The organism is Niabella sp. CPT15-335-S11 (assembly GCF_058792415.1).
On the sequence record NZ_JBYTEI010000001.1, the window covers coordinates 1004337 to 1119679 of the forward strand.

The following is a 115343-nucleotide window of genomic DNA, read 5'->3' on the forward strand; positions in this document are numbered from 1 at the left end:
CAAAACGCTGCTTCCATCCTAAAAATTGAAAAACAACTGGCGGCTGCACAGTTATCGCGCGTGGAAATGAGGGATGCCTACAAGACCTATAACAAATTTGCAGTCAAAGAATTCGGGAAAAGCACACCTGGTCTGAACTGGCCCCAAATTCTTAAGTCACTCGGGATTGAAGGAGAGGATTCACTGCTGGTAAATAATCCAAAGTTTTTTACCGAAGTAGCGGTCATGCTGAAAACTGTCCCGGTTAAGGACTGGAAGGCTTATCTCAAATGGAATATCCTGAAGGGAGCGGCCCCCTATCTGAGTAAGGATTTTGTAGATGCCAATTTTGCCTTTAACCAGGCGCTGACCGGTCAGCGCATTCAAACACCCCGCTGGCAGCGGATTTCCAGCCTGGCTGATGGGAATATAGGCGAACTACTTGGTCAGCTATATGTGAAAGAATACTTTAAGCCGGCTGCCAGGGAAAGGATGAATGAACTGGTAGAAAACCTCAGGAAAGCCTTTGCGCATCGTATTCAGAACCTCGACTGGATGAGCGAGCCTACTAAAGTAAAGGCTTTGGCCAAACTGGCTGCATTCAGGCCCAAAGTGGGGTATCCGGATAAATGGAAAAATTATGATGGTCTGGTGATAGACCGTGCTGCATTCTTCCAAAACCTCAGAAATGCGGACGCCTGGCAATACAATGATATGATCAGCCGGTTGGGTAAGCCGGTCGACCGGGACAGGTGGGGAATGACGCCGCCCACAGTTAATGCGTATTACAACGCGACGCTGAATGAGATCGTATTCCCGGCAGGCATCCTGCAGTTTCCGTTCTTTGACCCCAACGCGGACGATGCGGTGAACTATGGCGGCATTGGCGCCGTAATAGGGCATGAAATGTCGCATGGATTTGATGATAACGGCAGCAAGTATGATGCGGACGGAACTTTGCGTAACTGGTGGACCGATGAGGACCGGAAAAAATTTGATCTTAAAGCGGCAGCGCTGGCCAAACAGTTCGATGGCTACACTGTGCTGGATTCAATTCACGTGAACGGAAAACTCACACTTGGAGAGAATATCGGGGATCTGGGCGGATTGAATGTTGCTTATGAAGCTTTTAAAATGACCAAACAGGGACAGGGAAATGAAAAGATCGATGGGTTTACTCCAGATCAGCGGTTCTTCCTTTCCTGGGCACAGGTATGGCGCGGAAATATACTGCCGCAGTCGGCCGCACAGTTGATCCTGACCGACCCGCATTCGCCAGGGCCGTACCGGACCATTGGCGCGCCGGTGAATATGGATGCCTGGTACACTGCCTTTGACGTTCAGCCTGGTGATAAATTATATAAGAAACCGGAAGACAGGATCCGGATCTGGTGAAGCCAGACTTTAGGTATTAGACGTTAGACAATAGATATTAGACGCTAGATACTAGACGCTAGGTAGGGTATTCTAAATACTAGCGTCTAAATACTAATATCTAGCTACTAGCGTCTAAATACTAATGTCTCCTAATGAGCTGCTTCAGTTGCCGGAATGCCCTGGTCTCGAGCGCGGATATCTCAATGAGCAGATCGCCCATCTGATCATAATCTGCCTGCGTGTGCAGCCTGCCCTTATAGATTCCCGCAGCCTGGATAGCTGCCTCGCGCCATTTATCACCTGCTAGTGTAAATTGATTGGAGATATCGAATAATTCATCATCTTTCAGAAAGGCATGGGCCTCCTGCAGAAAAGCACCATAAATAAATCTGAATCCCCCACCTCCGGTTCCGATTTCTTCCTGCATACGTACAAGCTGGGCCAGATAGCTGCGTGCCTTAGCATCTCCCAGTTTGCTTTTCCATTTTTTTATCTGCCTGCCGGTATAGGCTATGCCACGGGTTCCTCCAAAATTCCCCGGAATTTGAAGCATATCCCTGCAATTTAGTTTGATACCTCTCACAATTGCCCTGCGTAATTGATCATCGTCGGGTTCCCGCAAATCATCGCCCGGATAATACAACTGTCCTGCAGGCGCAAAAGGCCCTTTAGCAAACCGCACCCTTTCCAGTTCATAACTGCTCATGGTCACAAGGTTCTCCATCACCGGATCGCTGATCAGGTATTGATCAGCCTCCTTATCCACTACGATGAGGTTATGCGCGTTAAAGTGAAAGCGGTATTCGGCAGGAAAATAAGTCAGGTAGAAAACGCCCACCTGGCAGGCAGTTGGTTTGCCTGCATCAAGTCTCGCGTCCAGATCCGCCATCGCCTTCCTATGATTGATATACTTCCTGCGGGTTACGGGAATGCCCAGCGACTTGCAGGTTCTCTTGAAAATCATCCCCGGCATCGTCCGGAATGAAATGGCTGGTCCGCCATTTATTTTCAGGAACGGCAGTTGAATGTAGAACAGTCCCGAACCGATCCCAAAGGCGAGCGGCTCGGTTATCCTGGAAATTCCATAATGGTGTAAGAGAGCCGTGGTAACCCCGTTTTCACAATGGGCCGCCTGCATATGCTTAAAACTATTCTTCATGCGTTGATGGGGTTGATGGATTGAGTCTGACAAATTCCGCGCTGGTTAACGGGGGCGCCCGGATGTCAAAACGGATTCTTTAGTTTATCAATACTGATACCAAATACGGTGGCATATTTTTGAAGTTTCCGATCAGACAGTTTTTCAAAAACCGAGGGAATCATATGACGGCGGATGGACCATTTCCAAAATCCGGTGTAAGCGGAAAGAATAGCCGGGTTCATGATTGATTTTTCCATGTAATACAGTACAGGGCTGGCTTCCCCACTGGTCACTTTCCTGGCGGCTTCGTCCACCTTTTTTTGCACGTCTTCCAATGCGATGTTCAGGGCCTCCGTTTTTACATCCCATCCTGTGCTTTGAGCCGTGGAATATTTTCCATCCTGATCAACCACATAGTTGACCTCCCGGGCTATACGTCCGAGTGCGCCATCATCCTGGGGTGTTTCTTCTTTTTTCATTTGACCGGAATTAGATTATACGGCTGTCAATAACGCATACATATAACTGAACCTTGAACTTTCGGGCACCAGCAAAAATATCTTATCCCCTTTTTTTAGTTTACCGCTATTGAATAATTCATCAACCATAAAATATACCGAAGCTGCCCCCACATTACCTACTTTGCTCAGATTCACAAACCATTTTTCGTATGGAATGTGATGTCCCAATTTGAGGTGTTCCTCATAGATCTTGTCTTTGAAAAAATTACTGCTCATGTGCGGCATGTAATAAGTGATATCATCGGGGTTCAGGCCTCTTCTTTCAAAAAGTTCAGGCAATATCTTTCCTCCAAGGGGAACAATATTCGGGCTCAGGAGTTTAACGTCCTGCTTAATGCTGAACACCGATTTGCTGCCCTGCTCCTGGTGATCATATTCATGGAAACTTGTCAGTGAGCCATCAGCCTGCTTTTCCGCACCCATGTACATACAAGCCTCCATGTGATCTGCGTAAGAAATTCCTTCCATCCATTCAATTCTGAGGCTGATACCGTCAGATGAAGGTTTATTGGCTAGCAGGAATGCTGATGCGCCATCGGAGAGCATCCAGCGCAGAAAATCTTTATCAAAACTGATATACGGATTTGCTTCAAGCGCCTCAAGGCGGTGGACTTCGTCCTCAAATTCACTGGCCACCAGTGAAGCAGAAAATCGTTCTGATCCGGTAGAAACTGCCTGTTGGGCGTCCCCGGTCTTTACGCTCATGTAAGCGTATTTCAGGGCGTGCATCCCGGCGCAGCAGACGCCGCTTGGCGAAACCACTTCAATCGAACCCAGTTCCGGCAACCATCCGTGTACCATGCAGGCATGTGAAGGCATCATTTGGTCGGGCGAGGAGGTACCACAGGAAAGCAGGTTGATTTGTTTAAATCCTTCGGGATCATTTTTAAACAATTCCTTAACAGCCTCAGCGGTTAACTGCGCGTTCGTATGCGTGGATTTACCCCCTTTTTCAAGGGCATAATATCTGTTGGTAATCGCATTATTCCGTAAAACTATTCTTCTTGATTTGGACGGCTTCCCATTTATATACCCAAGATACTCCTCCATTTCATCATTCGACACGGGACTGTTCGGAAAATAATGGGAAGTACGGATAATAAAAACTTCACTACTTGACATATCTCTATTTTAATGCAACACTTAAATAATAATCTTTTTGCTGTTTTATGCGTTTCTGCAAAAATGGTCTAAAAAAAATAAAATCGACAAATAAAATGACCGGGGAAGCTACCAGCAGAGCGATGGCCAGGTAGTACTTGTAAGCGACCAAAATCTGCTTTTTTCGCCCTGGAAATTTATCTATGATGGCAACCCATTTCCGGAAAATTTTACCCGCCTTTCGCTCGATAAACATTAGGGAGTATTTCACTTCCACGGCTCTAACGGCCACCAGTCCGGGCTGCAATTCATCCCAGGTCCCGGCAACCAGGTGTTTGTCAATGATCTTGCCAAAATCAGCAGCATTCCGGATATCTGCTTCCGACACGCCAGGTCTTGGAAAAATCCCCCATTTCCGATCTTTCCGGCCGGTACCCATCCAATGGAATATGGTCACATAACTGAGGTGATTCGGGTTCCTGTCAACCAGTGCGATGTGACCGGACAGCCTGGCGCCGGCATCTTTCAGTAACTTTTTGTTTCGCTCCATGGCATTGATCCACATATTCCTGCATCCTGATACCATAACAACCGGTGTATCTCTGATCAGTAATTTAAATTTTTCATCCTGCAGAATCGAACTGATAGGAATGCTGGGGGAAAGATGCCAGGGTTGCCAGCCCAGCACCACCAGGTCGTACTGCTCCCTGAGGGTCCGCCAAGGCTGAAGCTGGGTGGGTACGCCTTTCACGGCATCTGGGACGGTATCAAAAAAATCTGTCAAACTCCAGGGAAAAGGGAAAGGATCTTCGGGTCTCACCTCCATGAGTTCTACCTGATGTCCACGCTCAGCCAGGGGGCCTACAATCTGATCCAGAATCTGTTTCAATTGTCCCGTCTGTGAAAAATAGACAGCTAAGATATTCTTGCCCATGGAAAATATTTATAATATAAAATATGTTTAGAACAGACCCTGTAGCGCGCCCGGTTTCTTGCTGTAAACTGCGACATGCTGCCTTGTAACCGCGGGCATCGACCGGTAGTGATCTTTAATAAACCGGCTGTCTTCATGAATGTTTTTATTGTACCCAAGGGATCGGGGTGCATTCTCCTGCACCAGCAGCCTCAGAAAGCGATACTCAACATTTTCCGGACTTTGACCGATGGCTGTTTCCAGTTTTTTATGTCCCTGCCTGAACAGTGAAAGTCTTTTAGCCGGAACGGCGATAGTGGCAGAACGCCGCATTTGCATGGCTCCTTCAAAGGCTTCACCCTCCTGTGTGGAAATACTTTTCAGGGCTTTGAGTTGCTGCTCCATGACCGGCACCGAATTTCCGGCCATCGCGCTAAAAAACGCGTCTCTGTTGATGCCTGTTTGCCCATAAGCAGATATTAACATCCAACACATCAATCCCGAAAATATAATTGCGGCTCTACGATACTTCATGACAACAGGTGCAAATATAGAAAAAATCCAACCGGCAAACATAACGCCATCCGTTGTAAAAAGTTTGCTAAAAAAATATATTTCGCTGATTTTGAATAATTTGTGAAATGTTTTCATTGACGTGGTATGCTTTTTGCTATGGAACGAGTAAATTTATTACGAGATGAAAAAAATGACATTGGTGGTTGCTTTACTGTCCATTTTTGGACTGGTAAATGCGCAGAGTTCTTACAAACAAGCAATCGGTGCTCGAATTAGTACCCATGAAGAGTATGCGGCATTTGCTGCTTCCTATAAGTTTTTTGTATCAGAACCAGGAGCTATTGAATTGAACCTGGGTGTGGGTAATCGGCGGTATTTTGGCGACAGGGCGCCGGGGGTTAGTTTTGCTGGAACCTACCAACATCATTTTAACATCAGACCGGTAGCGGGTTTGAAGTGGTTTATCGGTGGTGGCGCAGTGGCTTTTAACTCTAAATCCAGTCATCCCGATTATGATGGTTTTGGCTTTGGCATCTACCCCACAGGCGGTGTGGATTACAAATTTGCGAATATCCCGCTTAACCTCACAGCCGATTTGCGACCAACGATCTTTCTGACGGCGCCAAATGCATATCCTTCCGTTTATGGAGGAGAAATTGGACTTGCAGCAAGATTTACCTTCTGATTTAAATACATTAATACCTTATCTGCTCCCCGTTCTTGCTTACAGAGGCGGGGATTTTTTTGATCTGATGTATGGTCTATATATCCCCAGAGGAAATATTTTACTGAGCTTTTGCCGGTCACAATCTTTGCGCTCGGAGATTTAACAACAGGAGAGATGGTGGTGATTAGCGATTATTTATGGTTGCCTTTGGAGATTTGAACCAGAATCCGCTGACTTCTTTTTAATGCCTTTGTATTTTGGCTTATTTTGCGGCGCGTTATTATCCAAGATCAGTGAAACCGCTACCACTTGTAAAAAACCCGGATATAAGCCGGATGATGGAGCAAATGAGCGTCTGCGTCATCATTCCCGCTTACAACAATGTGTCTACGCTTCCAGCGGTGGTCAGCGGGGCCATGCATTATACGCCCGATGTAATTGTGGTGAATGACGGATCAGATGACGGGACTTCTGAATTCCTGGCAGGTCAAAGCGAAATCCGCGTGATCACGCATTCTCGAAATCTTGGGAAGGGGGCGGCGCTGCGCCATGGTTTCAAAAAGGCTTTTGAATGGGGATTCAGGTACGCGATTACGATCGACGCGGATGGACAGCATTTTGCCAGCGATATCCCGGTATTCCTGGAGAAACTGCAGGAGTATGGTCCGGCGTTGATCATGGGCGCAAGAAATATGCAACAGGAGAATGTTCCGGGGCGGAGCAGTTTCGGCAACCGGTTCAGCAATTTCTGGTATAAAGTTGAGACCGGCATTGTCCTGCCCGACACCCAAACGGGCTACCGGTTATATCCCCTGACTCCAATCAGCCAGATGAACTTTTTCACGCGGCGGTTTGAATTTGAAATTGAGGTGATCGTCAGACTGGCCTGGGCAGGGGTACCGGTTGTGTCGGTGCCCGTGTCCGTTTACTACCCGCCGGCAGACGAAAGAGTCAGCCATTTCCGGCCGGTGAGAGATTTCAGCCGGATCAGCCTGGTCAATACGGTTCTGGTCGCCATTTGTTTTTTCTATATCTGGCCACGGAATTTCGTGCGCCGGTTTTATAAAAACAAGAACTGGAAAGCAGAACTCAGAAAACTCCTGTCCAATCCCGGTGAGAGCGACCTGACCAAAGTTAATTCCATTGCTTTCGGCGGCTTTATGGGCGTCCTGCCGATCTGGGGTTTCCAGTTGATCGTTGGGATCCCACTAGCTCATATCATGCGGCTGAACAAAGCATTGTTTATACTGGCTGCCAATATCAGCCTTCCGCCGATGATTCCACTGATCATTTTTCTTAGCTATGAACTGGGAAGACCCTGGATGGGTCACCGATCGGTGAATATCTCAATGAACAGGCATTTGACGCTTGACAGGATCGGGGCCAATATTGAACAATATATTTATGGAGCCTGCACATTGGCTCTGCTTACGGGCATTGCCTTGTGGCTGACCAGCTTTATAATGATAAGACTGTACCGCCGATCAAAAAGAAAAACCAATAACATTGGGCAAATCAGTAAAGAAGATAACGGTGATTTAAAACTGTCCTGACCAGGCCACGAGAGCGAAGAGCCATGCAAAAGATATTTGGATCCATATATAATTATTTCCTCAGGAACCGGCCGCTGATGTACGCGACATTCGCGCTTACGCTAGGAGCATTTTTACTTTTTGCTGCGAAGGTCAGGTTCATCGAAGATATCTACGCCATTATTCCGAAAGACGAAAAGACCTCGAAGCTTGCGCAGGTTTTTCAAAACTCGAAATTTGCGGATAAGCTAACGGTCATGATATCGCTGAAGGATACCGCTCGCGCCAACCCTGATAGTTTGGCTATTTATGCGGATTCGCTGGCACACCGGCTCAGCCTGTCCGCCCCCTCATATATCAAAAATATTCGCTATAAAGGTGATGAAGAACTGGCCTCGCAGCTTTTTCAGACCGTACAAGCGCACCTTCCTGTCTTTTTAAATGAAAAAGATTATGAGAAAATAGATTCGCTGATACAACCCCAAAAGCTTGCCCGGACCCTGCACACGGAGTCCAAACTGCTGATGGCCCCTATGGGCTTCGCATTCAAAGACGTCATCCTGAATGATCCCAGCGGTATTTCATTTATCGTGCTTAACAAACTGAAGACCCTGCAGGTAGATGAGAATTTCACCCTGCATGATAATCAGTATATCATTACAAAGGATAAGAAAACGATCCTAATGTTCATCACGCCTGTTTATGCCGCGGGCAATACCGGAAAGAACAAAGTGCTGATCGGGCATCTGGATGATGCCATCGGTTCCCTTGCTGCATCCGGCTTCCGCCAGGTGGACACGCAATACTTTGGCGGAGCAGTGGTGTCGGAAGGCAATGCATCTCAGCTTAGAAAAGATACACTGCTTACGCAGGGAATCACCGTGTTGTTCCTGATTGTTTTCATCAGCCTGTACTTCCGTCGCAAAAGGGCACCTTTGCTCATACTGATTCCGGTTGTTTACGGATCAGCGATGGCGCTGGCTGCCGTTTGGTTTATCAGGGGTAGTATTTCGGTCATCGCTCTGGGGACAGGGGCCATTGTACTTGGTATTGCCGTCAATTATTCCCTGCATGTATTCAATCATTTCCGTCACACCGGTGATATGCGAAAAGTGGTTCAGGATCTGGCTACACCCCTGACGATTGGCAGCTTTACCACCATTGCGGGATTTTTTAGCTTGAAGTTTGCCACCTCCGATGTGCTGCGCGATCTGGGCTTATTTGCAGGATTCAGCCTGATAGGCGCTGCACTTTGCTCCCTGATTTTTTTACCCCATTTTGCCGGAAGGATCGAAGGACATGCGGAGGGTGAATCCTGGTTGGATAAACTGGCTACACGTAAGGGCGAACGGCAAAAATGGTTGGTGCTGATCATTTTGGTCCTGACCGTCGTGTTTTATTTTTTCGCCGGAAAGGTGGGATTTGAGGCCGATATGATGAGCCTGAATTATATGCCGGCGAAACTGAAAAAAGCCGAGCAGAAACTCAATCATATCAGTGGTGCTGCAACAAAGTCGGTTTACCTGGTCACGGATGGCGCTAACCTGGATGATGCCCTGGCAAAGAATGAAGCTGTGCAGGACGAAATTGATAAACTTAAATCAACTCATCTCATAGCCGCGTCTTCGGGGGTTTCGATGCTTTTTATTTCGGATGATCTGCAACGCCAACGCATCCGGCAATGGGAGCAATACTGGACGCCCGATAGAAAGCAACGCGTGCTGGCAAATATCCGGAAAGCTGGGGCTGAAGCGGGTTTCAGTGCCGAGGCCTTCAGCAATTTTGAAAAGTTGCTCAACACCCGATTTGTTCCGGTAGATAAACAGGCACTTGAATCTGTGAAGAAAAATTACCTGGACGATTATTTCTCAGAGAGCAAGGGTCAGGTTTCTGTAACTACCTTGCTGAAAGTTCCTGAGCAGCATAAACAAAAAGTGATCAGTCTGCTTGAGCGCGAACCTGGAGCCACTGTTTTGGACCGTCAATACCTCACGGCCCGTTTCACCGAAATGGTGAGTAACGACTTTAACCGGATCGCCTGGATCGTATCACTCATGGTGGCGATAGTTCTCTTCCTGACTTTCGGGCGACTGGAACTGATGCTGATGGCCTTTATTCCCATGCTGTTCAGCTGGGTCTGGATCCTGGGTATCATGGGTATCGCCGGAATCAAATTCAATATTGTTAATATTATTGTATCTACCCTGATCTTCGGGCTGGGCGATGATTACAGCCTTTTCGTGATGGATGGACTGATCAATGAATACAAGACCGGGAAGAAGAACCTGGATTCTTTCAAGTCCTCTATTTTACTGTCGGCCGTCACTACAGTTGTGGGGCTCGGTGTGATGGCTTTCGCCAAACATCCCGCCCTCAGATCGATCGCTTTTATTTCCGTAACGGGTATCCTGTGCGTGGTCATTATGGCCCAGGTGCTGATTCCATTTTTTTTCAATATGGTAATCAGCAACCGGGCCTCGAAGGGTCTGCATCCCTGGACCCTGTGGAGCTGGGGGCGATCGGTATTTGCCTTTTTTTATTTCGGGCTGGTGAGCCTTCTACTGACGGCGTTGGGGTTGGTTCTGGTGAAGCTGCCGGTATTGGGCCGGGAGAGAGGGAAGCGAGTTTATCATAAACTACTTTCGGGATTTTGCTGGTCCGTGGTCTATCTGATGGCGAATGTCAGAAAACAGAAAATAAATCCATGTGGTGAAAATTTTGATAAACCGGCGGTGGTTATTGCCAATCACCAGTCGTTTCTGGATATTCTCATGATGGCGATGCTCAGCCCGCGGCTGATTCTGCTGACCAATCGCTGGGTTTGGAAATCGCCGGTTTTTGGCTGGGCGATCCGGATGGCGGATTTCTACCCCGTGGCTCAGGGCGTCGAGAAAAGTGTGGAGTTGCTGAAAGCAAGGGTAGATCAGGGTTATTCTATTGCAGTTTTTCCGGAAGGTACGCGTAGTTCTGAGGCGCCCATGAAGAGATTTCATAAAGGGGCTTTTTATCTCGCGGAAAAATTAAACCTGGACATAGTCCCGGTATTGCTCCATGGCACGGGCTATACGATGTCGAAGGGCGATTACCTGCTGAAAAACGGACAGCTTACGGCCCAATTCCTGCCAAGAATTGAATCCGGCGATCAGAGTTGGGGTAATAATTATCAGCAGCGTGGCAAACGAATATCGGCCTACTTTAAAGAACTATACCGGCAACTCGCCGAAGAGCTGGAGCAGCCTCGGTATTTCAGGGAGCGGCTTGTCTCCAATTATATGTATAAGGGTCCGGTGCTTACAGGTTATTTAAGGGTGAAAGTGAGGCTGGAAAAATATTACCAGTTGTTTCATGAGCTGTTGCCGGTTGAGGGAAAGATCCTGGACCTGGGTTGCGGTTACGGGTTCATGGTGTATATGCTATACTGGGCCAGTCAAAAGCGGAGACGGATAACTGGAGTGGATTATGATAAGGAGAAGCTGGAGACAGCAAACCGTTGCTTTAGTAAAACCAGTGATTTGCAATTTATTTATACCGATATTACGCAGTTTGAACCGGAGAAAAGCGATGGTATCGTTATAAGTGACGTTTTACATTATCTCGTGCCGGATGAACAGATCAGGCTGATTCAGAAATCGATCGAAGCCCTGCTGCCCGGGGGCGTGCTGATCATCAGGGATGGTGACAGCGATTTGGTGCAGAAGCATCAGGGAACGAAATTGACTGAATTTATCTCTACCCGGTTACTTTCTTTCAATAAAACGGCGAATGATTTGCATTTTGTTTCAGGAACGCTGATTCGTGAAATAGCGGACCAGTACGGGCTTTCGCTTGAGGTCATCGATCAGACCAGGTTCACGTCTAACCTGATTTGGGTGCTTAGAAAACCGGCGGAAGAAAAAAGCTGGCGATAAGATCCGTGCTTCAAGTTCGGCGGGGTTAGCGATTTGAGAAGGGGTTGTGTTGCCAGCGGTAGGTACGTTAGTTATATTATTCAATAATTCTGTCTCTTCTGTACGGAGCGCAGGCACCGCAAGCAGACACGGTTGTTATTTTATTCAACAATTAAAAAAATATTGTATGGAACAAGTTAAGCGAAAGAACATCGGCTGGATCGATTTATTACGTGTGATGGCTATTTTTCTGATGGTCGTGTCTCATTCCTGCGACGGGTTTGTGTCGCAGTTTGATAAAGACCGCGGTGCTTTTCTGTCCGGCGCGCTGACGGGGAGTTTCGTAAGGACGTGTGTACCGCTGTTTGCGATGATGTCGGGGGTGTTGTTATTTCCTGTTCGGATGGATATGCGGTCGTTTTATAAAAAGCGGATTGGCAGGATCATTTATCCGTTGATATTCTGGAGTCTGGTCACGCCGTTGCTTTTCTTTATCTATTTTAATTTTATCAACCCCGCGACGGCCAATCCCACTGTGGATTTGAAGGGTCACGCGTTAGCGGCTGCGCTGACGAAAATGTATAGTTTTGTTATCAATTTTAATTTCGACACTACGCCGCTCTGGTATCTGTACATGCTGATAGGCTTGTATTTTATTATCCCTGTTTTTGGTGCCTGGCTGGATACGGCTGACCGGAAAGAAGTGCGGTTATTCCTGTTGCTCTGGTTCATTTCGCTGTTCCTGCCCTATGTGCAGGTGGTTGCATCTGCTTTGGGATTTACCGGCAATTACGGCAGTATGGCTATACTGGGTGAATCTTTCTGGAATAAATATGGTACTTTTTACTATGTATCCGGTTTTATCGGGTACCTGGTGCTGGCGCAATATTTGGTACGGTATCCACCGGAATGGAGTTGGAAGAAAATGCTATCGATCTGTATTCCGGTTTTTCTCGCCGGATATTTTATCACGGCTTATGGATTTTTGTTTACCCAGTCGCGCTTCCCGGGGAAATACGAGTACCTTGAGATTGTTTGGTACTTCACGGGGATCAATGTTTGCATGATGACGGTGCCGGTATTTTTGATCTTGCAGAAATGGAATATTCGTTCCTCGCCGCTCTTGTCAAAGGTAGCCGGGTTATCCTTTGGTGTATTTCTGTGTCATTTTTTAATTGTGCAGATAGCCTATGATGTGTTTGATCACCCGGCTCTTCCCAATATGTTAAGGATTACGGGAATGGCCATATTCAGTTATGCGGTCAGTTTGGGGATCATCTGGCTGCTGGACCGCCAGCCGGTGATGAGAAGGTTTATTCGATGAGGTGGGGCAGATGGTTATTGTGAAATTTTTGGGCGAAGAATTTTTCATGGGCAACATACTGGGTATGCGAAAGTTTTTTTTTGGCTTAACCGAAGTGGCAGGCATTGCCTGCCAAATTAAGTTGTTAGCAAATAGCAGCGATTGTGTGCAGGATATCTGTTTGTGTTGATGATCCCTGAATACGACCAGCCAGACCTGGCGCCAAGTTTGTTTTTGTCAGGTTTATGAATGAATCGTAATTTAGTGCCCTTTGATGAGAAACGAAGCTTTGACATAGAAAGCAACCAGATTTAATAAGGCATTTTATTTGCTAAAAATGAAATAGACGTCGATAATGTTAGGATCAATTATTGGAGACATTGTAGGCTCCAGGTTTGAGTTTCAAAACTACCAGACCGGGGAGATCACACTTTTTACTGAGGAGTGCAATTTCACCGATGACAGTATTTGCACAGCCGCGACCATGGAATGGATCTTGAACGGTGATCCGTTTATGCCCTATGAAAAGTTTTTGCGGGCCTGGGGGAGGCGTTATCCCAATCCGATGGGAGGGTATGGTGGAAGGTTCGGAGCTTGGCTTTTTAGTGATGAGCCAAAGCCCTATGGGAGTTATGGCAATGGCTCTGCGATGCGGGTCTCCCCGGTTGCTGCTGTCTATCCCAGAACACCTTTCTTTATCAGGAACATCATGGAGCTCGCGAGGGAAACGGCGGAGTGCACCCACAATCACCGGGAGGGCATCAAAGGTGCGCAGGCTGTGGCGCTTGCCATTCATTTATTTTATTGTGGTAGATCGAAAGCTCAAGTAAAAGAATCAATTGAAAATATATTTGGTTACGTGATGACCGGATCGATCGCGGAGATCAGGGCAGGCAACAGTTTCAACGAGACTTGCCAGGTCACTGTTCCGCAGGCGCTTCAATGTGTTTTTCTGGCGGATAGTTTTGCCGGGGTTATGGAGAACGGCATTAAAATCGGCGGCGATACGGACACCATCTGCGCGATAGCTGGCGGCATCGCGGAGGCTGCCTTCGCCATCCCGGATGATATCATCAAACAGGCAGTAGAGTTTATGCTGGAGGATTTGCTCACGATACTGAAAGAGTTTTATCGGACATTTAAGGTGAGTGATCATTATTTGGAGATCTTGTCGGCGTGAGGTGGGTATCTTCTTTAGAAGATGTTATGGGTCTTAATGTAGGAGCGACGAAATCGGGACTGACATAGTATTAGCCCCCGATAGTCTTGATGCGCGTTAATTATTCGTCTCACATTCTGAAATTGTTGTATCTTAGGTCCAGATTAACTAATTATTGTTTGACCTAAAAACGATGCTTATGACTCCTGTCTTTATCCTGCTTGGCGTGTTGGTATTGATTGTGTACCTAGCTTTGAGGAATAAGAAGAGATTAATTGCGGATCTTAAAACGAATGGATATGACCTAAAGTCACAGACTATTGTTGGAGATTTTATGGGTGGACATCCTGACATCGACGACAGCATCAAATCGGCCATGATGTTTTTCGCAGATGACAAACTTGCGATATGTGATAAGTCTATAAAGATAAAAGGGAGTATTTTAAAGGATTCGATAAAAGATGTCATACTGGAAGATGCTACTACATTTGGGAAAAGATTATCGCTTGGGCGGATAGCACTTGTCGGTGTTTTTGCGTTAGCATGGAGAAAGAACAGCAAAAATGAGAATTCTTACCTACTAATTGAGTGGAACGATGGAAGATTTGATCATACAAGCTCGTTCTTATTTGAAGGCGGTGGATCTGTCCAAAGCTCCAATGCCGTAAGGAACAAACTTATAAGATGGCTAAAATAGGAAGTTTTTTTGCGGAGATTATAGTGATCCCCATTCAAACGTAATGTATCTTGGATTCAGAAAAAGGTTATTCTACTCCGCAAACAATCCGTTTCTGTTGCAGGTTAGTCTCAAACGTATTCTTGGATACACTAAAGTCATATAAAAATACGAGTGCGTATATATTCATATAATGTTTTTTGCCCTTATTCGATTGAAGAGCAGGTAATTGTATATTATTGTTAGTTTGTTTTAAAACGTGGGTATGCGTATATTTGAGAGTTAACTGCAACTTATCATGAAATTTTCTGAACGCTTAGGGCATCAGCCGGTACGGACCCAATTACAGATTGAAAGCATCGATGACGCTTTAAAGAACTCTTTATGGTCTGCCTACTCAGAGGTATTCCTAAAGAAACTTTCAAACGAAGAACATGCCGGATATCAGTTGGGTAAGTATGTAAGACGTTTATGGTTTCGATTCTTCAAACTTCCATTGGACACAGCGCCTACTTATGACAGTGGTTTTGTTCTTTTAGATAGTCTTCTGGAACATTTACGGGAATTTTTCTTGAATAACAGAAATTGGTACGACCCGTACGACATTTTACAATTCTCGGTTGAGTATGCTGACAAGGGATTTGTGACATTTGTAAATGAAATTTTAGAAAGGGAAAAATCGGGGTATCGTTTTGTAAATGGAGAATTAATTCAAATAACATCAAAGGTTGAAAAAGATGAAATAGAACAGGCAATTAACGGGACTCAGAGTATCGATGCGGTTAACTCTCACTTGAATGCAGCTCTTAAGGAGCTCGCCGCTAAAACAAATCCAGTATATCGCAATTCGGTAAAAGAATCAGTAAGTGCTGTTGAATCGATTTGTAAGATATACGTCGGCGACAATAAAACTACTTTGGGGGAGGCATTGACAAAGCTCGAAAAGGAAGGTTCGATACACCCGGCGCTGAAAAAATCATTTTCAGCATTGTATGGATATACAAGTGACAGCAGTGGAATAAGACATGCTCTAATTGAGAATGATAGACATGTAGATTTTCATGAGGCAAAATTTATGTTAGTGACATGCACAGCGTTTATTAATTATATACTTAGCAGAATGGGTTAAGCTGCTGCTAATATTTCATTTGCGAGATGTCGGCTGAACTACAATAGCTAAGCACCCTGAAAGTAAATCGAGAAAATATGCTAGTTACATCCCGTTTTGGGCTTAGAATCTTATTTGATCGTTATTTGATGGCAGGGTGCTATTCGTACTGCAAAATGTTGATTGTCAGGGTATTTTTATTTGATGGTCATTTGATAAAAGTGGCTAAATGATCGAAACTGTTATAACAAGAACAGCATTTATTAGCCCTGCATCAAAAACGGCAGGGTGGGGCGTTGTAGAAGGCTGTTACATGGGTTTCCTCCAACAACAGGTCGGTTAGTTGGTTACGGTCAGCCTAGACTGACAACGAACAATTGAAATAAAAAAATATCAACACTGATAATGTAGTAATAGAATGAAAGTACGATTAGATTTATCAAAAGCCGGAACAGGATCGCCATTACCTTACAGACACATTTGGATTGATTTTCCCGATAATGAACAGGTAAACTTAAATGAAGTCAGAAGAAATAATCAATAAACTCGCGCAGCTCAATATCTCGAGCAGCGAGTTGGATATGCCCGAATCGCAACGGTTGGACATGATGAATCAGGTTGCTCAATACACAAATTCATTCATCAATGGATTGAGCAAAATAAAAGGGTTTAACGGAAAAGAGATCGGGAGTGTCGCGATCGGGGATAAAAAATCGCCTCTCTCCGAAGTTTTAAACCTGTATCAAAAAGAAGTGGCAGAATCAGGCATTAATGCTGCTTCTCCCAAACATCTCGGCTATATTCCGGGCGGGGGCGTTTTTACAGCAGCGCTTGCCGATTTTATTGCGGCCGTGACGAACCCATATGCAAGCGTTTATTATGCCTCTCCCGGGGCAGCCGCGATCGAAAATGAAGTGATAAATTGGTTGAAATTTGTTTTTTCGTTTCCCAAAAATTCCGTTGGTTGCTTGTCCTCGGGAGGCTCAATATCTACGCTAATTGCTTTTACAGCGGCAAGGGATAAATACAAAATTAAAAATGAGATCATTCAGAAAAGTGTCGTTTACCTAAGTGAACAGGTCCATCATTCAACCCAGAAAGCACTCCGCATTATTGGCCTGGAAGACGTGATACTAAGGCAAGTTCCCGTAGATAGCAATCACAGAATTATACCTGCAGCTTTAGAGCAGTTAATCAAAGAAGATACGGCCAATCAGTTGAATCCTTTTTTAATTGTTGCCACAGCGGGCACGACTGATACGGGTACCATTGACCCATTGGATGAAATAGCCGATATAGCCGAGCAGCATAAATTATGGTATCATATCGATGGCGCTTATGGTGGTTTCTTTATCCTGACTTCAAAGCGAGATTTGTTCAAAGGGATAGAGAGGGCCGATTCTTTGATAGTTGATCCTCATAAAGGGTTGTTTCTGCCTTATGGAGTGGGTGCGGTTTTGGTTAAAGATGCCAACGCCGTTCTTCATTCGAATTATTATACGGCCAGTTATATGCAGGACGGATACAACGAAGAGCTGCTGAACAGCCCTGCCAATTTATCTCCCGAGCTCACCAAACATTTCAGAGGACTTCGCGTGTGGCTGCCCTTGCAATTGCACGGTATTGAACCGTTTATTTCCTGCCTGGAGGAAAAATTACTGCTTGTTCTTTACTTTAGAAACAAACTCAGCGAACTAGGTTTTCGTTTGGGTCCTGAGCCTGATTTATCGGTCAGTTATTTTTGGTATCCATTTGAAACAGATACGGACAAACAAAACCGGCAATTGATGGATGAAATCCACAAAGACGGCTCGGTCTATTTAAGTTCCTCGATCATTGATAATCGGTTCGTCATCCGAATCGCCATTTTAGCATTTCGGACCAAAAAAGAAACAATCGATGAAGCCGTTGACATGATTAGTCGTTGCCTGGGGGAGGTAATGCGAGAGAATAGAAAGTGAAGAAATAGTTCTACGCTCAGAATGTATAGCAATGTAGATTCAAATTCTGTTTGTGGTCGTGCTTTTAATGTTTATCTGTCTATTTTCCCAGGGGGCCTTCTGTTCTTTCCAGGTCTGTTTGTAAGGTCGTCTCCCAGGTCTTCCCTTGCCTGTTCGGCTAGTTCCAGTAAAGTTCTCACGATATCTGGCCGTTGTTTTTTAACATCATACTGTTCCCCTGGATCTCTCCTTAAGTCAAACAGTGCCATATCGGTTGTGTCCTTATGGGTTAATCCGGGGAAGCCATCCTGACCTGGTAATTCACGCTCATATGATTGAAAGCTATGGGCAAAAACCAATTTCCAGTTTTCCTGACGTACTCCTTCTAAGCTGTTTGTTTTAAAATAATAAAATAGGTGATCTCTGGGGTTGGCATCAAAGTCTCCCTTGAGTAAGGGTAGTATATTTACGCCATCAATTTTATTTTTTGGTAGTGGGGCCCCCGCTATTGCGATGATAGTCGGGAGAAGATCAATATTACTGGCGAGTTGATTGCACACCGTCCCAGAAGGCACGACTTTGGGCCATTTCACGATCGCGGGTACTTTATGCCCCCCATCCCAAGAAGTGGCCTTTCCTTCACGGAGCCCTCCCGCTGAACCTGCATGATTTCCAAATGAGAGCCAGGGGCCATTATCACTTGTGAAAATGAAGACGGTATTATTTTCTATTCCGTTTTGTTTTAGTGCATTTATCAGTTGTTCTACAGACCAGTCAACCTCCATCATCACGTCTCCAAACAATCCTTGCTTGCTCTTCCCCCTAAATTTATCTGATACTGCTAGAGGTACGTGTACCATTGAGGGAGCCAGGTAGAGGAAAAACGGACGGTTTTTATTCTCATTGATAAAATGAATTGCTTCATTAGTGAACATGGTGGTCAGCTCATCCTGATCCTTCAGTGTGCGCAAGTGGCGGATAACAGAGTTCCCTCTGATTAATGGGAGAGGGGGTTTTGAGAATTTTCTCAAATTTGTTGAATCTGCCGGTTTGCCATCATAATTTACCGGCCACATGTCGTTAGAGTATGGCAACCCCAGGAATTCATCAAACCCATGTTGAAGGGGTAGAAACTTTTGATCGTCACCTAAATGCCATTTCCCAATTATTGCTGTCCTGTAGTTTACGGCCTTTAGAAGGGCAGCTATTGTTTGTTCGTTATCGCTAATTCCTACAGGTGATAACGGCCCCAAAGCCCCGGATATGCCGATGCGGTTTGGATAGCAGCCAGTCAGCAACCCTGCCCTGGATGCGGAGCAAATAGGTTGTACGGCATAGAAGTTCGTAAATCGCATACCTTCATTTGCGAGTTTTTCAATATGAGGAGTATTATATCCGGTCCCGCCATAGGATACCAGGTCCCCGTATCCCATGTCATCCATGTTCATAATAATAATATTTGGTCGGTTTGTGCGATCCAATTTGTGTTGGGCTGGTAGGTGTTTTGGGGATACACCCACCAGTAATACAATGAGAATGATCAATTTCCATTTCATATCCTACTTTTACCGTTTATGTCAAATGATAGTAGTGGGTCCGCGATCGGGATAATAATGTTCTTTAATTCGTTACTTTTTTTTAAGCTGATTCTTTAAATCTACTGATTTAAAATAAGAAGGAAACTCAGCCGTTCCCGACCCATATTCATTCCGGAGATTCAGTTGTTTTCCAGCATCGGGGAACAAGGGGATGTACATTCCGTGTGTTTCTTTCATGATTTTAAATAATTCCGCGTTCATCTTTTTTACAACATCCTGATGATCTGTACTTCTAATCAGGTTCTTAATTTCAAGCGGGTCATTTTGCAAATCATATAATTCATCGGTATCCCAAATCCCGTTGTAATGAATGTATTTATAACGGTCCCCGCGCAATGCATGCATGGTGGGCGTCTGGGGAAAGTTTCTCTCCCAATAATACTCGTATAGAAGTCCCGTGCGCCAGCTTGATGGCCTTGTCCCTTCCAATTGAGGAAGGAAGTTGAGTCCATCCATATATGAAGGAGCACGCAATCCGGCTGCTGCAAGTAAAGTAGGAGCAATGTCAATATTTGCCACGACATCTTCCACAACGGTCCCAGGTTTTATCAAACCAGGGCAATAGGCAAGCATGGGCACGCGCATTGATGCTTCATAGGCGGTGCGCTTATCGATTAGCCCGTGTTCACCAAATTGAAATCCATTGTCCCCCATATAAATAATCAGCGTGCTCTCAAGAAGTCCTTGTTCTTTAAGGTATTGAATTACGGTGCCGATTGATTCGTCAACACTGTGGAGAGTCTCAGCATAACGTTTATAATATGCACCTATATCCAGGCTACTGTGGTAGGGAAATTCGACTCCATGCCAGGAATTTCGCTGATTTCGCAGCCATAAAGGAGCTCCTTCATGGACGCTGACTTCAAGATTTGCCGGCGGTGAAAAAGAGTATTGGGCCGCTTTCCCGCTGTCACGGGCTGCCGGGACAAAATCTGCATGTACACCTTTGTGAGATAGATACAGCATGAATGGCTTGTCCTTTTTTCTGGTACGGAGAAAGTCCAGGGCGTAGTCGGTAAGTTCATCGGTAATATATCCTTTTTGGGGTACGTGTTTCCCATTAACATTTAATCCATTTTTGGTAGGCAGATAGCTTCCCTGACCTTTGAATGAAACCCAATAATCAAAACCTCTTTGCGGATCGTCATGCTCCCCACCCATGTGCCATTTTCCAATCATTGCAGTTTGATATCCAGCAGCCTGAAGGTATTGGGGATAAAAAATGATATTCTCAGATACCGGGTTGTTATTGTCGACCACTTTATGTTTATGCGCATATAATCCGGTAAGAATTGATGCTCGTGACGGGGAACAAAGGGACGTCGTTACAAAAGCATTTTTTAGGTAAGCTCCTTGGCTGGCCATTTTGTCCATATTGGGCGTCTTGATAAACTCTTGAGACTTCAGAAAACTCATGGCATCATACCTGTGGTCATCTGACAGGATAAATATGATGTTTCTAGGGCGCTCATTTCCTTCTTTCGCTAATTTAAGGGAGCCATCCTTTTGTCGGACTACGGCGTCCTGTGCTTGGAGAAATTGCAGATTGAGCATTATTATAGCAAACAGGAAAATTGACTTTTTCATATTCAATTGTTTTCAGATTATTTAATATCCGGGATTTTGTATAAGGAGCTTATTGATATCTATTTCTCTTTGTGGAATAGGGTAGAGTGACTGATACTCCCGGACATTTGCGGTTATTTCAGTCTTATTTTTTTCTGCCAGCCTGGCTTCTGTTTCGCCATGTGCCTTCATCGTCTCTACTAAGCGATTGGTGCGGACAAGGTCAAACCAGCGCTGTCCTTCATTTGCAAACTCCAGTCTCCGTTCGAGGTAAACTTTCTCCCTCAGTTGAGACTGAGCCAGGTTGATATAATTGTTTGATGAATTACCGAAGGCTCGTTCCCTGACTCTATTTAAATATATGAGTCCGTCTTCTGTTTTCCCGGTTTCATTGAGTGCTTCGGCATACATTAATAGTGCGTCCGAATACCGCAATACGTGGACATTTAATGCACAATTTGCGATAACAGTTTGTCCATCTTCCCAATACTTTCCGAAAAGTGGTATTGAGGACCTGTATGTTTTGTCTTTAGTGAAACTATAAAAGTCCTGTTTGAAAGTAACAGCCTTTCGTTTGTCTTCATTGGCATATTGTGTGACGAGCTCTATCGTTGGAATATCAGCCTCATTACTTCCCACATATCCTGGTAATCCACCTCCCGGCAGAGAATATTTTGGTCCCTGAAGTCCCATTTGGCCATTGGATACTCCCGGCGGGCCAGACATCTGCACAGAAAAAACCATTTCCTTTCCATTTTTAGTAGCAACCCTCCAATTGTCTTTAAACTCCTGGTGCAGGCCATACCCGTAGGATGCTTCATTTTTGACAACCTCGGACAACTTTTCTACACATTTTTGGAAATCGTGACGAGTAAGATACACTTTTCCCAGCAGAATTTTTGCTGCTCCTGAGGTGGCCCTCCCAGTGTTTTTACTGTCATAAGTTTTGGGCAATTTGGACTCAGCGAATTGAAGATCTTTGATAATCTGGTTATACACTTCTTCTTTTGGCGATCTGGGGATTAAAGCATCTTTCAATGTTTCTAACTTTAAGATTAAGGGAACGTCGCCATAGAATCGTACGAGGTTAAAGTAGTATAAGGCTCGCAAGAATGAAGCCTCCCCAAGTAGCCGATCTTTAAGAGTTTCATCCATATTTATTTTGCCAATATTATTGATGGCGCTGTTCGCTCGCTGTATACCTGAATAATTCAGGGACCACATATCTCTTATGAATGTATTTTCTGTTGAATACCGCAGGTATTCCAGGTCCTGTAAAAACTGGTTTGGCATCCCGAGGCCATTTTTTTCGTCATCTGTGGGCAAATCGTTCAACAGGATTATGTTGCGCTGATAGATGCTGTAAAGTTGATTGTAACCTGCATCCACCGAGGCTTGTGCGTCTTTCGCACTACTATAAAAATTTGCGATTACGAACTGATCCTCGGGGGTTTCCTTTAGAAATCCGGACTTTTGACATCCGGTAAACAAAAGGAGGAGGGATATTGTATAAACTATTCTCATAGACTATTTTTTAAGATTTAACGAATTCCAAGATTTAACCCGATCATGAATGTTCTCGCTTGGGGGTAGCCTCCAAAATCTTCTCCAATTTCTAGGTTTGTCGCTCCCCGGTAACTGACCTCAGGGTCATATCCCGAGTAACGAGTCGCTGTCAAGAGGTTCTGTCCCGTAACGTATACTTTGAGGTTTCTGATGCCTTTCAGAGGCGGACGTTGAAACTGGTAGGACAAGGTAACTGTCTTCAACTTCAAAAACGAACCATCCTCTATAAATTGACTGCTGAAAACGGCAGACCGATTTGTGGTCGCTTTGGAGTAAGTGTTGCTTGGGTTTTGCGGAGTCCAGCGATTTACCAGGTCGGCATATACATTTGAACCTCCGGTAGGCAACCCCAGCTCTATCGCGTTGTAGTTTAGCAGATCATTCCCGTAAGAGTACAGCAGAAACACATTGAGTTCAACGCCTTTATAAGAGAACGTATTTGAAAGGCCACCGTAAAATTTCGGATTGGGGTCGCCGATTACCGTGCGATCGTGACTGGCATCTACGGTGCCATCAGGAACCCCTTTGGGTCCGCTGAGGTCCTTGTATCTCTTACCCCCTATATAATTCGTGAAGCTTTTGGGCCCGGCCGTCAACTCCTCCTGATTTTGGAATATCCCGTCGAATACGTAGCCGTAGAAGATGCCAATTGGTTTATTTACGATTAGCCGGTGCACGGAACCAGTTTTTAAGTGACCGTCGCCTGATCCCACATCCTTATAGGATTCGCCACCCAGTTCCAATACCCGGTTTCTATTAAAGGAAATATTGAAGGATGTATTCCACTTAAATTCTTGATTGATATTAGCCGATTCTATGCCTAATTCGAATCCCTTATTTTCTACGCTTCCTATATTCTGAAGTGAAGTTGCAAATCCCGAAACATAGGGCACGGCGACACTATAAATCAGGTTCGTGGTTTTCTTATAATAATAATCGACATTAAAATTAAGCCGGTTATCGAAAAAGCCGATATCGAGTCCCGCATCGTACTGCCCCGTTCGTTCCCATTTCAGATCAGGGTTTGGAATTCTATTTGGATAGAAGCCCGATACCAGCGCTCCCCCGATTGTGTAATTGACTGAGCCCAATGTAGGGAGCGAAGTGTACATGCCAATTTCTTGATTTCCGGTTACTCCATATCCGAGCCGCATTTTCAGGTTAGAAAACACATTCAGATCTCTAATAAAATCTTCTTCACCAGCTCTCCATGCCAGGGCGCCGGAAGGGAAAAAGGCGAATTTATTTTTTTCGCCAAAACGGGAAGATCCGTCATAGCGACCGCTTAATGTAACGAGGTATTTATCCCGATAACCATAATTGATTCGCCCCAGGTAGGACATGATGCTCCATCTTGTTATCCCTGAGCCAGGCTTGCCGAAAATGGCGCCGCTTTCCAAAGAATTGTAACCAAGTACATCATTTACAAAGCTTGAAGATGACGCAGACAATAGCTCTTGTTTATTCTCTTGAAATGTTGCTCCGGCCAGAATGTTTAATCGGTGACTGTTGAACTCTTTTGAATAGGTGAGCGTGTTCTCATTGAGCCAGTTTGTATACATCACATCTGAAATAGAGCCGTCAGCTACACCGCTGCTTTGGTAGATATTCGACGGGACGTAAGTTCCCGCTTTGTTCATAAAGTAATCAAGACCCAAAAGTACTTTAGCCTTCAAATCCTTTACAATTTCGAGTTCGCCTGAAATATCACCCAGGACCCTTGTAGTATTGTTTTTCTGTTTCCGTTCCCTGGCTGTCGCCACGGGATTTGGATACAGTGCTCCGGGAACATTGACCGGCGTATAGATCTTAAGATCTTCATTTGAATACACGGGTAAAATGGGGTTGAACTTCAGGGCGCCGGTTGGTATACCACCTTCTCCTCCCACATCGGTTTGTGCCATATTGGCAATATTCCGACTAAAACTTAAATGATTTGAAACCTTAAATTTTTCTGTCATCTTTCTTGTAAAATTCAGTCGGCCCGAATAGCGACTCATTCCTGAGTTGATAATTATTCCCTGCTGATCCAGGTAACTCAGGGAAGAAGCATAGGTTGTTTTAGCATCACCGCCCGAAAAACTGAGTTGATAACTTTGCATGGGTGCTCTGCGATAGACTTCGTCCTGCCAATCGGTTCCCTTTCCGCCATTCGGTATCTTTGAAATAAACTCCTCGCTATACGGCGCTGTAAGTTTATCGTTCGTGTAGGCTTCATTTACCAGCCGGGCATATTCTGAGCCATTCATTACTTTTATCTTTTTAACGATTGATTGTACGCCGTAATAACTGTCAAAGGCAATCACATCATTCCCGGATTTTCCAGACTTCGTAGTTACCAATACTACGCCGTTCGCGGCCCGTGAACCATAAATAGCAGTAGCTGATGCATCTTTCAGCACCTCGATGCTTTCAATGTCATTTGGATTTATGGTCGCCAATGCACTCATTTTCACTTTACCGCCGGTTTCACCAAATCCCTGGCCGCTATACACTGGCACGCCGTCTATGACATAAAGTGGCTCATTGCCTCCTTGCAATGAACTGGCACCCCGAATTCTGATTGAAGCGGTGGCGCCCGGCATTCCTGAAGTTTGTGTAACTAATACTCCGGCTGCTCTGCCAACCAGACCCTGATCAATTGAAGAAACGGGAGTTTGCTGAATTGCCCCTGTCTTTACAGAGACGATTGCGCCGGTAAGATCCTTGCGGCGCTGGGTCCCGTAGCCCACTACAACCACGTCGCCCAGGCCGGCAACATCCTCTTCCAACACGACTTCCACAATGCCTTTCCCGCTTGCCTCCACTCGCATTTTCTGGTAGCCGATGCTCGAAATTTCAAGAACAACATTTGAATTATCGGGTAGTGTTAAGCTAAACCGCCCTTCATTATCCGTAGACGTGCCAATCTTGGTACCCACCACTAAAACAGTAGCACCCTGTACAGGTTTCCCTTGTTTATTTTGGACTCGTCCCCTTATAACCGTGCTCAAATCTGCGGACAGAATCTCGGTCGGTTTTGAGAGAGGATGTTCTCCGCGTCTAGCTTCGCGAATAACAATAGTGTTTTTTATAATGGCATACGTTAGCTCATTGGGCGCTAAACAAGCATCGAGAACCTGGTCGATGCTTGCGCGTTTTACGGAGATGCTTACCGGCGCCGTCTTGTCCAGTACAGTTTTATCATAGAAGAAAAGGTAACCTGTCTGTTTCTCCAGCATACTGAACAACTGGCTTAAATGGACGGTCTTTTCTTCAATTGTAACTCTTTGTGCATAGCCACTGTTCGCATTGACCTGTAAGGTGAATAGCAAAATGACTAAGACAGTTAGCGGGGACGTTAAGCAAATTTTGATTTTTGTAAAAAGCAATCCTCTTCTAAACTTAAAATAAAAATTTAAGATCATAGTAGTCCTGATTTATAGTTATGGAAAAAACTTATTGAAACCAATATTTCCGGATGCTAATTCATCACGTGTTGCACGAACGCAAAATCAAAAAGAACCGGAAGTGCTTTTTAAAATCAGTTTGACAGTTTAGTTTACCACGATAACCTTCCCTTGAATCGTAAACTTTAGCCCGCTCCCTATTTCAAGAATTTTCAATACCTCAGACAATTCCGCATCCCTGCTGATCTTCCCCTTGAATGAATGCCCGGTAACCTTACCCGCATACTCAAACGTTACGTCATACCAATTGGCCACTTCGTTAATAATCGAGGTGATTTCGACTCCGTCAAACTGAAATAGTCCATTTTTCCAGGCCGTTACGGCATCTGTATCCACTTCGGAAATATCGATTCTGTTGTGAGATTCATTAAATATTGCCTGGTTTCCAGGAACAAGAAGGCGGGACTTCCCCTTCGCGGTTATTACCACGCTCCCTTCAACCAAGCTCGTTTTTATGACCTTCCCGATATTGTAAGCATCTACATTAAAACGTGTGCCTAAGACTTTGATTTCTATGCCGCCAGCTTCCACAATAAAGGGTCGCCGCGCGTCATGGGTAACCTCAAAATATGCCTCCCCTAAGACGCTGACTCTGCGAACCTCCGCTGACATGCGAATCGGGAATCGAATTGATGATCCCGCATTTAGCCACACGTGTGTTCCATCCGCGAGTACTAACTCTTGTTTTTGCTTGAATGTCGTTGAGATACTAGCCTCCTTGTCCATGACAGGCTCAACAGTAATAACATCACCTCGTTTTATAAACCCTTCGACAAATTTCCCGTCATTGATTGCATCTAAGGAAATTGACGTCCCATCTGATATCTGGAGCATACTACCCGGCTTGCGCGTATTCTTAACTGCCGCAATTTTTGTAGGTAGAGGCTTTGAAACACCCTCATTTCTTTGGATCCAGGGACCAATTAAAAAAAAGATGAAAGATGCAGCAGCAATCCACCTAACAGCGCGCCTTCTTAATCTAAAAACCCGGGGGTTGATTTGTTGCTTCATGCTTAGGTCAATCCTTTCCTTTATGCGCTTTTTTAGCGCTTCCTCACTTGTCCCCACGAGTACGTCTTCCTCCTCCTCTCTTATTTGGCTGTCATACCAAGCGTGCAATTGCATTTCTTCCTCAGGAGGAGCAGCCCCTCTTAAAAAATAGAATGCAATCGTTTTGAGAGTTTCTAATGTCAAAGCTGTGCCTTTGTTATAATAAGAGTCCTGTGACTAAGAAAATCCCTTAGTTCCCTCAAAAGATTTTTTGGGTTACAAAAAAAGTATTGTGTTTAGCTGTTGCCCCAACTTACCCCTGATCACCTTTAGTGCTTTCGTCAGGTGCGCCTCGACAGTTTTCGGGCTCATTTGAAGGAGCCGGGCGACATCGGTTACAGAATGGTCGAGCAATTTATTGTAAGTAAATACGAGCCTGCATTTCTCGGGAAGATGGTTAGCAAATTTTCCTATCAAATCAAGTAATAACTTCTGGTCCATCGATTCATACTCATTCGAAATAATCTCTGTTCCATTTAATTTTTTAGTTGACTCCTTCGACATTTTTGCCAGCTGTCTATATACCGCATAGCGGGTCATTGCGGCCAGGTACAAATGCAGTGTTTCAACGCGAATATCCGCTCTCTTCGCCCAAAGATTTAGAAAAACGTCCTGGACGGTATCTTCGGCAAGCTCGGTTGTTCCTAAAAGTTTGAACGCCAAATAATACAATTGCTTCCAAAAGCGATTGTAGATTTCTGAGAACGCCTTATGATCACTTTCTCTTAAAAGCGACACTAGGGCTTCATTCTCAAATTTTTCATATGTAGTCATCGAAAGTTTTAAGTTAAGCAATTTCTACGTCATATACAAGGGGAAACGAGATATAAAGTGAAATTGTATCTGTATAACGGGTTCAAAATTTTAATATTTATTTTACAGATGGATATAATCCAATGGGAAAAGAGTTGATTGCAATAAATGTTCCTTTTTCTTATTAAAGATCGCTATGTAGAACAAAGTAATGTAATATTTTACAAAAAAGCAAGACAGGTAACAAAGTAACCCAATGTCAATGCTTACAGCCATTCCGCCTGCGCTTATTTTGGAAAATTCTGATGGGGAGCGTTTTCTGACAAGGTTATCAATGAACAGATTAGTAAAGTGTTGAAGGTGGGAATGCGGGCGAAAAGCTTTGGCGAATTTGTCATCCGAATCGCCATTTTTGCATTCCGCACCAAAAAAGAAACAATCGATGAAGCGGTTGAAATGATTAGGCGTTGCCTGGGGAGGGTATTGCGAGGTTATGAGAAATAGGATTGCATTGGAAATGTGCTATATCTTAGAATTCGAACAAGCATCCTCCTGATTTCGGGAACATGGTCTTGTTGAGACTTACTTTCAAATTGACTATTGTCCGACTACGTTACAAAAACTAGGACAGTTCTTGAGCTGCCCGAAATAGTTGAGTTCGAGTTACCACAATTAAACAAAAACGATGATTGAAGTAATTAGGGGATATATCGGACACCCGATCTTATCACTGATATTACATTTGAAAAGCAGCTCTTTGATAAATAAAATCAACAGGAAGTACAGGGTGTCCTCAGCTTTTGCAATATAAAAAAATATGGGATACTCCCCATGAATTTGAAACGGGGAATTTTACGCCTCTACATTTTTGCGAGCAACGGTTACAGCGATTTTTAACCCAATTTTAGTCGACAACAATGATATTTTATATATTTGTCTGAATGCAATTTAATCTTTGTCCATGACTGAACTAAGCGATAAACAACTTTTGTTGCTGGTGAAACAGCATGATCGAATTGCTTTTGATCAGTTGTATAACCGATATTGGTTGTCGCTGTTTAATAAGGCGTACAAGCGATTGCGTGATCGGGAAGCCTGCTGTGATATTCTTCAGGACATCTTTACGGACCTATGGAGCAAGCGGGATGTCCGGAATATTGATAATCTTGCAGCTTATCTGAATACAGCAGTGAGAAACAAGGTCTATAGCTTGATATCCCGGGGCCGGGCGGTGAGCTATTTTGTTCAGCCTTTTGAAGAAATAGCGGGCGCTGTTGGTGCAGACAGCAGCTTGAACCAAAAGGAGGTCGGCAAACTGGTCGGACTTTGGATGGAAAATCTCCCGGAAAAAAGACGAGAAATTTTTCAGCTTCGTTTTTACGAGGGGGCTTCCACTAAACAGATCAGTGAACACCTGAATATTTCGCAGAAAACCGTGCAAAATCAATTATTGCTGGCCTTTAGTGATTTGCGTCGGCATTTGGCCCATTACATCGCTGCATTATTATTCGTCGTTTTAAAATAGCGCGAGGTAAAATTTTTTTCAATTTCTTTGGGAGATTTTCCTTTTTGAGAGACATATAGGTATAAAGCCGTGTGAATGTCTGAACAAGTAAAGGAATATCTGCAGCAACTAGCTACAAAGGTACTTGCCGGAGAAGCTTCTGAGGAAGAGCAACTTTTCCTGGAGGAATACTTTAATGTTTTTGATAAAGAATCAGGAATAGAAAATGAGATAACGGAGGCGGAGCTGACTAACTTGCAGCAAGTAGTATTGGAAAGGATCCATAATGATATAAAGAGACGCAAAATGCCCCGGCGATTGGCTGTTGGCGTTTGGCGCAGGCTGGCGGTGGCAGCGTTGCTGTTGCTTATAGCCGGTGCTGCAGTATTATTGTTAACTTCTAAGGAACATCAGCGAAATTTTGCCCTGATGCCCCGTGACGGAAAGGAAATACTGCCCGGTGGCAATAAGGCCACCCTTACGCTTGGTGATGGGTCTACCATTCTTTTGGACAAAATGAAGGCAGATTCCCTGGTGAAACAGGGTGGCATACTGGTAACCAAGAGCTCCGATGGTTTGCTGGTTTATTCGGTAAAAAGTGAGGGAGGGGCTGCAGATGCTGTTGCTTATAACACCATTACCACTCCCCGTGGCGGGCAGTATCAGGTCGTGTTGCCAGACGGCACCCGGGCCTGGCTGAATGCTGCTTCTTCCATTCATTTTCCGACGCGTTTTGAACAAAAACAACGAAGTGTATCCATCACTGGTGAGGTTTATTTTGAGGTTGCCCATAATGCAACGCAGCCTTTTGTGGTTACGGCCGGCGAAACCAGGATTCAGGTGCTGGGTACACATTTTAATGTAATGGCTTATCCCAACGAGGATGCGCTCAAAACCACACTGGCAGAGGGATCGATTAAAATTACAAACGCCGGAAGCAGTGCAGTTCTGCGGCCAGGACAACAGCTGCAGGCGAATGACCGGGAGTTTAAGGTGGTTGAAAATATAGACGTCGCAGCGGAGTTAGCTTGGAAGGACGGTTTATTCAATTTTAAAAATGCCGGCATTGAGGAAGTAATGAAGCAGGTGGAGCGCTGGTACAATGTGAATGTACAATACGTGGGAAATATTCCTGCTAAGCAATTTACGGGGATGATACCCCGTGCCGTAACGCTTTCTGAATTAATGGAGATGTTGAGTTTCTATGATGATGTGAAATGCGTCATCCATGGAAGCACCATTACAATTAAATCGGAGCAATGATGGCAACCTGATCTTTTAACCAAAAATATTGAACTATGGACTAGCCGTAAAAAAACCGGGAAGTGCTTGGACCCACTTCTCCGGTAATAAGGAGCTGTAAAACGATTAAAAATTTTAAACCCCTAATAATTGCAAAAGTATGATTTCTCAACAAAAAAGGAAGCGCCCGGCATCGCCGCGTGTTTCCTCCATCTTTCTTGCCATGAAATTGACAGTTTTTTTTCTGATGGCAGCTGTGCTGCAGACGAGTGCTGAAGGTTACGGTCAGCAATTAACGATCAACGAAAAAAATATTCCGGTAACGCGATTGCTGCAGATCATTGAAAAGCAGACTACGTATCATTTTTTGTATGATAATCTGCAGCTAAAGAATGTTCGGGTAGAGCGCATCAGCGTAAACAAGGTCAGCATTGCAGAAGCTCTCAACGAAGGCTTTAAAGGACTGCCCTTAAGTTATAAGATCGTAAAGAATACGATCGTAGTAAAGCGCAATAGAGAACCAGTAATACAGGAGCACCTGCGGGCAGCAGTGCCTATTGCGCCAATTGAAATTGTAATTCCCGGCAGGGTGGTCAATCCTCGGGGCGAGCCCCTGGAGAATGCCAGTGTAACGATAAAAGGCACGCAAACCGGTGTTGTTTCTGATGCAAATGGTGTGTTTACTATTGAAGTACCCGGTGCTGGAGCGGTGTTGGTGATTTCCCATATCGGGTATAACGATAAAGAGATCGTTGTCGGCAATCAGAAAAATATCGAAGTAGTACTGGATCCACTGCAAGCATCGATGGATGATGTGGTGGTTGTGGCTTTTGGTAAACAAAGGAAACTGTCAGTAACCGGTGCTATTACATCTATTTCAACTAAAGAAATCAAACAAAGCCCCGCGGCCAATCTTGCAGTTACCCTTGCGGGACGGTTACCCGGATTAACAGTGTTACAGCGGAGCGGCGAGCCGGGGCGGGATATTACTGCCCTCTTTTTAAGAGGGATTGGAACGCTGAATAGTACTTCCCCCATTATTTTAGTAGATGGGGTGGAGCGGGAAATGACTTATATTGATCCCAATGAAGTAGAGAATGTTACTATTTTAAAGGATGCTTCATCTACCGCTTTGTTTGGTGTGCGGGGTGCAAACGGGGTTATATTGGTTACCACAAAGAGGGGTGTTACCAGCAAACCCTCCATTGGACTAACGTATGAGTATGGTTTACAAGGTTTCACGCGGACGCCTTCCATGCTGAATTCCTATGATTGGGCGCGCTTAAAGAACGAAGCCTGGGCCAATGATAATCCGGGCGTTGATCCGAATGACCCCGTCAACCAGCCTCCTTATTCTGAATATGCATTAGACCGGTTTATGTACCAGGAATATCCGGAAGTATATCCGAATAATAACTGGCAGAAAAAGCTGTTTAATGATTACGTAGCACAAAAAAGGTACAACCTCAATTTGTCGGGTGGCAGTGAGTACGTCCAGTATTTTGTAAATGTCGGTTTTTTGGACCAGGGCGGTCAATGGAAAATTGATCCCAGCGTTAAGGACTATGATCCTTCCAGTTTTTTAAAGCGTTACAATTTCCGTTCTAATATTGATGCTAAATTAAATAAGGCGGGCACGCTTAGTACGTTCTTAAACGCAGCCGGTTATTTTGAGAAGGTAAATTCACCCAATGCTAATACTGATGAGATTTTCCGACGGACCTATTCTTTTTTCCCTGTCGTGTTGCCTGGCCCTTTAACACCCTCCGGTGAAGTGCTTATTGGTCCTGGAAATTACAATGAATCCCCCTGGGCGTTGATCAACCGAAGCGGGTATCGGCAGGAAACGAGGAATAATATTACTGCATCATGGGGGTTGAAGCAAGATTTTAGTTTTGTTACAAAAGGGCTTTCGGCCCGGTTTATGGCTTCGTTTGATACCCGCACGATCTATGCAATGACCGCTGGAAAAAACTACCAGCGCTGGATACAGGTCATCGATCCAAACACAGTGAATCATGAGGGAATGGACAGTGTGCAATATACCCGGGTACTGCTGGATGCGGAGAACACGCCGTTGAGTATCAGCAGCGGGTCCAGTTTTCAGTCATTCTTTAATTTTCAGTTTGCAGTGGACTATAATCGTGTATTCAAACAAAAGCATGCATTTACGGGATTATTATTGGCACAACAGGAAACAAGAGTACTGCCGAATGATCGTATTCCTTATAACCTGAGGGGCGTTTCGGCCCGGGCTTCTTATGCTTACGATAGCAAATACCTCCTGGAATTTAATGCAGGCTATAATGGGTCGGAGCAATTCGCAAAGGGCAAACGATACGGACTCTTTCCTACCATTTCGGGAGGCTGGGTAGTGTCGAACGAGGAATTTTTAAAATCCAGCGATCTGATTTCTTTACTAAAATTGAGAGCTTCCTATGGAAAAGTGGGCAGTGATCGTTTGGGCGGAAGGCGCTTCCTGTATCTGGATGATATACAGCGCGCTGGCGGTGGTGGTTTTAGTTCTTCGCTTGGACGTGGAGGGCTGATTGCAGAAAACTATATCGGCAATCCCAATATTCAATGGGAGGTTGCCAAGAAAGCGAACCTTGGCCTGGAATTGGGCTTTCTTCATAACGACCTTAGCCTAACGGTTGATCTGTTTAAAGAGCGAAGGGATAATATTTTGATCAGCCGGCAAACAATCCCGATGGTCTATGGGGTGGAGCCTGGCCGTATGGCGCCCGTAAACATGGGGATTGTAGACAACAAGGGATATGAGATCGAACTGAACTATAAAAAAGCCATCAACGGGGATTGGTCCTTTTTATCGAAACTGAACTTCAATTTTGCTCGTAACAAAGTACTGTTTTCGGATGAGCTGGAGCTGCCCGCGGACTATGCGTACCGGTACAGGCAAACGGGGTTTCGCTTAGGACAGGTATTTGGTTATAAACTACAGGGCGGATATTATAGCAGTTACGATGAGATCGCAAAGGAAGGATTAAATTATGTTGGGTATACGGTGAGGCCCGGTGATTTTAAATATGTGGATACGAATGGTGATAAGATCATTGATGAACGGGATATGGTGCCCATCGGGTATTCGGCTATTCCGGAATATACACTAGGCGCCGCCTTTAGCGTTACTTATAAGAATATCGATCTTTCTTTCTTATTCCAGGGTAACCTGAATGTCTCCCAGCCTCTGTCTGGTTATGGTACTATGAGCGCGTTGGATTTCAGAGAAAGGCATTTGCATGCCTGGACGCCGGAACGGGCGGCCAATGGAGAACAAATACTCTACCCCAGGCTAACGACCGGCAGTAGTTCCAGTGAGCGGGATTACAACGAGTTCTTTATTGAGAACAGGAGTTTTGTACGGTTAAAGAACGCCGAGATCGGGTACCGCCTGCCGGAAAAATGGGCTCATAAAATGGGCGGCAAGGAAGTGCGCATTTATGCGAACGGGTTTAATCTGATCACCTGGGATAAAATGCATACAAAAGATTTTGATCCCGAGATAAACTTTTCACTTAGTTATCCCGTGTACCGCGTATTTAATACGGGTGTGAACATAACATTTTGATAATCCTCTTACAGAAAACGAAATGAAAAAAATAACGCTTTATATATTATTAATCGCAGCGATACTGATTGGTGGATGTAAAAAAGATCCGCTGGATCTAATGCCGGATGGCCGTATCACCATTGACCAGGTTTTTACCGATGAAATGATGGCAGCGGAATACGTGAATACGATCTATGCCAATATGCAGCACTATGGTACTGCATATGATTACTGGACCATGCTGGCGGGCTACTCTGATGAGGCGCATGACAATGATTTTCCCCAGGATATGGGACGCGCACCGTCGCGTTGGTACAGCGGGGAATTACGACCGAATTGGAACCCCATGGATATTCCCGCTTCAGTTGGTGCTTATAATCCAGCCACAAACGGCTACTATTATCGCAATGGATGGAAGGGAATCCGGCAGACGAACGTGTTTCTCGCGAATATCGATAAGACCGTATTTACAAATCCTACGATAAAGGCTCGGTTAATTGCAGAAGTGAAAACATTGCGGGCCTTCTATTATCTGGAACTGATTAAAATGTATGGCGGCATGCCTGTGGTGGATAAACCCTTTACCAGTGATTTTAAATTTGAAAACCTGCCACGGCAAACGTTTAAGGAGTGTGTTGATTTTATCAAGCAAAACTGCGACGAAGCCATCGCAGAAACAAATTTTCCCTGGCGCATTACGACGGAACCGGAAAGGGGACGATTTACCAAAGCGGTAGCGCATGCCGTTCGTTCACAGGCGCTTCTGTTCAGTGCCAGTCCTTTATGGAATCCTGAAGGGGATGCGGGCAGGTGGACGTTGGCAGCAAATAATATGAAGCAATCGCTGGAAGCGCTTACTAATGCGGGGTACCAGTTATATCCTCAGTACGAAGCCTATTTTTATGGCCGCTCCGATCTGAGTCCCAGCCCGGGCGATAAAGAAACGATTTACGAGATAAAGACGTTTAATGGTACACCGGAGTTCAGTCACCTCATGTTCCGTATGCATGCCATTCCCACATTGGGTGGTGATAAAGCTGGATGTAGTCCCTCGCAGGAGCTGGTGGATGCTTACGAGATGTCCGACGGACAGATTCCGATACTCGGTTACCAGGATGAGGATCATCTGAAACCCATTATCAATTCGGCATCCGGCTATGACGAAAAACATCCTTATGCAAATCGGGATCCCCGTTTTTATGCATCGGTATGGTACAATGATGCGTACTATGGTGACGTGAATGGCAAACCTTATCGCATTCAGTCTTATGTCGGAGGGGCCGATGGTATTTCGAGTCTTATGCAACGGACGCATAATGGATATTATCTGCGAAAGTTCCGAAACCCGAAACAACTCGACCCCAATACTGGTACTGCGTTGTTTAAGAAATACCGGCTGGGTGAAATTTACCTGAACTATGCCGAAGCGGCCAATGAAGCTGCCGGCCCTACTAGTGATGTTTACAATGCAATAAATACAATAAGAGCCCGGGCAGGTATGCCGCAACTGCCCGGTGGGTTAACCAAGGAAGAAATGCGGGAGCGCATTCGCAGGGAGCGCCGAGTAGAAATGTCCTTTGAAGAACAACGGATCTGGGATGTGCGGCGCTGGAAGATCCTGGGGCAAACCGATAAACTAACCACCGGCATTGAATGGACAAAAACGGGAGAGGGGCAGTTTACCGGAAAGCGGATTGTTGCGGGAAGAAGAAAAAGCTGGGCCGATAATTACCTGATCATCCCGATTCCAACAAGTGAATTGACACTGATGCCCCGGTGGGAACAAAACCCCGGATGGTAGAAACGGGATGCAGTACAGTAATGCGGCATCCATTCAGAACTATAAGGATGCCATTGTTTATGAATCACTTTTGAAACAAACTTTATGTCTATTAAAAATTATATGATAGCAGGTGTGCTGGTCCTACTGTCCGGAATAGCCGGATCATGCAAAAAGGATGATAACAAACTGCCGGTTAACAACGCACCCATTCCACGGATATTAAAATTTGTACCTGAAAATGCAGGTCCGGGAGATGTACTGATCATTAAAGGGATGAATTTTTCTTCAGACCCCGAAAAGAATATTGTGCGCTTTAACCAGACGGTTGTTGCGGTACAGTCGGTAAGTGATACCACAATTACGGTTGTGGTTCCAGCGTTGACGGTAAAATCGGTCGGGGTAACCGTAAGAAGCAATGGCAAGATCTCCAATAAAAAGAATCTGAACCTGGTTCAGATCAAAAGGTATCAGGATGACTTCAACCGTGGTAATGTAAGCCTGGTAGATAACTCCGTTGTGCCCAATCCTATTGGCGCCTATTGGACCATTGTAACCGGCCGGTTTGCACTGGAAAATAACCAGCTGGCAACGCATGCGGGAGGCCAGGAAAGCTATATGCTCTATCGGGCTCCGGAAGTAGAGATGAAAGCAGGTAATGATAACTTCTTCAAATTCTCAGCTTCGGTTACCGTTTCCGGAGGCGGCTCTTTTGGCGGGGTAATCTTTAATGCACAGGCCGATAACAAACGCTTTTATCTCTTAAGAACTGCCGGGAAGCTGGTTCAGTTGCTGAAAACAGGTAGCAACGGATTGGGAGATTGGGCTGCCATCATGATCAATGCGAATTTTGATGGGTTTGCAGATAATAAAAAATACCGGGTAGATATATCCTCTTCCACGGCCGGAAAGATTACTATCAAAATTTCGGATCCTGATAGCAACGGGGTGATGTTGGATCGTACGGTCGACGATCCAAATCCCTACATAGGAGGTGTTCCCGGTTTTTACTATTTTGGATTGGCCAACCCTGTAAATATCTATTTTGATGATTTCTCGCTTGAATTGCAATAGAGTAAACGATGCGGCCTCAAAAGTATGCTTCTCATCATCACGCTTAGAAGGCTATTGGAATAGTTCGTGCATCTAAAGATTATGAATAATTAATCGATGCAGATTCGTGAGGAGAATTGGTGGAAGAACAGGCTCCCCGTTATGCGATCAAGGTAACGGGAGCCTCAATCACAATATTGTCATGCTGAGTGTGGTCGAAGCATTCCTGCGATTTGTTGCAGTCCAGAAATTGATGGAGCGTCTATATGCAAAGGAAACAGTATTGAAAATTGCATAGTAAAATTTTCCGGAGTATCGGGCGATCATAAAAACAAAATAATATGCTGATGAAATCTTCTCTTTTAATTTGGGGCTGCATCATATGGACGGCCTGTGGTAGCAAAGCAACCACGGTTAATGACTCCGGAACGAACGGCGGAAATGCTAATGAAGTTTCGTTATTTACGGATAATAATTTTGAAACCGGATTGTATTTAAAAGGCGATGTAAGCGGAGCCCCATCCGCAGGTGAGTCCTTATATCCTTTTGGTAAAAAGGGAACCAAACCTGCCTGGGAACTGGCAGAATGGACTAGTAAATATTTATTGCACCAAAATGAGCTGACGGACCAAAACGGGGTAAAATTGTATGAAAACCCGGGAAAGCTGCTCTCATTCGTGCGCGAAGGCAATACCACAAAGATCCGTATGGATGTAAGGGCTTCTGCGGAGTATGATCACCCTCGCAAAAACGGAGAAGCCTGGCCACATTTATTACTGGAACAAGCTTTTACAGTAAAGCCTTTTTTGAAGTATGTAGATAAACTAACGTTGAGTTTTGAAGGGCGTCTGGTGCAGTGCACTTCGCAAATGCCGGCCGGCAGTTTCGATCCGAGTTTGCATACTGCCCAATTCCAGCTGTTTATTACACTGCAAAACCTCAACACGCAGTCTCCAAGCTACGGGGAACTTGTATGGTTCGGAGTACCTTTTTATGACTACCGGTACCGGCAACAGCAAGTTTACGCCGCACAGGATGTTGGGAAAGGTGATGCCACCGGTATGTTTATATACAGCATTGGTACCACCGATTATATGCAGGGGAGTTTTCATGATGGCAACTGGTTGAAGGTCGAAAAGGATCTGAAGCCGTTTATGGTTAAAGCGATAAATCTTGCAAAAGAACGGGGCTACCTGAAAGGCTCTACCCTTGATGATATCCGTATCAGCGGTATGAATATTGGTTGGGAAGTGCCGGGGACTTTTGATGCCGGATTTGAGTTTAAAGGATTTGATCTGAAGTACCTTTCTTTAAAAAACTAAAACGAAACTTAAGGTGATCCGGTGATTTAGGGCATCAGGTCATAAGCGCCGGCACTTCGATCAGTTTAATAAATGGTTGTGCGATGAATAAAACCGGTATGGTTGTTCCGCGAATACTGCATCCCTTAATGCAAACAATCTGCGGCGGTCAAAACAACAGGGTCACTCGAGCCGGAAGCCATCTAGTAAAGGACAGCGTCATCCACATTGGTGAAATCGCATCCTTTATAGGTCAGCGCTTTTTTAAAGTAGAGACTACCGCGCAGAATCTGTTTAAGGCTATAGAGAATATAGACGATGGAATGTCAACCAATCCTTCAGACTACCGAGTTACAATGGCCCGGATTCTTTTTGAATTTCCGAACTATGTAGCCAGTGGATAAAATACTTTGAGCGCAAATATATCAAGGCTGAAGGCTTTTATGCTTAAAGAAGAATAACATGAGCTGTATACATACAAAACGCTTTTTATTAATAGCACTCTTTGCGGTGGGCTCGATTTTTCCAGCGGTATCGAGGGGTATGATGGGGAACGAATGGCGAACATATGTGTTGCCGGGTCTATGGGCTTCTATTTACAAGGCCTACACGAAAACAGATACGATAACTCCAACAGGAAATGATAAAAAACAGCAGCCTAGGAAGGAGCTAATCCGTGACGCCCGGTTTGATCAGGGATTTTCCCTTTCGCCCCTAACACCGGGAGCTGTGGTGGCAGCGGGCGGGTTTGATAAAGCCAGCAGGGGCGATTATTATTTTGAAAAAAAAGATAAAAAACCGGTATGGGAATTTTGTCAGTGGGCCAGTAAACATTCATTGGAGGGAGCGAAACCCAAAAGAAATCCAGACAATAGTATCGAATACCGGAATGCTGCCAAACGCATCATGCGTTACCGGGACGGAACATTGCATATCGGTGTTACCACCAGCAAGGAAGATACGAAGCCCCGGGGAGAGGGGGGCGCCTTTACTGGCTTTTTAATACAACAGGATTTTCCGGATTTGCCGAATATCGGCAACGCGAAACACCTTTATTTTTCCGTAGAGATAAAGATTGTAAAATGTGTGCAAAAGATGACGGCGCAGACGTATAACCCTGCTCTTCATACAGCTCAAACCCCTATGTATTTTATTTTAAAAAACAAGAACCCTCGGTCTGCAGATTATAATTGTGCCATCTGGCTTGGTGTGCAATCATATGACTACCGGTATCCGAAGATGCGTCACACAGAGGAAGTCAGTTTTGATAAGGATACACATATGTATGTTTATAACATACCACAAACTGATATCTGGGGGAAAGATATAACCTTTCATGATCATCAATGGCATGGGGTGCGGGTCGATCTGTTGCCTTCCATATGGCGGGCTGTGAAAACCTTACAAGCAAAGGGGGTTTTCCTGAAATCAGGTCTTGCAGACCTGGTACTGGAGGGGATGAATTTCGGTTGGGAGTGCCCGGGTACATTCGATGTAGCCCTAGAAATAAGAGGATTAAGCCTGAAATTAGTGGACGAAAGTGTAAAATAGTACGCACATTTTTTTCCTTAATGTCTGACCGGATAAGTATAGAAAATACGATTTAAAATGTAGCTATGAAAATGAGTATAGCCGTATGCGGGGTGTTTGCCTGTTTTTGGGGATGGTCTACTCCAATGAAAGCACAAGTCAGTTGGGAGCAGCTATCGGGCGTCTGGGACATATCCGGCAACCGGATACTTCCGTCTAGGGGAAAAGCATCATTGTTTGCGATTGCTTATACGAACTCCGGAAAGGAGACCGTTTGGGAATCATTATCGGTGAATTTTCAGCTTGGGGACCGTGTTTTAGGAAACACGATGGGCATTATGCTGAATATTAAATCCGGGGACGACTACCAATTGTTAAGAATAACGCCTGATGCAGTACGTTGCGTTGTTCAGCTGCTGCACTGGAAATACGGATACTTTAGACTGTGGCAGGAAATCATCCTACCCGGAAAGCTGAATAGAGGACAGTTGTACACGGTTTCCATTGTAAAGGCGCCTGCAGTAGACCCGGAAGATTGGAGGCCCTGGAAAATCATCATCCGGGAAAATGCAACAGGAACGGTCTTGCTGAAACAGGGCGTGTCCAATGATATGCCGGCGTTTGGATTGGGAAAGGTGGGGCTGTATACGACCACACCGGCCATTGTGTTTTCAAACTTCCGGTTGGAGCTTCAGCATTCGGAACAAAAAGATCATGCGCTTTTACTGCCATCGGTATTTTCGGATGGAATGGTGCTCCAGCATTCCCGCGTAAACCCCGTTTGGGGCAGGACCGCCTCGGAAACTGACGTGGAAATTCATTTGGCGGGAATGCACCTCAGGACCCGGTCGGAAAAGAATGGTAAATGGATGCTCCACCTTCCGGCTCTGGCGGTAAATGATAGTCTGAATATGACGATTATTTCAAAAAAAGATACGATCCGGATCCGGAATATTGCAGTGGGTGAGGTTTGGCTGGCTTCGGGACAATCGAATATGGAAATGCGGACCTGGCAAAGCGATGTATCAAAAACCATCACGCAACAAAACAGGGATCCCCAATTACGGGTGTTTAAGCAACCTCAATGGCCTTCGGAGGATCCGGTATTTTCGTCCGGCGGAGCCTGGATCCAGGCAGATTCTGCAAGTATGATGGGATGGTCCGCAGTAGTCAGCAGTTTTGGAAACAACTTGAGAAAAACATTGCATGTACCCGTGGGTATAATTTGTGCCTATTTGGGAGGAACCGCGGTTGAAAGCTGGTTCCCAAGGGAAGTGCTGGCAACGGACCCGGTTACAGCTCCAATTTTGAAACGGTACTATGCTTCATTGGTTGATCTGAGGAACGGACGTCCTGTAGAAACTCACTTCCCATGGAGTTGGGACGTAGCGGAACAAAGCCATACTCCGGGCAATTTGTACAACGGTATGATCGTCCCGCTGATACCTTATTCTATTAAAGGGGTGCTCTGGTACCAGGGCGAATCCAATACACAAAAAGCGCGGCAATATGAGCACTTGTTTCCTATGCTCATCGATACATGGCGGGTGCAATGGAATAATCCCAGGCTGCATTTTTTATATGTACAGCTTGCCGGGTACGACGGCAAACAATCCGCCTCAGATATTGAGTCGGCCTGGCCGCAGCTAAGGGATATACAAAGGCGCGTATTAAATAAGAGGAAGTATACAGGTATGGCCGTAGCCTTTCATCTGGGAGATTCGCTGGATATACACCCTTACCGGAAAAACGAAATCGGACTAAGGCTGGCAAGCTTGGCACTGCATGATGCCTACGGCTTTCAAAAGATCATCAGCCGGGGGCCCTTGCCAGAGGAGACCTTGTTTAAAAATGGCCGCGCAACGATCCGGTTCCGGGAAACGGCGGCTGGATTAACAATGGGCAATGGCAAACCCTTATCAGGGTTTACCATTGCCGGTGAGGACCAGGTTTTTTACCCTGCCGTGGCCGTTATCTCACAAGACAAAAAAAGCCTGACAGTATCATCGGGCAAGGTTGCGGATCCCGTAGCCGTCCGCTATGGCTGGGCTAATTATTCATCGGAAGCAAACCTCATAAACAGTGCCGGGTTGCCGGCTTCGCCCTTTCGGACAGACAACTGGAAGCTATCAACCGATGATACATTATAAAATATAAAACTCAAACGGTGATGAATATCTGGAAGTTTTTGATTCTTTTTCTAGTTTATAGTAACAGTTCTTATGCACAAAATAATCATGCGCATAAAGCCTCTGCGCAATGGCAGCAACATCAATGGAATGCACACTGGATAACCGTTCACCAGGAAGCAGGCTCCAAATATGATTATGGGATTCATCGCTTCCGGAAAAAATTCAGTATGGGCGTTATACCCGAAACCTTTGTGATCAACCTGTCAGCAGATCCCCGGTATGAATTTTTTGTAAATGGCACACGCGTTTGCCGCGGACCGGCCCGGGGAAGCCTGTATAATTGGTACTATGAAACCATCGATATTGCTCCGTTTCTGAAAAAGGGAACTAACCTGATCGCTGCTACTGTATGGAATTACGGAGAATGGTCGCCGGGTGCACAGATATCCCTGTATACGGGTTTTATTGTACAGGGCGAGACAGAACGCGAAGCCGTTGCCAATACTGATCACGCATGGAAAGTATATACTGACCGCTCCCTTAGTCCCTCATTGGGATACCTGCAGGATGTGGGCCCGGGTGACATCATTAAGGGCGAAGCGTATCCCTGGAATTGGAACCGCGCAGACTTTGACGATACACAATGGAAAAGTGCAACGGTAAAAGAAAGAGGACAACCCGCAGGAACCGGAACCCAATACCTACGGGCATTAACACCTAGGCCCATCCCGCTGATGGAAGAGAGGATGGAAGGTCCTATGAAAGTACGCCGTAGTGAGGGAGTGAATCTAAAGGGTGATTTTATATCTGGTCAGGAGGCCCTGAAAATTCCACCGCATTCAAGAGTATCAATACTGCTTGACCAGGAATATCTTACCAATGCATATCCTGCATTATCCGTAAGCAAGGGTGCGCAGTCTAAAATTGCAGTTACGTATTCGGAAGCGATGTACAAGGATGCCCGCAATAAGGGGAACCGAGATGAAATAGACGGGAAACACATTAATGGGTTTGTGGATATTTTTTATCCCGAGGGGGGGGTTAACCGTGTCTACGGCCCTTTATGGTTCCGTACGTTCCGGTATATTCAGCTGGATATTGAAACAAGAGAGCAGGAGCTGGTTTTGAATTCCTTTGACCGGGAATTTACCGGATATCCCTTTAAAGAAAAGGGAAGCTTTGCTTCTAATAATCCTGTGCTGCAGGATATATGGAAGGCTGGTTGGCGTACAGCACGGCTTTGCGCGGGGGAGGCATATTATGATTGCCCTTACTACGAGCAGCTTCAATATACAGGAGATACACGTATACAGGCATTGATTTCGTTATATGTAAGCGGCGATGACCGGTTGGTTCGGAAGGCGATCACAGACCTCGCTTCCTCCATAACCCCCGAAGGAATTTTGTTGAGCAGGTACCCGGCAAGATACAACCAGGTGATTCCACCCTTCTCTCTTTATTGGATCAATATGCTGCATGATTACTGGATGCATTGCAATGATGAGACATTCGTTGCTTCATACTTGCCGGTGTTAAAAAGTATATTGAATTGGTTTGAGCATAAAGTAGATACCCAAACGGGTTTGCTAGGACCTTTGCCGCACTGGAATTTTGTAGACTGGCCGGAGGAGTGGCCATGGAACGACCGGATGCCACTTGGGGGTGTACCTCCCGGAGCTATAAAGGGTGGTTCTTCCATTCTGAGCCTGCAACTGGCTTATGCGCTTGGAGAAGCCGTGGTACTCCTCGAGCATTTTAATGAAACGACGCTGGCTTCCAGATACAAAAAACTGAAACAGTCAATTGGTGAAGCAGCGATGAAACGCTGCTTTGATCCACAACGGGGATTAATGGCAGATGATATTGAACATAGCAGTTACAGTCAGCACTCGTCGATTATGGCCATTCTTTCCGACGCCATAAGCAAGGAACAACAACAACAGGTATTTGAAAAATTAAATACAGATCCTTCCCTGGTTCAGGCCACGGTTTATTACCGCTTTTATCTATTCCGGGCGATGAAAAAAGTGGGATTGGCAGATCAGTATATCAATAGTCTCGATATATGGAAGACGATGCTGAAGAACGGGCTGACCACGTTTGCAGAGCAACCGGAACCTTCCCGCTCCGATTGTCATGCATGGAGTGCCAGTCCTAATTATGATTTGCTGGCAACGGTTTGTGGTATTGCACCCGCCGCCCCGGGTTTCAAAAAAGTAAGGATTGCACCCCACCTGGGATCGTTAAAATGGGTGAAAGCAACCATGCCGCATGAGAACGGAGAGATCAGCGTTTCCTTTGAACAGGAAGGGGCGTGGTTGAAGGGGACTATTATACTTCCTTCCAATCTGCAGGGGGTGTTTGAATATAAAGGGATCTTCAGAAGGCTGACACCGGGTGTCAATAAAGTGGACATTGAAGACGCGCCAAAGTAAGTGAACCCATACAGCTTCATAGGCGGTGTCTGCTGTTCTTTTACGTAAAGACCGGTTATTATTTTAATAAATTTTTTCAGGATCGTCCGTCTAAATTATAGAGAATAGAACAGTTCCTTTAGGGTTGGGCAAAAATGGTTAAGTTTGAGTTACTCGACTTAAACAAAAACCACGAGTGAAGATGTGTCTTACATCTGGAGCAACGCCCGCACCGTCTAGATGTCGTCCTTCCCGGCCGTGACTTACTTTCAAAATGTTTTGTATCTTAAATCCGGATAGCCCTGACTGATATTGCCAAAAATATTATCGCTATTGAGCAGGAAACAGATGGTTTACAAAACGAGATTATTGCATAATGAAAGAGGAATAAATCAAAGAACTATTTACCCGATTTGAAGCAGCGGCTTCTGAATTTGAGGGAGTAGACTGCTGGAGTGCCAGAGAACTACAACACTTATTGGGTTATTCAAAATGGGAAAATTTTCAAAAAGTAATTGACAAGGCGAAAGACTCTTGTCAGAATGCAGGAGAAGAAATTTTCGATCATTTTCCTGACGTCAGGGAAACGATACCCATGCCCAAGGGCGCAGAAAGAAAATTTTAAAAGACACCAGGAAAAAGAAAAAATGATTTCGGCAACCGCTGAAATAAAATGCAAAATCACAGGCTTGGACTGGGTGCCATAGTAATTTCACGGTATAGGTCCGTTTATTTCCTGCGTGGAGGAGAAGTTGCTGCTTGTCCTTTATCTTAGGAACAAGCGCAGCGAGTTTGGTTTTTGTCTGGGGCCCGAACCGGATTTGTCCGTCAGTTATTTTTGGTAAAAGCCGAAGTTCTACCTCACGCTTCTTAAATGCTTTTTAAACGCTTTCTAAAAAGTTTTTAAATGCTTTGCTTGAAACCTTAACCATTTAGTCATCTTTAGTCAAGTTGTAGTCGTCTTAAATATATAAATATATAATAATCAAGGACGTATAAAATAAATATCAGAAAAATAATCTTTATATTCTGTCAACAAAATGGAGTGAAATAAATGCCCATTGTTAATAGAAATGTTGAGATAAAATGACTGACAAGGCCCTAAGTAAATGACAATCAATTAATTGATATCGACAAAACGAGATGAAATAAATGGCTAAAAGCCTATGCCGGTCATAGGCAGTTTACCAAAACAGACAGGAATTTGTCCCTCCTTCCCATCTCCCCGTTTCTCAACTTATTCGCATCTTTGCGCCGGACTAAATTTCAAAAACAACCCTTTGTTTGACGTGGTGATTATAGGTAGCGGCCTGGGCGGCCTGCTTTGCGGGAACTTCCTGAGCAGGGAAGGAATGCGCGTCTGCGTGCTGGAGAAAAACCGGCAGACGGGCGGAAACCTCCAGACCTTTGCCCGCGATAAACAAGTGTTCGATACCGGCGTCCATTATATCGGGGGGCTAAATAAGGGTGAGACCCTCTACCAGATCTTTCAATACGCCGGGATCCTCGACAAACTGAAGATGCAGAAAATGGATGAACTCTTCGACGGCATCCTCATCGAAAACGATGAAAAAACTTACTGGATCTCGCAGGGATACGACTCATTTATCCACAACCTGACCAGCGCCTTCCCCGAAGAACAACAGGCCATCGAAAACTATTGCCGCACCATACAGGAAACCTGCTGCCATTTCCCTTTATACCATTTAAGGCCGGATAGCGCGCCGGCGGAAAAGTTTATTGCCATGGGACTGAGCGCCCGGGAAGTGATTGCCTCCTTCACCCAAAACATCAGGCTCCGGGAAGTGCTGGCAGGAAATAATTTATTGTACGCCGGGGTGGGTGATAAAACACCCTTTCACGTACACGCGCTGATCCAGAACAGCTATATTGAAAGCTGCTGGAAACTACCCGAAGGAGGCTCGCAAATCGCACGGCTGTTGGCAGCTTCGATCAGAAAAGCAGGCGGCAAAGTCATTACCCGCACCGCAGTGCGAAAGATCGTCGAGAAGGACGGAATGGTAACCCACCTGGAAACGGAACAGGGCGAGATTATCCGGGGCCGGAACTTTATTTCCAATATCAGCCCGGCCACTACCCTGAACCTTATATCGTCACCTTTGTTAAAAGAAACGTATCGAAAGCGGATCACGGAACTGGAACAGACAGTCTCCTGTTTTTCGCTTTACCTGGTGCTGAAAGAAACAATGGTACCGTATCAAAACCGGAATTACTATTACCAAAAAGAGGGGAGGGTCTGGGATCAGCAGGATTATACGGACGACAACTGGCCGTTAGGCTATGGCCTCTATTTCACGGAAGACAGGCGGCACCCGGGATTTGCCTCGGCCGTTTCCGTCCTGGCGCTGATGAAGTTCGGGGATGTGGAAACCTGGGCGGAAACCCATAACAGAGCGGGTTTTGAAGCACCACGCGGTGAAGATTATGAGCAGTTCAAACAAAGAAAATCTGACAAGCTGATCAAATTAGTGGAAGAGCGGTTCCCGGAAATTACATCACAGATCCGGTCGGTGTATGCCGCAACACCGCTGACCAACCGCGATTATATCGGGATGGATGGAGGGCCGATCTACGGGATTCAAAAGGACTTTCGCGATCCACTGAAGACGATGATCAGTACCCGAACCAGGATCCCGAATTTATTTCTGACAGGTCAAAACCTAAACCTGCACGGTATCCTGGGGACCTCGCTGAGCGCGATACAGACCTGCACACAATTATTGAATGATGATAGCTTAATCGACAAAATACGGCATGCATAAAAAAGGAAGATTTTTGAGAAGGCTGCTGAGGGTACTGGCGGTGATATTTTTATTGCTCGCGGCACTTGTGGGCTATGTGGTCTGGGCGTCTAAGGTCAGCCCGCCAAACATTAGGGATGAGAGTAGCCTGCAGTTGCAAAGGCAGCAACCTGACTCAGGTCTGTATGCCATCAACGGCAACTGGTTCCGGAAATCCAACTCAGGTCTGTATGAATTATTTGTAGAAGGTAAGCCGTTTGAACGGGGTGTTATTGCAGGTAAGCTATCCGGCGAGCTGGTGAAAGAACAGGAGGATTACTTCAGCGAAGCCATCAACAAGATCATACCTTCCAGTTTCTACCGCCATTTTCTGAAATATTTTATCGGGTTTTTTAACCGGAGTCTCCCGGATTATGTACTGCCCGAATATAAAGACGAAATTTACGGGATGTCGTTCTCGGCCTCCGACAACTATGGGTATATTGGCAGCAAGTACCAGCGCATCCTCAATTATCACTCGGCCCACGACATTGGTCACGCCCTGCAGAACATGATGCTGGTGGGATGTACATCGTTTGGCACCTGGGGTGCGGCGTCTGCAGACAGCTCCCTGATCATCGGACGAAATTTTGATTTTTATGTGGGAGATGATTTCGCGAAAAACAAGATCATTGAATTTGTAAGCCCGGCAGCAGGGTATAAATTCATGAGTGTGACCTGGGGCGGTTTTATTGGTGTGGTTTCGGGGATGAATGAAAAGGGACTGACAGTTACCATTAACGCGGCGAAGAGTGATATTCCCACAGGTGCTGCTACGCCGGTATCACTGGTAGCGCGCGAGATCGTACAGTATGCCGGGAATATCAGCGAAGCAGTAGCTATTGCCAAAAAAAGAAAGATGTTTGTCTCGGAATCTTTCCTGGTAGGCTCCGCAGCGGACAATAAGGCCGTGCTGATTGAAAAGACCCCCGACTCAGTTGCCGTCTATGATCCGAATAGTAATGAAATCCTTTGTACTAATCACTTTCAAAGTAAAGAATTCAGGAATACCACGAAGAATGCGGAGCAGATGAAACAAAGCGCCTCGCTGTACCGGTATGAGCGGCTGCAACAGTTGCTGGCGGAGAAGGGACAAAATACGGTGGAAAAGACCATCGGGGTATTGCGCGATTACAGGGGATTGAATAATGCCGATATCGGGCTCGGCAACGAGAAAGCGGTGAACCAGTTTATTGCCCACCATGCGATCGTGTTTGAACCACAGAAACGGCTGGTCTGGGTATCCACATCGCCCTGGCAAATGGGGCAGTTTATCTGTTACGACCTGAACAAGGTATTTGCGTTGGAAGGAATGAAAAAAAACCAGGAAATTAACGAGGTTTCGCAAACAGTCCCGGCAGACAGTTTTATTTATACAATGCCGTTTCAGCGGTTTGAACAATACCGGAAAAATGTGCAGCGTGCGGCGGATGGCGTGGCAGTTCAGGCTGACAGCCTCGTGGCCGAGAACCCCGCGTATTACAATAGTTATGTAGTTGCTGCCCATTCCCTTTATCAGCGTAAGGAATACAGCAAAGCACTGGCCATGTATCAAAAGGCCCTCACACTTGAAATTGCAACAGAAGGAGAGAGAAAAAAAATCAGAGAGATGATCTTAAAATGTCAGCAGGCAATGAAGTGAGTTGGGCAGTTGGTCTGAACCTCCTTTTGCTTTATAGTCTGGAACTTGTCTCTTCATTTATCACTAAATGGTGATACTTACGGGGCAGTCAGGCGGGCCTGTTGATTTGCGGGGTCTTTCCGTCTTTATTCGCTGTATTTATAGCCCACGCCCCTCACGGAGTGAAAGTACCTCGGATTGCGGCTGTCTTCTTCGAAATATTTTCTGAAACTCAGGATGAAGTTATCAATGGTGCGGGTAGTGGGATACACGTTATATCCCCATACTGCTTGCAGTATTTTTTCGCGGGGCACTACTTCATTCTTATTTTCAATAAGAAGCTTCAGTAACATGGCTTCTTTCTTACTGAGCTGGATCTTACCCCTGGTGCGGGTTATCGCTTCCTGAGCTTTGAAATCGATGATATTATCACCAAAAGTATAAGAATTGCCCATGCTGACTTTATCCTGTATCCTCAGGTTTTTTTCTATAAGCTTCCCGATCCGGATCAGTAATTCCTCCAGGTTAAAAGGTTTGGTCAGATAATCATCCGCGCCTTTTTTCAAACCTAAAACCCTGTCGGCGCTGGTATTCTTCGCGCTCAGCATCAGAATGGGTACCTCATTATTCCGTATCCGGATAGTCTCGGCGACAGAAATCCCATCCATCTCAGGGAGCATCACGTCCAGGATGATGAGATTAAAATATTCACCGTTTACGGCGTCAACGGCTTCAATGCCGTTGTACGCTGACGTCACCTCATATCCTTCCAGTTCCAGATTTAGTTTCAGTGCCTCGTGAAGGTTCTCTTCGTCCTCCACCAACAGTATATTTGCCCGGCTTTCCTTCACCTGCCTTTTCATTTACTTTTTAAACTCAACAACAAAAATACTTCCCTTTGGTTGATTGTCTGTCACCGAAATGTCAGCATGATGATCTTTCGCGATCCGGTAACAGAGGTAGAGCCCCAGGCCACTTCCCTGTTTTTTTCGCGTGGCTTCATTTCCCACGCGGTAAAACTTTCTGAAAATTTTTTTCTTTTCTGCATCCGGTACGCCCGGCCCTTCGTCCATCACTTTCAAAATAATACCGGAGCTTCTTTTTTCCAGCCGAACGTTAATCTGGCTTTCTTTGTCGGTATATTTTATAGCGTTCTCCAGCAAATTATTGACCAGTATCTGAAGCAGCAGAGGATCCCCGTTAACTTCCCCGTCCTCATCAATTTCTCCGTTCAGCGACCTGTCGGGAAATCGACTCCTGAATTCCGAAAGCCGGTCCCTTAATAATAGTGAGAAGTCGATCTCCTCCCGGTTAATTTTGTAACCTCTTGTCTCCAATTGGGAAGAGACAAGGATATTGTTGGTTAGAAAATCAAGCCTTTTAGTCTCGTCCAGCGTCATCTGGATAATTTTTAATCGCTTGTCAGGATCCAGTTCATATTTCAACATGGTCTCCAGGTTGAGCCTGGCCACTGCAATGGGTGTTTTCAGTTCGTGGGTAACAGCCATCATAAAGTTTTGTTGCTGTTGCTGCAATACGATCTGCCTGCGCAGTAAACGAAACAGAAATACAGCTCCCACCAGGATCAGCCCAAGAAAAACAATGCCTTCGCCCGAATATTTCACGCGGTTTGTTTTGAATGCTGATCTGGCTTTTGCCAGTTCAGATTTATACAGCGAGGAATCGGAACTTTGTTGCAGTCTTAATTCTGCCTGATGTAATTTATAGGCGTACATGTCATCATTCTGCTCCCTCAATGAAATAAACCACCATACCAGTGCGGCAACAATGTAGGTTAATAATAACCAAAAAATAACATACGTGATTCGGGACCTGGATTTTCGTTTCAATCGCATGATGAAAGTTAAGGCTTTATCAGGTAAAAACTGTCATGCCTGGCTTAATAGATACCGTCAATGTGTACTAAGAACCCGAGATCAGGGCACGATACCGTCTTTAATGCGAGGTACAAGAGCTATTCCAGCATTAAGTACGTAGGGGAGGGGATCATCGTTCATGTCCGACCTGAGGATAAAGCGGTAGCTGCCCGGTTTCAGCACCAGCGGGTGGTTGACCGGCATCCGGTGGTCATACAGGTCTTCCATTTTGTCGCCCGACCAGCTGCCGTCTGCTTTAACAAGTGGTGCGTTTAGAAACAACGCCGCTAGTGGGTTCCCGACGGAATCCAGGACCTTTAGGTGCGTAAGTATATGGGTATAGGGGTATTTCTGGCTGTGCCTGAAAATAAAAAACAGATCGTATTCTGCGCTGTCTCTGACCTCGATCCGGAACCGTACCGGCTGATTTTTATACCAGGTGTGCCGGGGGATATTTACCACTTTTTCTGTTACGGTCACCTGTTTACAGGACACTAACCATGCGAGGCACAAAAAAAACAGGATGAATCTGGAATACTGCACGCGATTGATTTGCTGCAAATGTAGGATTTAGCGGCTTATCCTGCCGAAGACCGTGTCCGTCGGATAGATAGCATATTCAGCGGGTAGCGTAACTTTTTGACAATCCCTGAAACCGCCCAAAGCCGGCATCGCGAAGAAAAAGAGTCAGGTCCCGGGTGTTTGTGAAGACCGCGGTTTTGGGTAAATGGCGCGAACCCGTGATGGTAACTGCCTTTTGGGAAACGGGCCTGCATCGTATCCCGGGCCGGTTCCATTTAACGGAGGTAAGGGAACATGATTAAATACATATGTCAGCGAAAGAATATTTCAATGAAGAAACGGTTAAATTTGCAGCCAAAACTGTATATGAACAGACCTGTCAGAGTTTTAATTTCCAAGGTAGGGCTGGATGGTCATGACCGGGGAGCCAAGGTAATCGCAACGGCCCTTCGGGATGCCGGTATGGAAGTGATCTATACCGGCCTCCGGCAGACCCCAGAGATGGTGGTCAATGCAGCCTTGCAGGAAGATGTGGATGTGATCGGCATCAGCATTTTGAGTGGTGCCCATATGACTGTATTTCCAAAAGTGATAGAGCTGATGAAGGCAAAAAATATGGATGATGTGCTGTTAATTGGAGGTGGTATAATCCCGGGGGAGGATGCCCAAAAGCTGTTGGATATGGGGGTTGGCAGGATCTTTATTCCGGGAACCTATACGCAGGACATTGATGTCTATATCAAGGATTGGGTGTCCCATAATAGGATCGCCTGATCTTGTTAAAAAATTTCTACATCCGGTGATAATAACGATCTTATCTTGGTTTTTTTTCACGACGAAAACGAGTGTTTTGCCTTGCCGGGTTTACGGCCTGGATTAACTAGCTTGCTGTATACAAAGCTTCGCTACAAATTATTGCCGGAATTCGTAATCCATAATTCACAATTGACCATTCGTAATTGAATCGCGTAATTCGTCGCTGAACATTGGTAGCTGGAAGAATTGGAAATGATGAAGACGGGCTCTCTAAATAAAGCCCTTTTCTTCAAAAATCATTCGTAATTCGTAATCCGTAATTCGCAATTGACCATTCGTAATTGAATCGCGTAATTCTTTAGATTTGCGAAAAGCAGCAAAATGAATGACGCTCTCATTATTTCCCAAACAAAGAATCAGATTCGGATACTTACGGTAAACCGCCCCGATAAACTGAACGCATTGAACAGCGACGTGATGGAAGCCCTCAATACGGCCATCGACGACGCGATAGGCGATCCGCAGATTCGTTCGATAATTATTACCGGTGCTGGCGAAAAGGCTTTCATCGCAGGCGCTGATATCGGCGGTTTTGGGGGATTGACCGCGGACGAGGGCGCCAAACTATCCAGAAAAGGACAAACACTGTTTCTGAAAATTGAAGGGTCGCCCAAACCTATTGTAGCAGCTGTTAACGGATTTGCCCTCGGAGGTGGCTGTGAACTGGCACTGGCCTGTCATTTCAGGGTGGCCAGTGAAAAAGCGAAGTTCGGCCAGCCGGAAGTCAACCTGGGCCTGATCCCCGGCTACGGCGGCACTCAGCGGCTTACACGGCTCATTGGCAAAGGAAGGGCCATCGAAATGATGATTACCGGTAATATGATCGATGCGGTCACCGCCTTCAATTACGGATTGGTCAATCATGTGGTGCCGCCCGGTTCACTGATTCCAATGACACTGTCGATCCTCGAGCTGGTCACCACGAAAGCTCCCCTGGCGGTCAAAGGCTGCCTGGATGCGGTGAACCTGGCCACTGAACCTGGTCGTGAAGGCTATCATTTTGAAGCAGAAACATTTGGGAAGCTGATCGTCACCGCAGACGCAAAAGAAGGTATCGCCGCCTTTCTCGAAAAAAGAAAGCCGGTTTTTAACGGATCCTGAATTTGTAAAATGTTCCGGTCAGCAATCTGTTGAACAACAACCAGCCATCCTCTGAAGATACAAAAACTTTCCCGAATCATAAAATCTGATTTTCATCCCCATGTTAAAAGCTTCCACCCTCCAATTCCTCAGCGAACTCAGGAAAAACAACGAAAGAAACTGGTTTGAGGCCCACCGGAATAACTATGAAAACGCCCGTCAGGATTTTACAAACTTTATTCAGGGTCTTATTCAGGAGTTTGGAAAATCAGAACCTGTTTTTGCACCCATTCAGGCCAAGAACTGCCTTTTCCGCATCAACCGGGATATTCGTTTTTCAAAAGACAAGAGTCCGTACAAGACGAATTTCGGCGCTTATATCAATCCCGAAGGGAAAAAATCGATAAAGGCCGGATACTATTTTCATTGCGAACCGGGTGGAAGCTACACCGGTGGTGGACTGTGGATGCCGGAACCAGGGGTGCTCGCAAATATCAGGCAGGAAATAGATTATAATCTGCCTTCGTTTGAAAAAATCATCAAAGCCAGACCGTTCCGGGAGATCTACGGAAATTTATCAGCCGAAGACGGCCAGCTCCTGACAAGGGTCCCCAAGGGATACGAACCCGACAATCCCGCCGCAGAGTACCTGAAATTCAAGAGTTTTGTTGCGCTGACCCCTGTTTCCGATGATGAGCTGAGATCACCCGGGCTCACAAAAAAAGCACTCAAAGCATTTCTTGCCCTCAGGCCCCTGATCGGTTTCCTCAACGAAGGAATTGAATAAAGCAGATTCGCTGACCCCTGTTTCCGATGAAGAGCTGACATCGCCCCGGCTCACAAAAAAAGCACTCAAAGCATTTCTTACCCTCAGGCCTTTGGTTGGTTTCCTCAACAAAGGACTCGAATAAAATAAGTTTGCTGACCCCTGTTCAGCGGTCCCGGGACGGTGGTAATGTCGGTAGCCAAACAAAAAGCTAACCCAGAAAGAAGGAAAATGATTCCTTCGCGGCCCCTCGGGCGGAGGTCCCGCGCTATGGCAGTTAAACCGCACTTATTAAATTCGTATTAAAAAAATTGTTTTTTGAGCGAAAATTACTAGTTTTGCACCAGAAATTGAGAAAGGGGGAACGGAAGGCGTTCCCTTCTTTTATATAGGTATATGAACAAAGAAGAAATGATAGCTGCAGTTCAGCAGGAGGTCGCCGGACTTTTGAGCGCACGTCCGGATCTTTTTCTGGTGGATGTCAAGGTCAAACCCACGAATAACCTGAAAGTATTTATTGATGGGGACCAGGGGGTAGGTATAGACGATTTGGCAGGGTATAATCGTTCTTTATACAGGAGGATTGAAGAATTGGGATGGTTTCCCGATGGCGATTTTTCACTGGAGCTATCCTCGCCGGGGTTGGATGAGCCTTTGAAACTCCACCGCCAGTACCTGCGCAATATCGGGCGCTGGCTGGAAGTGATCCTGGCAGACGGCCAAAAGGTTGAAGGAAAGCTGTTAACCGTTGAAGATGAGGGGGTAGGATTGGAGGAGACTATCGGCAAAGGAAAAAAGTTGGAAATCAGACAACATCATATATTATTCGAAAATATTAAAACAACAAAAATTCAAATCAGATTCTGAAACAGTGTCAGCACTGCGACAAAAGATAAACTGTACTTCATATGGCAAGTATTAATTTAATTGAAGCATTCCAGGATTTTAAAGACGCGGAAAATATAGACCGCCCCACCCTGATGAAAGTGGTGGAGGATGTGTTTAAAACACTCCTCCGGAAGAAATATGGCAGTGACGAAAATTTTGACGTTATCGTAAATGCGGAAAAGGGTGACCTGGAAATTGTACGACATAGGATCATCGTTGACGACGGCGCCGTAGAAGATCCACTTGCCCAGGTTGAATATTCGGAAGCTGCAAAGCTGGAGCCCGATTATGAAGTAGGCGAAGAATTGTATGAAGAAGTGGACCTGATCGATTTCGGACGCAGGGCTATTCTGGCTGCCAAACAAACCCTGGCAAGCCGTATCAGCGACCTGAAAAAGAACTTCCTCGCCAAAAAATACGAAGACCGGGTGGGCGAAATAGTCAGCGCCGAAGTTTACCAGGTCTGGCACAAAGAGATCCTGCTGCTGGATGAGGAGGGCAATGAGCTGATCCTGCCCAAAAGCGAACAGATCCCGCAGGATTATTTCAAAAAAGGTGAAAACATCCGGGCGGTAGTAACCCGCGTGGATCTTAAAAATAACAATCCGGTAATCATCTTGTCCAGAACTTCGCCTGAGTTTCTGGCCAAATTGCTCGAAATTGAAGTTCCTGAAATATTCGATGGTCTCATTGTCATCAAAAAGATCGTCAGGGAACCGGGTGAGAGAGCCAAGGTGGCTGTGGAGTCCTATGACGACCGGATTGATCCGGTTGGCGCCTGTGTGGGCATGAAGGGAAGCCGTATCCATGGCATCGTAAGAGAACTCAGGAATGAAAATATTGATGTTATCAACTGGACGACCAACACGCAGTTGCTCATCCAGCGTTCACTTACGCCGGCTAAAATCAGCAGCATGAGTCTTGATACAGAAAACAAACATGCCAGTATTTTCCTGAAACCCGACCAGGTGTCACTCGCCATCGGGAAACGTGGGGTAAATATTAAACTTGCCTCAGAGCTGACGGGATACGAACTGGATGTTTATCGCGACACTGACGGCGACGAAGAAGAGTTTGATGTGGATCTGGAAGAGTTTGCAGATGAGATCGACGAGTGGGTAATCGATTCCCTGAAGAATGTGGGTTGCGATACCGCACGCAGTGTTCTGCGAATAGCCCCTGAAGAACTGGAAAAACGAGCCGATCTGGAAAAAGAGACGGTGAATGAAGTGAGGCGGATCCTCCAGGAAGAACTGGACCGGGAATAACGCCGCCGCCGGACAGCTAGCAGGCAACAGGATTAAAAATAATTCCGTATTATGCGGAATTGGAGAGAATATTATTTATGTCAGAAATAAAACTTCCGAGATTATTACAGGCAGCCAAGGAATTTAACATTGGTCAGGAGACCCTTGTGGACTTTTTGGTAAGTAAGGGATTTTCAAGAGATGATCTGAAACCCTCTTCCAAGTTGACTGAACCAATGTACCATTCTTTGCACCAGGGATTTCAAGGTGATAAAGCCGCCAAGGTCAAAAGCGATCAGGTGGATCTTCCCAAAGGTCTGGGCGCGGATGCGAAGAAAAGAAAGGAAGATGAGGAGATTACGTTCCGTAAAGAAGAAAAACCCGCTGCCAAACCTGAGGCTGAAAAGGAAGCAAAGAAAGAGCCGCAACCCGATGAGGTAACGCCCGCTCCTCGCGAGACGCCGGTTGCTGAAGAAACGCCGCAGCCCGCACCTGCTCAGGAAGAAAGCTCCGCACCTGAATCGCCGGAAGAACCCGTTGATCTCAAGATTGACGCCCCTGAGATCGAAGGGCCGAAAGTACTCGACAGGATCGACTTGTCGTCTATCGATTCCTCCACAAGACCTAAGAAATCAGCTAAGAAAGAGGCCCAGGCTGAAGCACCAGCAGCCCAGGCAGAGCCCGAACAAGCCCCGGCGCCAGTGAAAGAAGAAAAAAAGGAAGAACCAAAAGTTGCTCCTCCTGCCGAAGAACCCGCGGAAGCGGAGCCTGAACTCCTGAAAATATATGCTGAAAAACTGGAGGGTCCCAAGATTCTGGGGAAAATACAGCTACCTGTGGAAAACGGAACCAGGCCAAAAAGAGAAGAAAAAAGGAAAAGAAAACGTATCCCTATCGAGACAAAAGAAGTGAAACCCGATCCGGCAGCAAGACGCACCGGCACTGGCCACGGCGGCAGTGGCGGCGGAGGAAGTCACAGGCCTGGCGATCAGCGCGGTGGAAAGTTCCGCGATCGTAAACGCCCGCACAGGGAGGATAAACAAATCGACGAAAAAGCGATCCAGGAGAAGATCCGCGAAACCCAGGCTAAGCTTAGCGGAGCAGGTGGCGGAAGACAAAAAGCCATGAAAGCCAAAGCCAGGAGAGACAAACGACATGAAGCCGCGGAAGCAATGAACGAAGAAGCCCAGGACAATAAATTACAGGTGACGGAATTCATTAGTGTGAGTGAACTGGCCAATATGATGGACGTGAGTTTCACCGATGTTATCAGCAAATGTATGAGCCTTGGTATCATGGTGTCTATCAACCAGCGGCTGGACGCCGAAGTGATTGAACTGGTGGCCGGGGAATTTGGGTTCGATGTGGAATTCATCGATATGAAAACCCAAATGGAAATGGAGCACGATGAAGAGGAAGAAGATGAGGATGATGGTGAAAGAGTTCCTCGCAGCCCTATTGTAACGATTATGGGTCACGTGGATCACGGTAAGACTTCACTGCTAGACTATATCCGGAACGCGAATGTAGTGGCAGGTGAGGCCGGGGGTATCACACAACATATCGGCGCGTACAGGGTCCAGGTGGAAGGTGGTAAAGAAATTACTTTCCTGGATACGCCGGGCCACGAAGCCTTTACTGCTATGCGTGCCAGGGGTGCCAAGGTGACCGATATAGCCGTGATCGTGATTGCGGCGGACGATGCAGTGATGCCACAGACCAGGGAAGCGATCAGTCACGCCCAGGCAGCAGGCGTACCTATGATTTTCGCGATCAACAAGATCGACAAAGACGGCGCCAATCCACAAAAAATATATGAACAGCTTTCACAGATGAATATCCTGGTGGAAGAATGGGGCGGTAAATACCAGAGCCAGGAGCTTTCAGCCAAACAAGGTTTGAACGTAGATAAATTGCTCGAGAAAATCCTGCTGGAAGCAGAATTGCTGGATCTCAAAGCCAACCCGAACCGCGAAGCAACCGGAACGATCATTGAGGCTTCCCTGGATAAGGGCCGCGGATACGTAGCCACCCTCCTGGTGGAAAACGGAACCCTGCATCATGGTGATATTATCGTGAGCGGCCAATATTACGGACGAGTAAAAGCCATGTTCAATGAAAGAAACAAGAGACAGGAGACCGCAGGCCCCTCGGATCCGGCACTGGTACTTGGACTGAATGGCGCACCGCAGGCCGGTGAGAAATTCAGGGTTTATGCGGACGAGGCTGAAGCCAAGGAAATCGCGAACAGGCGGGCACAGATACTCAGGGAGCAAGGTATGCGCGCTAAAAAACATATTACGCTGGATGAGATCGGTCGCAGGCTGGCACTGGGTAACTTTAAGGAACTCAACGTGATCATCAAGGGCGATGTGGACGGTTCAGTTGAGGCGTTGAGCGACTCCCTCCAGAAACTTTCTACCGAAGAGATCCTGGTGAACGTGATTCACAAGGGTGTGGGACAGATCAACGAAAGTGATATCGTTCTGGCAGAAGCATCCGATGCAATCGTGATAGCCTTTAATGTAAGGCCGTCCACGCAGGCCTCCCGGCTGGCAGACAGCGCAGGCATCGAGATCAAGATGTATTCAATCATCTACACGGCTATCGATGAGGTGAAAAGTGCCATGGAAGGCATGCTTGAACCAGGCGTTCGTGAAAAGATCGTGGCGAATGTGGAAGTCAGGGATGTATTCCGGTTTGATAAGGCCGTGGTGGCAGGCTGTTACGTGCTCGACGGCAAGATCAAGAGAGATTCGAAAGTGCGCCTGATCCGGGATGGTATCGTTATTTTCCCTACCCAGGAAGGAGCTGTCGGCGAACTGGCATCCCTGAAACGGTTTAAAGATGATGTTAAAGAAGTGCAGGCAGGAATGGAATGCGGTCTGACCATTAAGAATTATAGCGATGTGAAGAAGGGCGACGTGGTGGAAGCCTACGAGCTTGAAGAAGTAAAGAGAACCCTGTAACAGGCTGGTAAAACATTCAGATTATTGTTGCATTATTGTCTATTATTTTGTTAAATACCGCCCCCCGAACAAAACGTTATCGTCGCGGAATTAATTTTGATACATGTTTCAATTGACTAGAAATTCAATAGTACTTTGTCTGCTGTTTCTGATGATCTTCGGTCAGGCCGGAGCTCAGGGGCAGTCGCATAAGGTACTGGTCGATAAAATTCTGGGTGTAGTGGGAGACCGGATCATCTTAAAATCGGATATCCAGAATGCACTCGCGGATGCTGCCCGTTCGGGTGCGCAGATAACCCCGGAGGAAGGTTGTCACTTCCTGGAAAGCTCCCTACTCTCGAAAGTACTGGCGCAGCAGGCTGAAAAAGATTCGCTTCCTGTGTCTGATGATGAAGTGGAAGCCCAGTTGGATTTAAGGGTTCGCCGCTGGATCATGGATTTTGGAAGTACTCAGGCACTGGAAGAAGTAGCCGGGAAGACCGTTTATCAGTTAAAGGATGATTCACGCCCGATGGTTAAAGAACAACTGCTTGCCGATGCAATGCACAAAAAAGTAGTGGAGAATGTCCGGATCACGCCATCTGAAGTAAAAGCGTATTTTGAAAAATTTCCGACGGACAGCCTGCCCTTCCTGGAGTCAGAGTTGGAAATTGGGCAAATTACCCTGTTTCCCAAGGCTGTGAAGGATGTGGAGGATTATATCTACAATGAAATGATAAATTACCGGAAACAGATTGAGTCCGGTGCCACAACTTTTGAGGCCGTAGCCAGAAAAGTTTCCGAAGACCCCGGGAGCCGCGAACGCGGGGGAAGTTACGAGATCAATCGATCAGACAAAAATTCCTGGGACCCTGTCTTTCTTTCCACAGCATTCCGTTTGAAACCAGGTGAGATATCCCTGCCAGTTAAGTCCAACAAATTTGGTTTTTTCCTGATACAAATGGAAGACAGACGGGGCGATGATGCCAAAGTACGGATGATCCTGCGGATTCCTCCGGTGACCGACCTGGAAATTGCAGGGGCTAAAGCCAAGCTGGATTCAGTCCGGAACGATATTGAGGCAAAGAAAATCAGCTTCAAAGATGCAGCCTACAAATACAGTGATGATGAATCTATAAAATACACTGGACCTTTCATCCTGGGCCGGGATGGCTCCTCGTTCGTAAATATCGACAACCTCGATAAAGACATGGTCACCACGATTAAAGATATGAAAGTGGGAGATATTTCACAACCGGTGACTTTTGTCAACGAGCAGGGGAAAAAAGGCGTCAGGCTGGTTTACCTGAAATCCAGGTCACAAGCGCACCGTATGAACCTCCAGGACGATTACAGCAAAATTGCAGATTATGCATTGAGCGAAAAAAAGAACCGGGAGCTGGACAAATGGCTGACGAAGAAAATCCCAACCTATTATATACTGATTGATCCAGAAGCTGCGTCAAATTGTCCTGGGCTGAGCAAATACCAGACCAGCAGGACCGGGGGATTCTAACTTCGTTTCGTATCCCATAAGTTATTTTAGAATTTTTCTGAAACACCCATCCCAAATAAAGCATAGTCATATTTTACAGGATCCTCCGGATCAAATTCCCTGAGCCTGGAAGTCAGTTCCAGCGCTGCTTTCCAGTCGTTGGAGGGGCGGGTTAACAATCCCAGGCGTCGTGCTACGCGGGCGGAATGCAGATCCAGCGGACAGATAAGCAGATTCGCTGGGATCGATTTCCAAAGACCAAAATCCACTCCCCGCTCAGAACTCCTGACCATCCATCGCAGGAACATATTTAAACGCTTGCAAGCTGAGTTTCTTTCGGGCGTAGCAATATGCTTTCGGGTGCGTGGGAGGTAGTTTCCAAAAATAGTCTCATCAAAAAAATACCGGTGAAAGCCGGTAAGTGCCTTTTCGATCGTCAATTCCCCCGACTGCAGCGATCCCGTGAATGCTGTCTCTAAAGAAAGCGCCCCACGCGTCCGATAATGATATTGTAAGAAATCCAGGAAATGAAACAGGTCTGCTGCCTGAAAGGTTCGGTGGGCAAAACCCCGGAAAGCCGCCAGGTCAGGCTCGGAAAAATTCATGATGAAATCATAAGGAGCATTGTCCATAGCAGACAACAACCGGTTGCTGGACGCAATAATGCTCTTGCGGTTTCCCCAGGCAAGGATGGCCGCAAAAAAGCCCGCAATTTCAATGTCCTGTTGTTTGTCATACCGGTGCGGGATAGAAATCGGATCCAGGTCAATAAATGACGGCTGTTCAAAGTAGGTGGCCTTCCTGTCTAAAAATTCCTTCAGCGCATCTTCATTATCTGTATCCATTTGCTTTGACCTCTCCAGCCCCGAAAGTTCGCGAAATAAAGCTAAATAGACAAACATTAAAACGCGTTTTAATGTTTCGTATGACAGGGGTAAACCACCGAGTGCCGGCACAATCACAAGGGTAACAAAAGACTTTTAATATTTAGGCCGGTATGAGTAAACCTGGTAAGCCTCTAAAATGGAAGAATTTGATAAGCACTTTCAATCCGAAAAACGGGTTTCATAATTGTGTCTTTTTTCATAACTTACGCGCTCAAAATCCCAAATATGAAAAACTACAGCTTGTTGGTAACTGCTGTCTGCCTGCTTGCTTTAACTGCAACCGCACAGACTAAATCTAAAAAAGAAATTAATATGATTCCAATTATTGACCGCGCGATCTTTTTTGACAATCCCGAAATTGCCGGTGGTCAGCTTAGCCCTGACGGAAAATTTATTTCATTTTTAAAAGCCTATAACGGCATTCTGAATATCTGGGTTAAAAAATTTGATGAGCCTTTCGGTAGTGCGCGCAGGCTGACAAATCTGGAGCGGCCTTCCAGCGGTTATTTCTGGACGATGGATGGTAAATATATTGTATATGCCAAGGATAAAGGCGGGGACGAGAATTACAATATCTATGCAGTTTCACCAGCCGCTTCTGCGGATGCTACTACCGGTATCCCAGAAAGCCGTAACCTGACGCCTTTCGACAGCGCCAGGGTGATGATCTACATGGTCAGCAAAAAAGATCCTGATATAATGATGATCGGGTTGAATAACCGGGATGCTAAATGGCACGACTTGTACAGGCTTGAGATCAATAGTGGGAAACTCACGCTGCTGAATGAAAATAAGGATCGCATTGGTGGTTGGGTATTCGACTGGGATGAGACGCCCCGGCTGGCAATACGAAATCCCGAAGACGGATCGACCGAGTTCCTGCGGGTAAAGGATAACAGCTTTAAGAAAATATATGAAGTTTCTCCGCTTGAATCCGCCGGACCGCTCGCCTTTACCAAAGACAATTCAAAACTGTACGTAGAGACTAATAAAGGAAAAGCGGTAAATCTGAGTAAGTTGGTTTTGATGGATCCGGAGACAGGCGCTACAACTGACATAGAACGGGATCCTCTAAAAAGAGTCGATCTGCAATCAGCTTTCTTCAGTGATGTGACCCATCAGTTGGTGTACACCTTTTACTTTGATGACAAGCCCCGTTTGTATTTCAGGGACAAGGACTTTGAAAGTGATTATAATTTCCTGAAAACAAAATTCCCCGGAGCAGAGGTTGGCATTAGCAGCATGACGGCCAACGAACGTAAGATGTTATTTTCCACCTCCGGTGATACCAGGGTTGCCACCGTTTATTTCTTTGACAGGGATAACAAAAAGATCATTGAACAATACGTGCCGCGTCCAAAAATGAAGCCTTTTGAGAAGTATTTCAGTCCGATGAAACCCATCCGGTATAAAAGCAGCGATGGTCTTGAAATACCCGCTTATCTGACGTTGCCAAAAGAACAGGCCGCGAAAAAATTACCGTTGCTGGTTATACCTCATGGCGGCCCCTGGGCCCGGGATTACTGGGGCTTTAACAGCATGGCACAGCTTTTCGCGAATCGTGGTTTCGCCGTGCTTTCGCCTAATTTCAGAGGCAGCACCGGTTATGGGAAAGAATTCCTCGACGCCGGGAATCTGCAATGGGGCAAAAAAATGCAGGATGACATTACCTGGGGTGTTAAGTACCTGATCGGCCAGGGCATAGCCGATTCGTCACGGGTGGCTATTATGGGCGGAAGTTATGGTGGCTATGCGACACTTGCAGGGCTGGCCTTTACGCCCGATGTTTATGCGGCTGGTGTGGACATTGTAGGGCCCAGCAACCTATTTACCTTGCTGGGCACAATCCCACCTTACTGGGAAGCAGGTCGCAAAATATTTACCCTGCGTATGGGTGATGAGAGCACTGAAGAGGGCAAGAAGCTGCTCCGGGAAGCCAGTCCGTTGTTCTCAGCCAATAAAATAAAGGCGCCCCTGATGATCATTCAGGGTGCTAACGACCCCAGAGTGAAAAAAGCCGAAAGCGATCAGATTGTTGTCGCGCTGCGTGATCTCAAGCGTCCGGTAGAATACATTCTGGCAGACGATGAAGGTCATGGCTTTGCGAAACCTGTCAACAACCTGGCCATGTTTGCCGCTGCTGAAAAGTTTTTGGCGCAGCACATAGGTACAAGATACCAGGAAGGAATGACTGAAGAGGTGGCAGGCAGGTTGAAAGCTTTGACGGTTGATGTCGGCAGTGTGAAGCTGGTTGCAAAGCCATCCATCAAAGCGGCCGGAAGCCTGCCTACACTTACTCCGGATCTCAAAGATGGAAACTACAAGTATAGCTCTCATATTGCGGTAGGGGGCCAGGACGTCAATATGGTTATAGACCGGGTTGTAAAAGCCGTGGGAGACACCTGGGAAATCTCCGACGCAGCAACCACCCCGATGGGCACCATGCAGGACAAGATGGTTCTGGACAAGTCGGGCCTCGGTTTCCTCAGCCGTGAAATGGAGCAGGGGCCGGTAAAGATTAACATGAAAAAAGACGGCAAAGCGGTGCTGGTGAGCGCAATGGGAAAAGAGCAGCGGGTAGAGGTGGAAAGTGCCCTGATACAGGATGGTGCAGGAATGGATATGATCCTGGCCAGGTTGCCATTGACAGATAACTATAAAACGTCCTTCTATACCATGGATGCAATGACCATGAAACCGAAGCAACTCATAATGAATGTTCTTGGCTGTGAGGAACTGAACGGCGTGAACTGCCGTAAAGTAGAAGTCTCCAGTGTTGATAATCCTGCCGAGAAAACGACGCTTTGGATTGATCCGGCAAAGAAAATGGCCGTGAAAACGGTACAGATCATTCCTGCACTCAACAATGCGGTCATGACCGTGGAGTTAAAATGACATTGAATCAAAATAAGAAAGACGGGCTGATGAGGCCCGTTTTTTTAATGCCTGCTTTCTAACCGATAGCCTGTGCAAGGTCTTCTATCAGGTCATCGGCATCTTCGATGCCAACGCTTAGCCGGATCAGCGAATCGCTCAATCCGTTCCGGATTCTTTCTTCCCTTGGGATGGAGGCGTGCGTCATCGTTGCCGGATGATTGATCAGGGATTCGACGCCACCCAGACTTTCGGCCAGCGCGAAAACTTTTGTGGAGGTTAGCAATTTGATGGCTGCTTCCATGGAGTCATCTTTAAGTTCGAAACTCATCATACCTCCAAAGTCACGCATTTGTTTCTTGGCTATTGCGTAGCCGGGCGTATCCTCAAAACCGCACCAGTACACTTTTTTTACTTTGTCGTTTTTGGCCAGGAAATGAGCTACTTTTCTGCCATTTTCGCAATGCCGCTGCATACGAACATGGAGAGTTTTGATACCTCTGAGTACGAGGAAGCAGTCCATCGGGCCGGGGACGGCTCCACAGCTTTTTTGTATAAAGAATAATCTCTCCCGCAATTCGGGGCTGTTCATGACTAATGCACCCATGACCACATCGCTGTGACCGCCCAGGTATTTGGTTACAGAATGCATCACGATATCAGCGCCAAGTAAAATAGGCTGCTGCAGGTAAGGTGATGCGAAGGTGTTGTCGACACACATCAGTGCTCCGGCTTTTTTCGCCAGTGCGGCCACAGCCTCAATATCTGTAATATTCATCAGGGGGTTCGTGGGTGTTTCAATCCAGAAAAGTTTTGTGTCAGGTGTAATTAGTCCCGCCAGTTCTGCCAGGTTAGTCGTATCGGCATAAATGAACCGGATGCCGAAATCTTCCCAGATTTTCGAAAACAGCCTGTAAGTGCCGCCATACATATCTTTTGCTGCAATTACTTCATCGCCTGGTTTCAATAGTTTGATCACTGCATCGGTTGCGGCCACGCCGCTGCTGAAGGCCAGTCCATACTTTGCATTTTCCAGGGCCGCCAATGCGTTTTCGAGCGCGGTGCGGGTAGGATTTCCCGCCCGTGAATAATCATATCCTTTATGGACATTCGGCGCTTCCTGAACATAGGTGGAGGTCTGGAAGATAGGTGTCATGATAGCACCGGTAGAGGGGTCGGGAACAACACCGGCATGAATTATTTTAGTATCTGGTCTCATATTCCTGTTTATTTCAGTGCAATGTATAAAAAAGCGACCGCATTTTTACACAATAGTCTCATCGTTCGATATCCACTCGTAGTTCGTCGTTAAACATTTGTCATTGAACATTCGTAATTCTTCCACGCCTCCTCAACAACCGCATACCTAGAATACGCGATATTTCTTAAAGTGTTGATGTTGTAACATTTAAAGGGAATCTACGATTTATATATAGACGGCAGCAAGGCGCAAAACCTATTTGGAAAACACCAGTCAACCTGTCAAATCGTTAGTTCACCTGTTTAAATCAGGTCTTTTACCCGGAATGTATTGCAAGGAGCATTCCTGCCATCTAGTTTTGTGTTGAATAGCTGATCAAATTAAATAATTTCAAAATTGCAAAACAATGAAACACTTAATTCTCGTTGCCATTCTTTTCCTGGGGACACAGGTGATGGCATCAACTTCGGTACCAACCGTGAACGAAAAGGCACTCAAAACATTCAACCAGGTTTTTAAACAGGCGGAAAATGTACAATGGACCACCCACAAAAACGTCTATGAGGCTGTGTTTGAAATGGAGAATATCCAGACACGCGCTTTTCTGGACAACGACGGAAAGTTACTCAGAACCATTCGTTACTACGCTGAAGACCATCTCCCCGCAAGCATTCTGTATAACCTGAAAGAAAAATATTGCCACGGCGAACAAATTTGGGGAGTGACGGAAGTTTCAGGGCAGGGTGTCACCAATTATCACGTCACGCTGAAATGTAAAAAATATTGGGTCAGAGTGCTGGTAGACTCGCAGGGAGAGACAAGCGTGATATCAAAAATGAGGCGGGCTGATATCTAAACAGATTGAGGTCAATTCACGACCGAAAAAAACGGTTAAAATTATTCTCATGTAAAAAACGGAGTGGAACATTCTTGTTCTCTCCCTTTTTTTTTCTTGTACATTTGCGTGCTGCAATTTTATACCAAGCGAAATTTATTTTAAACACAAATAATACAAGATGAAAAAGAGATTGCTGGTTTTCTTCCTGTTGTTTTCAATCGTTTTCAGATCCATAGCCGACGAAGGCATGTGGCTCCCTAATTTGCTGGGACAGCAGGTGTATAATGATATGGTGAAGAAAGGATTGAAACTTACAAAAGAGCAACTGTATAGTGTTAACAAGAACTCCCTGAAGGATGCGATCATTATTTTCGGTGGGGGATGTACAGGCGAAATTGTAAGTCCCGAAGGATTGATATTTACAAATCATCACTGTGGATACGGGGCTATTGCTGCCGCCAGCACGATGGATCATAATTACCTGCGGGACGGATTCTATGCGCGCAGTAAAAGTGAAGAGATTAAAACAAACCTGACCGTTCAGTTCCTGCTCAGGATTGAAGACGTGACCAAGGAAATGATGACCGGCCTGGGCAATCTGAAGGGCGCCGAAAGAGTCGCCAAACAGAGTGAGCTGCTGGCCGCCATCAATAAGCGCATGAGCGATGCTGACGCGAGCATCGAAACCCGGGTGAGCCCGCTCTTTAAAGGCAATCAGTTCCTGGCATTTGTATACCAGATCTATAAGGATATCCGGCTTGTGGGCGCACCGCCCGAAAGTGTGGGTAAGTTCGGAGGTGACACCGACAACTGGGAATGGCCCCGCCATACCGGCGATTTCTCTATCTTCAGGGTGTATGCAAACGCGAAAAACCAACCCGCCGCTTACGACCCCGCCAATGTTCCCCTGAAACCCAAATGGTACCTGCCGATTTCCCTGAAGGGTGTCAAAGAGAATGATTTTGCCATGATCTGGGGTTACCCTGGCGGCACTAACCGGTATGAATCCGCCGATGGAATTAAACTGGCTACAGATATCAATAACCCGACATTGGTGAAATTGAGGGATATGAGACTGAAGTATATGTTTGAGGATATGAAAAAGGATCCGGCTATCAAGCTGAAACTGGCCTCGAGCTATGCCGGTATCGCCAACTATTGGAAATTTTATGATGGTGAAACCAAACAATTACTGAAATACGACGTGTACGGACAGAAACTGAACGCCGAGAAGAAATTCATGGAATGGGCAAAGGGTAAGAAGGAATATGAAAATATATTTACCGACTGGTCCAAAGCATACGATGCCTGGAGGCCCTATGCAAAACTGCGCGTCTATTTGAATGAAGGTATCATGGGCTCTCCGCTAATCGCTTTTACTTCGACATTGCTTCAGTTGGAAAAAGCGATAAGAGACGGAGCCCCCAAAGATGAGATTAGCCGTATGATCACGGCCATTGATGCCAGGCGAAAGGGCTTCCTGGGGAGTGAAGACAAGACCTCTGATGAAAAAATTCTTGCGACCGCCACCAGGATGTTCCACGAAGAGCTGCCCGCAGATCAGCAACCCGGTGAATTCTACCAGTCACTCGGCCAAAAATACGGGGATCTGAAGCAAGAAGAAACTTATAAAAAATTTGCAACGGACCTGTTTAGCCAAACCATGATTTTTGATAACAGCAAGTGGGAATCTTTTGTCAAAAATCCAACCGCCGCTGCGCTGGCAGCCGATCCCGCATTTGCCTATGCTAATGCCTTTATTGCTAACTACACGGGCAAATACCTGCCCTTGTTTCAAGATTTCACCGCAAAGAACAATGAATTCGGCAGGTTGTACCTAAAAGGGGTCATGGCGATGAATCCCGGAAAGGCAGCAAAGATGTATCCGGATGCCACATTTACCATGCGGGTAAGCTACGGCAGCGTGAAACCTTATAAACCCAGGGATGCTGTCTATTATGATTATGTGACCACATCAAAAGGTATCCTTGAAAAATATGTTCCCGGCGACTATGAATTTGATCTGCCAAAAAAACAAGTGGACCTTCTAAAGAACAGGGATTTCGGTCAATATGTTGATGCTACCCGCAAAGACCTGGTGATTTGCTTCATTACGAATAACGATATAACGGGCGGGAATTCAGGCTCGCCGGTCATCAACGGAAAGGGCGAGCTGCTGGGTCTTGCATTTGATGGGAATTATGAAGCACTTAGCCACAAACTGGCATTTGATAAGGATCTAAACCGGACTATTAACGTGGATATCCGTTACGTACTTTGGTGTATCGACAAGCTGGGTGGTGCATCCAATATTATCAAAGAGTTGAAGCTTGTAAAGTAGACCTAAGTTTAAATGATATAAGCGGCCCTGTTCTTACGGGGCCGTTTCTGTTGGATCCGGTATAGGATAGTTTTACATTCGATCCGCTTTCTGGTTACACGATTGCCGGGAAAAAAATTCGCGGGAACAACTTTTGACGCAATACGCATTTAGCTAACTTTACCGTATGCATAAGAAATTTTTGGGCGCCATCCTGTCAACTTTATTTCTGGCGATCGGCTTGATGGCCGTTGGCCAGAACCCCGACGAAATTTTTATCAGAAAGCTCGCAGATGAAGTGCTGTTGCGTGGTAAGGCATATGATAATCTGCACGTGCTGACCAAGACGATCGGGGCCAGATTGGCCGGATCACCCGGCATGTACAAGGCTGAAGACTGGGGTTACCGTGCGTTGCAGGAGGCGGGATGCGAAAAGGTTTTCAAGCAGGAATGTATGGTGCCGCGTTGGGTAAGGGGCGGAAAAGATGAAGCGCTGGCACTGATTCCCGGCATGGGCAAGAAGACTTTGGATGTGGTGGCGCTTGGCAACTCTATTGGAACAGGCGGAAAAACACTGACAGCACCGGTACTGCTGGTCAACTCGTTTGACGATCTGGAGAAAAAGAAGGATCAGGTAAAAGGTAAGATCGTTTTTTACAATTATAAGTTTAATTCTACATTTATCAGAACTTTCCAGGCATATGGCGATGCAGTAAAATACCGCGGCACTTTAGGAACTTCCTCTGCAGCAAAATATGGCGCCGTGGCGACCATTGTTCGCAGCATGAGTCATAGTGTGGACAACAACCCACATACCGGCGCCACAGGATATGACAGTGCGTACCCCAAACACCCTGCGCTGGCAATAGGCTTGCGCGATGCCGACTGGCTGGCAGAGACGCTGGGAAACGGTTCAGCTTTGCAGATACAATTAAAGACAAATGCTCATTTTCTGCCTGACGTTCCCGGGCATAATATCATTGGGGAATGGAAAGGTTCCCGGTATCCCGATGAATATATTACGATCGGCGGACACCTGGATAGCTGGGATAATGGGGAGGGTGCCCACGATGATGGCGCTGGAATTACACAGACGATCGAAGTGATGAGAGCTCTTAAAGCTGTTGGGTATATTCCGCAGCGGACTATCCGTTTTGTACTTTTTGCCAATGAAGAGAATGGCACCCGGGGTGGCAATAAATACGCAGAAAGAGCTGTGGAAAACAAGGAGAATCACATTTTTGCGATTGAGTCAGACGCGGGCGGTTTCACGCCAAGAGGGTTCAGTTTTTCCTGTGCGGACGCACAGTTTGATAAGATCATGGGATGGGCCTCTCTGTTGAAGCCATACGGCGCCGGCGATCTGGAACGTGGCGGGGGAGGTACCGATATTGAGCCGTTGAAGAGACGATTGAATACTCCGCTTGCCGAGCTACTGCCCGATTCTCAAAGATACTTTGATGTCCATCATTCCAGGGGAGACGTTTTTGAAACCGTAAACAAGCGGGAACTGGAATTGGGAGCCGTTAACCTGGCCGCGCTGGTCTACCTGGTCGATCAGCACGGGTTATGAATTTTATCACTGGTTGTTGAAAAAATCTTTCCAGATCACCTTTTTCCCCGTCCGGGCTGAATACCTGGCAGCTTCCAGGATTCTGACCACGGTTTCGTTGTTAGGCAGGGCAGAGAGATCATAAGGCGCCGGTCTGATGCTTCCGTTGATCACTCCGGCAAAATAGGTAAATGGATTATTTCGTGGCTCAGGCAGCTCTTCTGCCCGGAATGTACCGGGCTGCTCATTCTCTGCAGTCCGGATCATCATATTTCTTGCGTCCTGGCAAAAGATAGCTCCCTTTTGGCCATATAATTCCATGTCTTTCCGGTTAAAAGGCCAGTTCCAGGAAGGCTGAATGATCACTTCCACATCTTTATAGGCCAATATAATGGTTGCATCATCATCCACTTTTGGGTATATGGCAGGTTTAAAGTGGCGGGTCTCGGCTATTACACTTATTGGTTTTTCACCATTCATTAGCCAGGTACTTATGTTAGCTCCATAACATCCGAAATCTGTCAGGGCCCCGCCGCCATTCAATACGGGGTCAGTCAGCCAGGACAGAAACTCCTGGCTGCAGCCGATTTCTACCGGGCCTCTGTGGCCGGTATGAAACTGAATACGGGTCACCTTTCCAAACTGATGCTGATCCTGGATTAGCTGATGAGCCTTTTCGAGACTTCCGTACCAGGTAGTTTCGTAGTTAGTGATGAGCTGAATCCCGTATTTTTTCGCGAGGGATACCATCTTTTTTGCATGTTCCACGCTCACAGCGAGTGGTTTCTCCACCATGACATGAATTCCTTTAGGCGCACATCGCTCCACCACTTCCAGATGCCCGTAAATACTGTTAAAAGCCAGGACAGCGTCCGGTTTGACACGGTCAATCATTTCCTGCAGGTTGTTAGAGACCAGACTCATGGGGAACCCGTAGCGCCTCGAATATTTTTCAGCCAGCGCCTGGTCTGCCTCAGCAATACCCACCAGTTCAATCCCCTCCCAATTCTTTTTACCCAAAAATCCGTGCACGTGATCATGGCTGAGCCCTGCAATGGCGACACGCAATGGTTTATGTTCCACCGCTGAAGACTGTGCCATCACTACAGAAGTAAACCCCGAAAGGCATAGGAGTATTGATACCGGCCATACGTATAACCAGCCCCTGGCGGATCGGCGATAATATTTTTGCATGATTATTATATTACGGGAATGTTATCCTCGAAAGTGACATTTTAGGCGTGTCAGGCCGATTAGAAGGAACAGTGCCCCGTCAGCAATTACTTTTAAACATTAACAACTTCGATAATCTTTAGTTTTTTCAGGCCGGAAGGCATTTCCCACGTCACCTCATCGCCCAGCCGGAACCCGATGAGGGCAGCTGCCATAGGGCTGAAAATTGAGATCTTCCGATCCCTGATATTGGCATCGGAAGGCATGACGATCTGGAATTCCTTGTCGCGGTTGGTTTCCAGGTCTTTTACTTTAACAAATGAATTGATCCGGATGGTATTAACCGGGAATGCTTCGTTGCGTACTACGATGGCCCTCTTGATTTCGTGAGCGAGCGTCATCTCATCGTTGGGCTTAAGGGTTCTGCCTTCCAGTAATTTTGATAATCTGTTGTAGTCTTCCTCGCAAAGAACAACCGGCGTGTTGTCGTTGTACATGACAAGATATTTTTTGAAAGTTATTTAGTCAAATAAAAGAGTCGGCAAATCGTAAAACGGCCATTAACATATAAGATAATAGCCTGATGCGTGTAATGAATAATCCAGAATATTTACTGGCAACCCCCACATACAGCGAAGTTACGAAATTATCCCGCAAAATCCAATACGGGGCCTTCTTTTACATCACTTTAAAATCTGCAGTTTTGGCCCCGCGTTGCATGCAAATGTAATCCCCGTTTCAGGGAATTCTGAGGATAATTAGCAACATTTAACGCTTTTTTCTATATTTAATATAGATTTTCGCAAACACTCAAATGGAAAGAATCAGTAGCAATGTTATACGGCAGGTATTATTGATCCTGTTGATCGTGTTAACCGGGATTGTTATCTTGCTTAATCTGAAATATTTCATCCCCGGTGCTCTGGGCGCTATAACCCTGTACATACTTTTCAGGGATGTTTTTTTCAGACTTACGGAAAAGCGGAAATGGAACAAATCATTGGCTAGCATCCTGTTGATGACCATTTCCCTGGTACTGATCGCCGCATCCGTGTGGATCCTCGTTGAAGTATTGATTCCTCAGTTTAAATCAATAATCGATAACAAACAAATTATCATCCAAAAGTTTGATTCACTCAAGGCATTCCTGGAGAGTAAGCCCCTGCTGAACCGGATAAATCTGTCTGAGGAAAACCTGATGAATCAGCTTCAGAAAGTAACGACCTATATCCCCGGTATCCTGAATTCAATCGCCGAGATCTTCGTGAACGTGGTTACGGCCTTTTTTATTTTGTACTTTATGCAGGTCAATGCCCGGACGATGGAAAGGCGGGTGAGAATTTTTTTGCCCATGTCCAACAAAAATGCTCAGAACCTTTGGATTGAAACGGATCAGATGGTGAGGTCGAATGCCCTGGGTATCCCGCTGATGGCCCTGGCTCAGGGAATCTTTGCCTGGCTGGGATATTGGTTCTTCGGGGTGAGTAACCCGTTAATGTGGGGGTTGATTACCGGGGCCGCAACCATTGTCCCGGCGGTGGGAACTATGATCGTCTGGGTCCCTATTTGTATTGTGCATTATGCAACCGGGCATACGGCCGACGCCATTGCCCTGACTGTCTATTGTTTTGTGGTTGTTGGCGGAGCGGATAACGTACTGAGATTTACACTTCTGAAACGAATTGGGGATGTCCATCCCCTGATCACCGTTTTTGGAGTGCTCATCGGGCTGAAGTTGTTTGGGATCATGGGGCTGATTTTCGGGCCACTGTTATTATCTTATTTCGGATTATTGTTGAAGATTTACCGGACTGAATTCGGCAAACAACCTGCACTTCCTGAAGAGATCAACGTTTCTCCGCCGGCTAAGCCCAATGAAACTGAATCTGGTGCTAACCCGGGAGGATAGGTTTGGTAGATAAAAGCCGCTAGTCCACCCCTACCTTTGCTGGCAGGTTTACCTACCAAAGACAGGCCGGCTCATCCCGATGAGATCCGGACACTCCCTAACCAGTCCGCCTTGCTACGACAGAAGACATTTTCTTAAACATCAGTCCCCCTCTGGAGGGGTAGGCCTGCTTGCCGGCAGTCAGGGGGAGGATCAACAGGAAGTCAGGCACTCTGACGTCATCGCGCAACAAAAGCATCTATCATTCGCATGCTTTCGGCACCTTCCTCACCCGTACACGGATTGGGCCCCTTGCCCAGGAAATATCGAACCGTGGCTTCGATCATAGGTTCCTGCACGTGACGCAATTTATCAAATGAATAGGTTTCTTTTTTATGATGGATGCTCACGGTTACCGTGTTTCCCCTGAATACACCGAAATGTATTTTTCCTTTTGACCCAATGATCTCGAAACTGTCGGTGGCCATATCCTGGGAAACATTAAAACACCAGATCCCATTAAATACCGGACCCAGGGCATGCACCATGGATCCCGATACAATATCATCGGCCTCGTACAGCCCTCCCTGATTGGTGGCTACACCATTAGCCCTTTCCACCGGACCAAAAAAATACAACGCCAGGTCGATGGGGTGCGGGGCAATATCATGAAATAACCCGCCGCCCGAAATGGCCGGGTCCACGCGCCAGGCATTTTTCTCAACCGCCAGTTCCTCACGTTTCAACGGTGGATGGTAATAGTTCAGGTTTACCAACCTGATATCTCCAATGATTCCGGAGTCTATGAGTTCTTTTACTTTACGGAACTGGGGTTGCTCGCGGCGGTAATGTGCTACCACCAGCTTAACATTCTTTGCTCTTGAAGCCTCAACCATGGCGCGGGCTTCCTCATAATTAAGTGCCATTGGTTTTTCCACGTAAACGGGTTTTCCCGCTTCCATACAAGCAAGGGTGTACTTCAGGTGCGACGAGGGAGGGGTGGCAATATATACGGCATTGACTTCGGGGTCATTGATCAGCTTATCGGCATCGCTATACCATTTCGGAACGTTGTGCCGTTGTGCATAGTCCTCAGCTTTGGCAGCATTGCGACGCATGACCGCGACCAACTGAGATTGACTGACTTTATTGAAAGCCGGGCCACTCTTGACTTCTGTCACATCCCCGCATCCGATGATTCCCCAACGTACAACTCCAGATTCCATATGATAAGTTTAATCGTAAAGATACAAAAAATCGATCCTCCCAACCGGGGAATTTTCTGACCGGATGGAAACTGGTGAATTAAAATTTTCGACGATTCGGAAATTTCAATATTCACCCCGGCAATAGAACTACCGCCCGGAAATTCTCCACCTATAACTATAAGGCCTATAATCTACAGGCTTGTACAAACAGTGACGTAAAAACTAAAAAAGGACCCGGTAAAACTGCGGGTCTTCATGGGTAAGCACTTGTGATTGACCATAGGTTACATACTGACTCCGGCCCATCAGAGAGACCGGAATCATCGCCGGAAATTAGCAACTAATGCGAACTGACATTCTTGTGTTTTTACGCTGCATGCGCCAGGATGAGATAGAATATCAAAGCAAATCCAAAGTAAATTCCTCCCAGCAATAAAGACACGCCTAATTTGGTATTCATGACTCAGAGTTTTTAGGTTAAAAAAAAACTTTCTCAGTTAAGTATATAGAAATATCGTGCCAAATTTTTTAAGAATCGGGTAATATCAAGGGCGCCGGAAGGAGCTAATTTTACAGTAAGAATTGGCTAATATAAAATTAAAACGGAAACTGATTAAGTTCACCCGAAGCAACCGTGAATTGTTCACCCGATCGGAGATTTTTAATAGTCAGTTGCCCCGTTTCCAGCTCCCTGGCGCCCGCAAATACGGCATAAGGGATCAGCTTTTTCTCGGCGTATTTGAATTGTTTGTCGAATTTCACAGGTTCCGGGTACAATTCACAGGAAATCCCCGCTCCACGAAGACTTTGCATAAGCTCGAAAGCTTTTTCAGCTTCCTCTTTACCCAGATTGAAAAAAAGCACTCTTGTACCTGTTGCGGATTCTTCGGGAAACAGTCCTGATTCACTCAAGACATCGTAGATTCTGTCAACCCCGAAGGAAATGCCTACGCCCGGCAGGCCGGGCACGCCAAAAAGTCCGGTCAGGTCGTCATAGCGCCCGCCGCCACCAATGCTTCCAATCTGAACATTAGTTGATTTTACCTCGATAATGGTTCCGGTATAATAATTCAAACCCCGGGCCAGCGTCAGGTCTATCTTAATCTGTGAACGGATCTCTTTCGCCCTACTTAGATGATCATTCAGGAAACTAAGCTCCCAAATGCCTTCCTCTCCCTCAGGAATGCCTGAAAGCAATTTCCTCAACTGATCTATTTTTTCTTCATTGCTCCCTGCAATGTCCAAAAAAGACCTGATGGTGCCGGTCTGTTCGGCAGTCAGTCCCCTGGACTGCAGCTCCCCGATTACATCTTCCATCCCGATCTTATCCAGTTTATCGATGGCAATCGTTATATCTGTCATTTTTTCTGATCCGCCGCAAAGCTTAGCGAGGGCCGATAGAATTTTTCTGTTATTCAGCCTGATTTCTACAGGCAGATTAAATCTTCTGAAGGCTTCAGCATAAATGTGTACCAGTTCCAGTTCATTAAACAGGGAGCGGCTGCCCACAACATCGGCATCACACTGATAAAACTCACGGTAGCGGCCTTTTTGAGGCCTATCTGCCCGCCAGACCGGCTGCATTTGAAATCGTTTGAAAGGCATCGGCAGTTTGTGGTGGTTCATTGCCACATATCTTGCAAATGGAATGGTCAGGTCATAACGTAATGCTCTTTCGGTTATATCTATGCTGGACTTACCCTCCACAATTTTTTGAAAGCCCTTCTTCACTTTCTCGGCCCGCGCCGGATGATCCAGCCCGTTGTTCAGGATCTTAAAAATGAGTTTGTCTCCTTCTTCTCCGTATTTGCCCATCAGGGTCTCCAGGTTCTCCATAGCCGGTGTTTCCAGCGGCTGATAACCATATAATTCAAATACCTTTCGAATAGTCGTGAAAATATAATTGCGGCGGTACACCGTGGCCGCATCAAAGTCCCTGGTTCCCTGTGGTATCGTTGGTTTCATAAATTCTTTGGTTCCACCCTTCAGTTTGCAGCGGGTGAATCAACTGTTGTCTAATGGTTGCCGTATTTCTTTATAATTGCATCTGCAGCCTTGTCGATCATCTCGTACACTTTGTGATATCCTGCTTCGGGGCCGTACCACGGATCGGGAATGTCCATATTTTTTCCGGGATAAACCTCGTTCATCAGCAAGTCCACTTTGTCCTTATCGAACAGTTCTCCCGCCTGCCATTTTACGTCATCCATCACATCACCAGCCATGACGTATATCTTGTCATATTTTTTAAAATCCCCGGCTTTAAAATCGCGTGCCTGCTGGTGGCTGATGTCGATGCCGTGCTCCCGCATTACTTTCTGTGCAAGCCTGTGAGGCGGTTCTCCCGTGTGATAACCGTTGGTCCCCGCGCTGTCCACCTGCCAGTCCAAACCCGCTTTTTCTGCCTTATCGCGGAGAATGCCTTCCGCCATCGGGCTCCTGCAAATATTCCCCAGGCAAACCATTAATATCTTCATGGCCGCAAAGATAATCCCATTTGCTGATCCCAGGGTTGGCTTCATCCCTGGGATTGTTTATCCCGAATGCAGGTTTGAACCTTGCGCTACCTCGGGAAAACCCGGCAGAGAAAGGCTTTTTAATAAAACTGCGTTTTGTATGGGTAGCGAATCTTGTACAGAATCTTCACTTTTCCAAGCAGTGCCTGCCTAAGACCATCTACATTTCTTTTTTCGGTTGCCGAAACAAACACAGCATTTCCACCCGTTTCATGATTCCAACGGTCGTACAAGTCCTGTAAAATTTCTTTTTTAGTTTCAGGGCTGAGCCATTCATCAAAGGTCGTCTGCTCATACAGGTCCATTTTATTGAATATGGTGATCGTAGGTTTGTCATGTGCATCCAGTTCCTGCAGGGTCTTGTTCACTACCCCCAACTGATCCTCATAATTTGGATGGGAGATGTCCACGACGTGTAACAGGATATCTGCTTCCCTGACTTCATCAAGCGTACTTTTAAAGCTTTCTACCAGGTGGTGCGGTAATTTCCGGATAAAGCCCACCGTGTCACTCAGCAGGAAAGGAGTATTTTCATAAACGATTTTACTGGTGGTCGTGTCCAGGGTAGCGAACAGCTTATTCTCCGCAAAAACCTCCCGCTTACTCAGCAGGTTCATCAGCGTACTCTTTCCCACATTGGTGTAACCAACCAACGATACCCTGATAAATTCTCCCCGGTCTTTTCGTTGGGTATAAGCCTGCTTGTCGATTTCCTGTAATCTTTTGCGCAGCAGGGAAATCTTGTCCCTGACAATCCGGCGGTCCGTTTCAATTTCTGTTTCCCCCGGTCCCCGGGTACCGATTCCACCTCCCAGCCGTTCAAGGTGTTTCCACATGCCCCGAAGTCTGGGTAACAGGTATTGATATTGTGCCAGCTCCACCTGAGCCCGGGCCTGCGCAGTTTTGGCCCGCCTGGCGAAAATGTCCAGGATCAGGTCTGAGCGGTCGATGGTTTTTATATTCAGGATTTTCTCAATATTATTGATCTGGGCGCCCGAAAGTTCATCGTCGAAAATGGCGATATCAATATTTTTCCCTTCAATATATTGCCGGATCTCTTCCAGTTTACCTTTACCGATAAATGTCCTCGGATCAGGACGGTGCAATTTCTGGATAAACCGTTTCACCGTTACTGCACCAGCGGTCTCTGCCAGGAATGCGAGTTCATCCAGGTACTCATTTACCTGCAGGTCGCTCTGATCCTTGCCGGTCAGGCCAATGATGACAGCCCTTTCCTGTTCTTTTATGATATTCTGTCGTTCGATCATGCAACTAAGATAAAGCAGCAAAGTTAGGGTGGGGGAATTTTTCAGATAGATACACTTTGGGAATACCTTTTATTTCAGGGTTTGCGGTTTATAAAACCTGGTAATTCGCATGCCCGGGCTTACCTGGAAGAGTACTAATGGCTATCGAAAACAAATTTTTTTATACCCCAAAATCTCGTTATCTTCATTGATAGCGATTACTGCACTTTTTCCTTCATTTCAGCTTTTCTTTCTTCAAAATCTGATGATAGTTTGTACAGGTCTCCGGCAATCCGGCTGATAAGGAGGAACTGGTCGACAATGGGTTTATATTCGATCAGGGTCGTGCGGGTAGGTGTGTCCATCAGGCCTTGCCTCAGTTCCAATCGTCTTTTCTCCACCAGCTCTTTCATTTCCATTCTTAGTTCATCGGTGATATCTGTTCTGGAGCGAGCGACGATCTCTTCATTGGTGAAAAAATTCTTAGCCTGAACAAGCTCGTCGATAATATCGGCAGCGACGTTGTCAAAATCATCAGTCTGGTATTTCCCCGCAAACTTTCGTGCGAAGTCTGCCAGCGTAACCGTATGTGAATTCAGCGTATAAATCAAAACCGAAAACTCGTACAGTTTCCTGATATTTCCCTGCTTGCTTTTGGGCTCATTCATCATCCGGCCGAAGGCGCCCGAAAGGTTGGATTGGGCTACAAACGCGTCTTTACGGGCAAGACGATAGTTGAGGTCGTTGATTTCTCCCGATACAAAAGAGGCAGCCACGGTATTCAGGTAGTGCGCTGCGTTATCCAATGCTTCACCGATAAAGTTTTTGATCTGGTATTTTTCCCAGGAGGGGACCAGGATGTAGGTAGCCAGAAACGCAATGATCGAGCCGATAATGGTATCGATGACCCTGGCTTCGAGCACTTCTGCAAAACTGCCTTTCCGAATCAGGTAAAAAAAGATCAGGACATAAGCGGTCATGAAGATAACACTCGTAAAATATTTGGTCCGGATAAAGCTGTAGGTGGCCAGGATAAGCAGCACCATGATAAAGAAACGCCCGGTATCGCCCGGGATCACCAGTAACACGCCAATGCCCAGTACCGCGCCGGTGAGGGTGCCCAGCAAACGGTGATAGTTTCTTTGTTTGGTCAGGCTATAGCTGGGTTTCAGGATAACGAGGATAGTCAGTAATACCCAATAGCTGTTTTGAAGATGCAGGAGGTGAGCAACGATATAGCCGGTAAGTGAGGCCAGGCTTACCCGCAACGCATGCCGGAAATTATTTGACTTGAGTGAAAGGTTTTCCCGTAAAAGTTTGATATCGATATTTGACGGCGAAATAAACGAATCGTAATTGTCAGACAGCTCATACTTCTTCAGCTGCCTTTTTTCGGGGGCAGTGTAATGATGCATGGCATAGATTCGGACGGTCATATCTTCCAGGGCCTGCATCACTTTGCGCAAATTGATTAGTGGAGTGATGTTGGAAGGATCGCGGTGCTGATCGATAAATTCTTCGAAATAGACTTTTAGTTCCTGCATGTCATCGTTCAGGGTTTTGGAAATCCTTGAACGGCGACCCGTCTGCACGGCCAGGCCAATTTCGTGCAGTTCCTCCACCATTTTCAGGATCATCAACTGGAACCTGGGCAGGATCTCAGGGCCGCTGAAATGGCGGTGCATGGAAGAATAATTATAGATCGTTGCAGTAGCGTTTTCAAAAAAGTCGATCGATTCAATAAAGATCACCAATAGTTTCCTGCCGGTATAAGTAGATTGCCTGGTCACGCTCCGGCTCCTGAAAAGCATTTCCCGCAGGTTGTCCTGCTTCGCATGAATATCCTCCTGGAGCTGCATCAGTTGCTTGTAGGTTTTTTCATAGTCCAGGTTTTCATCGTAAAAATTTGACCGCACTTTCAGGTAATCCCCGATGGAGAATATGCAATCGCCCAGTGCTTTTTGGGTGATGATATACGGACGCATGCGAAACAGCAGGATACTCAGCAACATATAAAACAACCCGCCGCCTACCATGGCCAGACCATTGAAAATAATTTCTATCCTGGAAAGATGCAGATCCATGCTGAGCACCATCACCATCATTCCGGCAAAACCGATCGCGCTGATCCAGGTGCCAAAAATTGCGATCAGTGTCAGCCCAAAACAAAGCAGCGCTATCACCAGTCCCAGGAGAAAGGGTTGCTGGTTGGCAAACCCAACGAGGACTGCAATGATGAAATTGAGTGCCAGTGCGGCGGACATGCCGGCCATGCGCCGCTGAACCGGACCAGGCACATCGGCTCCGCTTACGATCAGAACGCCCACAGAACCTGCCAATCCAAGATCGAGGTACCCAAAATGGCGCATGATGATGGCAGGTAACACTAGGCCCAGCGTTATCCGTATGGCGTCTGTGAAATTGTAACTGGTAATAAACCTCCGGTATTCCTTAATATAATCCACTTTCACAAATCTAATCCAAGATTCTGAGCTCCGTGCAGTTCCAGCGAACTTTCCAAAAACTTCCTCTGGTTTGCAGGAATTTATATAAGTTTGATATAAATTCTTTCAGGTATGAGATACGTTTCGGTCATACTGATCAGTATGGCGCTTGCATCCTGTTATAATCATGCTGTGCCACCGCAAAATCATGCGCAGTCGATGCCACAACAAAATCATGCAGACAAATTGCTGGTATTTAGCAAGACCAATGGATTCCGGCACAGCAGTATTCCCGACGGCATTCAGGCCATCAAAAAAATTGGCGAAAAAGAAGGTTTCTCGGTGGTGGCTACCGAAGACTCCGCCATCTTTACGACAGATAATCTGAAGACGTTTAAAGCCATCGTGTTTTTGAATACGACGGGTACCATCCTGGGAAGTTCGGGCAAGGCTGCTTTTGAACACTATATAAAGAATGGCGGAGGTTTTGTGGGCATTCATGCTGCTACCGATACCGAGTATGACTGGCCGTTCTATGAAAAGATGGTTGGGGCGCAGTTTCTCAGTCACCCGAAACAACAGACTGCAAGTCTTTTAGTCGTGAATAAAAAGCATCCGGCGACATCGTTTTTACCGGATGTATGGACCAGGTGGGACGAATGGTATAATTTCAAGAACCTGAATCCAGAGGTTTCAGTGTTGCTGAAAATTGATGAATCGACGTATAAGGGTGGAGCAAACGGCGCAAATCACCCCATGAGCTGGTATCACGATTTCCAGGGTGGGCGGGTGTTTTATACAGCGCTGGGACATACCGAGGCGTCTTATACGGAACCTTTGTTTGTCCGGCATATCACCGGTGGAATCCTGTATGCTATGGGCAGATAAGCCAGGATGCTCTGGGACAGTAGGTTTGGGTGACTGTGTTACCGGTTGCGATCGCTGTTCAAGTGAGACCTGAGACGATAAACGCGATAGACTAATTAAGCAATGCTAACCACCGGCGTTTTGTAAGCGGGCTTGAGGCTTGCACCAATTCCCGGTATTTCCGGCACTTCAATTTTCCCGTTTTCCCTATATTGAATTCCTTCGATGATGGGATCTTCACTGAACATCAGCGCTGTATCAAAATCGAAATAAATAATATCCGGGCTGCACAGGGCCAGATGTGCAAAAGCTGTCATCGCCAGCCTTGACTCCAGGAAGGCACCGATTTGTATTTTCATTCCGGCCTCTTCCGCCATGCTGATCATTTGCAGGGCTTTGAAGATGCCCCCGCTTTTGCCAAGTTTGATATTGATCCGGTCGCAGGCTTTCAGTCCGATCAGCCTTTTAAGTTCGTAGGGATCGCCGCAACTTTCATCGCACATGATAGGTATGGGACTCTGATTCCGGACGCCCGCTAATTCCATAAAATCCTGGCGCGGCACCGGTTCTTCGCAATGCTGGATCTGGTAGGGCTCAAGGGCTTTGAGCGTCGCAATGGCTTCCTGGGGCGACCAGCCCTGGTTTGCATCAATCCGGATAGGTATTTCGTAACCTAACACTTCGCGAATGGCGCGGATCCGCTCCACATCTTTTGATCCGCCTTCTCCTACCTTAACTTTCACAGCCGGAAAACCTTTTAATTTGATCTGAAGGGCATCTGCAGCCATTTTAGCGGGATCGCCAAGGCTAACGGTGTAATCTGTTTCGATGGTTTTGTTTTTCTCCCCGCCCAGGAACTTATAGAGCGGCAGACCTGCGTATTGAGCGGCTATATCGTACAGTGCCATATCAAATGCGCTCTTGATGCTATTGTTGCCATAGTACAGGCGATCCATATCTGCAATACGGGAAGGAATATCCAGCGGATCCTGATGGAGCAGAATTTCTGCGAGGTCTTTACCGGCAGCCAGACAGGTGCCGGCGCTTTCTCCATTGATACTTTTGAAGGGGCTGCATTCACCCCAGCCCGAAATCCCTTCCCTGGTCCCGATCTGCACCACCACATTTTCCGCATGGGATAGGGTGCCCAGGGAAATAACGAAAGGTTCAATCAGCGGAATGGATAAGGCGAACAGTTCAATCTTACTGATGGTTAGTGGTTGCATTTGCATTATTTGAAGTTACAGGTATTTCCGCAGTCAGCAAAAGGGGCTGTTCATAAAAACCGAGATCGCTTGTGAACAAATCGTTTTTCTATCTGTTACAAATTCTTAATTTTCAATCATTATTCAAAAACGCTTAAAACATTACCTTTGGAGATGCGTATCGGAATTGTATGCTACCCCACTTACGGCGGAAGTGGAGTACTGGCCACAGAACTCGGCAAGGCCCTCGCTCAAAAAGGACATAAGGTGCATTTTATTACCTACCAGCAACCGGTAAGACTCAGCACCTACGATCCCAATATTTATTATCATGAAGTGCATGTGCCCACCTATCCGCTGTTTGATTTTCCGCCTTACGAAACAGCGCTCGCCAGCACAATGGTGGATGTGATCAAGAATCAGCATCTGGATCTTTTGCATGTGCATTATGCCATTCCGCATGCTTCGGCAGCCTATATGGCCAAGCGAATCCTGGAAACCGAGGGGATCACCATCCCGGTGGTGACCACCCTGCACGGGACGGATATCACGCTTGTGGGCAAAGAAAAAATGTATGCCCCGGTCGTAACTTTTTCAATCAATGAAAGTGATGCCATTACTGCGGTTTCTCAGAATCTGAGGGAGGAGACCTACAAACATTTCGACATCCATAAAGACATTGAGGTGATTTACAATTTTGTAGATGTGGCACGGTTCAACCGCAAGCCGCTGGATGCTTTCAAGAAAGTGCTGGCGCCTAACGGGGAACGTATTCTGCTTCATGCTTCCAATTTCCGGCTGTTGAAAAGGGTTCAGGACGTTGTGTATATTTTTGAAAAGGTGCAGAGGGAAATTCCATCCAGGTTACTATTGGTTGGGGATGGGCCCGAGAGGCAGGCCATAGAGGAACTGGGAAGGAGTCTGGATATTTCGGACTACATAACCTTTGTAGGCAGGCAGGATCAGATGGAGGAGATTTTTGCCATCGCGGATCTTTTCCTGCTGACTTCAGAATATGAGAGTTTCGGACTTGCCGCGCTGGAAGCCATGGCTTCCAAAGTACCCGTAGTCTCTTCTAACGCCGGTGGGCTCGCCGAATTGAATATCGATGGCGTTACCGGTTACGTGGCTGATGTTGGCGATGTGAATACGATGAGTGAGCGTGCGCTGGATATACTGAAGGATGATGCAACACTGGAGGCTTTTCGCGAGCGGGCATTCAGCCACGCCCAGCAGTTCAATATTGATGCTATCATCCCCGAATATGAAAATATCTACCGGAGATTTGTAAATAACTAACCAACGCGGGTAAGTCCGGTTTGGGAATAAGATCACTCGCCAGTGAACTTTTTTACCAGGGCCGGGAATCTCCCTGTATTACAGGTATTTGTTGATGACCTCGATAAGCTCAGACTTGGTGAGAGGAACACCCTTGATCTTATTATAACCTTTGGCGTCTACCAGGAACTGATCGCGGATAATTTTAATGAGCTGGCCGTTGTTGATTTCGGGGATCAGAACAGTCTCAAAGTTCCGGAGTATCTCACCCAGGTTTTTTGGGAACGGACGCAGGTATCTCAGATGCGCATGGCTGACGGATTTTCCGTCAGCCTGTAATTCCATCACGGCTGATTTGATAGATCCGTAAGTCGACCCCCAGCCAAGCACCAGCACTTTACCCTTGCTCTCTCCACTATCCAGGGTCTGGTCGGGTATAAAATCTGCCACCCTGTTCACTTTCTCTTCACGGGTTTTTACCATTAACTGGTGGTTTTGCGCCTCATAGCTGATATTTCCCGTTATATTTTGTTTCTCAATACCTCCGATCCTGTGTTCCAGCTCGGCTGTACCTGGAATTGCCCAGGGGCGCACCAGGTTCTCATCCCGCAGGTAAGGCATAAATTTTTCTTCTCCTTCATTCAGGGCCGTTTTAAACGTTACATGAATAGGAGGCAGGGATTCTTCGGTAGGGAATTTCCAGGGTTCAGCACCATTGGCAATATAACCGTCGCTAAGCAGGATGACGGGTGTCATATGTTGAACGGCAATTCTTACAGCCTCGTAAGCAACTTCAAAACAATCCCCGGGTGAACTGGAGGCGATGACCGGCATTGGGCATTCGCCATTCCTGCCGTAATAGGCCTGCAAAAGGTCGGACTGCTCAGTTTTTGTAGGCAACCCCGTTGAAGGTCCGCCTCTTTGTACGTTCACAATAACCAGCGGAATTTCCAGCATCACAGCCAGTCCCATGGCTTCGGTTTTCAGAGCCATTCCGGGCCCGGAAGTGGTGGTTACGCCCAGGGCGCCACCGTAGGAAGCTCCGATCGCAGCGCTGATAGCGGCTATTTCATCTTCTGCCTGAAAAGTACGTACGCCGAAATTCTTATGTTTACTTAATTCGTGCAGGATATCTGAAGCGGGCGTGATCGGGTAGCTTCCCAAAAACAGCGGAAGGTTGCTTTTAACCGATGCTGCTACCAGGCCAAGGGATATCGACTGATTACCCATGATTGAACGGTAGGTACCCTGGGGCATTTTCGCCCTCTCCACAATATAAGTGGTGGTGAAGGCTTCCGTGGTATCTGCATAATTGAAACCTGCCTGAAGCGCGTTGATGTTGCCCTTAAGAATTTCAGGGACCTTCCCGAACTTCTCCTTCAGAAACGCGATGGTATTCTCCATTTCGCGGTTATACATCCAATACAGAAATCCCAGCACAAACATATTTTTGGCCCGGTCCTTTTCCTTGGTGCCAATGCCTACGTCCCGGAGTGCTTCCCGTGTAAGTTTGGCCACATCGATCCTGATCACCTCATAATTATCCAGATCATCTGTCTCCAGCGGATTGTATCCTTCAGGATAATCGGCCAGTCTCAGGTTTTTGGAGTCAAAACCATCGGTATTCGCAATGATCTTGCCACCCTTCTTCAATCCGCCTAAATTGGCCTTCAGAGCTGCAGCGTTCATGGCAACCAACACGTCGCATTCATCACCGGGTGTAAAAATATTATGGGAGGAAAAACGTAACTGGAATCCGCTCACGCCGGGCAATGTACCTTGAGGTGCTCTGATCTCAGCCGGAAAATCGGGAAAGGTCGATAAGTCAGCCCCCAGCAGTGCAGTATTATTGGTAAACTGTGTTCCTGTAAGTTGCATTCCATCACCACTGTCTCCTGCAAATTTGATAACTACATCCTGTAGTATCTCTTGTTTTCGCGCCATATTCAAAAAAATTCGACTTCAAAAATACAAATAGTTTACACAGTGAAAAAAAGTTTATCGTAAAAGCCGCTGTGTTTTATAAAAGTGAGTAATATATAATCGGGTGATTATTCCCTATCTGACAGCAATTACACTGATTTCCACATGCACAAATTTAGGAAGTGCCCCTACCTGAACGGTCTCCCGGGCAGGTGGATTGTCCGTAAAGTACTGGCCATAGACTTCATTGATTTCAGCGAAGCGCATCATATCCCGGATGTATATGGTCGATTTAACCACATTTGAAAAGTCGAGACCCGCTGCCTGGAGGATTGCGTTCAGGTTTTTCATGCATTGATGCGTTTCGTCCTGCAATGTGGCGTTGTTGAGTTCACCGGTTTCCGGGTCGATGGCAATTTGCCCCGATATATAAAGTGTGTGACCTGCAAAAACAGCCTGGTTGTAGGGGCCGATAGGGGCCGGGGCATTTTCAGTTCTGATATATTTCCTTTCCATGGCACAAAAGTATAATTTGGAATCGAATAATTCTGAATGTGTTTTCTTTGCAGCCGGGATCACCCCCAAAAAGTAGCTTATATTAAATATGGGAATGATTTTAAATATTGATACGGCCATCGAAAAGGCTTCGATTTGTCTGGCGAAAAGCGGGACTTCGATCGCTTATGCAGAGTTGGCGGAAAGGAATGCGCAGGCAGCCTGGTTGCACAAAGCTATCCGGGATCTGCTGGGCAGTGCCGGTATTGACATGCAAATGCTGGATGCGATCGCAGTCAGCAACGGTCCGGGATCCTATACGGGGCTCCGGATAGGCCTGGCTACCGCTAAAGGTCTTTGCTTTGTCTTGCAGAAGCCATTGATTACGTTGAACACACTCACGGTCATGGCCCATGCTTCGACCGATCAGGCTTCGGACCTGATTTGCCCGATGATAGACGCTCGCCGCATGGAGGTGTTTACGGCTGTGTTTGACAAAAATCTGGCAATAATCGAAGAGCCTGCTGCGGTGGTATTGTCGGCAGACAGCTTCAGCAGGTTGTTGTCAGCCCACCAGGTATTGTTCACCGGCAACGGAGCGGCTAAGTTTAAACAACTGGTTGTACATCCGAATGCCCGTTTCACGGAGACGGAGGTAAATGCCACCCATATGGCCGGCCTGGCTGAGACTGAATATATTAACTGGAAATTCAATAATTTGGCCTATGCAGAGCCCTATTATCTGAAATCTGTTCATATATCTACATGAAGTCAAAAAAAAAATATTTATTTTAAACCATACGATAGATGAAATACAATTGATTGGGACTATATTTGCGACTTGTTAATCATATAATCCGTAATATGGCTAATTATCAAATTCATTTCAAAGCAAAAAATACTCCGGGTGGACAACTTACCGTTGACACACTGGGCGTTAAAAAAGCAGCTCTGATCTTAAGAGCTTTCAATCACAAACTGAGGCAACAGATCCTTAAGCTGATTGACAATCATGGTAAGATTACCGTGACTGAAATTTATGTGAAGCTCCGTATTGAGCAGTCAGTTGCTTCCCAGCACCTTTCTGTTTTACGAAAGGCAGACTTCGTTAAAACTGAGCGGGATGGTAAATTTATTTACTATGCCATCAACCCCACCCGGCTTAGGGAACTGAACCAGTTTGTTTCCGACTTGTTAAAGTAGGCCAAATTTAGCCTTCAAGCCAGGTTTTGCAGCAAGCTGCAGTTTGTTGGTTCAAGGGTATTTGACCGAATCGTTTTCCCTGCAAACCCCTGATCTTATCGGGGTTTCGGTGGATTCAACCGACAAGCGGCCTCTTACCAAACAGTTAAAATGCTTTTGCAAAATCACGGTCTTCATTGAATGAGGAACCTGCAGGAATGCTTTTTTCAAAAAACTATTGCATCATGAAAGCATTGCAGACAGATGCATTTTCAAGCTTTCTTCATCAGGAGCTTACGCTGGTGGACACACGCGAAGCAAGTGCCTTTAAGCTGGGGTTGGTCACGGGAAGTATTAATATTCCCTTTAATTCCAATTTTGTACATTGGGCCGTGAGTCTTCTGGCTCCCGACGAGCCTTTGATTTTTATTGCTGCCAATGGCAGGGAAGCTGACGTGCTCAATGCTCTTGCGGTATCCGGCTTTAATCAGGTTAAAGGGTATCTCGCAGGAGGTTTTGAAAGCTGGACTAAAGCAGGGTTGCCTACAGACCTGATCCTTGACGTGGATGCTGACGAGCTCATGATGGATCTGCCTTATGATGACCGCCTGATCGTTGTTGATGTTCGTACCGAAGCCGAGTTCGCTGAGGGTCACCTCGTAACTGCGATAAATATTCCACTTTCCGATATGAAGGACCCCCTCAGTTTTGCCAGATTTGAGGAGCATGATAACCTTTATCTGTATTCTGAAAAAGATACCCGGAGTGTCATAGCCGCATCCCTTTTTAAACGTCAGGGGATGCATAATGTCAGGGTGGTCAACGGCGGTTGGCAGGAAATTAAGAAGGAGCCCAGGGCTGAAATTGAGAAGGACCCCGAACGTTTCAACTGACCAGATACTGCAATATCAGCATTTTTTATTAACTTTATAGGCTCCGCAGCTCGCAAGCAGGCTGCGCCTTTTCAACAGATATTAATATAGGATATGAATCTTTTTGATGTTTACCCCCTTAATAATGTTACCATTGTTAAGGCAGAAGGGTCAAGGGTTTGGGATGATCAGGGAACAGAATACCTGGATATGTATGGTGGTCATGCAGTTATCAGTATCGGTCACACGCATCCTCACTGGGTGAAGCGAATTGAAGAACAGTTGGAGAAAATTGCGTTTTATTCCAATTCAGTAAAAATACCCATACAAAAAGAACTGGCGGAAAAGCTGGGCAAAGTATCGGGGAAAGAGGATTATCAACTTTTTTTATGCAACTCCGGCGCCGAGGCCAATGAAAATGCCCTTAAACAGGCTTCGTTTCACAATGGCAGAAAGAAAATAATCGCGTTCAGAAAATCATTTCATGGAAGGACCTCACTGGCTGTTGCAGCAACGGATAATAAGAATTATGTAGCGCCTGTTAACGAGACTGAAAATGTGGTTTTTCTACCCTTCAATGATGAGGAAGCCCTTCAGCAGTATTTTGACCAGCACGGCTCGGAAGTCTCATCTGTGATTATTGAGGGTATCCAGGGAGTAGGGGGCATCAACGTGGCATCAGGATCTTTTTTACAACTTATCAGGAGGCTTTGTGATCAGCATGGTTCCGTTTTTATTGCAGATAGTGTACAGTGCGGTTACGGAAGAAGCGGTAAGTTTTTTAGCCATGATCATTCAGGTGTAAATGCCGATATCTACTCAATGGCCAAAGGCATGGGTAACGGGTTCCCTGTTGCAGGGATCATCATTGCTCCGCATATCAAATCCAAATATTTTTCGTTGGGAACCACATTTGGAGGCAACCCACTTGCCTGTGCCGCCGCTATGGCTGTCCTGGAAGTGATGGAAGAAGAGAAACTCATGGACAATGCGACTGCTCAGGGTACGTATATCATGAATCGGCTGGCGGAAATCGATGGACTGCAGCATGTCAGGGGCAGGGGATTGATCATTGGTTTCGACGCGCCGGGAGATCCCGGAGTATTACGGAAAAACCTGCTCTTACATAGAAAAATTTTTACAGGCGAAGCAAAACCGAATGTGATCAGGATACTGCCTTCGCTGGCTCTGAAGCAGGCGGACGCAGATATTTTGTTGAACGCCCTGGAGGCCGAGACAAAGGCATTGGCAGTTCATGCCTGAGAGAGCTCTAAGCAAATACATCTTAGTGAATACCAGAGAAGCGGAAAAGACTTTGAAAAATCCGAACTTTGAACAATAGGGGACATTAAAAGCCGGCCCCGGATAAATACAATATGTCATTATTAAAACATAAAAATTTCACAAGTGTCGAAGACGTTTCAGACATCAATGCACTGGTAGAAAAAGCGTTTCAATACAAATCCTCCCCATTTAAAGATCAGCATCTGGGTAATGGCAAGCGGGTTGGCTGCCTGTTTCTGAATCCCAGTATGCGCACACGTTTGAGTACGCAGATCGCCGCGCAGAACCTCGGCATGGAACCAATCATTTTTAACGTTGGCAGTGAGGGATGGCAGCTCGAGTTTGAAGAGGAGGCCATTATGAGCGGGAAAAAATCCGAACACGTGAAGGAAGCCGCGCCGATATTGGGGAAATATTTTGATATCCTGGCTATCCGCACCTTCCCGTCACTGGTCAATCGTGAAGAAGATTACAGCGAGTTGTTCATTAACCAATTTATCAAATATTCCGGGATACCCGTACTCAGCCTGGAGTCGGCCACCCTGCATCCACTACAGAGCCTGACTGATATCATGACTATTCAGGAAGTGCTGAAGGGATCTTCAGGGGATAGTGATACAAATAATTTAGCTAAACGCCCCAAAGTAGTGCTTTCCTGGGCACCACATGTGAAGCCGCTACCTCAATGCGTGGCTAACAGTTTTGCCGAATGGATGGTGCATTGGGGAGGTGCAGAATTTGTGATCACACATCCGGAAGATTATGAGCTGGACGAAAAATTTACGACCGGTGCAAAGATTGAATACGACCAGGATGCAGCGCTCAAAGACGCTGATATCGTTTATGTGAAAAACTGGAGCACTTACAGGGATTACGGCAAGATGTATTGCAACGATCCGCGCTGGATGTTGGACACCAAAAAACTAGAAGCTACTAACAACGCCCGGGTCATGCACTGCCTGCCGGTGAGGCGTAATGTGGAATTAAGCGATGAGATCCTGGATAGCCCCCACAGCATTGTCATACAGGAAGCGGGTAACAGGATCTGGGCCGCACAAGCGGTACTGAGTGAAATGTTGCTGGGTTTGCAGTGATACCGGTGCCTGCGCTGAAAGAAGATTCAGCTGTCGGTGAGCAGGCAGAATTTTAAGTCCATTAGAAATAATAATAAAAAATTATAATGGGAAGAGGTATGTCACCCGAAGAAAAAACGCTCATGGAGTTAATGGATGCCGCAAAGGAGATGTCGGGAGGCGCCGACATCAGAGAAAACCTGGTGGTAGTGAAGATCGGTGGAAATGTGATCGATGATGATATCGCGCTAAAGCGCTTCCTGGAGGATTTTGCAAAAATAGAAAGCAGGAAAATATTGGTTCATGGTGGGGGGAAGATCGCGACGAGAATAGGAGACCAGCTTGGCATTCTTTCCAAATATATTCAAGGCAGACGCATTACAGATGACGACACCATTGATCTGGTGACGATGGTCTATGGCGGGTTGGTCAATAAAAAAATAGTCGCGCAACTACAGGCGCTGCATAATAACGCGATTGGTCTTACCGGATCGGACGCGAATATTATCCCCGCATCCAAAAGACCGGAAGTGAAGGTTAAAACAGATCAGGGAAAAGAGGAATCCGTAGATTTTGGGTGGGTGGGAGATATCAGGCAGGAGGATGTCGGTGGTTTTACTTTGTTTAGATTTATTTCAAACGACCTTACGCCAGTGCTTGCACCATTGACGCATGATGCTGCCGGGCACCTGCTGAACACCAATGCTGATACCATCGCTTCAGTGGTATCCGTGGCGTTATCCAAATACTTCCACGTCAGGTTGGTTTATTGCTTTGAGAAAAAAGGCGTATTGGAAAATGTGGAAAAAGATGATTCAGTGATCAAACGCATCGACAAAAATATCTACAAGCAGTTACGCAGTGAAAATAAATTGTTCGCAGGTATCCTGCCTAAAATTGACAATGCATTCGCCGCGATTAACGCCGGTGTTGACGAGGTTTTGATAGGTCATGCGGGCGACCTGCTTAAAAATGTAACCGCTGATATCGAAGGCACGCTGATTTGCTGACTGGCCTCGAAAATGAACCGACTATGACCGAAAAATTATTTGCTGATTCCGTTGCGCTGTTAAAAGATCTGATCCGGACTCCCTCGTTCAGCAGAGAAGAAGACAGCACGGCCCAGATCCTGGTCGATTTCCTGACTGCAAAAGGAATCCCGGTAGAGCGACTGGGAAATAATATTATTTCCAGGAACAAATATTTCGATCGGGGTAAACCTACCGTGCTGTTGAATTCACACCATGATACGGTTAAACCGAATCCGAATTATACCCTGGATCCATTTGATCCCGTTGAAGCGGACGGAAAATTGTATGGACTGGGCAGTAACGACGCCGGCGGTAGTCTGGTATCACTGATCGCCGCTTTCATTCATTTCTATGAACGCCCGGACCTCAGCTATAATCTGATGCTGGTGGCTAGTGCCGAAGAGGAAATTTCCGGACTGAATGGCATCGAGGCCGTGACTGGAATCCTGCCCCAAATTGGATTCTCAATCGTGGGTGAACCAACACTTCTTCAGATGGCCGTTGCTGAAAGGGGTTTGATGGTGCTGGATTGTTTGGCGAAAGGAAAAGCAGGTCACGCAGCACGCAGCGAAGGAGATAATGCCATAACCAGAGCAATCAAAGATATTGAATGGTTCCAGTCCTATCGGTTCGATAAGAAATCCTCACTGTTGGGAGAAAATAAAATGACGGTGACCGTCATTGAAACCGAAAATAAAGCCCATAACGTGGTTCCGGCAACCTGTCACTTTGTAGTGGACGTACGGGTAAATGAGTGTTACACTTTTGAGGAAGTTTTGCAGGTTATCCGTGAGCAGGTCGTTTCAGAAATAAAGCCCCGGTCCACCAGGTTACGATCTACTTCCATTCCCCTGGATCACCCCATTGTCCGGGCCGGATTGGACATGGGCAAATCCGTATATGGGTCTCCCACAACTTCTGACAAGGCGTTAATGCCATTCCCCGGGCTTAAGATGGGTCCTGGTGACAGCGCCCGCAGTCACACGGCCGATGAATTTATTTACCTGCACGAGATCAGAGACGGGATCCGGGATTATATTGAGATTCTTGAGAGAGTTATTGACAACAGCCGTTAACCAATAGCTGACGGGGATGGAGGGACGCCGGCGCGATACTGTGTCTGAAGAAAGAACTAATTTTATTCCGGGATTTTGAACAAGTTGCCTGAATCCTATAAATTGCAACACATGACAAAACTTTGGCAAAAGGACATGGCCACACTTTCTGAAGTGGAGGCCTTTACGGTGGGAAAGGATCGAGAAATGGATATGTACCTGGCACCCTTTGATGTACTGGGCTCCCTGGCTCATATCCGGATGCTGGAGTCGATCGGGCTGTTAACCAGGCAGGAACTGGACTTGCTGGTCGCATCACTCAAAAACATTTATAAAGCTATTCAGTACAAAGGCTTCGCACTGGAGCCTGGTGTGGAAGATATTCATTCGCAGGTGGAACTGCTGCTGACCCGCGAACTGGGCGATATCGGCAAAAAAATACACAGCGCCAGGAGCCGGAACGACCAGGTGCTGGTGGATATAAAATTATTCCTGCGAAAGGAGATCGAAGATCTGGTGCGTAGCGTGATTTCTTTTTTCGACCTGCTGCAGATACAGAGTGAAAAGTATAAGGACGATTTACTACCCGGTTACACACATTTGCAACTGGCGATGCCCTCCAGTTTTGGGCTCTGGTTTGGCGCCTATGCCGAGAGCCTGGTCGATGATATGACGATCCTGAAAAGCGCTTTCGATGTAGTAAATAAGAATCCGCTCGGTTCGGCAGCAGGCTATGGGTCTTCTTTTCCGATAAACCGCCGGATGACCACGGAGTTGCTGGGCTTTGCCCATTTGAATTATAACGTAGTTTATGCACAGATGGGACGCGGCAAGGCAGAGCGGGTAGTTGCGCAGGCCCTGGCTAATATTGCAGATACGCTAGCCAGGCTGAGTATGGACATGTGCCTGTACCTGAATCAGAACTTTGGTTTCGTGAGTTTCCCGCCCGAGTTGACTACCGGCAGCAGTATCATGCCGCACAAAAAGAATCCGGATGTATTTGAGCTGATCCGTTCACATTGCAACCGGATCAAAGCGCTTCCAAATGAAATTACGCTGATGACGACTAACCTGCCGTCAGGATATCACCGGGATCTGCAATTGCTGAAGGAGCACCTTTTCCCTGCATTCGCCACTTTGAGGGATTGTATAGAGATGGCCGGTCTGATGCTGAGGCATATCGAAATAAAAAAGGATCTGCTGAAGGATGAAAAATACAAATACCTTTTTACCGTGGACGCAGTCAACGAACTGGTGATGAAAGGCATACCTTTCAGGGATGCGTATAAAGAAATCGGACGCCAGGTGGAAACAGGTACATTTACAGCGCCGGAATCCGGAGCCTCAGAAGGGGAAGCACGGGATAAAGGTCACCAACAAGCGATAATTTATCATGAAGGCAGCATCGGTAATCTTTGTACTGGTGAAATAAAAGCGTTGATGGATAAAAAAGTAAGCACCTTCCCCTTTGATGAAATTCACAAAGCTATTGATGCGTTATTAGCCTGAGGCCATACGGCGTCCTGGCCAAATATTCATTGTACTCCACGTTTCAGTACAAAACTGCAGAACAGGTCAGTCTCCCTGAAATAGTCGGGATGGCCAATGTGCCACTAAGACGGGCCATTGAGAAATCATACACCCGTTCAACCTTCAGTCGGAATGGCCAATGTGCCACTACGACTTAATTTATTTGGATCGTTCGTGATCCGGCATTTTTATCCTCAGAGATCAGAGTAGGAGGTTGGTCGCAATAGAATTTTTTCTGACCTGGAGACATTGTTTTTATATTCGGGCATAGCCGAAAGCGTTTTCCATTCGGGATCACTCCCGAAGGCTTTCCAATGTGCCTCCCGGTCGTTATTATTCTCGAAACAGGTCATGTACATCAGGTTGGGCATTCTTGCACCGGCAAGCACCTCGCCGTAAAATGCGGCATTGAAATTTAATCTCCTGAATATCCCCACTTCCCCACCTTCGTTGAACATATGTACTTTATTCAGAAACAATTTTTCCGTGGGACCTTCGTAGCTTCTCAATTCATACACCCGTTCATTCTTTGGATCTTTCAGTTTAGGGGTCTCCAGCCGGGGTGCGAGGGAAAAGGCCCGGAGCAGGATGACTTCCATCCGGTCGAAGGCTGGTGTCTTATAGGATGCATTGATATATTCTGCCCCGTTTGTTTGCAGGGTTTTATCAACGGCAAGTTTCCTGTCAAGCGTTTCCATCATACCAAGGGATGGCAATGAAATGAGTACGTATTTTGACTTTATTGTCGCTGTATCATTGGCAAGGTTGCTGAATACGCCTACCGGACCTATTTTCATCCGGTGCAGCGCAGGAACGAGTGCCTGCTGAAGGTAATCGTCGAGTTGCTTTTCCTGGATGTTATTTTTGTAGCGGAAGATGGTAAGCTTTAAGTACCCTGGCTGTGACTGGGTTTTCTGAGCCGCCGACCAAATGGGCGCGAGTGAAAACAGGCATAGTACAAGCAGTAAATTTTGTATTCTTTTTAATGTCATGGCACATTTTTTTGCGGACACAAAGATAGAATAATTCGCGATTGTCATCGCTAATTATGGTGATTCAATTTCATGGATGCCCTTTTATCTGCCTTTTAATCTAACTTTAAAATATCATTCAACCCCAAAAAGCAAAATGATGAATAAACCGAAAATCCCGAAGGTTCCTGTTGAGTATTTTACGGAGAGTCCGAATGTCCAGGCAAGCCTGCAAAAGCTGCGGAGTGTTTTTAATGAGGGCGGCAGACCTTTGCGGGTTTCAGATACACTGGACCAGGACGGGAACCAATATGTTAACCTTGTTCAAAAGGGTGGAGGTGTGCTGGGCGTAGCCCTGGTGGGGTACACCTACGTATTGGAACAAATGGGTATTCGTTTTCTGCGATTGGCCGGAACCAGTGCCGGAGCCATTAATACTGCTATGCTGACCGTCATTGGGAATAAAAATGAAGAAAAATCAACCAGGGTGCTGGATGCGATCGCCTCGCTCAATTTCTTTGATCTGGTGGATGGTGCGCCGATAGCGCGAAGGATGATCAGGCTTTTTATCACGCACAAAAATTTCTTCAAGCGGGTGAAATTATTGTTTATGATCGTGGGAGGTCTGTTGTTACTCCTGCTTGCTTCGAGTCTGTTCTCGCTGGCATTTGCCGGAAAGTTTGATGGCCTGCTGAAGTTGAGTGATACGCTCCTGACGATCTTGTTAGTGGCAATCATCCTGTTGGCAGAAGGGATCAGGTATGTGACACGATTATTGCGAAAGTTTAAGTCGGCCGGGTATGGAATAAATCCGGGTAAGTTTTTTTACAACTGGCTGAGAGCTCAGATGGAGGCTAACCAGGTAAATACGATTGGGGACCTGAAAGACAAAGCGGGGCAGGAGATTCCAGGTCTCCATCTTCGTTGTCCTCATCCCGAGGGGCTGAAAGGGTTGAAGGGAGACGTAACCTTTATCGCATCAGAACTGGTTACGCAAAACAAGATCGAATTTCCCGGCATGAGTGGACTGTTTCGCCGGCCGGAGCACATAGATGAACTGCATCCGGCAGATTTTGTTCGGGCATCTATGTCGATTCCCTTCTTCTTTGAGTCCTGGTTTATCAAAGACATCCCATGCGAGGATGGGGAAATAAGGCAGCTTTGGCAGGAAACGCTTGGCGAGTCGGATCCCCCAACTATGGCGCGGTTTGTGGATGGTGGTATTCTTTCCAACTTCCCCATTAGTATTTTTTATAATCCTAAAGTATTTGAACCCAGGATTCCAACCTTTGGGATCGATTTAAACGATACGTCACCGGAAGACCGGGATAAAAACGCAAAGCATTGGACCATGATGGGATATTTTGGGCGTATTTTCAATACCATCCGGAATTATTATGATAAAGATTTTCAGATCAAGAACAGGGTCTATTCAAAAGGCATTGGTTCTATCCCTCTCTCAGATTTTAACTGGCTGAATTTCTTTTTAACTAATGAAGAAAAGCGAACCATGTTTGAGCGGGGCGCGGAGGCCGCCGCCGAGTTTCTGATCGGGTTTGATTGGAACAAGTATAAGTATGACAGGTCTGTTCTTCAATCGACTTTGGAGGGGAACGTCGGGTAAATTAGACTGATCTGCCGGGGCTGGAATATTTCCAGCAAACGTAGGGAGCAGTTGAGCGCGAGGCTAAAATTCCTCGGTGCAATAAGTTAAACAGCCGTCTTGAAAACTTTCATTTGCACTCCGGCAGGGAATGTACAAACCTTTGCTGTTCGTCGGGAGTAATAACAATCTTTTTCCCAGTTTTAGTTACGATTAGGACTCCGTGGTTCAGATTCGTAGCATACCAGGTCATCCTGCCAAGCTGCCTGTTGGTAAACTTCCCGTAATATCCAAACAATCCCCCAACGCCAGATATCCGGAAGCTCCAAATTAGCTGCTCCCTGTTTAGTACCTCGACACGCTGAATTTCTTCTCTGGGGATAATCACGTCGCGCAAGAATCTTTTTATCAGAATGTCATGTGTATTGATCTCGTAATATTGGACCGAGAATCCCCAGCAGACTGCCAGCGTCAATACCATCACAACGAACACGACGATTCTCCAAATACCGGTGTATGGCGAAAGTTGGGAAGGTTGCAATGCCGTGAGTACGACCACGAGGACGATGATGACTGTCGTCATGACTTTGACCCATAAACTATAAGACGCGCTGAAATTCATATGCAGGCTTTTATAATATTAATGCGACTTTAGACTTAAAATCCAATGTGTCATAATGTCCAGGACTTCCGGCGAGATGGTTTGTTCGATTTGCGCGTACTCTACGGGTGCACCTGTTTTTGCTTGCTGGAACAAGTGGTTCAGGCCGGGGAGCTCACGAACAGTGAAATTCTTGTTGTCGGCAACTTCGAGCGACTTTTTAATCCCTGCGAGGTTTTCCTTTGGCGTCACCTGAACATCGAGGCCTCCGTTTAGAGCCAGTACAGGGATCTTGATTTTTTGCAGGTTGACCTGGGGATCAAAACGTATAAAATACAGGAACCAGGGGCTGGTAATCATTTTTACCTGTTGGTCCACGACCTCTTTGCGCTGGCTTTCGGGTAATTGGCTAATTTCAGACATTCCCGTATCCATGAGTTTTCTGACATCCCCCTCTAGATCTTTGCCCTGATAATTAATCAGCGTTTGATAAATTTCTTTCGAAATGGCCATGTTTTTGGCCACGGCAGAAGCTGGTGAGCCCGAGGCTTTTGCAACCGCTTCTGTCTGGAGCTCCATCAGCTCTTTGTTAGGTATACCCGGGCCGGCAAGCAGGACGATAAATTTCACTAGTTTGTTTTGGGTTGCCACCATGGTTGCGATCATGCCACCCTCGCTGTGCCCAACCAATCCGATGTCATGAAAGCCTCTGTTATTGAGATAATTGACGGCCGCGTTGATATCGGTGGCGAAATCTGCTGAAGTAGCGCCTTCTTTGCCTTTCGCGGAACCGCCTACTCCGCGGTCGTCCAGACGGAGAACTCCGATACCGTTCCTGGTGAAGTGATCTGCGATTACCCAAAACGGTTTGTGGCCAAATATGGTCTCATCCCTGTCCTGTGGCCCTGAACCAGTAATCATCACCACCAGTGGAAAATTATTCTTTTCTTTTGGCGTCGTGAGCGTACCTGCCAGGATATTGCCTTCAGAGGGATTTACAAAACTGACCTCTTCTATCGAATACGGGAATGGTGGCGCCGGTGTCTGCGGCCTTTTCATGGTGGATTCGATCTCCTTTCCTGCTTTAAAAAAAGTCAGTGCGAACTTCATGCCCTTTTGTGAAAAGGTACCATTGATGCTGTCGGCATGAATCGTGCCTTCATAGCTGGCCCCCAGCTTCTGGATTTCAAATACTAGGCGGCCGGAAACCCGTCTCGTGCTGTTTGCAGGAATACCGTAGGCGCCCTGAGCAGGACTGTCCAGTGTGGCGCTTAGGGAATCGCCCGTTTCCCGGATATGAAGGGTCAGCGGTAGTTTGATCCCGGGGAGGTCGAGATGACCCGCCCAGCTTCCTTCAAGGCTTTGGGCGCGGACACCGGCCATGGAGGAACATGCAGCCAGTAGGATCATCAGGAGTATTTTATTATTCATGTGTTAATTTTTATGGACATTTCATCCGAATATTTTTTGGTACAACGCCTTTTGACTGTTGATGATTTCGTCAGATGCCTGCCTATCGGTTTTCTTGCCGAAGGCAGGTAGCCAGGAGAACTTCGCAGAGACATCCCCCCGTGGGAGGATAATTTTTAAAGTTTCTTTTATAAATATCAATTTGTGGAATCATTTCAAATTAGCTTATGCCGGCAAATGTTGTCGAAGGTTAAATGCAAGACCTGAGCAAAGTTATGAATCGGGACAGATACTTGGTTTTTTAGCAGGCGGTAGACTACAAAAAAAGCCACCGGAAGAAGTCCGGCGGCACGCATTTGCTAACGACAACTGATTTACTCTGCAAGCAAAGAGTATAGAGAGTAAAGATAAGCAATTTTTTCAAAACCCTAACATTCGTTAGTATTTTTTTTAAGAATGCATCGCTGTCATCTATTAGCTACAGTCTGAGCATGTTATCTTTGCCGGATGAAAAAATTGTTCAGTGAATCATCGCTTGGTGAGATTGCGTCCTGGGTATGGCAGGAGGCCTCGTTGAGCACTGTGGTCGCTTTACACGGGGAAATGGGGTCTGGCAAGACTACGCTGGTTCATGCCATATGTGAATATCTGGGAGTGCGGGACCGCGTGGGTAGCCCCACATTTTCGCTGATCAATGAGTATGTTTATGTAGATAAGGGCGTGCATAAGTCCCTGTATCACATTGATCTATACCGTTTACGATCCGAAGATGAAGCTGTCAGGGCGGGCGTGGAGGACTGTTTATACAGCGGAATAAAATGTTTTGTGGAATGGCCGGAAAGGGCAGCTTCTTTGTTACCGGACGACACGCTCCATCTTTATCTGACCTGGGCCGGCGATCGGGAGCGTGTGATCGAAATTAAAAGGAAATAAGTAATTTTGGTAATATTTTTCAGGGAAACCGTTAGAATCAAATTGTTAGGTTGCCTGTCTCCGGCGGGCGACTGTTTTCGTTAAAGGGAAAGGTGATATGGGCAAAAAAGAACCTGTTATCAGCAGTTCCATCAGCTATGAGACGCTGGAAGAAACGCTGGATGTAAAAGTAAAGGGCGGCGGAATGACGATTGGAATTCCGCGGGAATTTGCATTTCAGGAAAACCGGGTAGCCCTTACCCCGGATGCAGTCAGCGTTCTGGCAAACAACGGGCACCAGGTTGTGGTGGAAAGAAACGCGGGGGATGCTGCTCATTACCGGGATAAAGAATACAGCGATGCGGGCGCCAAGATTGTAGATAGCCGAGAAGAAGTTTTTAAAGCCCCGTTGCTGCTTAAAACCGCTCCTGTGATAGAAGAAGACCTGCCCCTGCTCCAAATGAACCAGGTCATTATTTCACCACTGCAACTCTCCGTCATGAGGTCGGAAGTGCTCTGCGCCATGATGCGAAAAAAAATAACAGCAGTCTCGTTTGAAAACCTCAAGGATGATACGGATTCTTATCCAATCGTCAGGAGTATGAACGAAATTGCGGGCAGTGCCGCCATACTGATCGCCGGGCAGTACCTCAGTTCAGCGAATCATGGCAAGGGCGTGTTGCTGGGTGGGATTTCGGGGATTGCGCCGACGAAAGTTATCATTATCGGTGCGGGGATTGTAGGTGAGTATGCTGCCAGGGCTGCGCTGGCAATGGGTGCATCGGTTAAAGTATTTGATAATAATGTCTCAAGACTGAAAAGATTACAAAATACGATCGGGCAAAGATTGTGGACCTCATTGATAGAGCCGAAGCTACTGGCCAAACAATTACGCACCTGCGAAGTGGCTATAGGTGCACTTACAAATGAAAGTGGCCGCGCGCCGATGATCGTGACCGAAGAAATGGTGAGCAGCATGCGGCCGGGATCCGTGATCATTGATGTAACCATAGATCATGGCGGTTGTTTTGAAACTTCGGAAGTCACGACTCAGGAAGCGCCGATATTTATGAAATATGGTGTCATTCATTATTGCGTGCCTAATATTCCATCGGCATTTGCACGCACAGCTTCGCAGGCAATCAGTAATGTTCTGATGCCATTATTGATGGACGCAGGCGACAATGGCGGATTCGAAAATCTTGCCTGGCATGAAGTGCACCTCAGAAACGGGATTTATTTGTTCAAAGGCTATCTCACCAATTTTTACCTCAGTCAGCGCTTTGACCTGAAATATACAGACCTGAATCTTTTGATCGCCAGCCAGCGATAGCCTTATCTTTTTCAGAAATATTTGAGTAGAATATCGAACGTAATTCTCCGTAGATAGTTATCCGGATGTTATCCCGGGAAATCCAAACATTGTCTTATTCCCTGTTCATAGGATGTTGGTTTGAGACTAAATGCGGATTCAAACTTCTCACTGTCAAAAAAATAGTCCTGCGTGTTTTGATATTGCATTTCTACTAATTCTGCAATGGTCTTTGAAAAAAGGCCGACAATCGTAAGTAGCGCCTTTTTGAGTACGAAATACTTTGGCTTTTGATTGGAAAGCTTCGCAGCCAGTTCAATGAACTGCCTGCCCGTCAACTGTTCGCCGGAGGTAGGCAGATGCCAGGCCTGACCATAGGCTGATGCGGTATTGCCCAATAATGCCGTAGCTTTTGCAGCGTCCGGTGTGAAAGTGAAACTATGTTTCTTTGAAATATCTGACTGCCAGTTTGCTGTTCCACCCTTTTTAAACTTGTCCAGGACCAGTATATTGAGCATACCATTTGCTGCACCGGGGCCGTAGAAATCGGCGCTGCGGGCGATAAGGGCATTCAGTCCATCCTGCTTGATGGCATCGTTGATCATTTGCACTAATTGTGCTCTAACCTTTCCTTTTTTTGAAGGCGGATTCACGGGGCTATCTTCCCGCATGTGCGGGATGGTATGCTGGTCATACAAATACACATTATCAAAAAAGACCAGCTTACACTGATGTTGCAGACAAGCGTCAATGACGTTTTTTACAATTACGGGCCATTGCGCTTGCCAGATCTTGTGGTCGTAAGGAAGTCCCACAACCAGGTAAGCAATCTCACTTCCTGCAATCGCCTGTCTGACAAATGCAGCATCCAACAGGCTTCCAGCCATCAGTTCATCACTTTCATTAATTTTTTTTGGATTGCGACTCACCAGTCTGATCTGATTGGTATAGCTGGTCAACTCTCCTGCCAGGAGTCTTCCAATGTCGCCACCGGCACCTAAAACAGTTTGCATATTTTTAAATTGATATCACAAACCTATCATAAAAAAAAGTATTAAAAAAAAAGTAACAGGGACCGGTTTTCACCGCTCGCGTTAATTTTTTGTGAACTTCTCTGAAAAATCAGGGTAAAAGATAAGATTTGCCGGATTGGCCGCCAACACAGTTCCTGTTTAGAAATCTGTAGAGCCTTTGCCCATCATTCGTAAATTTTCTTTATTGATCATAGGCCTTTCCGATTTAACGGTTGAACTGATATAGTCCCGATGTCAACTCGTAGGTATCGAAAGTCTGCGTACCTGTCGCTGATAGTCGCGGGATATGAACAGTGGCTGAACAGTTTGGGGGAATCGTAAGCTGTAGCCAAAGCCTTCCATCTTGTTTTTTCCAATGTGTTTTTATCAGTCCCGCTGGTGAGTCAAAATTGGTTTTTGCCTCATTGATTTCTTTCTCCGGGACATTGGGAATCGTTACAACAAAATGCTGAAAGCCGTACTTGCGGGGATCTTTTTTTATACCACCCAGTCCGTCGATAAACCAGGGGCCGGCATACAGGAAGGAACTGTGCAACAATGAATGACCGGGCAGATCCTTTTCCCACATCTCCCATATGGAAGTAGCGCCGTTAGCCCGCATGTACCCCCATCCCGGATAAGTCGTCTGAGAAGTCATCGAGTACATCAGATCGTCCCGTTGTTCATCACGTAACAACTTAAACAGTACAGTACCTCCGGTGATACCTGCACCTATATGACCTTTGTGATCTTCCAGAATACTCTTCTCAAGCCTCTTCAGAACACCTGCATGCCGGTCCGCTGCAGGGACTCCGGCTAAGAGGGCCATCGCCAGATTACTTTGCGAACTGTCGGCATAACTGTTGTCGGTGGCGTTGAAGAATTTTCTGTTGATGGCTGCTGCAGTTTCATTGGCCTGTTGGGTCCATTTTGCTGCGACCGACCGATGTCCTAATACTTCGGCAATACGTGCAGCAGTTCTCAGGTTGTACACATAGAAAGAATTGTTGAAACAAAGATTTTCAGGTTTGTCATTGTTCATACCTTCTGCCGTGGCATGGGGCCAGAGCCAATCGCCCAGGAAATCCCATTGACCTCCATAGCGTTGCAATAAGTTGTCTTTGGTATGTGATTCAAGAAACGCGATCCATTTTCTCATCATTGGAAAATTCCTCTCCAGGATTCGCGTGTCGCCATAATGCTGATAAACATACCAGGGAAGATCCACGACGATTCCTCCCCATGCTGGTCCGCCGCCACCGTGATACGTGGGTGCAGAATGAGGCAATACGCCTCCTCCCATGATCCGGCCGCTACCCACTTGCTTGCGTGCCCAGGATGTATCATCCATATTGCCGGTCATCGTCTCAGTGCCCTGAACATCGCGCCAGTCCTCCATCCATTTAGTGTAAAAAGCGCCAAGATTGTAATTATACATCCCCGCTTCAGATGTGGCGTGCGCATCGCCTCCATAGCCGAAGCGCTCGCGCTGCGGGCAATCCACCACATATCCTCCCACCGTAAGATTCTCGAAGTTCCAGCAGGTTCTGTCGTAGATCCAGTTTTGTAATTCATTATTTGAATGGAAAGTGGAAACACGCTGGTAGCCCGTGCGTACAACCCAGCCTTTGATATCATTCAGAGCGGGTCGTTGCTTCAATCCCTTGATGGTGATCCATCGCGCGCTGCTGTAGTTAAACCTGTTTTGAAAGTTGCCTTCTCCTGAAGGGCCGATGACGTAAGCGCTGTGGAGGTTGAAGGTCATTTCATTTTTTTCCCGTTCAGAGAAGAAGAAGCGAACGGTATCGCCCGGATCGCCTTTAACGCGGATATTAGACCAACCGGCAAAGTTTACACCCATATCCACGCGGTAGCCATCGTTGAGATCTTCAATCCCAACCGGATGAATTTCGTGCACCTGTTTGTTGGTTTCCACAACCTGTGCCGATATTTTCAAATTCGGATGATAAACAACGGCTTTTTTCCAGGAGACATCATCATAACCGGGTTGATCCCAGCCCGTGATTTCTTTATTGGCGTCCCAAATTTCGCCACCGTAATGATGCATTCCCCAGGTGCCAAGTAAGCGGTTGGGACTTGAATGTACTTTCCAAGTGCCGTCCGTCTGAATTCTCCCGATCCGCTTCATGCGCCCGTCATAAAGATCGGCCTGCGCAGCCACAATTGGCGTACGCGGTCGGCCCGGCGTGTTGTATGGTGCAAAGATCGACCATGAAGCGCCCAGCCATAACACAATAGCGTTCTTCCCCGGTCGTAAATAACGGGCAATGTCGTAAGAGAGGTACCTGGCACGTTTAGTATGATCCGTGACGGCGCCCGCCAGCACGTGGTCTCCAATTTTATGACCATTGACGTACACCTCATGATATCCCACCGATGTTACAAACAGTGTGGCTTTTACGGGAACAGATCTCAGCAGAAAGGATTTTCGCAACCATGGATCATCCACATTACAATCATTGACACCCGGAATGAAGATTTGAGAAGAGCCGATCCATTTTGCCGCCCATTCTTTCTCCTCAAACACGCCGGTTGCCCATTGTGCCACCGGACCAGAAGTTATACTTCCATGGTTATCTTTTGCCTGAATGGTCCAGTAGTAAGTACGATCGGATTTCAGAGGAGCGCCTCCGTACGCTATTAAGTTCATTTTGTCGGACCTCACCCATTTTGAATCCCATTCATCACCAATGTATTTAAGGACATTGGATTTGTTCCTGCTTACAATAAGCCTGTAAGCTAATTGTTTCTGACCCTTTGCATTTTCATCGGTTGTTCTGTAATTCCAACTGAAGCGCGGGGTCTTTTCATCCAGACCGGTTGGGTTCTTCAGATATTCCGTGGTGAGATTCACCGGAATCATGGAAGGGACCGGGTTTGAAGATGGTGCTGGCGACACAATCGAGAGGAAAACGAGCAGTAGAAAATTCATATCAGGCATTTGTGTGGGCAATGAAAATAGCTATTTATTCGTAAACTGCCGCTAACGACGTGCGGGTTTATCACCCATTTGAAGGTCCAGCACACCGCCCTCTACAATTGTACGGAAAGGGACCAGGAGCCCATTTTGCCGTTTATTACTCAGGTTAACTGATTGTACGTATTGATTCTTGTGAGATGTATTTTTTGCCCGGATCAGAAATTTTTTACCCTTATAATACCTGGGGTCCAGTTGGATTTCAATCTTTTCGAACAAAGGACTTCCAATCTGAAACTTCGGGTTGATTTCCGTCAGTCCCTTTACATCAAACAACCCCAGTGAGGACATCACGTACCATGCCCCTAACTGACCCTGATCTTCATCCTGGCCGTAGCCGTAGCCGTGAATCCCATCCGTCCCGTAGAATTCATTGCAAATGGCCCTTACCCATTTTTGAGAGAGATCCGGCCGGCCGGAAAAATTGAATAACCAGGATTGATGGAGACAAGGCTGATTGCCGTGATTGTAAACAGTCTGCAGACCTGAAAATGCATCCAGGGTTTTGCCACCACCAAAAACATCTTTCTGCGAGCGGATAAATATACTGTCAAGCCGCCGGTTGAAGGCGTCTTTCCCAACGAGGTTCACGAGCTTTTCAGGCTCGTGCGGAACATAGAACGTGTACTGGACCGCGTTGCCTTCCTGAAACCCTATCCAGGGTTTCAGTGGATCAAAATCTTTTAAGAAACTGCCATCGGGAAGCTTTGGCCGCATCAGCCTGGTTCCCTTATCAAACACCAACTCCCATCCTTTGGATAACCGGTGCAGCAAATTAAAGTCCTGCTTCTTCCCGAGGTGTTTCGCAAACTGACTTACCGCAAATGCGCTGAAAGAGTATTCCAGAGTATGAGAAGTTCCCCACATCGAACCTTCTGTTGTAGTTTTCCACGCAAGTTCGGGGACATAAGGCGCATAACCTTTTTCAACAAATAATCGGTTGTCCATTCTGCCGGCGCCTTCGATACGCCCCGCGTACCCGGTTTCATTTTTTAAGGCCGCTGCATAAGCAAGGTTTACATCAAAATCCCTGATTCCGCAATTATAGGCTGATGCAATAGCAAGCCCCGTGAAATTTGTTCCGACACCGGAAACATATTTGCTGTTGGCAATGCCATCTCCCAGCCAGCCGGCGTCGCTGTACACGAGCAACTGACTTTTGATCCAGTCTGAAAAATAATCAGGATAAACCAAAGCCCATAGCTGGGTCAGGTTCCAGAAGGCGCCCCATATAGCATCTGTATTGTAATGGTGATGTATAGGTTTACCGTTCTTACCTTTTGGTATAATTCCTATGCTTCCGTCATTTTTGGGATAGGAGCCATTTACATCACTCGAAAGCCCTCGCCCGAGAAGGGCATGATATAAACCCGTATAAAATTTGATCCTGTCTTCCTTTAATCCACCGGTCACTCTGATCTTACCCAGACTTTCATTCCACGATTTATTTGCCTGACGCTTAGCTGCGTCAAATCCCAGTGAACCGGCTTCAGTTTCCAGGTTTAGTTTTGCATTTTCGATTGAAGTATAGGACTGCCCGATCTTTACCGTAACCTCTTCGCCTGATTTTGTACTGAACAGAAGCGCCAGACAACTTCCTGGTCCGCTGATCTTATTGCCGTTCATAATTTTCTGACCCCGGTAGAATAGCTTACAGCCAGTTGCAGGCTTGTTCAGTTTAGCATAAAAATACATACGTATATCAGCGCCCTTCTGATATTTTTTTACATATTCCGGATCGGTGATAACATAACCCCGGACCGTAGTTGGATCAACCCATTCCACCTCAGCATCTTTAATTTTACCACTTTCGCCCAGTTGATTGCCTACGTCAAAGATGATATATGACTTTTTCGATTCAGGAAAAGTATAGCGTTGAAATCCTACCCGTTTAGTGGCTGTAAGTTCCGCCCTGATGCCATAATTTTTCAAATTGACTGAATAATAACCGGCGGTGGCATATTCATGTTTTTTGTCAAATGCAGACCTGTAGCCGCTCCCAGACTGCTCCATATTCCCAGGCTGGGTCTTAAGTTCACCAACTACGGGCATTAGCATTATTCCTCCGATCTGAAATTCATGAAAGCAGGCAAACCCTTCAATGGACGTATGGGTATCTTCATACCCCACGGCTTCCCAGCCTGATTTGTTACCATAGGAACCGTTCGTGGAAGGCGCCAGTTTGGCCATACCAAAAGGTACAGAAGCAGGTGTGTAGAAAAACCAGCGGCTGTGGGCAGTTCCGATATTGGGGTTAACGTATTTCGTGAGGTCCCCGCCCACGGTGTCTGAGGTGACTTGCCTGTTGCCAGCAAAGCCCTGGGCGGACAAAAAGAGACCTAAAAAAAGTAACATCAACTTCATCTTTTTGTATTTGAATTTGTTCATCAACGTTTCTGACTTGGTTGCCGGAAAATTTTGAGTTATCTTATTTCTGATTTTTCTTTTGGCTGTATTAATTTATCCGTAACTAAATATTTATGTGCTGTTGTCTGGGGAAAAATCAATTTTGTCGTTTTGTCCTCATAACAATTCGGTTGTCATAGCGCAACCACCGCGTGGAAGCAGTTGTAATTTTAACAGGGTCTTCGAAGTGATCACCTGGCTGGAGATGCGCACATGCGTTCTTGTCTGAACCTGATCGCCTCCATCCGAATATAAAGTCAGCCTGTATTTTTTACCGGGGTCCAGAAAATGGAAAGGGATACTCAGCGCCCTGCCATCGTTATTCGTTATGACGCCCACAAACCACTTGTTCCCGCTCTTTCTGGCCGTAGCTATATATTTCCCAATTTCTCCGTCAATGACCCGGGTATCATCCCAAACCGTTTTCAGTTGATCAAAAAAAGCGATTTCAGGTTCATTCTGTACATCATTCGGATTATCATACCAATATAGGTATTGGAGCGGGCTGTAATAGATGACCGATAACGCCATTTGGTGTGCTGCCGTGTTTTTCAACACTTTATTATCGGGTGCTTGCTGCAGGTGAGGCTTCAGTTCTCTCCGGCTGTAATAGGCAATGGTATAATCCGCGGCTCCGGCAATGAAACGTGTGAAGGGTAGTGTTGTATTAATATCTCCGTCGGGAAACTCCTCGTTTCCACGGATGCCTTCCTGTGTAAGCAAGTTGGGATAGGTGCGACTGAAGCCCGTGGGCCGGTATTCATCGTGAATATCCACCATCAGGTTGTTTGATGCACATTTTTTTACTGCATTATGCAGCCAGGTTGTCCAAAACTGGCTACCCACCCATACAAATCCGAATTTTATTCCGGCTATTCCCCAACTCTTGTACAAAGGGAGGATCTGATCCAGATAATTATACAAGGCACGTTGATTCACATATAACCAAACTCCGATTCCTTTGTCTTTCGCATAACTCACCACTTCCTTCATGTCCAGTGCCGGTCCGTAAGTTTTCCGGGGATCCGAACCGGCAAAGCTTTCGGGGCCGTACCACCTGGTATCAAAGTGAACGTATTCAATATTGTGAATGGCTGCAAAGTCGATCACTTTTTTTGCACCGGTGGTAGTCAGTTCATTGATCCGCATAATCTTTCCCGGTTTTATCCAGGAGGTATTTGGTATTTTATTGGGCTCATTGAGGTTCAGGATGAGGTCATTGTTTTGAAGAAGATCAGTTGGCTTTTCTGAAACCATGACGACCCTCCATGGCGTTGCATAGGGCCCTAGCTGTTCTACTCTGCCATACAGGGCGCAGCGAATAATATTTTCTTCGTTTTTCGCGACGTAAAACTTCGTTCGGGCGTGCTCTGTCAATGCAGCTTCGCAAAGTGATGCATACAGTCCGTTGCCTAACTGAATGGTCAGTGGTCTCTCTGCCTCCCCGGGCCACTCTTTAAGTGGAAGTTTTGTATAAGCGGATTGTGCATAAGGGAAAAACCAGCAGACTGCTCCTGACTGAAAACGAAAGTCGGTTTTCTCCCCATCAACGGTAATGTAACTTCCGCCCCGCTTAGCATCTTCGGGAAAATAGTATCGGAAGGCAACACCTTCGTTGTAAATCCGGGCAATCAAATGCAACCTCTCATAAGAGTCATTGGTTCTCTTAATGATGATGGTTCTTTGGTTGTAATGATCTCTGACAACCGATCGCTCTCCATAAACAGGAGACCAGGTTGTGTTCGCCATCGTATCAAGGGCCCTGTCAATCGTGAGGTTTTCAAACCAGTTTGTTATACCGATAGAGCCCCCCCGAACAACTATTCTGCCCGCGTATTCAATATCATATTTCAGTCTGTTGTTGTCCTGCTTATCAACAGTGTAGCGGAAGATCAGTTTGCCGTCTGGTGAAGTCAGCACCTGAGACAGGGCAGCATTGACTGCCAGCAACAAAAGTAACTGTAAAGTGAGTTTTCGTAACATGTTTACCGATCTTTTGAAATGGATCACCTATGAATTTGATGTGGTCAGTTTAAGTCTCGCTAGTAGTTGTCAGAATTTAGTCACACCCCATCGCTCGTTGGGTTTGTCGCCCATCTGCAGTTCCAGTGTCCCGCCTTTCAGCAGTTCGCCGGCGAGAAACAGAAAGCTGTTTAGCGTTTTGCCATTCAGTTTTGCGGATTGTACGTATTGATTGCTGACTGACGCGCCTTTCGCAATAATGGTGAACTGCCTTCCCCTTCCGTATTTTCCCCCTAGATTGATGGTCACTTTTTCATAAAGGGGACTGGCTATTTCATAATGCGGGGTAACGCTGCAGCCGCCATCTGTCTGAAACAAACCGATGGCTGCCATAATGAACCATGCGCTCATCTGACCCTGGTCCTCATCGCCGAGGTACGCATCCGCGGCGCCGTATCCATAATAGCGATCCATGATAGAACGGCTCCAATGCTGCGTTTGCCAGGGCTGGCCGACCCAGTTGAACAGAAAGGCAAAATGCATGCTTTGTTGATTTCCCTGCACAACCGGGAAATCGCCATAACGTTCATTGGGTGCATTATAGCGCCAAACCTCGCTGATTTTGAAACCGTCTGTAAGCCGGCTCAAAAACCGATCTCTGCCAATCACCCTGGCTAATGCCGGTATGTTTTGTGGTACAAAATACGTTAGCTGCCAGGCATTGCCTTCTACATATTGTGCATTTTCACCGGTTTTAAACGGATCAAAGTTTTTTTCAAAAGAACCATCACTGTACCGGAGCCGCGCATAGCCGCTTACGGTGTCGATTGCATTCCGCCACCAGTCACCGCGGTCTGCATAGATCTTATAGTCTTCATTTTTGCCAAGCGCTTTGGCCAATTGCGAAACGGTCCAGTTGTCATAGCTATACTCTAATGTATTTGAAAAACGGCCTTTGTCGGCAGGTACATATTTGTATTTTAAGAATGCTTCGATATCCCTGTTTCCGGCCAGACCATCTCCAATTTTCTGGGGTTTCACATTTTCCATTTTTGTAACGGCCTCATACATTTTTTGAACGTCATAATCCCTGATGCCCATTTGATAGGCGCTAACCAGCAACGGGATCTCATGCTCAGCGACCATAACGGGAATGTATTCCATGCCCGCCGGACCTTTCGCCAGCATGCCGTTGGCATCATACATGGCCAGTTGGGATTTTACCCATCGGCTGCTCCATTCAGGCCCCACGAGGTTCCATACCTGGTTGAGATTCCAGAATGTATTCCAGAAGGCATCGCAGCCCAGGGCACGATCTGATTTTGGATCCTTGAGCTGCTGGGTTTTTTCGGTGGCATCTACCCATCGGCCGTCCACGTCACTAAAGGTGTTTCGGCAAAAAGCCCGATACAGGTTAGTATAGAACCGGATCTTTTCGCGGCGGTCTGCCGTGGTGATCTGCACCCTGTTCAGTATGTCGTTCCAGGTAGATTTGTTACTGTTTCGAACTGCATCGAAACGCCAACCGAAAGGCTGAATGATTTCATCTTTCAGATTCTTTCTGGCGCCGTCGATATCAACAAAAGAAATACCGGTGCGTACATTCACCACGGGATGCTGCGCCGTGCTAAACTCCACGAAGCATCCTGCAAATTTTGGATGATCGGCATTGATCTCTTTACCGGAAAGGATTTCATCATTGATCCACCCGCCAAATTTTTTAATAGGTCGGTCAAATTCAATGACAAAATGAATGGTATAATCCTGGTTGTCATCTGCCGACCAGACTTTTTTTGTTTGCTGCACGCTGTAGCCTTCAATGGTAGTCGCGTTTACCTGCTTCATCGATGCCTTCAGAATATCATACCTGTACTCAGCAGGAATCTGCAGATCAATCATCACCCTACCGTCCCGGTCCTTCGGGAAGGTATAACGTTGGAAACTGCAACGCGTGGTTGAGGTAAGTTCAGCTTTGATACCGTAATCTTTCAGGTCAGCTTTATAATAACCCAGAGGCGTTTCTTCGGTCAGCTTATCGATTGCGGAGCGATAGCCTTTGTCATCTTTACGGATGTTAGACTGATCGCCAACCCGAATTTTCAGTGGGCCGTTAACCGGCATGATCCCGAGGCCCGCCATGGTCCATTCGTGAATGTGACTGAATGTGCCGATGCTTTCTATGGTTGGATCGTAACCAGCCTGCCAGCCTGCATTCTCGTTATCAGGGCTGAGTTTTACCATGCTGAATGGCATCCAGGGTCCCGGCGCGATCATCCAGCGCGAATGCGCGGAACCGATGTGCGTATTCACATAGTCGGCGGGCGTGATTACTGTTTGCGGGGAGCGTGTGACAGTACCTTTTTCAACGGACTTACCGTCAATTTTTATTTCATAGCCTGATTTCACCGGTCCGCTTACCGCGGGTAAAGGCACTTCCAGTTCATAACGCCCTTTTTCCAGCACTTGCCGGTAGATAGGTTTTCCATCCAGAAATAATTGCAATTCGGGTCTGCCACTCAGGTGTTCCACATCAACCAGTATTGGCTGCACTTTTGAATTTGTCTGATAGCCCGCTATGGATACCCCGCGCAGGTAAGCTTTATTTCCTTGGGGCTGAAGCCCTGCTCCCGACGGCCCTTCCAGACGGAGGTCGTCAAAAATAAGCCAGGAACCTTCAATAGATGTAATCGTTATTTCGTTACCCCCCTCTTTCAACAAACCGCTGAGGGAATATTTCATCGTCTGATGACGGGCGTGTGAAAGGTCACCAGTTAGTGATGAATCTCCTCCACCGGGGTTTAAGGTATTTTTGTAGCTCTTCTTCCCGTTAATATCGACTTTCAGCAACGGCGGGCGCTGGGCCTGGTTGTCGAGTATATCAATAACCAGCGTGTATGCTCCTTTGGGCACCTGGTTTAGTCTGAACAGGACATTCAGCTTTTGCGAGCGTTTGCCGGCGCCGCCGCTGGAACCCCCCCAGGTATCGGCCACGCCGGGTAACACATAGGGCCAGTCTTTTTTGGGATCTGAGTACCCGATGATGTAGTATCTGTTCTCCCAGCCAAAATCATGTTGCAGGAAGTCCTTGTATTTGTCAGGTGCAAGCGCAAATTCTTTTGCACTGTTGTCGTTGGAGCCGATAGACCAGATCACCTGGGCCGGACAGGTCTGGAACGACAGGAACAGCATTCCGAGATATAATAATTTTCGCATAATTACTGGATTGATGAGCTATAAAATAATATTTTTCGTTTTTTAATATCATAAAGATCTTACCGATGGCCTGATGTTCAATTGAATGATTTGCTCGCCAAGTGTATCGTGGCGGGCAACAAGCCGGATTACACCTTTACCTGAGGATCGGGCCCTGACCCAAATAGCAGCTACACCCCCCGATGCACTTAAGTCGAATGGGTTATCGCCAATAATTTCCCCGGGAGCATCAATGTTAAACCCGACAATGCCAGTGCCAAACCCTCTGTCGTTGCCGTATCTGTCGCAGACACCAAAACGAACCCTTACAGCATCTCTTCCATCGCTCAGCACCCAGGGTTCATCAGCTTTCAGATAGAGTTTATCCAGTTTCGTATCTGCTGAAAAAAGCCTGGTGCTAACCAGTTTATTGTTGTGATACCCTTCTAAGTGTAAATCTGCTTTTTGCTCATTGTCAAAGAAGTTCGCGGACTTAACAAAAAACGGTGGATACTTAATATTAGAAAACCTCTGGGAGTCAGGATGCAATTCCTGAACAAAATGGTCGCCAACAAAGACTTTCAGCGTATCGCAGTTTGAGAAAATAGCCGGATCATCAATACTGTTTTTCAGCCACCCTGGATTGCTACCCCAGTAAAAATTGGGAAGAATGACCGGCCTGACTGCCGGATCACACTGCGAGCGGTAAAAATTGGCTCCCGGCTTGAATAACCTGAAGACATCGGCTATGCCGGGATATTTTACGCGGTTGTACGAGTTGACCAGACTCGAATAATCAAACGCACACCAGGCAATAACCCCGCAGATATCTTTCAGGTTCCCCGCTTTCTGATGGGCCTGTGCATGATATACTGCCTGCGCCATCTGAATTTCTTCGGGACTGGTTCTCTTATAGGTATTATCGAAATTCTTACGCTTTTTATAATTAAACTGTCCAACCACTTCCGCCAGCATATACGGGAATCCTTTGACCGGCGCTTCAATCCCCACGGAGCCATCAGGGTCAGCGTGGTAATCATCATATGCAAAAACGTCCTCATCCCATTCCTGCTCCCAGTTCTTCCTGGACCCAGGTGTCATCGACCCGGAGCTCGGTCTGGTCCCGTCCAGTCGCTTGCTTATTTCTTTGGTTCGTTTATACAATGCTTTGTCATTTGCGGATTCATTCACCCTGGTACCCCAGATAATTATGGAAGGATGATTTCGGTCGCGCAGTATCATATCTTCTACATTTTTGATGAGGGCTTCTTTCCAAGGCTCATCGCCCAGGTAACCCCAGCCGGGGATCTCTTCCCAAACCATCAGACCAAGTTCATCACATGCATCCAGAAATGCCTCGCTCTGCGGATAGTGAGAACACCTTACCGCATTGCAGTTCAGGTCATGCTTGAGAATACTGGCATCCTGTCTCATCACGCGCTCAGGCATCGCGAAGCCGGTGTACGGATAAATCTCATGCCGGTTCAATCCGAAGAGGCGTTCCTTTTTTCCGTTGAGATAAAATCCGTTGATTTCAAATCTTGCTTCCCTGAAACCGATCCTGCACCGGTGATTATGAATCTTCCGGCCATCCACAACAAGCGTAGTTGTTAAGATGTAAAGGTTGGGATGATCGAAATGCCACAGATCAATTTGCGTCAGATCCGTTAGTTCCATCTTCAGGTTGGTAATACCTGTAGTATGGTCCGGCATTTTCCGTGACTTCCTGCTGACGACCTTACCATCACGGCTTAGTTCCGCAAGGATTGAGACGGCCTTGCCTGCAACGCCCGCGTTGTTAATGGTTAAATCGATTTCCAGCTTTCGGGAGTTTTTATCAAGGACATTTAAAGGTTTGGCAAAAACATCCTGGATAAAGATCCGGGGAACGGCAACAAGCCTCACATCCCCGGTAATACCACCCGGTTCAAGATAGTCAACCCGTTTGGGACCGACGGGTGCACCTTGCGGGGGAACATTGCTCCAACGGGAATCCACCGCGATCAGCAAATTATTTTTTTGGCGGATGGCATCTGTTATCTCATACGAAAAAGGAAGGTAGCCTCCATAATGTTCGGGTAATTTCTGACCATTCAAATAAGGTATGGCGCCCACCATGACCCGGTCGAAATGCAGGAAGACACGCATGCCGGCAAATTCCGGGGGCAGTACAAATTCTCTTTTGTAAATATATAAGGCCTGCCACTCGTCCACGTCCCAGTTTTGCCAGGATAAATGGTTCACACAATGGGGCAGCGTTATTTTTTGCCCCCTTGGCATTTTGTTCATTTCTTCGATCGAAGCAGATCCGATCTTTCCGCCAAAGTACCAATCCTGGTTCAGATGCTGTTCCAGCTTCGCGTAGTTGGTACCACGCTCAGCATCATCGTTGAAAAGCAGTCCGGTGAGGTCAGGCAATTTTAGGGATAACATCACAAGTGCTCCATTTTGAATAAATGTTCGCCTGGATTGAGAATTTGGTTTTTTATGTTCCCGCTGATTTTTATTCATCAGATTGGTTTAAATGTTATATGTATGTTTCCTGTGCCGATGTTCATACCTGGACATCTCCGCGGTGAGCAGCCGTTAAGCACAGCCGTAAACTCCGTTTGAGTATGAGCTTCCTGCCA

81 protein-coding genes (1 of these 81 only partly in view) are annotated in these 115343 nt (G+C 46.3%); 46 read left to right on the forward strand and 35 right to left on the reverse strand.

Annotated elements, in window-relative coordinates:
* On the forward strand, positions 1-1374 hold the 3' portion of the coding sequence (locus AC3WS5_RS04000) for a M13 family metallopeptidase (protein WP_492465942.1). It extends 672 nt beyond the left edge of the window; the window shows 1374 of its 2046 coding nt (coding positions 673-2046); the start codon falls outside the window, past its left edge; the stop codon is at positions 1372-1374.
* Positions 1375-1495: 121 nt separating this feature from the next.
* On the opposite strand, the gene darH is transcribed toward AC3WS5_RS04000, so the two are convergent.
* The 5 genes from darH to AC3WS5_RS04025 form a co-directional block, all read right to left on the reverse strand.
* Positions 1496-2515 (reverse strand): BtrH-related acyltransferase DarH, encoded by a 1020-nt coding sequence (gene darH, locus AC3WS5_RS04005; protein ID WP_492465943.1) that lies wholly within the window; start codon positions 2513-2515, stop codon positions 1496-1498.
* 65 nt (positions 2516-2580) lie between these two features.
* Positions 2581-2976: a flexirubin biosynthesis protein DarG gene (DarG, locus tag AC3WS5_RS04010; RefSeq protein ID WP_492465944.1), complete on the reverse strand. Its 396-nt coding sequence runs from the start codon at positions 2974-2976 to the stop codon at positions 2581-2583.
* Positions 2977-2991: 15 nt separating this feature from the next.
* Positions 2992-4140 carry a dialkylresorcinol biosynthesis protein DarB gene (darB, locus tag AC3WS5_RS04015; protein WP_492465945.1) on the reverse strand — a complete coding sequence of 383 codons (1149 nt, stop codon included), beginning with the start codon at positions 4138-4140 and terminating at the stop codon, positions 2992-2994.
* Positions 4141-4144: 4 nt separating this feature from the next.
* Complete coding sequence (locus AC3WS5_RS04020; RefSeq protein ID WP_492465946.1) at positions 4145-5053, reverse strand: hypothetical protein; 909 nt, start codon at positions 5051-5053, stop codon at positions 4145-4147.
* 27 nt (positions 5054-5080) lie between these two features.
* Positions 5081-5566: a hypothetical protein gene (locus AC3WS5_RS04025; protein ID WP_492465947.1), complete on the reverse strand. Its 486-nt coding sequence runs from the start codon at positions 5564-5566 to the stop codon at positions 5081-5083.
* 163 nt (positions 5567-5729) lie between these two features.
* Between AC3WS5_RS04025 and AC3WS5_RS04030 the strand changes: the two genes are divergently transcribed.
* The 8 genes from AC3WS5_RS04030 (at position 5730) to AC3WS5_RS04065 (ending at position 17841) form a co-directional block, all read left to right on the forward strand.
* Positions 5730-6233, forward strand: a complete 504-nt coding sequence (locus AC3WS5_RS04030) for a hypothetical protein (RefSeq protein WP_492465948.1) — start codon at positions 5730-5732, stop codon at positions 6231-6233.
* A gap of 275 nt (positions 6234-6508) precedes the next feature.
* The gene (locus tag AC3WS5_RS04035; RefSeq protein ID WP_492465949.1) at positions 6509-7768 is read left to right on the forward strand and encodes a DUF2062 domain-containing protein; all 1260 of its coding nucleotides are present in this window, start codon (positions 6509-6511) and stop codon (positions 7766-7768) included.
* 23 nt (positions 7769-7791) lie between these two features.
* Entirely contained in the window at positions 7792-11655 is a 3864-nt protein-coding gene (locus AC3WS5_RS04040) for a 1-acyl-sn-glycerol-3-phosphate acyltransferase (RefSeq protein WP_492465950.1), read from the forward strand.
* Between the two features lie 166 nt (positions 11656-11821).
* On the forward strand, positions 11822-12958 hold the full coding sequence (locus AC3WS5_RS04045) for an acyltransferase (protein ID WP_492465951.1): 1137 nt from the start codon (positions 11822-11824) through the stop codon (positions 12956-12958).
* 334 nt (positions 12959-13292) lie between these two features.
* The gene (locus tag AC3WS5_RS04050) at positions 13293-14117 is read left to right on the forward strand and encodes an ADP-ribosylglycohydrolase family protein (protein ID WP_492465952.1); all 825 of its coding nucleotides are present in this window, start codon (positions 13293-13295) and stop codon (positions 14115-14117) included.
* A 178-nt stretch (positions 14118-14295) separates the two neighbouring features.
* The gene (locus tag AC3WS5_RS04055; RefSeq protein WP_492465953.1) at positions 14296-14793 is read left to right on the forward strand and encodes a hypothetical protein; all 498 of its coding nucleotides are present in this window, start codon (positions 14296-14298) and stop codon (positions 14791-14793) included.
* Positions 14794-15070: 277 nt separating this feature from the next.
* Positions 15071-15901 (forward strand): AbiJ-NTD4 domain-containing protein, encoded by an 831-nt coding sequence (locus AC3WS5_RS04060; protein ID WP_492465954.1) that lies wholly within the window; start codon positions 15071-15073, stop codon positions 15899-15901.
* A gap of 497 nt (positions 15902-16398) precedes the next feature.
* Positions 16399-17841 carry a pyridoxal phosphate-dependent decarboxylase family protein gene (locus tag AC3WS5_RS04065; protein WP_492465955.1) on the forward strand — a complete coding sequence of 481 codons (1443 nt, stop codon included), beginning with the start codon at positions 16399-16401 and terminating at the stop codon, positions 17839-17841.
* Between the two features lie 71 nt (positions 17842-17912).
* Here the strand turns inward: AC3WS5_RS04065 and AC3WS5_RS04070 are convergent, their stop codons facing one another.
* The 6 genes from AC3WS5_RS04070 to AC3WS5_RS04095 all read right to left on the reverse strand — a co-directional run bounded on the left by AC3WS5_RS04070 (position 17913) and on the right by AC3WS5_RS04095 (position 27823).
* Positions 17913-19376: a sulfatase family protein gene (locus AC3WS5_RS04070; protein ID WP_492465956.1), complete on the reverse strand. Its 1464-nt coding sequence runs from the start codon at positions 19374-19376 to the stop codon at positions 17913-17915.
* Between the two features lie 72 nt (positions 19377-19448).
* A complete protein-coding gene (locus AC3WS5_RS04075; RefSeq protein ID WP_492465957.1) occupies positions 19449-21005 on the reverse strand; it encodes a sulfatase family protein in 1557 nt (518 codons plus the stop codon).
* Between the two features lie 21 nt (positions 21006-21026).
* Positions 21027-22508, reverse strand: a complete 1482-nt coding sequence (locus AC3WS5_RS04080; RefSeq protein WP_492465959.1) for a RagB/SusD family nutrient uptake outer membrane protein — start codon at positions 22506-22508, stop codon at positions 21027-21029.
* A 17-nt stretch (positions 22509-22525) separates the two neighbouring features.
* Positions 22526-25864 carry a TonB-dependent receptor gene (locus AC3WS5_RS04085; protein ID WP_492465960.1) on the reverse strand — a complete coding sequence of 1113 codons (3339 nt, stop codon included), beginning with the start codon at positions 25862-25864 and terminating at the stop codon, positions 22526-22528.
* A 222-nt stretch (positions 25865-26086) separates the two neighbouring features.
* Complete coding sequence (locus AC3WS5_RS04090) at positions 26087-27193, reverse strand: FecR family protein (RefSeq protein WP_492465961.1); 1107 nt, start codon at positions 27191-27193, stop codon at positions 26087-26089.
* Between the two features lie 72 nt (positions 27194-27265).
* Positions 27266-27823, reverse strand: coding sequence for an RNA polymerase sigma factor (locus AC3WS5_RS04095; protein WP_492465962.1), 558 nt, complete (start codon positions 27821-27823; stop codon positions 27266-27268).
* Positions 27824-28763: 940 nt separating this feature from the next.
* On the opposite strand from AC3WS5_RS04095, the gene AC3WS5_RS04100 reads away from it, so the two are divergent.
* The 12 genes from AC3WS5_RS04100 to AC3WS5_RS04155 all read left to right on the forward strand — a co-directional run bounded on the left by AC3WS5_RS04100 (position 28764) and on the right by AC3WS5_RS04155 (position 48772).
* A complete protein-coding gene (locus AC3WS5_RS04100; RefSeq protein WP_492465963.1) occupies positions 28764-29327 on the forward strand; it encodes an RNA polymerase sigma factor in 564 nt (187 codons plus the stop codon).
* A gap of 75 nt (positions 29328-29402) precedes the next feature.
* Positions 29403-30569, forward strand: a complete 1167-nt coding sequence (locus tag AC3WS5_RS04105) for a FecR family protein (protein WP_492465964.1) — start codon at positions 29403-29405, stop codon at positions 30567-30569.
* 139 nt (positions 30570-30708) lie between these two features.
* The gene (locus AC3WS5_RS04110; RefSeq protein ID WP_492465965.1) at positions 30709-34137 is read left to right on the forward strand and encodes a TonB-dependent receptor; all 3429 of its coding nucleotides are present in this window, start codon (positions 30709-30711) and stop codon (positions 34135-34137) included.
* Positions 34138-34159: 22 nt separating this feature from the next.
* Positions 34160-35920 (forward strand): RagB/SusD family nutrient uptake outer membrane protein, encoded by a 1761-nt coding sequence (locus AC3WS5_RS04115; RefSeq protein ID WP_492465966.1) that lies wholly within the window; start codon positions 34160-34162, stop codon positions 35918-35920.
* Between the two features lie 84 nt (positions 35921-36004).
* Positions 36005-36973 carry an IPT/TIG domain-containing protein gene (locus tag AC3WS5_RS04120; protein ID WP_492465968.1) on the forward strand — a complete coding sequence of 323 codons (969 nt, stop codon included), beginning with the start codon at positions 36005-36007 and terminating at the stop codon, positions 36971-36973.
* A 326-nt stretch (positions 36974-37299) separates the two neighbouring features.
* Positions 37300-38274, forward strand: a complete 975-nt coding sequence (locus AC3WS5_RS04125; RefSeq protein ID WP_492465970.1) for a hypothetical protein — start codon at positions 37300-37302, stop codon at positions 38272-38274.
* Positions 38275-38402: 128 nt separating this feature from the next.
* Positions 38403-38657 carry a hypothetical protein gene (locus tag AC3WS5_RS04130; protein ID WP_492465971.1) on the forward strand — a complete coding sequence of 85 codons (255 nt, stop codon included), beginning with the start codon at positions 38403-38405 and terminating at the stop codon, positions 38655-38657.
* 58 nt (positions 38658-38715) lie between these two features.
* Positions 38716-39804 carry a hypothetical protein gene (locus AC3WS5_RS04135; RefSeq protein WP_492465972.1) on the forward strand — a complete coding sequence of 363 codons (1089 nt, stop codon included), beginning with the start codon at positions 38716-38718 and terminating at the stop codon, positions 39802-39804.
* 65 nt (positions 39805-39869) lie between these two features.
* The gene (locus AC3WS5_RS04140; protein ID WP_492465973.1) at positions 39870-41933 is read left to right on the forward strand and encodes a sialate O-acetylesterase; all 2064 of its coding nucleotides are present in this window, start codon (positions 39870-39872) and stop codon (positions 41931-41933) included.
* A 20-nt stretch (positions 41934-41953) separates the two neighbouring features.
* Positions 41954-44350, forward strand: coding sequence for an alpha-L-rhamnosidase-related protein (locus AC3WS5_RS04145; protein WP_492465974.1), 2397 nt, complete (start codon positions 41954-41956; stop codon positions 44348-44350).
* A gap of 1268 nt (positions 44351-45618) precedes the next feature.
* Positions 45619-47112, forward strand: coding sequence for a phytoene desaturase family protein (locus tag AC3WS5_RS04150; protein WP_492466467.1), 1494 nt, complete (start codon positions 45619-45621; stop codon positions 47110-47112).
* A 13-nt stretch (positions 47113-47125) separates the two neighbouring features.
* Positions 47126-48772 (forward strand): C45 family autoproteolytic acyltransferase/hydrolase, encoded by a 1647-nt coding sequence (locus tag AC3WS5_RS04155; protein WP_492465975.1) that lies wholly within the window; start codon positions 47126-47128, stop codon positions 48770-48772.
* 125 nt (positions 48773-48897) lie between these two features.
* Here the strand turns inward: AC3WS5_RS04155 and AC3WS5_RS04160 are convergent, their stop codons facing one another.
* From AC3WS5_RS04160 to AC3WS5_RS04170, 3 genes are all read right to left on the reverse strand, one after another.
* Positions 48898-49614, reverse strand: coding sequence for a response regulator transcription factor (locus AC3WS5_RS04160; protein ID WP_492465976.1), 717 nt, complete (start codon positions 49612-49614; stop codon positions 48898-48900).
* A complete protein-coding gene (locus AC3WS5_RS04165) occupies positions 49615-50607 on the reverse strand; it encodes a sensor histidine kinase (RefSeq protein ID WP_492465977.1) in 993 nt (330 codons plus the stop codon).
* An 81-nt stretch (positions 50608-50688) separates the two neighbouring features.
* Entirely contained in the window at positions 50689-51189 is a 501-nt protein-coding gene (locus AC3WS5_RS04170; RefSeq protein WP_492465978.1) for a gliding motility lipoprotein GldH, read from the reverse strand.
* 327 nt (positions 51190-51516) lie between these two features.
* Here AC3WS5_RS04170 and AC3WS5_RS04175 point away from each other — a divergent pair, with 327 nt between their 5' ends.
* The 7 genes from AC3WS5_RS04175 (at position 51517) to AC3WS5_RS04205 (ending at position 60411) form a co-directional block, all read left to right on the forward strand.
* Positions 51517-51924, forward strand: coding sequence for a cobalamin B12-binding domain-containing protein (locus AC3WS5_RS04175; RefSeq protein WP_492465979.1), 408 nt, complete (start codon positions 51517-51519; stop codon positions 51922-51924).
* A gap of 363 nt (positions 51925-52287) precedes the next feature.
* Positions 52288-53067 (forward strand): enoyl-CoA hydratase/isomerase family protein, encoded by a 780-nt coding sequence (locus tag AC3WS5_RS04180; protein WP_492465980.1) that lies wholly within the window; start codon positions 52288-52290, stop codon positions 53065-53067.
* A gap of 100 nt (positions 53068-53167) precedes the next feature.
* Positions 53168-53833 (forward strand): DUF2461 domain-containing protein, encoded by a 666-nt coding sequence (locus tag AC3WS5_RS04185; RefSeq protein WP_492465981.1) that lies wholly within the window; start codon positions 53168-53170, stop codon positions 53831-53833.
* Between the two features lie 375 nt (positions 53834-54208).
* On the forward strand, positions 54209-54679 hold the full coding sequence (locus AC3WS5_RS04190; RefSeq protein ID WP_492465983.1) for an LSm family protein: 471 nt from the start codon (positions 54209-54211) through the stop codon (positions 54677-54679).
* Between the two features lie 41 nt (positions 54680-54720).
* A complete protein-coding gene (gene nusA, locus AC3WS5_RS04195) occupies positions 54721-55968 on the forward strand; it encodes a transcription termination factor NusA (protein ID WP_492465985.1) in 1248 nt (415 codons plus the stop codon).
* Between the two features lie 77 nt (positions 55969-56045).
* Entirely contained in the window at positions 56046-58916 is a 2871-nt protein-coding gene (gene infB, locus AC3WS5_RS04200; RefSeq protein ID WP_492465986.1) for a translation initiation factor IF-2, read from the forward strand.
* Between the two features lie 103 nt (positions 58917-59019).
* Positions 59020-60411 carry a peptidylprolyl isomerase gene (locus tag AC3WS5_RS04205; protein WP_492465987.1) on the forward strand — a complete coding sequence of 464 codons (1392 nt, stop codon included), beginning with the start codon at positions 59020-59022 and terminating at the stop codon, positions 60409-60411.
* A gap of 26 nt (positions 60412-60437) precedes the next feature.
* Here the strand turns inward: AC3WS5_RS04205 and AC3WS5_RS04210 are convergent, their stop codons facing one another.
* Positions 60438-61292 carry a TIGR02757 family protein gene (locus AC3WS5_RS04210; RefSeq protein WP_492465988.1) on the reverse strand — a complete coding sequence of 285 codons (855 nt, stop codon included), beginning with the start codon at positions 61290-61292 and terminating at the stop codon, positions 60438-60440.
* Between the two features lie 210 nt (positions 61293-61502).
* On the opposite strand from AC3WS5_RS04210, the gene AC3WS5_RS04215 reads away from it, so the two are divergent.
* Complete coding sequence (locus tag AC3WS5_RS04215) at positions 61503-64172, forward strand: S9 family peptidase (RefSeq protein WP_492465990.1); 2670 nt, start codon at positions 61503-61505, stop codon at positions 64170-64172.
* 58 nt (positions 64173-64230) lie between these two features.
* On the opposite strand, the gene AC3WS5_RS04220 is transcribed toward AC3WS5_RS04215, so the two are convergent.
* Entirely contained in the window at positions 64231-65370 is a 1140-nt protein-coding gene (locus AC3WS5_RS04220) for a cystathionine gamma-synthase (protein WP_492465991.1), read from the reverse strand.
* Positions 65371-65758: 388 nt separating this feature from the next.
* Here AC3WS5_RS04220 and AC3WS5_RS04225 point away from each other — a divergent pair, with 388 nt between their 5' ends.
* The 3 genes from AC3WS5_RS04225 to AC3WS5_RS04235 all read left to right on the forward strand — a co-directional run bounded on the left by AC3WS5_RS04225 (position 65759) and on the right by AC3WS5_RS04235 (position 70083).
* On the forward strand, positions 65759-66208 hold the full coding sequence (locus tag AC3WS5_RS04225; RefSeq protein ID WP_492465992.1) for a hypothetical protein: 450 nt from the start codon (positions 65759-65761) through the stop codon (positions 66206-66208).
* A gap of 160 nt (positions 66209-66368) precedes the next feature.
* Entirely contained in the window at positions 66369-68531 is a 2163-nt protein-coding gene (locus AC3WS5_RS04230; RefSeq protein ID WP_492465993.1) for a S46 family peptidase, read from the forward strand.
* 166 nt (positions 68532-68697) lie between these two features.
* A complete protein-coding gene (locus tag AC3WS5_RS04235; RefSeq protein WP_492465994.1) occupies positions 68698-70083 on the forward strand; it encodes a M20/M25/M40 family metallo-hydrolase in 1386 nt (461 codons plus the stop codon).
* Positions 70084-70089: 6 nt separating this feature from the next.
* Here the strand turns inward: AC3WS5_RS04235 and AC3WS5_RS04240 are convergent, their stop codons facing one another.
* Together AC3WS5_RS04240 and AC3WS5_RS04245 are read right to left on the reverse strand one after the other, a co-directional pair.
* Positions 70090-71256: a Gfo/Idh/MocA family protein gene (locus AC3WS5_RS04240; RefSeq protein WP_492465995.1), complete on the reverse strand. Its 1167-nt coding sequence runs from the start codon at positions 71254-71256 to the stop codon at positions 70090-70092.
* 92 nt (positions 71257-71348) lie between these two features.
* Positions 71349-71732, reverse strand: coding sequence for a GreA/GreB family elongation factor (locus tag AC3WS5_RS04245; RefSeq protein ID WP_492465996.1), 384 nt, complete (start codon positions 71730-71732; stop codon positions 71349-71351).
* Between the two features lie 317 nt (positions 71733-72049).
* On the opposite strand from AC3WS5_RS04245, the gene AC3WS5_RS04250 reads away from it, so the two are divergent.
* Positions 72050-73144, forward strand: coding sequence for an AI-2E family transporter (locus AC3WS5_RS04250; protein WP_492465997.1), 1095 nt, complete (start codon positions 72050-72052; stop codon positions 73142-73144).
* 218 nt (positions 73145-73362) lie between these two features.
* Here the strand turns inward: AC3WS5_RS04250 and AC3WS5_RS04255 are convergent, their stop codons facing one another.
* The 5 genes from AC3WS5_RS04255 to AC3WS5_RS04275 form a co-directional block, all read right to left on the reverse strand.
* Positions 73363-74349 (reverse strand): Gfo/Idh/MocA family protein, encoded by a 987-nt coding sequence (locus tag AC3WS5_RS04255; protein ID WP_492465998.1) that lies wholly within the window; start codon positions 74347-74349, stop codon positions 73363-73365.
* Between the two features lie 579 nt (positions 74350-74928).
* A complete protein-coding gene (hisS, locus tag AC3WS5_RS04260) occupies positions 74929-76296 on the reverse strand; it encodes a histidine--tRNA ligase (protein WP_492465999.1) in 1368 nt (455 codons plus the stop codon).
* A 50-nt stretch (positions 76297-76346) separates the two neighbouring features.
* Positions 76347-76853, reverse strand: coding sequence for a low molecular weight protein-tyrosine-phosphatase (locus tag AC3WS5_RS04265; RefSeq protein ID WP_492466000.1), 507 nt, complete (start codon positions 76851-76853; stop codon positions 76347-76349).
* A gap of 74 nt (positions 76854-76927) precedes the next feature.
* Positions 76928-78115: a GTPase HflX gene (gene hflX / locus AC3WS5_RS04270; protein WP_492466002.1), complete on the reverse strand. Its 1188-nt coding sequence runs from the start codon at positions 78113-78115 to the stop codon at positions 76928-76930.
* A gap of 197 nt (positions 78116-78312) precedes the next feature.
* On the reverse strand, positions 78313-80559 hold the full coding sequence (locus AC3WS5_RS04275) for an FUSC family membrane protein (protein WP_492466003.1): 2247 nt from the start codon (positions 80557-80559) through the stop codon (positions 78313-78315).
* Positions 80560-80670: 111 nt separating this feature from the next.
* Here AC3WS5_RS04275 and AC3WS5_RS04280 point away from each other — a divergent pair, with 111 nt between their 5' ends.
* Positions 80671-81426, forward strand: coding sequence for a ThuA domain-containing protein (locus AC3WS5_RS04280; protein WP_492466005.1), 756 nt, complete (start codon positions 80671-80673; stop codon positions 81424-81426).
* A gap of 95 nt (positions 81427-81521) precedes the next feature.
* Here the strand turns inward: AC3WS5_RS04280 and AC3WS5_RS04285 are convergent, their stop codons facing one another.
* Positions 81522-82631, reverse strand: coding sequence for a mandelate racemase/muconate lactonizing enzyme family protein (locus AC3WS5_RS04285; protein WP_492466006.1), 1110 nt, complete (start codon positions 82629-82631; stop codon positions 81522-81524).
* Positions 82632-82784: 153 nt separating this feature from the next.
* Here AC3WS5_RS04285 and bshA point away from each other — a divergent pair, with 153 nt between their 5' ends.
* Positions 82785-83909, forward strand: a complete 1125-nt coding sequence (gene bshA / locus AC3WS5_RS04290) for an N-acetyl-alpha-D-glucosaminyl L-malate synthase BshA (RefSeq protein ID WP_492466007.1) — start codon at positions 82785-82787, stop codon at positions 83907-83909.
* Between the two features lie 78 nt (positions 83910-83987).
* On the opposite strand, the gene AC3WS5_RS04295 is transcribed toward bshA, so the two are convergent.
* Together AC3WS5_RS04295 and AC3WS5_RS04300 are read right to left on the reverse strand one after the other, a co-directional pair.
* The gene (locus AC3WS5_RS04295) at positions 83988-85832 is read right to left on the reverse strand and encodes a 2-oxoacid:acceptor oxidoreductase subunit alpha (RefSeq protein WP_492466008.1); all 1845 of its coding nucleotides are present in this window, start codon (positions 85830-85832) and stop codon (positions 83988-83990) included.
* A gap of 114 nt (positions 85833-85946) precedes the next feature.
* Positions 85947-86327 carry a RidA family protein gene (locus AC3WS5_RS04300; protein ID WP_492466009.1) on the reverse strand — a complete coding sequence of 127 codons (381 nt, stop codon included), beginning with the start codon at positions 86325-86327 and terminating at the stop codon, positions 85947-85949.
* 88 nt (positions 86328-86415) lie between these two features.
* Between AC3WS5_RS04300 and tsaB the strand changes: the two genes are divergently transcribed.
* The 8 genes from tsaB (at position 86416) to argH (ending at position 94312) form a co-directional block, all read left to right on the forward strand.
* Complete coding sequence (gene tsaB / locus AC3WS5_RS04305) at positions 86416-87075, forward strand: tRNA (adenosine(37)-N6)-threonylcarbamoyltransferase complex dimerization subunit type 1 TsaB (protein WP_492466011.1); 660 nt, start codon at positions 86416-86418, stop codon at positions 87073-87075.
* Between the two features lie 95 nt (positions 87076-87170).
* Entirely contained in the window at positions 87171-87509 is a 339-nt protein-coding gene (locus AC3WS5_RS04310) for an ArsR/SmtB family transcription factor (protein ID WP_492466012.1), read from the forward strand.
* A gap of 224 nt (positions 87510-87733) precedes the next feature.
* Entirely contained in the window at positions 87734-88381 is a 648-nt protein-coding gene (locus AC3WS5_RS04315; protein WP_492466013.1) for a rhodanese-like domain-containing protein, read from the forward strand.
* A gap of 93 nt (positions 88382-88474) precedes the next feature.
* Complete coding sequence (locus AC3WS5_RS04320; protein WP_492466014.1) at positions 88475-89623, forward strand: aspartate aminotransferase family protein; 1149 nt, start codon at positions 88475-88477, stop codon at positions 89621-89623.
* A gap of 113 nt (positions 89624-89736) precedes the next feature.
* The gene (locus AC3WS5_RS04325; RefSeq protein ID WP_492466015.1) at positions 89737-90738 is read left to right on the forward strand and encodes a Rossmann-fold NAD(P)-binding domain-containing protein; all 1002 of its coding nucleotides are present in this window, start codon (positions 89737-89739) and stop codon (positions 90736-90738) included.
* Between the two features lie 86 nt (positions 90739-90824).
* The gene (argB, locus tag AC3WS5_RS04330; protein ID WP_492466016.1) at positions 90825-91727 is read left to right on the forward strand and encodes an acetylglutamate kinase; all 903 of its coding nucleotides are present in this window, start codon (positions 90825-90827) and stop codon (positions 91725-91727) included.
* 23 nt (positions 91728-91750) lie between these two features.
* The gene (locus AC3WS5_RS04335) at positions 91751-92824 is read left to right on the forward strand and encodes a M20 family metallo-hydrolase (RefSeq protein WP_492466018.1); all 1074 of its coding nucleotides are present in this window, start codon (positions 91751-91753) and stop codon (positions 92822-92824) included.
* 111 nt (positions 92825-92935) lie between these two features.
* The gene (gene argH, locus AC3WS5_RS04340) at positions 92936-94312 is read left to right on the forward strand and encodes an argininosuccinate lyase (protein ID WP_492466019.1); all 1377 of its coding nucleotides are present in this window, start codon (positions 92936-92938) and stop codon (positions 94310-94312) included.
* Positions 94313-94527: 215 nt separating this feature from the next.
* Here argH and AC3WS5_RS04345 read toward each other — a convergent pair whose 3' ends face one another.
* Positions 94528-95325, reverse strand: a complete 798-nt coding sequence (locus tag AC3WS5_RS04345) for an NIPSNAP family protein (protein WP_492466020.1) — start codon at positions 95323-95325, stop codon at positions 94528-94530.
* A 139-nt stretch (positions 95326-95464) separates the two neighbouring features.
* Between AC3WS5_RS04345 and AC3WS5_RS04350 the strand changes: the two genes are divergently transcribed.
* Positions 95465-96928: a patatin-like phospholipase family protein gene (locus AC3WS5_RS04350; protein ID WP_492466021.1), complete on the forward strand. Its 1464-nt coding sequence runs from the start codon at positions 95465-95467 to the stop codon at positions 96926-96928.
* A gap of 109 nt (positions 96929-97037) precedes the next feature.
* On the opposite strand, the gene AC3WS5_RS04355 is transcribed toward AC3WS5_RS04350, so the two are convergent.
* Positions 97038-97529, reverse strand: a complete 492-nt coding sequence (locus AC3WS5_RS04355) for a PH domain-containing protein (protein ID WP_492466022.1) — start codon at positions 97527-97529, stop codon at positions 97038-97040.
* Between the two features lie 18 nt (positions 97530-97547).
* Positions 97548-98939, reverse strand: coding sequence for an alpha/beta hydrolase family protein (locus AC3WS5_RS04360; RefSeq protein WP_492466023.1), 1392 nt, complete (start codon positions 98937-98939; stop codon positions 97548-97550).
* A gap of 486 nt (positions 98940-99425) precedes the next feature.
* On the opposite strand from AC3WS5_RS04360, the gene tsaE reads away from it, so the two are divergent.
* Positions 99426-99851 carry a tRNA (adenosine(37)-N6)-threonylcarbamoyltransferase complex ATPase subunit type 1 TsaE gene (gene tsaE / locus AC3WS5_RS04365; protein ID WP_492466024.1) on the forward strand — a complete coding sequence of 142 codons (426 nt, stop codon included), beginning with the start codon at positions 99426-99428 and terminating at the stop codon, positions 99849-99851.
* A 97-nt stretch (positions 99852-99948) separates the two neighbouring features.
* The gene (locus AC3WS5_RS04370) at positions 99949-101163 is read left to right on the forward strand and encodes an alanine dehydrogenase (RefSeq protein WP_492466026.1); all 1215 of its coding nucleotides are present in this window, start codon (positions 99949-99951) and stop codon (positions 101161-101163) included.
* 68 nt (positions 101164-101231) lie between these two features.
* Here AC3WS5_RS04370 and AC3WS5_RS04375 read toward each other — a convergent pair whose 3' ends face one another.
* From AC3WS5_RS04375 to AC3WS5_RS04400, 6 genes are all read right to left on the reverse strand, one after another.
* The gene (locus AC3WS5_RS04375; RefSeq protein ID WP_492466028.1) at positions 101232-102155 is read right to left on the reverse strand and encodes an NAD-dependent epimerase/dehydratase family protein; all 924 of its coding nucleotides are present in this window, start codon (positions 102153-102155) and stop codon (positions 101232-101234) included.
* Positions 102156-102381: 226 nt separating this feature from the next.
* Positions 102382-105108 (reverse strand): family 78 glycoside hydrolase catalytic domain, encoded by a 2727-nt coding sequence (locus AC3WS5_RS04380; RefSeq protein ID WP_492466029.1) that lies wholly within the window; start codon positions 105106-105108, stop codon positions 102382-102384.
* A 51-nt stretch (positions 105109-105159) separates the two neighbouring features.
* On the reverse strand, positions 105160-107517 hold the full coding sequence (locus AC3WS5_RS04385; protein WP_492466030.1) for a GH92 family glycosyl hydrolase: 2358 nt from the start codon (positions 107515-107517) through the stop codon (positions 105160-105162).
* A 159-nt stretch (positions 107518-107676) separates the two neighbouring features.
* Positions 107677-109542, reverse strand: coding sequence for a glycoside hydrolase family 97 protein (locus tag AC3WS5_RS04390; RefSeq protein ID WP_492466031.1), 1866 nt, complete (start codon positions 109540-109542; stop codon positions 107677-107679).
* A 69-nt stretch (positions 109543-109611) separates the two neighbouring features.
* Positions 109612-112734, reverse strand: a complete 3123-nt coding sequence (locus AC3WS5_RS04395; protein WP_492466032.1) for a GH92 family glycosyl hydrolase — start codon at positions 112732-112734, stop codon at positions 109612-109614.
* Between the two features lie 48 nt (positions 112735-112782).
* Positions 112783-115224, reverse strand: a complete 2442-nt coding sequence (locus tag AC3WS5_RS04400) for a glycoside hydrolase family 2 protein (protein WP_492466033.1) — start codon at positions 115222-115224, stop codon at positions 112783-112785.
* Between the last annotated feature and the right edge of the window lie 119 nt (positions 115225-115343).

What these genes read in the sequence shown, in the direction of transcription:
- AC3WS5_RS04370 (WP_492466026.1), top strand. Translation starts at nt 99,949, where the DNA reads ATGGGCAAAAAAGAACCTGTTATCAGCAGTTCCATCAGCTATGAGACG.
- AC3WS5_RS04080 (WP_492465959.1), bottom strand. Translation starts at nt 22,508, where the DNA reads ATGAGAATAGTTTATACAATATCCCTCCTCCTTTTGTTTACCGGATGT.
- AC3WS5_RS04380 (WP_492466029.1), bottom strand. Translation starts at nt 105,108, where the DNA reads ATGAATTTTCTACTGCTCGTTTTCCTCTCGATTGTGTCGCCAGCACCA.
- infB (WP_492465986.1), top strand. Translation starts at nt 56,046, where the DNA reads ATGTCAGAAATAAAACTTCCGAGATTATTACAGGCAGCCAAGGAATTT.
- AC3WS5_RS04375 (WP_492466028.1), bottom strand. Translation starts at nt 102,155, where the DNA reads ATGCAAACTGTTTTAGGTGCCGGTGGCGACATTGGAAGACTCCTGGCA.
- AC3WS5_RS04390 (WP_492466031.1), bottom strand. Translation starts at nt 109,542, where the DNA reads ATGTTACGAAAACTCACTTTACAGTTACTTTTGTTGCTGGCAGTCAAT.
- AC3WS5_RS04345 (WP_492466020.1), bottom strand. Translation starts at nt 95,325, where the DNA reads ATGACATTAAAAAGAATACAAAATTTACTGCTTGTACTATGCCTGTTT.
- AC3WS5_RS04295 (WP_492466008.1), bottom strand. Translation starts at nt 85,832, where the DNA reads ATGGCGCGAAAACAAGAGATACTACAGGATGTAGTTATCAAATTTGCA.
- AC3WS5_RS04025 (WP_492465947.1), bottom strand. Translation starts at nt 5,566, where the DNA reads ATGAAGTATCGTAGAGCCGCAATTATATTTTCGGGATTGATGTGTTGG.
- AC3WS5_RS04110 (WP_492465965.1), top strand. Translation starts at nt 30,709, where the DNA reads ATGATTTCTCAACAAAAAAGGAAGCGCCCGGCATCGCCGCGTGTTTCC.
- AC3WS5_RS04215 (WP_492465990.1), top strand. Translation starts at nt 61,503, where the DNA reads ATGAAAAACTACAGCTTGTTGGTAACTGCTGTCTGCCTGCTTGCTTTA.
- AC3WS5_RS04300 (WP_492466009.1), bottom strand. Translation starts at nt 86,327, where the DNA reads ATGGAAAGGAAATATATCAGAACTGAAAATGCCCCGGCCCCTATCGGC.
- AC3WS5_RS04095 (WP_492465962.1), bottom strand. Translation starts at nt 27,823, where the DNA reads ATGACTACATATGAAAAATTTGAGAATGAAGCCCTAGTGTCGCTTTTA.
- AC3WS5_RS04030 (WP_492465948.1), top strand. Translation starts at nt 5,730, where the DNA reads ATGAAAAAAATGACATTGGTGGTTGCTTTACTGTCCATTTTTGGACTG.
- AC3WS5_RS04055 (WP_492465953.1), top strand. Translation starts at nt 14,296, where the DNA reads ATGACTCCTGTCTTTATCCTGCTTGGCGTGTTGGTATTGATTGTGTAC.
- AC3WS5_RS04165 (WP_492465977.1), bottom strand. Translation starts at nt 50,607, where the DNA reads ATGCGATTGAAACGAAAATCCAGGTCCCGAATCACGTATGTTATTTTT.
- AC3WS5_RS04100 (WP_492465963.1), top strand. Translation starts at nt 28,764, where the DNA reads ATGACTGAACTAAGCGATAAACAACTTTTGTTGCTGGTGAAACAGCAT.
- AC3WS5_RS04040 (WP_492465950.1), top strand. Translation starts at nt 7,792, where the DNA reads ATGCAAAAGATATTTGGATCCATATATAATTATTTCCTCAGGAACCGG.
- AC3WS5_RS04220 (WP_492465991.1), bottom strand. Translation starts at nt 65,370, where the DNA reads ATGAGACCAGATACTAAAATAATTCATGCCGGTGTTGTTCCCGACCCC.
- AC3WS5_RS04175 (WP_492465979.1), top strand. Translation starts at nt 51,517, where the DNA reads ATGAACAGACCTGTCAGAGTTTTAATTTCCAAGGTAGGGCTGGATGGT.
- AC3WS5_RS04335 (WP_492466018.1), top strand. Translation starts at nt 91,751, where the DNA reads ATGACCGAAAAATTATTTGCTGATTCCGTTGCGCTGTTAAAAGATCTG.
- hflX (WP_492466002.1), bottom strand. Translation starts at nt 78,115, where the DNA reads ATGATCGAACGACAGAATATCATAAAAGAACAGGAAAGGGCTGTCATC.
- AC3WS5_RS04245 (WP_492465996.1), bottom strand. Translation starts at nt 71,732, where the DNA reads ATGTACAACGACAACACGCCGGTTGTTCTTTGCGAGGAAGACTACAAC.
- AC3WS5_RS04360 (WP_492466023.1), bottom strand. Translation starts at nt 98,939, where the DNA reads ATGAATAATAAAATACTCCTGATGATCCTACTGGCTGCATGTTCCTCC.
- AC3WS5_RS04135 (WP_492465972.1), top strand. Translation starts at nt 38,716, where the DNA reads ATGAGCTGTATACATACAAAACGCTTTTTATTAATAGCACTCTTTGCG.
- nusA (WP_492465985.1), top strand. Translation starts at nt 54,721, where the DNA reads ATGGCAAGTATTAATTTAATTGAAGCATTCCAGGATTTTAAAGACGCG.
- AC3WS5_RS04190 (WP_492465983.1), top strand. Translation starts at nt 54,209, where the DNA reads ATGAACAAAGAAGAAATGATAGCTGCAGTTCAGCAGGAGGTCGCCGGA.
- tsaE (WP_492466024.1), top strand. Translation starts at nt 99,426, where the DNA reads ATGAAAAAATTGTTCAGTGAATCATCGCTTGGTGAGATTGCGTCCTGG.
- AC3WS5_RS04250 (WP_492465997.1), top strand. Translation starts at nt 72,050, where the DNA reads ATGGAAAGAATCAGTAGCAATGTTATACGGCAGGTATTATTGATCCTG.
- AC3WS5_RS04285 (WP_492466006.1), bottom strand. Translation starts at nt 82,631, where the DNA reads ATGCAACCACTAACCATCAGTAAGATTGAACTGTTCGCCTTATCCATT.
- AC3WS5_RS04265 (WP_492466000.1), bottom strand. Translation starts at nt 76,853, where the DNA reads ATGAAGCCAACCCTGGGATCAGCAAATGGGATTATCTTTGCGGCCATG.
- AC3WS5_RS04210 (WP_492465988.1), bottom strand. Translation starts at nt 61,292, where the DNA reads ATGTTTGTCTATTTAGCTTTATTTCGCGAACTTTCGGGGCTGGAGAGG.
- AC3WS5_RS04225 (WP_492465992.1), top strand. Translation starts at nt 65,759, where the DNA reads ATGAAACACTTAATTCTCGTTGCCATTCTTTTCCTGGGGACACAGGTG.
- AC3WS5_RS04105 (WP_492465964.1), top strand. Translation starts at nt 29,403, where the DNA reads ATGTCTGAACAAGTAAAGGAATATCTGCAGCAACTAGCTACAAAGGTA.
- DarG (WP_492465944.1), bottom strand. Translation starts at nt 2,976, where the DNA reads ATGAAAAAAGAAGAAACACCCCAGGATGATGGCGCACTCGGACGTATA.
- AC3WS5_RS04310 (WP_492466012.1), top strand. Translation starts at nt 87,171, where the DNA reads ATGGCTAATTATCAAATTCATTTCAAAGCAAAAAATACTCCGGGTGGA.
- AC3WS5_RS04235 (WP_492465994.1), top strand. Translation starts at nt 68,698, where the DNA reads ATGCATAAGAAATTTTTGGGCGCCATCCTGTCAACTTTATTTCTGGCG.
- argH (WP_492466019.1), top strand. Translation starts at nt 92,936, where the DNA reads ATGACAAAACTTTGGCAAAAGGACATGGCCACACTTTCTGAAGTGGAG.
- darB (WP_492465945.1), bottom strand. Translation starts at nt 4,140, where the DNA reads ATGTCAAGTAGTGAAGTTTTTATTATCCGTACTTCCCATTATTTTCCG.
- AC3WS5_RS04160 (WP_492465976.1), bottom strand. Translation starts at nt 49,614, where the DNA reads ATGAAAAGGCAGGTGAAGGAAAGCCGGGCAAATATACTGTTGGTGGAG.
- bshA (WP_492466007.1), top strand. Translation starts at nt 82,785, where the DNA reads ATGCGTATCGGAATTGTATGCTACCCCACTTACGGCGGAAGTGGAGTA.
- AC3WS5_RS04350 (WP_492466021.1), top strand. Translation starts at nt 95,465, where the DNA reads ATGAATAAACCGAAAATCCCGAAGGTTCCTGTTGAGTATTTTACGGAG.
- AC3WS5_RS04125 (WP_492465970.1), top strand. Translation starts at nt 37,300, where the DNA reads ATGAAATCTTCTCTTTTAATTTGGGGCTGCATCATATGGACGGCCTGT.
- AC3WS5_RS04205 (WP_492465987.1), top strand. Translation starts at nt 59,020, where the DNA reads ATGTTTCAATTGACTAGAAATTCAATAGTACTTTGTCTGCTGTTTCTG.
- argB (WP_492466016.1), top strand. Translation starts at nt 90,825, where the DNA reads ATGGGAAGAGGTATGTCACCCGAAGAAAAAACGCTCATGGAGTTAATG.
- AC3WS5_RS04320 (WP_492466014.1), top strand. Translation starts at nt 88,475, where the DNA reads ATGAATCTTTTTGATGTTTACCCCCTTAATAATGTTACCATTGTTAAG.
- AC3WS5_RS04130 (WP_492465971.1), top strand. Translation starts at nt 38,403, where the DNA reads ATGCAAACAATCTGCGGCGGTCAAAACAACAGGGTCACTCGAGCCGGA.
- AC3WS5_RS04180 (WP_492465980.1), top strand. Translation starts at nt 52,288, where the DNA reads ATGAATGACGCTCTCATTATTTCCCAAACAAAGAATCAGATTCGGATA.
- AC3WS5_RS04325 (WP_492466015.1), top strand. Translation starts at nt 89,737, where the DNA reads ATGTCATTATTAAAACATAAAAATTTCACAAGTGTCGAAGACGTTTCA.
- tsaB (WP_492466011.1), top strand. Translation starts at nt 86,416, where the DNA reads ATGGGAATGATTTTAAATATTGATACGGCCATCGAAAAGGCTTCGATT.
- AC3WS5_RS04185 (WP_492465981.1), top strand. Translation starts at nt 53,168, where the DNA reads ATGTTAAAAGCTTCCACCCTCCAATTCCTCAGCGAACTCAGGAAAAAC.
- AC3WS5_RS04060 (WP_492465954.1), top strand. Translation starts at nt 15,071, where the DNA reads ATGAAATTTTCTGAACGCTTAGGGCATCAGCCGGTACGGACCCAATTA.
- AC3WS5_RS04075 (WP_492465957.1), bottom strand. Translation starts at nt 21,005, where the DNA reads ATGAAAAAGTCAATTTTCCTGTTTGCTATAATAATGCTCAATCTGCAA.
- AC3WS5_RS04065 (WP_492465955.1), top strand. Translation starts at nt 16,399, where the DNA reads ATGAAGTCAGAAGAAATAATCAATAAACTCGCGCAGCTCAATATCTCG.
- AC3WS5_RS04050 (WP_492465952.1), top strand. Translation starts at nt 13,293, where the DNA reads ATGTTAGGATCAATTATTGGAGACATTGTAGGCTCCAGGTTTGAGTTT.
- darH (WP_492465943.1), bottom strand. Translation starts at nt 2,515, where the DNA reads ATGAAGAATAGTTTTAAGCATATGCAGGCGGCCCATTGTGAAAACGGG.
- AC3WS5_RS04145 (WP_492465974.1), top strand. Translation starts at nt 41,954, where the DNA reads ATGAATATCTGGAAGTTTTTGATTCTTTTTCTAGTTTATAGTAACAGT.
- AC3WS5_RS04045 (WP_492465951.1), top strand. Translation starts at nt 11,822, where the DNA reads ATGGAACAAGTTAAGCGAAAGAACATCGGCTGGATCGATTTATTACGT.
- AC3WS5_RS04070 (WP_492465956.1), bottom strand. Translation starts at nt 19,376, where the DNA reads ATGAAATGGAAATTGATCATTCTCATTGTATTACTGGTGGGTGTATCC.
- AC3WS5_RS04280 (WP_492466005.1), top strand. Translation starts at nt 80,671, where the DNA reads ATGAGATACGTTTCGGTCATACTGATCAGTATGGCGCTTGCATCCTGT.
- AC3WS5_RS04115 (WP_492465966.1), top strand. Translation starts at nt 34,160, where the DNA reads ATGAAAAAAATAACGCTTTATATATTATTAATCGCAGCGATACTGATT.
- AC3WS5_RS04240 (WP_492465995.1), bottom strand. Translation starts at nt 71,256, where the DNA reads ATGCAAAAATATTATCGCCGATCCGCCAGGGGCTGGTTATACGTATGG.
- AC3WS5_RS04395 (WP_492466032.1), bottom strand. Translation starts at nt 112,734, where the DNA reads ATGCGAAAATTATTATATCTCGGAATGCTGTTCCTGTCGTTCCAGACC.
- AC3WS5_RS04315 (WP_492466013.1), top strand. Translation starts at nt 87,734, where the DNA reads ATGAAAGCATTGCAGACAGATGCATTTTCAAGCTTTCTTCATCAGGAG.
- hisS (WP_492465999.1), bottom strand. Translation starts at nt 76,296, where the DNA reads ATGAAACCAACGATACCACAGGGAACCAGGGACTTTGATGCGGCCACG.
- AC3WS5_RS04255 (WP_492465998.1), bottom strand. Translation starts at nt 74,349, where the DNA reads ATGGAATCTGGAGTTGTACGTTGGGGAATCATCGGATGCGGGGATGTG.
- AC3WS5_RS04400 (WP_492466033.1), bottom strand. Translation starts at nt 115,224, where the DNA reads ATGAATAAAAATCAGCGGGAACATAAAAAACCAAATTCTCAATCCAGG.
- AC3WS5_RS04230 (WP_492465993.1), top strand. Translation starts at nt 66,369, where the DNA reads ATGAAAAAGAGATTGCTGGTTTTCTTCCTGTTGTTTTCAATCGTTTTC.
- AC3WS5_RS04020 (WP_492465946.1), bottom strand. Translation starts at nt 5,053, where the DNA reads ATGGGCAAGAATATCTTAGCTGTCTATTTTTCACAGACGGGACAATTG.
- AC3WS5_RS04355 (WP_492466022.1), bottom strand. Translation starts at nt 97,529, where the DNA reads ATGAATTTCAGCGCGTCTTATAGTTTATGGGTCAAAGTCATGACGACA.
- AC3WS5_RS04385 (WP_492466030.1), bottom strand. Translation starts at nt 107,517, where the DNA reads ATGAAGTTGATGTTACTTTTTTTAGGTCTCTTTTTGTCCGCCCAGGGC.
- AC3WS5_RS04120 (WP_492465968.1), top strand. Translation starts at nt 36,005, where the DNA reads ATGTCTATTAAAAATTATATGATAGCAGGTGTGCTGGTCCTACTGTCC.
- AC3WS5_RS04140 (WP_492465973.1), top strand. Translation starts at nt 39,870, where the DNA reads ATGAAAATGAGTATAGCCGTATGCGGGGTGTTTGCCTGTTTTTGGGGA.